Origin of the sequence: Methylobacterium organophilum (assembly GCF_022533465.1) — a bacterium.
Taxonomy (GTDB): Bacteria; Pseudomonadota; Alphaproteobacteria; order Rhizobiales; family Beijerinckiaceae; genus Methylobacterium; species Methylobacterium organophilum.
This window is the reverse complement of sequence record NZ_CP092848.1, coordinates 4,936,506-5,046,514: the sequence shown is the minus strand read 5'-3', so window position 1 is coordinate 5,046,514 and position 110,009 is coordinate 4,936,506. Positions and strand designations below refer to the sequence as shown.

The following is a 110,009-nucleotide window of genomic DNA, read 5'->3' as shown; positions in this document are numbered from 1 at the left end:
GAAGCTCGGCTTCCACGACTGGGGCTTCGACTACGTCCTGCTCGACTTCCTGGGCGACGTGGTCTGCGGCGGCTTCGGCCTGCCGATCGCCCGGGACATGTGCCAGAAGGTCATCGTCGTCGGCTCCAACGACCTGCAATCCCTCTACGTCGCCAACAACGTCTGCTCGGCGGTGGAGTATTTCCGCAAGCTCGGCGGCAATGTCGGCGTCGGCGGCCTCGTCATCAACAAGGACGACGGCACCGGGGAGGCGCAGGCCTTCGCCGAGGCCGCGGGCATCCCGGTCCTGGCCTCGATCCCCGCCGACGACGACATCCGCCGCAAGAGTGCGAATTACGAGATCATCGGCAAGCCGGACGGGCGCTGGGGGCCGCTCTTCGCGGAGCTGGCGCAGAACGTGGCGCAGGCCGCCCCGCACCAGCCGAAGCCCCTCACGCAGGACGGGCTGCTCGGCCTGTTCGCCGGCGAGACGGTGGGCCGCGACGTGGTGCTGGAGCCGGCCACCCTGGCCGACATGTGCGGCGCGGCCAGCCTCGAGAAGCCGTCCCTCGAAGTCGTCTACGACGAGGTCTGAGGCATGGCCGTCACCCTCGACATCGCCGATCTGCGCGCCCGCCGCGACAAGGCCCCCACGCCGCCCCGGCCGGAGGGCCAAGCGGGCACCGAAGCGGGCGCCGAGGTGATCAACCTCGACGCCACCCGCGGCGACGGCCTCGGCTGCCATGCCGGCAAGGACGCGATGCGCGCCGCGGCCGAATCCGCCGGGATGTCGGAGACGCTGGAGCGCTACGCCGCCGATTACCCGACCGGGCCGCACGACCAGCCCCAGAGCATGTGCCCGGCCTTCGGCTCCCTGCGGGTGGGCCTGCGCATGCGCCGTACCGCCACGATCCTGTCGGGCTCCGCCTGCTGCGTCTACGGCCTCACCTTCACCGCGCATTTCTACGGGGCGCGCCGCAGCGTCGGCTACGTGCCCTTCAATTCCGAGACCCTGGTCACGGGCAAGCTGTTCGAGGACATCCGCGAGGCGGTGTACGCCACCGCCAGACCGGAGGCGTGCGACGCCGTCGTCGTCATCAATCTCTGCGTGCCGACCGCCTCCGGCGTGCCGCTCCGGCTCCTGCCCAAGGCCATCGACGGGGTGCGGGTGATCGGCATCGACGTGCCGGGCTTCGGCGTGCCGACCCATGCCGAGGCCAAGGACGTGCTGGCCGGGGCCATGCTCAAATTCGCCCGGACGGAGGCCGAGCAGGGTCCCGTCCCGGCACCCCGGGGCGGGCGCGCCGACCGGCCCACGGTGACGCTGCTCGGCGAAATGTTCCCGGCCGATCCCGTGGTGATCGGCGGCCTGCTCGAACCCCTCGGCCTGGCGGCGGGGCCGGTGGTGCCGACGCGGGAATGGCGCGAGCTCTACGCCGCCCTCGACGGGGCGGCGGTGGCGGCGATCCACCCCTTCTACACGGCCTCGATCCGCGAATTCGCGGCGGCGGGCCGGCCCGTGATCGGCTCGGCCCCGGTCGGGCATGACGGCACCGCCGAATGGCTCGCGGCCATCGGCCGGGCCTGCGACGTGACGCCGGAGGTGATCGCCGCCGCCCAGAACCGGCTGCTGCCGGCGATCCGCGGTGCGCTCGCCGCCCGGCCGATCCGCGGCCGCATCACGCTCTCGGGCTACGAGGGCTCGGAACTGCTGGTCGCCCGTCTGCTGGTCGAGAGCGGGGCCGAGGTGCCCTATGTCGGCACCGCCTGCCCGAAGACGCCCTGGTCCGAGCCCGACCGGGTCTGGCTCGAAGAGCGCGGCGTCACGGTGCGCTACCGCGCCTCCCTGGAGGACGACCTCGCCGCCCTGACCACGTTCCGGCCCGACCTCGCCATCGGCACCACGCCGGTGGTGCAGAAGGCCAAGGAGCGGGCGATCCCCGCCCTCTATTTCACGAACCTGATCTCCGCCCGCCCGCTGATGGGGGCGGCCGGGGCCGGCTCGCTGGCCCAGGTCGTCAACGCGGCGCTCGCCAGCGGCCCGCGCTTCTCCGCCATGCGACAGTTCTTCGAGGGCGTCGGCACCGGCCACGCCGCCGGCATCTGGCAGGAGGTCCCCCGCGCCAAGGCGGCGCCCAAGGCGAAGACGGCCAGCACGGCGCCGATCGGGGAGATGGCCTGATGCTCGTCCTCGATCACGACCGGGCCGGGGGCTACTGGGGCGCCGTCTACGTCTTCACGGCGATCAAGGGCCTGCAGGTCGTCATCGACGGCCCCGTCGGCTGCGAGAACCTGCCCGTGACCTCGGTGCTCCACTACACCGACGCCCTGCCGCCCCACGAGCTGCCCATCGTCGTCACCGGGCTCGCCGAGGAGGAGCTCGGCCGCCACGGCACGGAAGGGGCGATGAAGCGGGCGCACGCCACCCTCGATCCGGCCCAGCCGAGCGTGGTGGTGACGGGCTCCATCGCCGAGATGATCGGCGGCGGGGTGACGCCGGAGGGCACCAACCTCCAGCGCTTCCTGCCGCGCACCATCGACGAGGACCAGTGGCAGGCGGCCGACCGGGCCATCGCCTGGCTCTGGCAGGAATACGGCGCCAGGCGTTTCGCCAAGAAGGGCATCCCCGCCCGGCCCGAGCGCAAGCCCGGGGAGAAGCCGCGGGTCAACATCATCGGCCCGGCCTATGGCTGCTTCAACCTGGCGAGCGACCTCGCCGAGATCCGCCGGCTGGTGGAGGGCATCGGGGCGGAGGTGAACCTCACCTTCCCCCTGGGCAGCCACCTCGCCGACGTGCCGAAACTGGTGAACGCGGACGCCAATATCTGCCTCTATCGGGAATTCGGCCGGCTGCTCTGCGAGAGCCTGGAGCGGCCCTACCTGCAGGCGCCGATCGGGGTGCTCTCGACCACCAAGTTCCTGCGCGCGCTCGGCGCGCTCCTCGGGCTCGATCCCGAGCCCTTCATCGAGCGGGAGAAGCACACCACGATCAAGCCGGTCTGGGATCTCTGGCGCTCGGTGACGCAGGACTTCTTCGGCACCGCGAGCTTCGGCGTCGTCGCCACCGAGACCTATGCGAGGGGCCTGCGCCACTTCCTCGAGGAGGAGCTGGGCCTGCCCTGCCAGTTCAGCTTCGCCCGCAGCGCCGGCCAGAAGCCCGACAACGCGGCGGTGCGCGCGGCTATCGCCGAGACCCCGCCGCTGGTGCTGTTCGGCTCCTACAACGAGCGCATGTACCTCGCCGAGAGCGGCGGCCGGTCGGCCTACGTGCCCGCCTCCTTCCCCGGCGCCCTGGTCCGGCGGCACACCGGCACGCCCTTCATGGGCTACGCGGGGGCGACCTACCTGGTCCAGGAGGTCTGCAACGCCCTGTTCGACATGCTCTTCCACATCCTGCCGCTCGCCCGCGACATGGATGCGGTCGAGGCCACGCCTGCGCGGATGCAGCGCCCGCTGCCCTGGGACGCGGAGGCCCGCGCCCGGCTCGACGCCCTGATCGAGACCCTCCCCGTGCTGGTGCGCATCTCCGCGGCCAAGCGCCTGCGCGACGCGGCCGAGCGCCTGGCCCGCACCGAGGGCGCGGCGGAGATCGGCCTGCCCCATCTCGCCCGCGCCCGCGCCGAACTCGCCCCCGGAGCCGCCGCATGAGCGCCCCCCTCGCCCTGTCCCGCATCCATCGCCCGGCGCCCGCCGCCGCGCGCAACCCGGAGAGACCGGCCATGCAACGTTCGATGCCGTCGCCGTCGCGCCTGCACGCGGAGGCGTTCCAGTTCCGGCTCATCCTGGCCGCGACCTACCCGTTCTTCCTGGCCGCGGCCCTGTTGCAGCGCCTGCTGCCGCAGCGGGGCCCGCGCTACCCGGCGCCGCGCCGCTCCGTCTTCGCGGAGGCCCGCGCCATGGCCGTCTCCGCCATCCCCTTCGCCTTCATGGGCTGAGCCTGGGGTGATCTTCGGGCCGGTCCCCGGGCCGGCTCACGGGGTGAGTTCGACCCCGCGAAGCTTCCGTCCGCTCACACGGGAGGAAGATTGCCGCGGCGACCTCGGCGCCACGGCAGAACCCGCAGCGGTCCCTCGGGGCCGCAGCCAAGAGAAACGGAGGTTCCATCGATGGCAAGCGGAGTATCCACCGAGAGACCGAGCAGCCTGTCCGGGCTGACGGAAGCCGAAGCCAAGGAGTTCCACGCGATCTTCCTGACGAGCTTCATCATCTTCACGGCGATCGCCGTGGTCGCCCACATCCTGGTCTGGCTGTGGCGGCCCTGGCTCCCCGGCCCGCAGGGCTACGCCTCGCTCGACGGCGTGACCGATGCGGCCCGGGCGCTCGCGACGATGATCGGCTGAGGGAGGCCCGACCATGCACAAGATCTGGCTTCTCTTCGATCCGCGGCGGACCCTCGTCGCGCTGTTCACCTTCCTGTTCGTCCTGGCCCTGCTGATCCACTTCATCCTGCTCAGCACCGACCGGTTCAACTGGCTGGAAGGCCCCAAGGCCGCCAAGGCGGCGGCCGCGCACAGCCTCGTCCTCCCGACGATGCCCTCCTGACGGAGCGGCCGCGTCGCGCCTCGACGAGACGCGCCCGCGGACGGGCCGCCGGGTCTCCGGCCCCGCCCGCGGAAACCTGAACCCCCACCTCCAGCGCGAGGGCTGCCGCCATGGCGATGCTGAGCTTCGAGAGGAAATACCGCGTCCGCGGCGGCACCCTGATCGGCGGCGACCTGTTCGATTTCTGGCTGGGGCCGTTCTATGTCGGCTTCTTCGGGGTGACGACGATCTTCTTCTCCGTGCTCGGCACGGCGCTGATCGTCTACGGGGCCGCCCTCGGCCCGACCTGGAACATCTGGCAGATCAACATCGCGCCCCCCGACCTGAAATACGGGCTGGCGCTGGCGCCGCTGAAGGAAGGCGGCCTCTGGCAGATCATCACCTTCTGCGCGGTCGGGGCCTTCGGCTCCTGGGCGCTGCGCGAGGTCGAGATCTGCCGCAAGCTCGGCATCGGCTACCACGTGCCCTTCGCCTTCTCGGTGGCGATCTTCGCCTACGTGACCCTGGTGGTGATCCGCCCGTTCCTGATGGGCGCCTGGGGCTACGGCTTCCCCTACGGCATCCTGAGCCACCTCGATTGGGTCTCGAACACCGGCTACCAGTATCTCCACTTCCACTACAATCCGGCGCACATGCTGGCGGTGTCGTTCTTCTTCACGACGACCTTCGCCCTGGCCCTGCACGGCTCGCTGATCCTGTCCTCGACCAACCCGCCGCGCGACAGCGACGTGGTGAAGACGCCCGAGCACGAGGACACCTATTTCCGCGACACGATCGGCTACTCGATCGGCACCCTCGGCATCCACCGCCTCGGCCTGTTCCTGGCCCTCTCGGCGGGCTTCTGGAGCGCGGTCTGCATCGTGATCAGCGGTCCGTTCTGGACGCGCGGCTGGCCCGAATGGTGGGGCTGGTGGCTCAATCTCCCGGTCTGGCGCTGACCGGCGGAAGGGAGGACGCGCCGATGACCTATTACCAGAACATCTTCACCCAGGTGCAGGTCCGGCCGGTCGAGCCGGAGCGCGGCATCCCCGTCGCCACGGACAACCGTGTCGGCAAGGCCTTCAACAGCTACCTGTTCGGCCTGTTCGGCAACAGCCAGGTCGGGCCGATCTACGGCGGCTATCTCGGCGCCCTGTCCCTGACCTGCGGCCTGATCGCCTTCGAGATCATCGGCCTCAACATGTGGGCGAGCGTGAACTGGGATCCGATCCAGTTCGTGCGGCAACTGCCCTGGCTCGCCCTGGAGCCGCCGCGCCCGCAATACGGCCTCAAGGTGCTGCCCCCCCTCGCCGAGGGCGGCTGGTGGCTGATCGCCGGCTTCTTCCTCACCACCTCGATCCTGCTCTGGTGGGTGCGGATGTACCGCCGGGCCCGGGCCCTGGGGCTCGGCACCCACGTGCCCTGGGCCTTCGCCTCCGCGATCTGGCTCTACCTCGTGCTCGGCTTCATCCGGCCGCTGCTGATGGGCTCGTGGTCGGAGGCGGTGCCCTTCGGCATCTTCCCCCATCTCGATTGGACCGCGGCCTTCTCGCTGCGCTACGGTAACCTGTTCTACAACCCGTTCCACATGCTCTCGATCGTCTTCCTCTACGGGTCGACGCTGCTCTTCGCGATGCATGGCGGCACCATCCTGGCCTGCTCCCGCTACGGGGCCGAGCGGGAGATCGACCAGATCGTCAACCGCGGCACGGCCACCGAGCGGGCCGCCCTGTTCTGGCGCTGGACCATGGGCTTCAACGCCACCATGGAATCCATCCACCGCTGGGCCTGGTGGTTCGCGGTGCTCACCACCCTCACCGGCGGCATCGGCATCCTGCTCACCGGCACGGTCGTCGACAACTGGTACCTCTGGGCGGTCAAGCACGGCGTCGCCCCCGCCTATCCGCACGTCTTCGGGCCGGTGACCGACCCGCTCAATCCGGCCGGAGGCACGCCATGAGGACGCTGCTCGTTGTCGCCGCCGGCGTGGTCGCGCTGTTCCTGACCATCGCCCAGTTCGGCACCGCCGGCTGGACGAAACCGCCCATCCTCGCCCAGCAGCACGGCTTCCGCGGCACCGGCATGGACCAGATCCAGACCCGCCGGGAGGCCGAAGAGATCAAGGCCGCCAACCTGCCGCCGACCCCGGCCGATCCGGTCGAGGCCGGCACCGACAAGGCCGGCGCCGTCTACCAGAACGTGAAGGTGCTCCAGGACGTCAGCGTGGAGGAGTTCAACCGGCTGATGACCTCGATGACGGAATGGGTCAGCCCCGAGCAGGGCTGCACCTATTGCCACAACACCGAGAACATGGCCGACGACAGCCTCTACCAGAAGAAGGTCGCCCGGCGGATGCTGCAGATGGTGCAGCACATCAACACCGCCTGGAAGGAGAAGCATGTCGGCGAGGCCGGCGTGACCTGCTACACCTGCCATCGCGGCCAGCCGGTGCCGCAGCATGTCTGGTTCGACAATCCGGGGCCGACCTACAAGACCGGCTTCAAGCCCCGCAACAACGGCCAGAACCTGGCCTCCCCCTCCGTCGGCCTGTCCTCGCTGCCCTACAACACCCTCGAGACCTTCCTGGCCAAGAAGGACACCGACCAGAACCTGATCCGCGTCAACGCCACCACGGCCCTGCCCGAGAGCAAGGGCAAGCCGATCCAGGACGCGGAGAAGACCTACGGCCTGATGATCCACATGTCGGAATCGCTGGGGGTGAACTGCACCTACTGCCACAACACCCGGGCGATCTCGAACTGGTCGCAATCGACCCCGCAGCGGACGCTCGCCTGGCACGGCATCCGGATGGTGCGCGACCTCAACGGCGACTACATCACGCCGCTGACCGCGACCTTCCCGGCCAACCGCCTCGGCCCGACCGGGGACGCCCCGAAGATCAACTGCGCCACCTGCCATAACGGCCAGAGCAAGCCGATGGCCGGGGCCCATGTGGTCGAGCCCTATCCGGAACTCGCCAAGGTGACGGAGACGGGCGAGGCACCGAAGGCGCCCGACACCCAACCGGCCGAACCGACCCCCGCGCCGCAATAGCCGGCCTGGGGCGGATCGCGGCTTTCGCCCCGATCCGCCCCCGCCCTTCCTCGCCCCCTGGGCGAGGGGGACCGCGCGTGAGCGCAGTGGAGGGCCAAGCCGGGCTGAGACGGGACATCTCGGGACCGCCTTCTCCGTCCGCTTCGCGGCCGCCTCTCCCAAGGGGAGAGGAAAGACGCGTGACACGTGAACGTCGTCGTATCCCCGCGAGGGAGCCCTCCGAAACCGATCGCCGTTGAGCCGGACACGGACCGGATTTCGCGTGACAGGCATCGGGTTCCCGTCGTTTTAGGAACCCGGTCAGGACGGGAGGGACGCATGGCCGAGGATCCGCAGCAGAGCGAGGCCTATCGCGCGGGCAAGGCCGCCGCGGAGGCGCGGGAGCCGCGCTCGCGCAACCCGCATCCGCCGGGCAGCCCGGAGCACGAGGCCTGGCAGGCGGGCTTCGCCGCCGTCACCGCGCCGGACGAGATCGCCGACGACATCGCGGATTTCGCCTGATGCGGGCCGTGCTCGCGGGCGCCGGCCTCGCGCTCCTCGCCCTCGCTCACCCGGTATCGGCCCAGGAGGCAGCCCAGCAGGCGGCGAGAAAGCCCCTGGTGATCCCGCAGGAGGCCGGGGCGCGGCAGGGCCGCGTCGTCGGCCGGGCGATCCTCTGCGGCGTCGCTCCGGAGCGGGTCGACGCCCTGCTGCGGAGCCGGCGCGAGGCGATGCAGCGGGCGGTCGGGGTGGCCCTGACCCAGGAGCGCTACGTGCTCGCTCTCAACGACGCCATCGCCTTCGAAACGAGCCTGCCGAAGCCGGAGGCCCCGGCCTTCTGCGAGACGGCGCTCGCCGGCTTCGCCGCCCTGGAGACGGGCGAGTAGGGCGCCCGCGCCGGGCGGGGCGGCGCTCCGACCCGGCCGAAAGTTCGATTGACGGCGGCCGGGCCGGGGGGCTGTGCTGGCCGCGCCATCACCACGGAGAAAAACGCCCATGGCCGATCTGAAGACGCTGCGCGAGGTGTCCGGGCTCGTGTCGGAGCCGGCGGGGCTGAAGGGCTCCGCCCTGGTGCTGATCGACCTGCAGAACACCTATCGCCAGGGGCTGATGACGCTCGAAGGCGTCGAGGCGGCGGTGCGGGAGGCCCAGACCCTGCTCGGCCGGGCGCGGCAGGCGGGCATCCCGGTCTTCCACGTGCGCCACGATGCCGGCCCCGGCTCGCCCTACGACGTGAGCGCGGCCATCGGCCAGATCAGCGACGAGGTCGCCCCGATTCCTGGCGAGCCGGTCGTCACCAAGAACTATCCGAGCTCCTTCGTCGGCACCGACCTGCAGCAGAAGCTGGAGGCGGCCGGAGTGAAGGACGTGATCCTGGCGGGCTTCATGACGCATATGTGCGTCAACTCCACCGCCCGCAGCGCCTTCAACCTGGGCTTCCGCCCCACCGTGGTCGCCGCCGCCACCGCCACCCGCGCCCTGCCGGGGCCGGACGGCAGCATCGTCCCCGCCGCCGCCCTCCAGGCCGCGAGCCTCGCGGCCCTGGGCGATTTGTTCGCGGTGATCGCGCCCACGGGGGCGGAGATCCGCTGAGGCGGCTTTTTGGGGAGTGGGCCGCGCTCAGACGAACCGGCCGCCGCGCTGGATGACCTCGATCTTGTAGCCGTCCGGATCGGTGGTGAAGAAGAACTTCGCGAGCGGCGTGTCGCCGTGCTTCAGCGCCTTCACGGGGGTGGCGGGCAGGCCCTCGCGTTCGAAGCGGGCATGCTCGGCCTCGACATCCTCCACGGTGACGGCGAAATGCCCGTAGCCGTCGCCGAGATTGTAGGGCTCGCTGCGGCCCTTGTTCACCGTCAGCTCCAGCTCGAAGGGCGAGGACGGGTCGCGCAGGTAGATCAGCGTGAAATCCGGGAAGTCGATCCGGTCCGCCACCGCGAGGCCGAAGGCGCGGGCGTAGAAGTCGCGCGAGCGCTGCTCGTCGAGGACGCGGATCATCGAGTGGACGGGCTTGGACATGGAGGTTCCTCGAAGTCGGTTCGCGGCGCGCCGGCCGGGCCGGGGCGCCCCGCCCATCTGGCGCGAATGGGGCGCGACGGAAAGGCCCCGTCATCCTTAACGGTACGTCAACCTTACGGGGCGTCTCTGGGGGCGCGATGCTCGCCCCGAATCCCCACGGACCCGACGCCGCCGGCCTCTTGCCCCCGGGCGATGCCGGCCTGCAGGCCGCCTTCCTCGGCTGGCGGGACGCCCTCGTCCGCGAGCGGCGCATGGCGGGCAACACGGTCGAGGCCTATGCCCGCGACCTGCGCCAGTTCCTCGTCCATCTCGACCAGCGCCGCGGCACCCCGACCCTCGCCCTCATCACCGCCCTGACGCCGCGGGACTTGCGCGCCTTCATGGCGGCGCGGCGGGCGGAGGGCATCGGCGGGCGCTCGCTGATGCGGATGCTCGCGGGCCTGCGCTCCTTCGCCCGCTACCTGGAGCGGGAGGGGCATGGCGGCGTCGCGGCCCTCGGCGCGGTGCGCTCGCCCAAGGTCGAGCGGCGCCTGCCGCGCCCCCTGCCGGTGCCGGCGGCCCTGGCCATGACCCGGGCCGAGACGAGGGCCGGCGAGGCCAAGGAACCCTGGGTGCTCGCCCGGGACGCCGCGGTGATCGCGCTGCTCTACGGCTCCGGCCTGCGCATCTCCGAGGCCCTCGGCCTCACCCGCAAGGACGCGCCCCTGCCGGGGATCGACGAGGTGCGGGTGACCGGCAAGGGCGGCAAGGTGCGCGCCGTGCCGGTGCTGCCCGCGGTGGCGCAGGCGGTCGCCGATTACCTCGCCGCCTGCCCCTACCCTCTCAACGAGGAGGACGCGCTCTTCGTGGGCGCCAAGGGCGGCCCGCTCTCGCCGCGGGTGGTGCAATACGCCGTCGCCAGCCTGCGCGGGGCGCTCGGCCTGCCCGACAGCGCGACGCCGCACGCCCTGCGCCACTCCTTCGCCACGCATCTGCTCGCCCGCCAGGGGGAGCTGCGGGCGATCCAGGAGCTGATGGGCCACGCCTCGCTCTCGACCACGCAGCTCTACACCAAGGTCGACGCCGCCCGCCTGATGAGCGCCTTCGAGGCCGCCCATCCCCGCGCCGGGCGCGTGGTCCCGTGAGCGCGATGCCGCGCCCGGGACGGAAAACCGTGACAAGCCGGCTCGAAATTCCAGTGGAGCCGTCCCGCGACCTTTGTCTCGCCGCGATTGCGTGGCGCTATGGTTACCAACAAGGCGGCCCGGCTTCTCGGTCCGCCTCGCCGATCAGGAGCAGCCCATGCCCGTCGTTGGCCTCTGCGTCGCAGTCCTTCCTGTCATCGCCGTCCTTGCCGTCACCGCCGTGGTGAAGACGCTGCTCCTGCCGGTCTCGGCGGTGCGCGTGCTGGCCCGGTCCCGCGCCAGCCGCGCCTAGCCGGTTCGGCTCAGGCGGCCGCCCCGGCGCGCCGCGTCGCGAGGCTGACGAGCAGGGCGACGGCGACGTTCAGGATCAGCGCCACGGCGCCGATATTGACGTCCTGGATCGCCCCCGGCAGCCCCGGGAACAGGCTCGCCATGGTCCAGCCGCCCGAGCTCGTCACCGCCACGGTGCCGACGCCCGCGAGGATGCCCGCCATGGCCCCCGCCTTGGTCAGCGGGTTGCGGGGCAGCAGGCTCGCGAACAGGGCCGGGAAGAGCTGGGTGACGAAGCTGTAGCCCATCAGCAGCAGCTGCACGATCGTCTCGCCCCCGTGCAGGGTGAAGGCGACGCAGACCAGCGCCAGCACCGGCGCCGTGAGCCGCGCCAGGGTGCCCGTGGAGGCATCCGCCCGCCCGCGCAGGAGCGGGCGCAGCAGGGTGTTGGCCGTGAGCGTCGCCCCCGCGATCAGGATCATCGAGCCCGGCACCAGGGCCGTGAACACGCCGGTCGCCCCGATCACCCCGACGAACCACGGCGGGAAAGTCTCCAGGGCGATCTTGAACAGCGACAGGTCGACATCCGGCCCCTTCAGCCCCGGCACCTGCAGCACCGCGGAGAAGCCTGCGAAGAACACGAACAGCAGCATCAGCTGGTAGAGCGGCAGCAGCACCGCGTTGCGGCGGAACACCCCCGGCTCCCGCGCCGTGTAGAGCGAGGCGAAGGTGTGCGGGAACATCCAGCCCCCGAGGGCCGTGAGCAGCGTCGTCGAGGCGAACCAGGAGGCGCTCTGGCCCCGCTCCGGAAGGGCGAGGAAGCCGGGCTTGGCCTGGTCGATCGCCCGGAACATCTCCCCGATGCCGCCATAGTAGTGATACGGCAGGTAGATCCCCAGGAAGACGACCACGCCGAGGATCATCATGTCCTTGAGCACCGCCGTCCAGGCGGAGCCGCGCACGCCGGAGACCGTCACGTAGACGGTGACGACCGCCGCCCCGATCCAGATCGCCACGGTCGGCGGGATCGCGCCGTAGGAGGCGGTGGACACGATGATGCCGAGGCCCTTCAACTGCAGCACCATGTAGGGGACGAGGGAGACGATCCCGACCAGGGCCACCAGCACGCCGAGGCCCGGGCTGTCGTATTTCGCGGCGAAGAAATCCGGCTGCGAGAACAGGTTGCGCGCCTTGGCGTAGCGCCAGATCGGCGGCAGCAGCCAGTAGGAGATCACGTAGATCAGGCTGAGATAGCAGAGGATGTAGTAGGTCGGGCCGCCCTTGCCGTAGGCCCAGCCCGAGCCGCCGAGGAAGGCGAAGGTGGTGTAGATCTCCCCCGCCATCAGCAGGAAGACCAGAGCCGTGCCGAAGCCGCGGCCGCCCACGCTCCACTGCTCCATGTCCATGTCGCGGCCGGCCCGGGCCAGCAGGCCGAGGCCGAGGGCCACGAGGACGGCCAGCCCGATGATCGGAAGCGCCGCGTTCATCGGTCGGAGCCCGGGCGGTTGGCCGGATCGGTGAGGTAGATCACCCCCATGATCGCCGCGGTCGCCACCGTGCAGCCGACGAGCCAGGCGAGCAGGAACGGCATGCCGAGCACCAAAGGCTCGACCCGGTTGAACACGAAGGGGCCGCCGAGCATGCCGAGAAACGGCAGCAGGCCGAGCCATTGCAGGTGCTTCATGCGCGATTCGGTTCCGTCTTGAGCGGAGATGCCGGGAGAAGAGGCAGGGGACGGGCCAAGGTCCATGATCCGCCGCGACGGTCAAGCTGGCACATGGCTTGCGGATCTTTCCTGCGGATGGATGACCATCATCCGGAGTGATCGCCATGCAATCGTCGGCCGCCAGCCCTCCCGAGGGCAATGTCCTGTTCCCCCTCGTCCTGTCGCTGGCCGGCGCCGCCGCCACCGGCGTGCTCTGGGCCTATGCCAACCCGATCCAGCTGGTGCCGGGCGTCATCCAGTGGCGCATCTTCGCCTTCCTGCCGCCGCTGATCGGCGTGCTGCTGGGCGCGCGCAGCGGCTTCATCGCCGGCTATCTCGGCACCATCGTCTGGTCGCTGCTGGCCGGCACCTTCATCCCCGCCCATTCGCTGATCGTCGACGGCATCATGGTGGGCCTGACGGGCTTCGTGCCCGGCTTCCTGTTCGATCCCGGCAAGCAGACGACGGACAAGGTCTGGCTCGCCAAGCTCGCCGCCACCTGCCTCGCCGTGGGCCTCGTCATGGTCGTCGCCGTCTCGGCGAGCCTCGCCTATCTCGGCATCTTCCCGTTCTGGTGGGCGGTCACCTATCTCGGCCTGTCCGACGTGGTGCCGATGCTGGTGGGCACGCCGCTCCTGGTTCTGCCCGCCACGAAGGTGCTGGAGAGCGCCCATCCCGGCGGCTTCACCCGGTTCTGACCGCGGCGGACCGGAGGACGGCCAGGGTTCGGACATTCAAGGTACGTGGCGTTGCTCGACATCCAGGACCTGACGGTCGGCTTCGGGGCGAGCCGGCCGGCGCTCGATCGGATCGGCCTCGCCCTCGGGGAGGGAGAGGCCGCCCTCGTCTGCGGGGCAGGCGCCTCGGGAAAATCCGTGCTGCTCGCCGCCGCGGCCGGGGTGATCCCGCGGCTGGTGAAGCCCCGGTTGTGGCAGGGGGAGGTGCGCCTGCACGGCGCGCCGCTCTCCGGCCTGGGGGCCGCCGACCTGTTCCGCACCGTGAGCCCGGTCTTCCAGAATCTCGACGACCAGCTCTGGAACCTGAGCGTCGAGGACCTGATCGCCTTTCCCCTCGAGAACCGGCGGATGGAGCGGGCGGCCCTGCGCCGCCGCATCGCCGAACTGATGGATCTCTTCGCCCTCTGGCCGCTCTCGGGTCGAATGGTGCTCGACCTGTCCGGGGGCGAGCGGCGCATGGTGGCGCTGGCGGCGGCGCTGGCCGGGCGGCCGCGGCTCCTCGCCCTCGACGAGCCGACCACTGGCCTCGACCCGGCCGCCCGCGTCCGGCTGCTCGGCATCCTGACCGCCCTGCGGGCCGCGCCCGAGGCCCCGGCGCTCCTCGCCGCCGACCAGGACGCCGCCGCCCTGGCCCCGGCCATGGACCGCATCGCCTTCCTGACGGAGGGCCGCCTCGGCGCCGCCCTGCCCCGGGCGGAGGCGATGGCCCGCCCGGGGTCCTGGCACGAGGCCGGCATCCTGCCCCCTTCCCGCCGGCGGCCCTGCCGGGCGCAGGGCGCGCCGGGGGAGAGCCTGCTCGACGTCTTCGACCTGCGCTCGGTCCTGCGCCGCGGCACCGGGGCGCCGGTGCTCGACGCGGTCAGCTTCGGCCTTCGCCGCGGCGAGGTGCTGGGCCTCGTCGGCCGCAACGGTGCCGGCAAGACCACCCTGTTCCAGACCGTGCTCGGCCTCGCCCGTGCGGCGGCGGGGCGGATCCTGATCGCCGGGGAGGAGGCCCGCGACTGGACGCCGGCCAGGCGGGCCCGGCGCATCGGCTACATGCCGCAGAACATGCGCCGGGTGCTGTTCAACCTCAGTGTGATCGACGAGGCGGCCTTCGCGGTCTGCGCGGAGACGCGCCGCCTCAAGGAGCCCGCGGTGGTGGCGCGGGCGCGCGCCGCCCTCGACACCTACGGCCTCGCCAGGAAGGCGGAGGCCAATCCCTTCGCGCTCTCGGCCAGGGAGCAGGCGCTGCTCGGCCTCGCCTGCCTGGACGCGGCGGAGAGTCCCGTCGCCATCCTCGACGAGCCCCTGCTCGCCCGCGATGCCCTCGGCCGGGCCATGCTGGAGCGCTTCCTGGCCGTGGGCCGGGCGCAGGGGCGGGCCGCGATCCTGATCTCGCACGACCTCGAACTCGTCGACGACGTGGCCGACCGGGTCATGATCCTGGAGGAGGGCCGGATCGGCTTCGACGGCCCGACGGCGGAGGCCTGGGCGGCGCCGGCCTTCGCCCGCCTCGGCTGGCCGCGGCCCTATGCGGATCTGGAGCGCGCCGCATGAGCACGCTTTTGCGCCTGAACTTCTTCGTGAAGCTCGCCGGGGCCTTCGCGGTGATGCTCGCGGCCTGGCTCGCGCCGCAGGCCTGGATGACCGCGGCCATCGCCGCCCTCGTCGTCCTCGTCCTGAGCCTGCTGCGGCTGCCGGGGCTGCGCGGCTACCTGAAGGGCGCGGCGATCCTCGTCGTGCTGGTGGTGGCCTCCTGGCTCCTGAACCTGTCGCTGCAGGGGATGCCGTTGCCCGAGGCGGCGCTCACGGCGCTGCGCATGGCGGCGCGGCTGGTGGCCACGACGGGCGCCTTCTTCTTCGTGGTCGAGACCAGCACCCCCGGCGCGATCATGGCCGCGGCGAGCGCGGCCCGGTTGCCGCCGACGGCGACGCTGGTGCTCTCGCTGATGTTCGGCATCGTGCCGATGCTGCGCCGGGAATTCGAGCAGATCGCCGATGCGCAGCGCGCCCGCGGCCTCGACATCGACGCCGCGCCCTTCCACCTGCGCCTGCGCTTCGCCCTGGCCCGCGGCGTGCCGCTGCTGGTGCAGGCGGTGCGCATGGCGCACGCCATCTCCGTCTCCCTCACCGTCTCCGGCTACGATACCCGGGCGAAGCGCACGAGCTGGCGCGGCGTCGGGCTCCTCGTCGAAGACCGCCTGCCCCGGAAACCCGCCCAGCCATGACCTCCGCCGAGCCCCCCTTCACCGGCCATGCCTGGCCCGTCGACGTCGCCGGCTATCCGCTCGACCTGCCGATCGTGGCGATCAAGCCGGATTTCGCGATCTCGCTGATGATGATCATCGATCTCGGCGTGCGCTTCGGCGCCCATATCGGGCAGAAGCTCGCCGAGAAGCTGGCGCCCCTCGAACCGGAGGTGGTGGTGGGGGCGGCGACCCTCGGCATCCCCGTCGCCATCGAGGTGAGCCGGGCGCTCGGCCTGAACGACTACGTCGTGCTGCAGAAATCGCCCAAGCTCCATCTCGCCAACGCCCTGACCCAGCCGATCCGCTCGATCACCTCCCATGGCGAGCAGCGCCTGCTCCTCGACCCGCGGGCGGTGCCCCTGCTCGCGGGCAAGCGCACGGTGGTGGTGGACGACGTGATCGCCAGCGGCGGCAGCCTCAAGGGCTCCGTGGCGCTCGCCCGCCAGGCGGGGGCGGAGGTCGTCGGCATCGGCGTGGTGCTGACCGAGGCCCATGACTGGGAGCCGGTGCTCGGCCCCGACGCCGCCCTGGTGCACAGCCTCGCCCATATCCCGCAATTCGCCCCCGACGGGGCGGGCGGCTGGGCGCCGATCCCGGCGACGCTCTGAGGGGAAGGGGACTCCTTCGGCCGCGTCCCGCCCCTCTCCGCGGACTGTCGGAGAGAGGGCAGGAAAGACCGTCGCGGAGATCGGTCAGCCGCTTAAGAGAAAGGGAGGCGGTCCCCGCCTCACGCGGCGCCGCGGGCGTTCGCCTCGCCGCCGGAATCGACGAAGGTCTTCAGCTCTTCGAGGGAATCGAAGGTGAAACGGCCGCGCGGGGTCTCGGCCTCGATCTTGCCGTCCGAGAACATCACATAGGTGTTGCCGCCGGAGGAATAGGTGCCGACGACCTGGCGCTCCTCCGCCCGCGGCGCGGCGGCTTCGGGCGCTTCCGGCGTCTCGGGCGCCGCCGGAGCGTCCTCGGCCACGGCCGGCTCCGGGGCGGGCTCGGAGGCCGGCGGGGGCGCGTCGAGGGCCGGGCGCAGCTCGGCGGCGAAGAGGTCCTCGTCCTCCGGCCGCTCTTCGCCCTCCGGCAGGAATTCGGGCTCCGCCGCCTCGTCCGAGGCCGCATGCAGGGGCTCCGGGGCCGCGGCCTCCGCCTCGGGCGGCAGCAGGTCGGGCAGCAGCGGCTCCTCCGCCCGCGCGGCGGCGTCCTCGGGCGCCGGGTCATTGCCGGGCAGGGGCGGATCGTCGAAGACCGGCTCCGGCCCGCGCAGGCCCGCGCCAAGACCCACGCCCAGGCCGGCCGCACCCACGGTGAGGCCGGCGAGCCCTGCCGCGCCGGCCAGGGCCGGGCGCTCGGCCGGAAGGCTCGGCGGCGCCAGCGTCACGCTCTCGGAGGGATGCGGCAGCGGAGGCAGGGCGGGGGCGGACGCGCGGGGCGCCGCGCCGCCGGCGAGCAGGCGCTCGATCCGCCCCAGGCGCAGGGCCAGCACCGCCAGGCCGAGCAGGATCACTCCGGCGGAGGCCGCGGTGGAGCCCCCCACCACCATGGCGAGCCCGCTCTCCAGCCTCACATAGGGGAAACCCTGGATCACGGCGGCGGCACCGCCGATGATCATGACGAGGCTGAGCGCGAACAGCGCGATGATCATGGTACTCTCGGGCAAACGGCCGTCACTTCGGAGCGGCACGATAAGGCGTTGGTGCGGTTTTTCAAAACCGCACGACGATGTTTTCCGCCTCATCAGCGGTGGACGGCGCGCCCTGACGGCCATTTCGGGCGAAGGTGCGGCGTTGCCGCGGCGCACCCAGCGACTTACGTAACCGCGGGCCGCCCCGGCGGCATGCACGCGAATCCGGCGGGACCGCCGGAGGGAAGCGGTGCAGGACGACCCTGCCGCGGGGCCCGAACGACCCGGAGAGACGCATGACCTTCACCCTCCCCGAGCTGCCCTACGCCTACGATGCGCTGGGGCCGTACATGTCCAAGGAAACCCTCGAGTTTCACCACGACAAGCACCACAAGGCCTATGTCGACACGGGCAACAAGCTGCTCGAGGGCACCGATCTCCAAGGCAAGAGCGTCGAGGAGATCGTGAAGGCCTCCTACGGGACCAACCAGGCCCTGTTCAACAATGCCGGCCAGCACTTCAACCACCTCCATTTCTGGAACTGGATGAAGCCCAATGGCGGCGGCACCCCGCCGGCCGCCCTCGCCAAGAAGATCGACGAGGATCTCGGCGGCTTCGAGAAGTTCAAGGCGGACTTCATCCAGGCCGGCATCGGCCAGTTCGGCTCGGGCTGGGCCTGGCTCGCGGTCAAGGACGGCAAGCTCCTCATCCAGAAGACCCCGAACGGCGAGAACCCGCTGGTGCACGGTGCCAAGCCGATCCTCGGCGTCGACGTGTGGGAGCACTCCTACTACATCGACTACCGCAACCGCCGGCCCGACTACCTCAAGGCCTTCCTCGAGAACCTGGTGAACTGGGAATACGTCGAGAAGCTCTACGGCGAGGCCGCCTGATCCTCGCCTGCAACCGCCGGGCGTGACCGCCCGGGCCAGGGCCGCTCTCCTCCCGGAGGGCGGCCTTTTTGTTGAACTGAAATAATTCCAGTCAGACTCCGTTCACCTGCTGACTGCCAGATAATCCCGCACCAAGTTTCCGGATAATCCCGGCACGCGGAATACCTGATTCGCGGGAGGACAGCACGAGCGATGGACGGCCGCAAACGGACACAACCTCGGGGTGAAATAGCAGAGACCGCATCGCCCGCAAGCGGGCCGGGCGCCCCGCGTCGCGGACGGCTGCCCCAGGCGGCCCGCGATCACCTCGGGGCTCAGCTGCGCGACCTCTACACCGCCGTCTCCGACACCGAGAGCCAGCGCCTCGCCGAGCTCGTCGCCCGGCTCGGCGCGGTCCTCGACGCCCTCGACGCCGATGCCCGCTCCGGCTTCGGCAAGGAGCTGATCGCCGCGCTGCCCGCCCTGCGCGGCTTCGCCCTGTCGCTGGCCGTGAGCGCCGCCAAGGCCGACGACCTCGTGCAGGAGACCATGCTGAAGGCCTGGGCGAACCGGGAGAAATTCCAGCCGGGCACGAACTTCCTGGCCTGGCTGTTCACGATCCTGCGCAACCACTTCTACAGCGAGATCCGCAAGCACCGCCGCGAGGTGGAGGATGCGGACGGCATCGCCGCCTCGGGGCTGATCGCGCTGCCCGATCAGGTCGACCGGGTCGAATTGCAGAACGTCTGGACCAACCTCGCCAAGCTGCCCGCCTCCCAGCGGGAGGCGCTGCTGCTGGTGGGCGCCCACGGCATGACCTACGAGGATGCCGCCGACCTGATCGGCTGCCAGGTCGGCACGGTGAAGAGCCGGGTCAGCCGCGCCCGCAACACCCTGGCCGACGCCCTCGGCTTCGCCGATGGGCGCCTGAGCCGGGCCTCGGTCTGAGGGCGCTCACACGATCGTCGGGGTGATGCCGCCATCGACGCGCAGGGCCGCGCCGTTGGTGGCCGCGGCCAGGGGGCTGGCGAGGTAGGCGACGAGGCTCGCCACCTCCTCCGGCTCGATCATGCGCTGGATCAGGGAGGTCGGGCGCTCCTTGGCGAAGAATTCCTGCTCGATCGCCGCCGGGGGCGCCTCCGGATCCGAGGCGACGCTGCGCAGGAAGTCCTCGATTCCCTCGGAGCGGGTGGTCCCGGGCAGCACGGAATTCACGGTGACCCGGCTGCCCCGGGTCCGGGCCGCGAGGCCGCGGGCGATGGCGAGCTGGGCCGTCTTGGTCATGCCGTAATGGATCATGTCCGGGGGGACGAGCAGGGCGGATTCGCTCGCCACGAAGACGATCCGGCCCCAGCCGCGGGCGAGCATGCCGGGGAAATAGGCCCGGGCGAGCCGCGCGCCGGAGAGCACGTTGACCTCGAAGAAGCGCCGCCAATCGGCGTCGCTGATCTCTTCGAAGGCCTTGCTCTCGTAGATTCCGAGATTGTTCACGAGGATGTCGACCGCCGGCAAGGCCGCGACCAGGGTCTCCGCGCCCTCCGCCGTGGCGGGATCGGCCGCGATGGTCCGGACTTTCCCGCCGATCTTGTCGGCCGCCGCCGCGAGCTTGTCCGGTGTGCGCCCGGTGATCGCGACCGCCGCCCCTTCCTCCGCGAGCCTCCGGGCGATCGCGAGGCCGATGCCGGCGGTGGAGCCGGTGACGAGGGCAATCTTGCCTGTGAGCTGAAGGTCCATCTCTGCACTCCGCTTAGGGGCAGCGGCCTGGGCGCGCCGCGATGGGCCGGAGATGGACGCGGGGCCCGCGGCCCGGTAGCGCTCGAACCGTCCAAGCATCTTTGAGCGGAGCGCACAGATGAGCCGGGAGCAGGCGGACCGTGCCCGGGAGATGGAGGTGCTGGCCCGCATCGTGGATTGCGGCTCCCTCTCGGGGGCGGCGCGGGCCCTCAAGCTCTCGCCCTCCGGGGTCAGCCGCATCCTCGACCGGCTGGAGGCGCGGCTCGGGGTGCGGCTCGTGGTGCGCACGACAAGGCGGCTCTCCCTGACGCCGGAGGGCGCGGCCTATCACCGGGCGGCCACGCGCATCCTGGCCGATCTCGACGAGGCGGAGCGCGAGGCGACGGAGGGCGGCGCCCTGCGGGGCCGCGTGCGGGTCGATGCCACCCTGCCGTTCGGGCAGCGTTGCATCGTGCCGCTGCTGCCGGCCTTCCTGGCGGCCCATCCCGGCATCCGGGTCGACCTCACCCTCTCCGATCGGGTGAGCGACCTCGTCGACGCGCGCACCGACGTGGCGATCCGGGTCGGGCATCTGCCCGATAGCGGGCTGATGGCCCGCAAGCTCCTCGACAATCGCCGCCTCGTGGTCGCCGCGCCCGCCTATCTCGCCCGGCACGGCACGCCGCAGGCGCCCGAGGATCTGGCCGGGCACAATTGCCTGGAGCTCAACTTCGCCCGCGCCGCCCGCGGCTGGCCGTTCCGGGTGGAGGGGGCCCGCCGCGTGGTCGCGGTCTCCGGCAATGTGGAGGCGAACAATGGCGAGACCCTGCGCGCTCTCTGCGTGGCCGGGCTCGGCATCGCCCGGCTCGGCGCATTCCTGGTGCGCGAAGATCTCGAAGCGGGCCGCCTCGTCACCCTGCTCGAAGCCCATGACAACGGCGAGACCGAGCCGATCCAGGCGCTCCATGTCGGCGGTGCCCGCGTCCCCCGCCGGGTGCGGGCCTTCGTGGATTTCCTGGCCGCCAACCTGCCCGCGACGCGGTGAGGGCGCGCGGGGCGCCGGCTCGTGCCGAAGCCGCCCCCCGCGCCCGTCGCCGTCAGCGCGTGCCGCCGCCGACGTTGATCACCTCGCCGGTCACCCAGCGGGCGTCGTCGGAGGCAAGGAAGGCCACCACGCCGGCGATGTCGTCCGGTCGGCCCGCACGGCCGAGGGGGATCTGCGCGACCAGGGCGGCCTCCATCTCCGAGCCCGCGATGCCGGCCGTGTGGGTGCCCTCGGTCACCACGAAGCCCGGGCTGACCACGTTGACCCGGATCCGGCGCGGGGCCAGCTCGTTGGCGAGGACGCCCGAGATGGCGTCCACCGCGCCTTTGGTCCCGGTATAGACCGCCATCGTCGCCGGCTGGATGCTGGTGACGACCGACGAGATGTTGATGATGCTGCTTCCCTCGCCGAGATGCTTGGTGGCGGCCTTCGTGGTCAGCAGCACGCCCAGCACGTTGATGTCGAAGTGGCGCCGGTAATGCTCCTCGGTGATCGCCTCGATCGGCGCGAATTCGTAGACGCCGGAATTGTTGACCAGCACGTCGAGCCGGCCGAACCGCGTCACCGCCGCCTCGATCAGCGCCTCCGCCTCCGCAGCCTTGGAGACGTCGCCCTGCACCGCGACCGCCTTGCCGCCCTCCGCCGTGATGGCCTCGACGACCGCGTCCGCGCCCGCCCGGCTCGACGCGTAATTGACCACGACCGCCGCGCCGTCCTTCGCCAATGCCTTGGCGATCGCCGCGCCGATCCCCTTGGATGCGCCGGTCACCACGGCGACCTTGCCGTCAAGCTTCGACATCTGTGCTAACCTTCGACATGGGAAGGCTCCGGAATGGTGCCGTTAGTCCCATAGTTCGGAATTTCGGAACTAACGGGACGCGATTCAAGCCCCCATATGGATCAATCATGAGGCCCCTGTTCCACCCCGCGATCGAGGATGTCCGGCCGGGCGCGATCCTCCACGCGCTGTCCGATCCCTGCCGCGCGGCGATCTTCGCCCGGATCGCGCGGGCGGGCTGCGTGGAGGCCTGCTCGACCCTCTCGGCGGTGGGGGACCGGGTCATCCCGAAATCGTCCCTGTCCAGCCACGTCAAGGTTCTGCGCGAGGCCGGCCTGATCCGCTGCGAGCGCCACGGCGTGGAGATGCGCAACCATTCGCGCTGCGCCGAGGTGGAGGCCCGCTTCCCGGGCCTGCTGTCGGCGATCATGAACGCCTACGCATCCCAGGGAGACGAGGGCGCCGACGCGGTGCCGTCGGAGGAGCTGGCGGCCTCGGCCTGAGTCCCGGCGCAATCCAGCCGCGTCACGAGGACCGCGAGCTCGCTCTGCCGGTCGAGGCCGAGCTTGGCGAAGCAGGCGCGCAGATGCACCCGGATCGTGGCCTCCGACACGAGGAGGGCGCGGGCGGCCTCCCGCGGGGAGGCGCCGCGCCCGATCAGCGTCGCCGTGCCGGCCTCGCAGGGAGTCAGGCCGAGCTGCTGCAGCAGGCCCGCAATCGGCCGGATCGCGGGAGCGAAGATGTCCCTGAGCAACAGGATGGCGCCGCCCTCCGCAGGGAGGGGGCTCGCCGGGGCCGCGTCCGGCCCTCTCTGCGGGATCAGCTCGACATGGATCGGCCGGCGCGTCCCGTCGCCCTTGAGCAGCATGGCCGCCTCGCCGGGAGGGCCGATGCCCCCCGTGGCGGCGCCCAGGAGACGGTCGAAGCGCGGCCGCTCCGTCCGCCCGAGGCTGTGCAGGCAGCCGCTTCGGTCGATCCGCAGGCATCCCTTGATCAGATCGGCGGCCGCCCGGGTGACGTGCACGACCCGGGCCGAGCCGTCGAGGAAGATCGCCCCGAAGGCGATCGCGTCGAGGGAGGAGGAGCACAAAGCCGCCGGCACCCGGACCGGCTCCCGCGGCTTCAGGAAAGGGCCGCGGGCGTCGAAACCGGTGCCGAGCGTCGCCAGCACCCCCGTCCAGGCGGCGGGACCGAGCGTCGCCGCGTGACAGGCCCCGATGAGGGACGAACCTTCGGCAGCGGCCATCGCAGTCTTCGCCCCGAAGATCCCGGAGGATCCTTCGCCGGCTATAATCCAGCAATGAACAGGGGCCGCAAATCACAATCGATCATTTATTCGTGATGTTGATTTTGAATACAATTAACATTTGCTGAAATATTGTGTCTTACACAAATCGCTTCCGAGCAAAATTCTCGATCGAAAGACAGATTTCGACACTCGGATCGTATCAAAAGATCTTTTCGGATCCGGTTCGGCCGCCGGCCTGGATCTGCGGCGGCCGAGGCGGGTCCGATCAGTTCATCTCGCCATGGAGGGAATCCTGCCATCGCATGGCCGAATCCGCGTTCGGATTGCCGCTCCCGGGGGCCGGGACGGCGGTGGGGGCCGCCCGGTTCGCCTCGAGCGACACGTAAGCCGGGCGGCTGTGATGCCGTGACGGCGTCGCCATCACGGACGTGCTCGTGGATGCCAAAGCGGCAACACAGACGACGATGTCGAAGCAGCGCAACCTGGTCATGGGAACGCCTCCGTTGCGGGTCGGGTCCATGGAGGATGCGGCGCCGCACGCGGCGGCGAATACCTCATTTAAGGTAGAGAACGGCGCGCGGGGCTCAGCCCGCGCAGTCCCGGATCAGCCGGCGCAGGAAGGCCTCGCCCTTGGCGAAGGCCTCCAGGGTGATGAACTCGTCGGGCTGGTGGGCCTGGTCGATGGAGCCGGGGCCGCAGACCACGGTCGGCAGGCCGGCCCGCTGGAAGCGGCCGGCTTCTGTGGCGTAGGGCACGCTGATCGTCGCGTTCTTCTCCGCCAGCCGCAGGGCCAGACGCTCGGCCTCCGAGCCGGGATCGGGCGCGAGGCCCGGCACCGCCACCTCCTCCACCGTCTCGATGCGCCCGTAATCGCCGTAGCGGTTGAGCCGCTCGGCGGTGACGCGGGCGCAGGCTTTCGCGAAGCGCGCGGGGATCTCGGCCATGTCGAGGTCGGGCAGGCCGCGGAACTCCCAATGGAAGGCGCAGAGCTTGGGCAGGATGTTGCGGGCGGTGCCGCCCTGGATCGTGCCGACATGCACCGTGGTGGCGGGCGGATCGAAGCGGCCGGAGGCGTCGCCCCGGGCGATCATGTCGTCGGCGATGGCGTTGAGCTCAGAGACGAGCTCGGCCGCGGCCATCACCGCGTTGGCCCCGAGCATGGGCTTGGCCGAATGCGCCTCGTGCCCGTGCACGGTGGTGAGATAGGTGACGATGCTCTTGTGCGCATCCGCCACCGCCATGTCGGTCGGCTCCCCGACGATCACCGCGCCGGGGCGCGGCAGGTCGGCCCCGAAGCGGGCGATGGTGTCGGCGACGCCGAGGCAGGTCGTCTCCTCGTCGTAGGAGAGCAGGATGTGGATCGGCCGCGCCAGATCGGCGGCGAGCATGTCCGGCACCGCGGCCAGGACGAGGGCGTCGAAGCCCTTCATGTCGACGGCGCCGCGGCCATAGGCCTTGCCGCCCTCGACCCGCAGGGTGAAGGGGTCGCCCGTCCAGGCCTGGCCGGTGACGGGCACCACATCGGTATGGCCGGAGAGCACGACGCCGCCGTCGCTGTTCGGGCCGATGGTGGCGAACAGGGCCTGCTTGTCGCCGGCCGCGTTCGGCACGCGGAGATAGGAGACGCCCCAGCCGTCGAGATAGGCGGCGACGAAGTCGATCAGGGCGATGTTCGACTTCGAACTCTCGGTGTCGAAGGCGACGAGCCGGGCGAGCAGGTCGAGCGGCGCGTAGCGGTCGCCCGCGCGCATCCCGCTAATGGACGCTGCGGCGGACATGCGGCGAGTCGAGCGAGAAGGCCGGGATCTCCGCCTCGAAGCTCTCGCCGGCCGGCGTCGCCATGGTGTAGCTGCCGGCCATCAGGCCGTCGGGCGTGGTGAGGGGGCAACCGCTGGTGTAGCTGAAGGACTCGCCCGGCTCGAGCACCGGCTGCTTGCCGACGACGCCGGCGCCGCGCACCTCCTGACAGGCGCCGCGGCCGTCGATGATCCGCCAGTGCCGGGAGCGCAACTGCACCTGCTCCGGCCCGTTGTTCACGATCTCGACCGTGTAGGCGAAGAAGTAGCGGCTCTCGCCCGGGGAGGATTCCTCCTCCACGAAACGAGGCTCCACGGTCACCGTGATGCCGCGCGTCTCGGCCTTGTACATCGCGGGAAAGCGTCTCCGTGATCGGTGGCGGGCCGCGAGCGACATCCGCAACGCGACGTGGTACGTGCCGCCCCCGATGGCGTCAATCGCGGCGAAATACGACAGGGTTTGCGTGAGCGTAGGGTCGATCTCGGCCGATCCCGCTGCCGGGAAGGCGGGGGAGACGGCCGGCACGAGGCGCCTGCGCTTCGGCCTCGGAGCCGGGGCGCTGCTGCTCGTCGCGGGCCTGAGCGCCCTGGTCCATCCGCAGGTCGCCGCCCCCGCCGCGACCCTCGCCGCGGCCCTGGCGCTGGAGGTGGCCGGCCGCCTCGCCATGGCCGCCGCCACCCGGCGGGTCGGGCTCCGCGTGGCCCTGCGCGGGCTGCCCTCCCTGGTGCTCGCCGCCGGCCGGCTGCCGGGGGTCTGCGCCCTCGCCCTGCTCGTCTGCGTCGCCGCCTGGCCCGAGCGGCTGGCCCTGCTCCTCGGGCTCGCCGCGGGGCTGCTCGCCATGAGCGCCTTCGCGCAATTGTCCCTCGCCCGCATAGTGCTTTCCCTCAGGGAACAGGCAGCCGACCCTTGACGGCGGCGCCCGCGGCGCCGATGCCCGAATCGCTTGAGGAAATGCGGGGGCCGGCTTTGGGCGCAGCCGAGATCAGGGACGGGATCCAGCCGGGCCAGGCCATCGCGGCCTTGACCGAAGCGGGCGCGATCCGCCCGGCGAGCCCCTATGCCTCGGACCAGATCCAGCCGGCGAGCCTCGACCTGCGCCTCGGCGCCCGGGCCTACCGGGTGCGCACGAGCTTCCTGCCGGGCCGGAGCCGCACCGTCGCGGCCTGCGTCGAGACGCTGGCCCTCCATCCGATCGACCTGACCCAGGGCGCGGTGCTGGAGACGGGCTGCGTCTACATCGCCGAATTGCAGGAGAGCCTGGCGCTGCCCGCCGATCTCAGCGCCAGCGCCAACCCGAAGAGTTCCACCGGCCGCATCGACGTCTTCACCCGGGTGATCGCCGACCGGGCCGCGGCCTTCGACCAGGTCGAGCCGGGCTATGTCGGCCCGCTCTATGCCGAGATCTCGCCGCGCACCTTCCCCGTGCTGGTGCGCACCGGCTCCCGCCTCTCCCAGATCCGCTTCCGCCGGGGCGACCCGCGGCTCAGCGATGCCGAGCTCTCCGCGCTCCATGCCCGCGTGCCCCTGGTGAGCGCCGTCGCGCCCTCCTTCCAGGGCGGCGTCGCCGTCTCGGTGGACCTCGCCGGCTTCGACGGGCTGATCGGCTATCGCGGCAAGCGCCACACCGGCCTCATCGACGTGGACCGCCCCCGCGACCACGCCACCGCCGATTTCTGGGAGCCGCTGCCCGCCGACGGGCGCGGCACGCTGATCCTCGATCCCGGCCAGTTCTACATCCTGGCCTCCAAGGAAGCGGTGCAGGTGCCCCCGGACCACGCCGCCGAGATGGTGCCCTTCGATCCGCTGGTGGGCGAGTTCCGCGTGCATTACGCGGGCTTCTTCGATCCCGGCTTCGGCCACGAGGCGGCGGGGGGCACCGGCGCCCGGGCGGTGCTGGAGGTGCGCTCCCGCGACGTGCCTTTCCTGCTCGAGGACGGCCAGATCGTCGGCCGCCTCGTCTACGAGCGGATGGCGGCCCTGCCGGAGACCCTTTACGGCGCCGGCGCCGGCTCGAACTACCAGGCCCAGGGCCTCAAGCTCTCGAAGCACTTTTCCTGAGAAAGCCGCGCGGGGCGAGGCACGCTAGCGCGGCTCTTCGCCGCCCAGCACGCCTTCGACCGTGCCGATCGCCCGGTCCAGGCGGCGGGCGACGTCGCCGGTGGTCGCCGTGACCCGGGCGAGGCGGGCGCTCGCGGCGTCGAGCTCGGCGGCGAGGCGGGCGCGGTCCTCCTCCATCAGGGCGAGCTCGGTCTCGTGGTCGGCCCGGTTCTCCTCGGCCTCCACGCGCCGCGCCACGGCGGCTTCGAGCCGCGTCAGCGCCGCGTCGAGCTTCGACAGAGCTTCCTCGAGTGCCGGCATCATCCCTCCGTAGGGGAAGGGTTTTCCGACAGCGGCGGGGAAAATTCCAGCGCCGTCCGGCAAATCGCCGCCGCGCGGGTGCCGCTGCCCGCAAGAAAAACCCCCCACCGCGGCGGAGGCCGGGTGGGGGGAAGGTGCACGTCTCGAACACTCCGAGGGGGCTCGGAGATACGATGTGAACGAGTGGAGGGGCGGAGTTCATCCTCGCGGAACGGCGAAGTCCGTGTTGTCGCTCGGGCATCGCGTGCCGGCGCCTGCGTTCTCCACAACAGTTACAACCGGCGATCGCTGCCCCGCTTCGCCTTTGACAGCCCCCCTCCCCATGCTAGACAGCCGGCGCCCGCCCGATGCCGCCGCGGCCTGCCCCCGCTTGCCGGGCGGGACGCCTGCCGGAGCATGACGATCGTGACCCCAGGAAGCCCCTCGCACGCAGGATCCGGTCGCCGGTCCGCGCGTGGCGCGGCGTCCGACGCGGGGCACGGGACCGCGGTTCATCTCCGGTTCAAGCCCGCCGGTCATGGAGCGGGGGCGATGCGGCTTCGCCGCAGCCGACGGACACCGATGCGGCGCCCGGGCCGCAACCCTACATCAGGACGAACGGCGCGACGCGCCCGCTCACACTACGAAGGAGTCACGCCGTGACGGTCAAGGTTGCCATCAACGGATTCGGTCGCATCGGCCGCAACGTGCTGCGCGCCATCCACGAGGCCGGCCGCACCGACATCGAGGTCGTGGCGATCAACGATCTCGGCCCGGTCGAGACCAACGCCCACCTGCTGCGCTACGATTCCGTGCACGGCCGCTACCCGGGCCAGGTCGCCGTGGACGGCGACTGCATCCTCATCGACGGCAAGCGCATCAAGGTCACCGCGATCCGCAACCCGGCCGAGCTGCCCCACCGCGACCTCGGCGTCGACATCGCCCTGGAATGCACCGGCATCTTCACCGCCAAGGAGAAGGCCAAGGCCCATCTCGACGCCGGCGCCAAGCGCGTCCTCGTCTCGGCCCCGGCCGACGGCGCCGACCTCACCGTGGTCTACGGCGTGAACCACCAGCTGCTCTCGGCCGAGCACCTCGTCGTCTCGAACGCCTCCTGCACCACGAACTGCCTCGCCCCCGTCGCCAAGGTGCTGAACGAGGCGATCGGGATCGAGCGCGGCTTCATGACCACGATCCACTCCTACACCAACGACCAGCCCTCGCTGGACCAGATGCACAAGGACCTCTACCGGGCCCGCGCCGCGGCCCTGTCGATGATCCCGACCTCCACCGGCGCCGCCAAGGCCGTCGGCCTGGTGCTGCCGGAGCTGAAGGGCAAGCTCGACGGCACCTCGATCCGCGTGCCGACCCCGAACGTCTCGGCCGTGGACCTCGTCTTCACCGCCAAGCGCGCCACCTCGGTCCAGGAGGTCAACGACGCGATCAAGGCCGCCGCCGCCGGCCCGCTCAAGGGCGTGCTCGGCGTGACCGACCAGCCGAACGTGTCGATCGACTTCAACCACGACCCGCACTCCTCCACCTTCCACCTCGACCAGACCAAGGTCATGGACGGCACCTTCGTGCGCATCCTGTCCTGGTACGACAACGAGTGGGGCTTCTCGAACCGGATGGCCGACACCGCCGTTGCCATGGCGAAGCTCATCTGAGCCGGAAGCGGGAGCCCGCCGGGCTCCCGCGCGCCGCCCCGCGCGGCGCCCTCTGGACATGGACGGGCGGCGCGCAGGACGGGCCGCCCCTCCCGACAGGAAGCGTGGTGTGCCGACATGACCGAGACCTCGCCGAACGCGCCCGCCGGGGGCCCCTTCATCCCGGACGCGTCCCCGACCCACCCGCCCGCCAGCACGAATCCGGCACAGCCCCCGGCTCCCCGGACCCCGGCCGTGGGCAAGGCCGAGCTTCCCCCGCCGCCCTCCGTCCATGGCGACCAGCTCGCCCGGATCGAGGACAAGACCGCCCGGATCGAGGACAAGTACGCCCGCTCCGAGGCGCTGCTCTCCCGGGTCGAGGAGAAGGTCGAGGCGGCGGCCGCCCGCATGAACGAGGCGGCGCGCCAGTCGGACCTCGCCTCCCTGCGCGGCGAGCTCCGCGGCATGAGCGACCGGGTGCGGCGCATGCCCGGCACCGGCGCCCTGGTGCTCACCGCGATCATCACCTCCGTGCTCACCGTGGTGCTGATGGTGGCCGTGCAGCGGCTCAACCTCGACCATCTGCTGCCGCCGCGCGCGGGCGCCCCCGCGGGGCAGACCACCGCCCCGGCCAACCCGCAATAATTCCCATCCCCACGCCCTCGAACAACCGGACCAGAACGACAGGATGAGCGCCTTCCGCACCCTCGACGATGCCGGCGCCCTCAAGGGCAAGCGCGTCCTCCTGCGCGTCGACCTCAACGTGCCGATGGAGGGGGGCCGGGTCACCGACGCCACCCGCATCGCGCGGGTGGTGCCGACCATCAAGGAGATCGCGGACAAGGGCGGCAAGGTCATCCTGCTCGCGCATTTCGGCCGTCCGAAGGGCAAGCCCGATCCCAAGGAGAGCCTGAAGCCGATCCTGCCGACGCTCTCCGAGCAGCTCGGCCGCCCGGTGGCCTTCGCCGAGGATTGCGTCGGCGAGGCCGCGGCCCAGGCGGTCGCGGCCCTGCAGGACGGCGACGTGCTCCTGCTCGAGAACACCCGCTACCATGCAGGCGAGGAGAAGAACGACGCGGACTTCACCAAGGCGCTCGCCGCCAACGGCGACCTCTACGTCAACGAGGCCTTCTCCGCCGCCCACCGGGCCCACGCCTCCACCGAGGGCCTCGCCCACCGGCTGCCGGCCTATGCCGGCCGGCTGATGCAGGCGGAGCTCGACGCCCTCACCCAGGGCCTCGAGGATCCCAAGCGCCCGCTCATCGCCATCGTCGGTGGCGCCAAGGTCTCCACCAAGATCGACCTGCTCGAGAACCTCGTCGCCAAGGTCGACATGCTGGTGATCGGCGGCGGCATGGCCAACACCTTCCTGCACGCGCAGGGCAAGGCGGTGGGCAAGTCCCTCTGCGAGAAGGACCTCGCCGACACCGCCCGCCGCATCCTGGCAAAGGCCGAGGCCGAGGGCTGCGAGATCATCCTGCCGGCGGACGCCCTCGTCGCCCGCGAGTTCAAGGCGAATGCCGAGAACGAGACGGTGCGCGTCGACGCGGTGCCGGAGGACGCGATGATCCTCGATGTTGGCGCCGCCTCCATCGCCACCGTCGACGGCGCCATCGACCGCGCCGCGACGCTGGTCTGGAACGGCCCCCTCGGCGCCTTCGAGCTGACGCCCTTCGACACCGGCACCGTGGCCGTGGCCCAGCACGCCGCCCGGCGCACCAAGGCCGGCCAGCTCGTGACCGTGGCCGGCGGCGGCGACACCGTGGCCGCCCTCAACCATGCCGGCGTCGGCGAGGACTTCTCCTACGTCTCGACCGCGGGCGGCGCCTTCCTCGAATGGCTGGAGGGCAAGGCGCTGCCGGGCGTGGAGGCCCTGCGGGCCAAGGGCTGACGCCCTTCCGACGACGACCGAATTCCCCGCCGCCCTCCTCCTTCGGAGGGGGAGGAGCGGGACCTCCAGGTGATCTATCATGGGCCTTTGCGCAGGCCCGACCGCACGAGGCATAGAGACATGGCACGCATCACCCTTCGGCAGCTCCTCGACCACGCCGCCGAGCACGGCTACGGCGTGCCCGCCTTCAACCTGAACAACATGGAGCAGGGCTTGGCCATCATGGCCGCGGCCGACGCCACCGATTCGCCGGTGATCCTCCAGGCGAGCCGCGGCGCCCGCGCCTATGCCAACGACGTGGTGCTGGCCAAGCTGATCGACGGCCTCGTCGAGATCTATCCGCACATCCCGGTCTGCATGCATCTCGACCACGGGAACAACGAGGCCACCTGCGCCACCGCCATCCAGTACGGCTTCACCTCCGTGATGATGGACGGCTCGCTCAAGGCCGACGGCAAGACCCCGGCCGACTACGCCTACAATGTCGAGATCACCCGCAACGTCACCAAGATGGCCCATTGGGCCGGCGTCTCGGTGGAGGGCGAGCTCGGCGTGCTCGGCTCCCTGGAGAGCGGCACCGGCGAGGCCGAGGACGGCCACGGCGCCGAGGGCGAGCTCTCCCACGACCAGCTCCTGACCGACCCGGACGAGGCGGTGAAGTTCGTGCGCGAGACCAAGGTCGACGCGCTGGCCGTCGCCATGGGCACCAGCCACGGCGCCTACAAGTTCACCAAGAAGCCCGACGGCGCCGTGCTCGCGATGAACGTGATCGAGGAGATCCACCGCCGCCTGCCGAACACGCACCTCGTCATGCACGGCTCCTCCTCCGTGCCGCAGGAGCTGCAGGACATCATCAACCAGTATGGCGGCGCGATGAAGCCGACCTGGGGCGTGCCGGTCGAGGAGATCCAGCGCGGCATCAAGCACGGCGTGCGCAAGATCAACATCGACACCGACAACCGCATGGCGATGACCGGCCAGATCCGGAAGATCCTCACCGAAAGCCCGGCCGAGTTCGACCCGCGCAAGTACCTGAAGCCCGCCATGGAGGCGATGACCAAGCTCTGCAAGCAGCGCTTCGAGGAGTTCGGCACCGCCGGCAACGGCGCGAAGATCCGCCCGATCTCGGTCGCGCAGATGGCCGCGCGCTACGCCAACGGCTCCCTCGACCCGCGCATCGACGGCTGAGACCGTCCCCGACACGAAAAACAGCGGAGATCCTCTGTCGATGGCGGAAGCCTTCACCCGTCTCGCCCTGCTGTCGCCCCATGGCGTCGAGGCCGGGCAGGCGGACCGACTGGCCCAGGCCCTGGACCGGGCCTGCGCCGCGGCCGATATCGCGGCGGTGCTGCTCCGGCTCGCGCCGGGGGACGAGCGCGGCCTGACGAGCCTCGTCAAGCGCCTCGCCCCGCCCGCGCAGGAGCACGGGGCGGCGGTGCTCGTCGCGGCGCAGGGCTTCACCGGGGATCTCGTCAGCGTCGCCGCCCGCGGGGGCGCGGACGGCGTGCATGTGGAGAAGGCGGCGGAGAGCGGCCTGCGCGACCTGCGCGGCCGCCTGCGCGACGGCCGCATCCTCGGGGCGGGCGGCTTCCTCAACTCGAAGCACGAGGCCATGGCGGCCGGCGAGACCGGCGCCGACTACCTGATGTTCGGCGGCCTCTACCCGGACGGCACGGCGCCGGACCCGGAGCTGGTCCGCGAGCGGGCCGCCTGGTGGGCCGAGATCTTCGAGACGCCCTGCATCGCGGTGGCCACGCAGGCCGCCGAGATCGACGACCTCGCCGCCACCGGCGCCGAGTTCGTCGGGCTGGAAAGCGCGATCTGGCTCGACGACGCGGCGGCGGTCGGCGACGCCCAGGCGCTCCTGCGGAAGGCGGCCGGCCCGGCATGACGGGGCCGGCACGTCTGAGACCGTTTCCGCTTGGTGGCTTCGGCCGGCCCGAGTCTCCCCTCTCCCCGCCTGCGGGGAGAGGGGGGCGCTGGCTTCACCCGCTCCGATCGAACGGAACCGGCATGATACGATTGGCCCTCGCGGGCGTGCTCGCCGTTTCGGCGGCGCAGGCGCTGGCGGCGCCCAAGGAGCCCGCGCCCGCCGCGAAGGATGCAGGCCCCCCCGGTTCGTTGGTGCCCGGATCGGCCGCCAAGCCCGTGCCCGCCGGGCCGGCGCGACTCTCGGCGGACGGGCTCAAGCGCGAGCTTCCGACGCCCTACACGCCCAATGCCGAGGGTCTGCATCCGCGCCTCAGCGATCAGGTCGACCTCGCCTACGGCGCCTATCAGCGCGGGCGTTACAACACCGCCTTCCGCGAGGCGACGACGCGGATCGAGCGAAACCCGAAGGACGCCGCCGCCCTGACCCTGCTCGGCGAGCTCTACAATCAGGGCCTCGGGGTGAAGCAGGATCCGAAGCGCGCCTTGGAATGGTACCGCCTCGCCGCCAACGAGGGGGACGCCCACGCCATGGCCTCCCTCGGCCTGATGGCCATGGACGGGCGTGGCCAGCCGAAGGACCCGAAGGCGGGGCGCGTCTGGCTGGAGAAGGCGGCCGCCAAGGGCGAGGCGACGGCGGCCTACAATCTCGCCCTGATCCAGATCGGCACCGGCAAGCCCGAAGATCTGACGGCGGCGGCGGCCAATCTGCGCAAGGCCGCGGAGGCCGAGCTCGGCCCGGCCCAGCACGATCTCGGCGTGCTCTACCTTCAAGGGCGCGGCCTGCCCAAGGACCCGGCCCAGGCGGCGGCCTGGTTCCAGCGCGCGGCCAATAACGGCGACCTCGCCGGCGAGGTCGAGTTCGCGATCCTGCTCTTCAACGGGACGGGCACGAACAAGGACGAGACCCGGGCCGCCCGCCTGTTCCTGCATGCCGCCGCCCGCGGCAACGCCATCGCCCAGAACCGCGTCGCCCGCCTTTACGCGGTCGGCCGGGGCGTGCCGAAGAACCTCGTCGAGGCCGCCGCCTGGAACCTCGCCGCCGCGGCCCAGGGCCTGTCCGACGCCTGGCTCGACCAGACCCTGTCGGGCCTCTCCGCCGACGAGCGCAGCCGCGCGGAGAGGCTGGCCGCAGACCGGGCGAAGCTGCAGGAATAGGGCAGCCGCCAGACGCGTCCGGTCGGGCCGCCTTCGGTCGCAGCGCGTCGCGGGGGCACCGGGCGCGATGCCGCCCCCTCACGTCCGCTTCGCGGCCACCTACCCCCGACGGGGAGAAAAGACGGAAACTCAGTGAACGGCGTCGCCGCCCGCGCTGGCCTCGGCCTCGGCGGGATGGTCGGAGACCAGGGTCTTGTCCGCCGGGGGTTCGGCGCTGGCGACGGACTTGCGGGTCAGCATCGGCTCCAGGCGCTCGGCCAGGGCCTTGTCGAGATGGCGCGCATAGGGGCCCTCGAAATAGCGCTCCCCGGTGCCCCGGCCGTAGAGCCGGTCATGGGTGCGCATCATGTTCGCCACTTCCGGGCGGCAGACGAAGCCGATCACGCCGGCCGCCTCGACCCAGCGGCCCTCCTGCGCCAACCGCGTGGCCTTGGGATTGGACATCACGGTCTCGGCGAAGCAGGTGGTCGCCGCCTCGCGCAGGGGCGCGAGGACGGCCTCGGCATTCGGGTTGAGGCGCGCGGCAGGCCGGGCCTGCGCCACGCCCCCGAGAACCATGGTCGCGACGACGGAAAACAGCAGAGCTTTCATCGAGAGGGCCTCGAACCACGCCACTCCCGAATATTCAGCGGGAATTGGGCCTGGAACAGGGCGATCCTCGGCGGAAATTGCGGCCGGCCCGCTTTCGGCCGGCGCCTGTCACCGCCCGGGCACAGGGTCGCGGCGCGGCGGGCTCAGCCCCGCTTCACGGCGCTCCAGGTGCCGCTGCAGCTGAACGGGCCGTTGCCAGCGGTCTGCCAGATGCCGTCGCCGACGCCGTTCTTGCGGAGCTGGCCGGAGACCTGGGCCGCGTCCTGGCCCCGGGAGATGACCGCCCGCACCGCCCCCGACGACGAGACGCGGCCGTTGATGGCGAACTCGCCGCCGGCATAGCTCGCCTCGCCCCGGTCGATCTGCACGCCGTAGCGATAGGCGCGGTCGCAGGGGCCGTCCTGGGTCAGAACCTCGATGCTCCAGCGCCCGTCGAACCGATGCGGCACCGCCACCTTGCGCTTGGCGGCGTAGGCATCGCCGATCCCGGTGGCCGTGACGGCGAGGGCGGCAGCGAGGATCGCAAGTCTCATGTCTCTTCCCGACGCTTCGGACACTGGCTTCGGAGTCCGGCGCGGCCACCTCGGCCGCAGCGGGGAACGCCCGAGAGGCCGGTCGGTTTCCGCGCCAAGCTTGCTCGGGGGCGGCCTGCCGGGCCGCGGAGAGCGCCCCCGCACATCGCGCCTCAGGCGGAGGCCCGGCTCTGCCGCTGCGCCTCGGCGAGCAGGGCCAGCAGGTCGCAGCCGGCATAGAGGAAGGCATCGACGCCCGCCGCCTTCAGCGCCTCCGCCTCCGCCGGACGGCCGGCGAGGTAGACGAAGCGGGCGCCCGCTGCCTTCAGGGCCTCGGCCGCGGGGGCGGCCTCGGTGGCGTAGAGCGCGTCGGAGGAGCAGAGGCAGGCGATGGGGGTGTCGGAGGCTTTGAAGGCTTCCGCGAGCTCCGCGGAGGCTTCGAAGCCGTCGTTGGTCTGCGCCTCGATGCCGCCCGCCGCGAAGGCGTTGGCGGCGAAGGTGGAGCGGGCGTTGTGAACCGCCACCGGGCCGAGATTGGCCAGGAACACCGAGGGCCGGCGCCCGTTCGCGGCCAGGGCTGCGTCGGAGGCGTCGCGCAGGCCCTCGAAGGGTTCGGCGAGGCGCAGGGACGGCAGCACGCCCCCGGCCGCCGCCGGGCGGGGCGCGATATCGAGCACCGTCACCGGCTTCTCGGCGAGGAAGGGGAACTCGCTCGATCCGGTCAGCGGCTCCTGCCGGGTGGCGATGCGCCGGGCACGGGTCTCGCGGAGCTGGGCGATGCGGCCGGGCAGCGCGCCGGCCTTCAGGCTGGCGAGCAGGCCGCCCTCCTTTTCGATCTCCTGGAAGGCGGCCCAGGCCTGCTCGGTCAGCTGCTGGGTCAGCGCCTCGAAGCCGCCGGCGCCGGCCGCGGGATCGGAGACGCGGGCGAGGTTCGATTCCTCGAGCAGGATGATCTGGCTGTTGCGCACCACCCGGCGGGCGAAGGCGTCCGGCAGGCCAAGGGCCAGGGTGTAGGGCAGCGCGGTCACGGAATCCGCCCCGCCGAGGCCCGCCGAGGCCGAGGCCATGGTCGTGCGCAGGATGTTCACGAAGGGATCGCGGCGGGTCATCATCCGCCAGGCGGTCTCGGCATGGACCCGCAGGGGCTTCGGCTCCAGGCCGCAGGCCTCCTCGACCCGCGCCCAGAGGCGGCGGATCGCGCGGAACTTGGCGATGGTCAGGAACTCGCCCGCATCCGCCACGAGCAGGACGGCGAGGGCGTCGCGGGCCGCCTCCAGGGAATGGCTGCCCGCCTCGAAGGCCCGGAGATAGGCGACCGCGGCGGCGAGCACCGCGGCGAGCTCCTGGACCTCGCTGCAGCCGGCCTCGTGATAGGGCCGGCCATCGGCCAGGGCGACGCGGCCGCGATGGCCGGCGAAGGCGGCCAGCGTGGCGGAGAGCCGGGCCTCCCAATCCGCCTCGAGCGCACCGGTCGCGGCGAAGCTGCCGATCGGGTCGAGGCCGAGATCGAGGTCGAGGGCGGCCGGCTCGTCGCCGCGGCGGCCGACGAGGTCCTTCAGGGCGGCCGCGGCGGCGAAGCCCTGCGGTCCGGCATCGAGGCGCAGGGCGATCAGCGGCAGCATCGTGCCCTTGAGCGCCGCGTCGAGGGCCTGCGCCGAATCGAGGGCGAGGCCGAAGCCCCGGGCGGCGGGCGCTCCCTCGCCCACGAGCACCAGGGCGTCGGCGCCGCCCTCCAGGTCGGTCAGGGCCTGGGCGGCGGCCTTGTCGGAGTCGGGATGGTCCACCCGCTGCGCCAGGCGCCAGGGGCCGGGGGCGCGGACCGGCTGCACCACCGGATCCGCGGCCGGGTAGAGCGGCTCGATCCGCAGGCCGTCCACCGTCCTGGTGACGAGGCGCTTCTCGAAATCGCCACCCTTGAGGGCCGCCTCGACGGCGCTGCGCCAGCGCGCTTCGGTCGCGGGCGCGAACAGCTCGGCGAGGGGGCGGTCTTCCATGGCGTCGGAACCTTGTCGGTGGTCGTTTCCCGGCCTCATGCGAGGCCTCGTGCTTTGCCGCAAGCCCTCGCACGGCCATCGCACCGGCCGCAACCGACTTTAGTCCAGTACACCCCTCTCGAACCGACGAAAAAACCTGAAGGCTCAACCAAAAAGAATCAGTCCGGCGAAGCCGAGCGAGCCGACGATGATGCGCCACCAGGCAAACAGCTGGAAGCCGTGGCGGGAGACGTAGTCGAGCACCGTGCGCACGACGATCAGGGCTGAGACGAAGGCCGCGACGAAGCCGATCACGATCAGCAGCGCGTCGTTGCTCGACAGGTTCTTGTAGTTGTCGAGCAGGTCCTTGGCGAAGGCGCCGGCCATGGTCGGCATGGCGAGGTAGAACGAGAACTCCGTGGCCGCGCGCTTGTTGGCGCCCATCAGCATCGCCCCGACGATGGTCGCCCCCGAGCGGGACACGCCGGGGATCATGGCGAAGCACTGGAAGATGCCGATCTTGAGCGCCATCGGCAGGCTGAAGTCGAAGACGTCGTCCTTACGCTGGTCGAGGTCGGTCTCGTCGACCACGAGCAGCACCAGGCCGCCCGCCACCAGCGTGGCGCAGACGATCCAGGGATTGAACAGGTAGGCCTTGATCGCCTTCGAGAAGATGCCGCCGATGATGGCGGCGGGCAGGAAGGCGACCAGGATCGCGAGCACGAAGCGGCGCGCCCGCGGATCGTTCGGGACCGCCTTGGCGATGCCGAGGAGCCGGCCGAAATAGGCGAACAGGATCGCCAGGATCGCGCCGAGCTGGATCAGCACCTCGAAGGTGTTGTTGGGCGAGTGGAAGCCGATGAAATGGCCGATGAGGAGCTGGTGCCCCGTGGACGAGACCGGAATGAACTCGGTCGCGCCCTCCACCAGGGCCAGCACGAGGGCCTTCACGATGTTCACGAAGTCCATGGGGCCGCCCGTGTCTAGCAGAGATCCGGTGATCGGAACGGGATCGTGCCGGGGAGGCCCGGCCGCACGTCTTCCCATGCCGTGCCGTCCCGGATTTGCCAAGCTTTGAGTCGCGGCGGTTGACGGGCAGTTACCGATTGCCTGCGAGCGTGTTAAGGAGGCGGCAAGGAACGGGTCATAACGCTGGGGCGATGCGCCCGCCTCTTGCGGGTCCGCCCCTCCGGTGCCATCGCGCCGACCCCCACCGCCCAGCACGGCCTCGATGGCGACGCTCCACCACTCTCCCTTCTGCCCCAACTCGCGCTTCATACGGCTCGCCCTGGCCGAGATGGGCATGGAGCCGGCGCTGGTCGAAGAGCGGCCCTGGGAGCGCCGGGAGGACTTCCTGATGCTGAACCCCGCCGGCACCACGCCGGTGCTGGTGGAGCAGACCGGGCTCGCCATCCCCGGGGCGGGGGTGATCGCCGAATATCTCGACGAGACGCGGGGCCTCGGCCTCGCCGACCGCCGCCTCCTGCCGGACACGACCGCGGCGCGGGTCGAGGTGCGCCGGCTGCTCGACTGGTTCCTGGTGAAGTTCCACGCCGAGGTCACGGAGTACCTCGTCACCGAGAAGATCCATAAGCGCTTCATGACCAGCGCCGAGGGGGGCGGCCCGCCGGACATGGGCGCCATCCGTGCGGCGCGCACCAATGTGCGCTACCATCTGAAATATCTCGGCTATCTGATCGGGCGGCGCCGCTGGATCGCCGGCGACCATCTGACCTACGCCGATCTCGCGGCCGCGGCCCATCTGTCCTGCGTGGATTATCTCGGCGACGTGCCATGGGACGAGGACGAGATGGCGAGGGACTGGTACGCGCGGATCAAGTCGCGCCCGTCCTTCCGCGGGGTGCTGGCCGACCGGGTGCCGGGCATGGCGCCGGCGGCGCATTATCCGGATCTGGATTTCTGAGGGCCACCGGGGCGCCCCTGCGCCGGATCATCGAGGAGCGGGCGCGCAGGCTCGGCTTCGACGCCTTCGCCGTCACGACCCCCGAGGCGGTGCCGGCCCTGCGCGAGCGCCTGCCGCAATGGCTCGCCGCGCAGCATCACGGCTCCATGGACTGGATGGCGGAGCGGGCCGCGCAGCGCAGCGACCCGAAGGCGCTCTGGAGCGAGGTCCGCAGCGTGATCATGCTCGGCATGAATGCCGGGCCGGAGGCCGACCCGCTCGCGCTCCTCGCCCGGCGGGAGCACGCCGCCATCGCCACCTACGCGCAGCGGCGGGACTACCATGAGGTGGTCAAGGGCAAGCTGAAGGAGCTCGGCGGCTTCATCTCCGCCCGGAGCGGCGGCCCGGTGAAGGTCTTCGTCGACACCGCCCCGGTGATGGAAAAGCCCCTGGCGGAGGCCGCCGGCCTCGGCTGGCAGGGCAAGCACACCGTGCTGATCTCCCGGGAGCACGGCAACTGGCTGCTGCTCGGGGCGATCTACACGAGCGTGGCGCTGCCCCACGACGCCCCGGCCCAGGAGCGCTGCGGCTCCTGCCGGCGCTGCCTCGACATCTGCCCGACCGACGCCTTCCCGGCGCCCTTCCGGCTCGATGCGCGGCGCTGCCTGTCCTACCTCACCATCGAGCATGCCGGCCCGATCCCGGTCGAATTCCGGGAGGCGATGGGCAACCGCGTCTTCGGCTGTGACGATTGCCTGGCCGTCTGCCCCTGGAACAAGTTCGCCGGCGCGGCGCAGGAGGCGCGGATGGCGGCCCGCGACGACCTCCTCGCCCCGCCGCTCGCCGAACTCGCCCGGCTCGATGACGCCGCCTTCCGCGCCCGCTTCGCCAACACGCCGGTGAAGCGGACCGGACGGGACCGCTTCCTGCGCAACGTGCTGATCGCCATCGGCAATTCCGGCGCGCCGGCCCTGGCGGAGGAGGCCCTGCGCGGCCTGTCCGATCCCTCGGCCCTGGTGCGCGGCGCCGCCGTCTGGGCCTGCGGGCGCCTGCTCGACGCGGAGAGCCTGGAGGCGGCCTATGCGCGGCACGGCAGGGACGAGGCCGAGGCGAGCGTGCGGGCGGAATGGCGCGCGCTTCTGCCGCCCGGGCGCGGCCCTGCTATAGGGAACCCGGATGCCGCCTGAGGACATCGTCCACAGCGGCCGGTGATGGACAGCGCATCGGACTGGAACGGCATGAACCTCTTCGTCTTCGGGCTCGGCTTCTCCGCGCGCCATTTCGTCGAGCGCGACCGCGCCCGGTTCGGCGCGGTCCGCGCCACCGTCACCGAGGCCGGGCGGGCCGGGCAGCTCGCGGCGGAGACCGGCTTCCCGGTCTACACCTTCGGGCCGGAGGCGGACGATCCGCGCATCGCCGAGGCGCTCGCCGACACCGACATCCTGCTCGTCTCGGCCCCGCCGACCCGGGATGGCGACAGCGTGCTGCGGCGCTACCGCCGGGCGATCGCGCAGAGCCGCATCCGCTGGATCGGCTATCTCTCGACCATCGGCGTCTATGGCGACCAGGGCGGCGCCTGGATCGACGAGCGCGTCCCGGCGGTGCCGACCAGCGACCGCTCCCGGGAGCGCCTGGCGGTGGAGAAGGCCTGGCAGGCGCTCGGCGAGGAGACCGGCCAGGCGGTGCAGATCTTCCGCCTCTCCGGCATCTACGGGCCGGGCCGCAACCCGATCGTGAAGCTGCGCGAGGGCAAGACCCAGCGCATCATCAAGCCGGGCCAGGTCTTCAACCGCATCCATGTCGAGGACATCGCCCGCACGCTGGCCGCCTCGATCGAGCGGCCCCGCAACGGGGCGATCTACAACGTCACCGACGACGAGCCGGCCCCGCCGCAGGACGTGATCGCCTACGCGGCCGCGCTGACCGGCCTGCCGCTGCCCCCGGCCGTCGATTTCGAGACCGCGGAGCTGAGCCCGATGGCGCGCAGCTTCTACGGCGAGAACAAGCGGGTGGAGAACCGCCTGATCCGCTCCGAGCTCGGGGTCGAGCTGGCCTATCCGACCTATCGCGAGGGCATCGCCGCCCTGGTCGGGGACGCGAAGCGGTAGGAGCAAGCCCTCACACCGTTTCAGGATCATCGCTACCGCCGAGCGCGCCTCCCCTCGCCCCGTCTGCGGGTCGGTTCACCGATCCGCGCGCGTGCCGAAGGGGGCCCCTCTCCTCGCCCTCTGGGCGAGAGGGACCGCGCGCAGCGCGGGGGAGTGGGTACACCACGAACAAGACCCGGAACTCCGGCGCCAACCCTCTCCGTCCGCTTCGCGGCCACCTCTCCCGAAGGGAGAGGAAGGATTGGCCTCAGAGCAGTTCCCGCTGCCCCTTGCCGTAGCGCTCGAAATAGAACGGGATCGGCAGGTGCGGGGCGAAATCCGCGCCGGCCGCGGCCTCCAGGTCGTCGAGCACGGCGCGGGTGATGCGCGGCAGGTCGAGCTGGCGCGCCTCGTCGAGGCCGACCCAGGCGAGCTCCGTCAGCTCCGAATCCGGTCCCACGATGCCGGCGCGCTCGACCGCGATCGACCGGCGGTCGGCGACGAAGAAGCGGGTGTCGAAGCGGCGGGGCCGGCCGGGGGGCGTGATCGCCCGGGCCACGAGGCTGAGGGCTTCGAGATCCGGCAGCACGCCCTCGTCGCGGAAGGCCGTCCAGGGTCCCTCGGGCACGGAATCCGGCGAGCCGTAATCGCGGGTGCCGAGCATCAGGCCCGTTTCCTCGAAGGTCTCGCGGATCGCGGCCAGGGCGAGGATGCGCCCGAGATCGCCGCTCGCGCGGGCGACGCGGGCGGCCAGGGCCGCCTCGCTGCGGCCGGGCAGGGCGCCCATCACCGGCATCTTGCGGTCGGTGGGCTCGATGCGGCCGCCGGGGAAGACGAACTTGCCGCCCATGAAGGCGAGGCGGGCATTGCGCCGGCCCATGAGCACGCGCAGCCGCTTGCGCGAGCGGTCCAGCAGGATCAGCGTCGCGGCGTGGCGGGGCTTGAGCGCGGGGGCCTTGCGGGCGGGCGGCTCAGAGGCGCCCGAAGCCGGCGGCAGGGTTTGCGTGATCGCCGGGTCCAAAGCCTGCCTCCTGGGAGCCGTGCCGCTCCGCGTCGGGAGGTAGCTTGCCGAAGCCGTGCATGCCAAGGGCGTATTGCAGGCCGACGACGGCCCCCTTCACCGGCTGCAGCAGCGCGAGCGCCATCACCAGGGCGAGCAGGGGCCACAGCAGCATCGAGGCCCAGAGGGGCACGTCGTAGTTCATCTCGACCTTCAGGGCGAGGTAGCCGACGATGTGGCCGACGATGAAGATCACGAGATAGGGCGGCAGGTCGTCCGCCCGGTGGCCGTGCATCTCGAGCCCGCAGCATTCGCAGGACGGCCGGACCTTCAGGAAGCGGCCGAACATGTGGCCCTTCCCGCATTCCGGGCAGCGGTTCAGGAAGCCGCGCAACATCGACCGCGGAACCGGCGGCCGGGCGGGGACGATCTCGGTGGGCGGGGTATCCATGCCGCCTTCTACACCCGCGACGCTCATCCGCGCGAGCCGCGGTGACGCGTGGGCGTGCTGCGTCCGGCGGTGGCCTTCGCGGAGGCCCGGGCGGGCGCCTTGCCGAATTTGGGCTTGCCGGACTTGGGTGCGCCGGACTTGGGCGTTCCGGGACCGGGCTTGCCGGCCTTCGGCTTGGGGCCCTTGCCGAATTTCCGCCCCGCCGATCCGCGGCCGCCGGCCGGGCGGCCCTCGGAGAGCAGCTCGAAGCGCAGCGCCCCGGCCACCGCCGCCGCCTCGACGAGGCGCACCTCGACCCGGTCGCCCAGGCGGAAGCTCTCGCCGGTGCGGTCCCCGACGAGGGCGTGCCGGCCCTCCTCGTGGCGGAAATAGTCGGCCCCCAGGGTCGAGACCGGGACGAAGCCGTCCGCCCCCGTCTCGTCGAGCTTCACGAACAGGCCGGAGCGGGTGACGCCGGAGATCTGGCCGGAAAAGGTCGCGCCGACCTTGTCGGCGAGATGGGCCGCGATCAGCCGGTCGATGGTCTCGCGCTCGGCCGCCATGGCCCGGCGCTCGGCCGCCGAGATCTGCTCGCCGATCTGCTCCAGCAGGCCGGCGGTGACGTCGGCGGGCAGGCCGTCCTTGCCGAAGCCCTCCGCGGCGATCAGCGCCCGGTGCACGATCAGGTCGGCATAGCGCCGGATCGGCGAGGTGAAATGCGCGTAGCGGCGCAGGTTCAGACCGAAATGGCCGAGATTCTGGCTCGAATAGACGGCCTGGGCCTGGGAGCGCAGCACCACCTCGTTGATGAAGGTGGAATGCTCGGTCTCGGCCACCGAGAGCAGGATCCGGTTGAACAGGGCGGGCCGCAGCGCCCCCTCCTTCGGCAGCTTGATGCCGATCGAGGCCAGCACCTCGCCGAGCATCCGCATCTTCTCCAGGGCCGGCTCGTCGTGAACGCGGTAGATGAGGGGCGACTTCGCCTTCTCCAGGGTCTCGGCCGCGGCCACGTTGGCCTGGATCATGAACTCCTCGATCAGCCGATGCGCCTCCAGGCGCTCCGGCACGATCACCCGGTCGACGCCCCCCTCCGGGGTGAGGAGCACCTTGCGCTCGGGCAGGTCCAGGGCGAGGGGACCGCGGCTGTCGCGGCCCTTCTTCAAGACCTCGTAGGCGTCGTAGAGCGGACGCAGCACGCTCGCGAGCAGGGGGCCGGTCTTCTCGTCCGGCCGCCCGTCGATCGCCGCCTGGGCCTGGGCATAGGCGAGCTTGGCGCGGGAGCGCATGATGACGCGGTGGAAGCTGTGGCGCCGCTTGGCCCCGTCCGCGGAGAAGACCATGCGCACGGCGAGCGCCGGCCGGTCCTCGGCCTCGCGCAGGGAGCAGAGATCGTTGGAGATGCGCTCCGGCAGCATCGGCACGACCCGGTCGGGGAAATAGACCGAGTTGCCGCGCAGCAGCGCCTCGCGGTCGAGAGCGGAGCCGGGGCGGACATAAGCCGCGACATCGGCGATGGCGACGGTGACGATGACGCCGCCGGGATTGTTCGGGTCCGGATCGGGCTCGCCCATCACCGCGTCGTCGTGGTCCTTGGCGTCCGGCGGGTCGATGGTCAGGAGCGGCCGGTCGCGCCAATCCTCGCGGCCGCGCAGGGTCACCTTCTTCACCGCATCCGCCTCGTCGATCACGGCCTGCGGGAAGACATGGGGGATGTTGTGCAGGTGGAGCGCGATCAGGCTGACCGCCTTCTCCGAGCCGAGGGTGCCGAGGCGCTCGCGCACCCGGCCCCGGGGCAGGCCGAAGCGGGTCTCCCGCTCGACACTGACGCTGACGAGGTCGCCGTCCCGGGCCTCGCCCTCCTCGCCGGGGGGAATCGCGATCTCGCGGCCCTGGGAACGCTTCTCCACCGGCTCGATGCGCCCGCCCTCGCGGCTGGCGCGGTAGATGCCGATGATCTCGGCGCGGTTCTTTCCGATCACCTTGATCACCCGGCCGGTATAGCGGCCGGGGCTCTCGGGATCGGCGGCGACGCGAATCAGGGCGCGGTCGCCGAGGCCCGGAGCCGGGCCGGCCCCGCGGCGCCCGCGCGGGACCGCGACCAGGATGCGCGGGGCCTCGCCCTCGCCCTCCCATTGCGCGGGCTTGGCGATCAGCTCGCCGTCGCGGTCGCGGGAGAGGATGTCGGCGAGCACCACGGGGGGCAGGGCCCCGGCCCGGCTGAGGCCACCCCGGCCGCGCTCGATCGCGCCCGCGTCCTCAATCTCCTTCAGAAGGCGCTTCAGGCCGATCTTGTCGCCGCCCTTGATGCCGAAGGCCTGGGCGATCTCGCGCTTGCCGACCTTGCCGGGCGACTCGGCGATGAAGGCGAGGATCTGCTCGCGGGAGGGGAGGGCGGGCGCGCTGCCCGAAGGATGGATGCGTCTGGCCAAGGATGGGCTTTCGGCGCCGAAGCCGATGCCGCCGGCGCGCAGGGATGTCGAAGGTCGAAGCGGCCGTCGCGACCGCGCTGACGACGAAGATGGGCCTTGAACGGCCCGACAACAACGCCGCCGGGATTGGCGTGAACAGGTTCCGGCTCGCGGATCAACCCGTCGCGGCGGCTTTGCGGATCCGCTCGACCGCCGCATCCACGTCGAAACCGGGTCCGGTGAGGGCGGCGAGCGGGATCGGGCAGGCCTCGGGCAGGGTCAGGCTCACCTGCCCCTCCTCGGGGCGCAGCGCGGGCGACTCGGCGGCCTTCACCGCCAGCGTCCAGGCCCCGTCGATCCGCACGCTGTCCGCCGCAGGCGGATCGGCCGCGAGCGCCGCGATCCGTTCCGCGGCCGCCTGCCGGAAGGCGAGGCTGCGGCCGTCGTCGGAGACCAGGGCCGCCCGGACCAGATCGGCCAGGGCGTCCCTGACCCTCTCCACGCTCGCCTTCATCGGCTTTCCGCTCTCCGCGCAGGCCCCGGACGATCCGGCCGGCGCCAGGCGGGGGCGGGCACGCTCAATAGGGCGTGCCCTGCGCCCGCCGCGCCTTCAGGGCTTCCGCGTACCAAACCAGCTCGTCGAGGAAGCGGTTCGCCGATTTCGTCAGCCATTCCTCGGCGGGCTCGCCCGCCTCGTTCACGGCCTTGTGCAGGCGCGGGATCGGCAGGAGGGAAGAGATGCTCGGGCAGCCGAGCTCGGCCAGCATGGCCCGGAGCTGCATCGCCGCCCGGACGCCGCCGAACTGGCCGGCGGAATAGCAGCAGATTCCCGAAGGACGCCAGAAATACTCCTCCAGGAAATGGTCGAGGAGGTTCGAGAGGGCCGGCGGGATGGAGTGGTTGTATTCCGCCGAGACGATCAGGAAGGCGTCGGCGCGGGTATAGAGCGCGGCGAGATCCTGCAGCGCCTGCGGCGCCTCGCCCTTGGGGTATTCCTTGTACATCCGGTCGAGGAGCGGGAGCTTCCGTTCGGCCGGATCGACCAGCGGCGCCTCGATGCCGCGGGCTTCGAGGCGGGCGACGAGGAAGCGGGCGGCACGGATGCCGATCCGGTCCGTACGCACGCTGCCGAGGAGGACGGGAATCACGAGCGACATCGGTCGGGTCTCCTTGCGGGCCTGCGACGATCAAGTCGGGCGGCGGCCGCACAAGAAAAGGGGCCGGATCGCTCCGGCCCCTCCAAAGACGTCGCGTGAGAGCCGGCGAGGGCTCAGAGCGAGTAGTAGTGCACGAACTCGATCGGGTGCGGGGTCATCTCGTAGCGCAGCACCTCGGTCATCTTCAGCTCGATGAACGAGTCGATCTGGTCGTCCGAGAACACGCCGCCGGCCTTGAGGAAGGCGCGGTCCTTGTCGAGGTTCTGCAGGGCCTCGCGCAGCGAGCCGCAGACGGTCGGGATCTTCTTCAGCTCCCGCGGGGGCAGGTCGTAGAGATCCTTGTCCATGGCCGGGCCCGGATCGATCTTGTTGATGATGCCGTCGAGGCCGGCCATCAGCAGGGCCGAGAAGGCGAGGTAGGGGTTGGCCATCGGATCGGGAAAGCGGACCTCGACACGCTTGGCCTTCGGGTTCGTCGTCCACGGAATCCGGCAGGAGGCCGAGCGGTTGCGGGCCGAGTAGGCCAGGAGAACCGGGGCCTCGTAGCCCGGGACCAGGCGCTTGTAGGAGTTGGTCGACGGGTTGGTGAAGGCGTTGAGCGCCTTGGCGTGCTTGATGATGCCGCCGATGTACCACAGGCATTCCTGGCTGAGGTCGGCATACTTGTCCCCCGCGAAGAGCGGCTTGCCGTTCTTCCAGATCGACTGGTGCACGTGCATGCCGGAGCCGTTGTCGCCGTAGACGGGCTTGGGCATGAAGGTCGCGGTCTTGCCGTAGCTCTGCGCGACGTTGTGGATGCAGTACTTGTAGATCTGCATGTGGTCGGCGAGCGTGGTCAGCTTGTCGAACTTCATGCCGAGCTCGTGCTGGGCCGAGGCCACCTCGTGGTGGTGCTTCTCGACCTTCACGCCCATCGACTGCATGGCGGCCAGCATCTCGCCGCGCATGTCCTGCGCCGAATCCTGCGGGGGCACCGGGAAGTAGCCGCCCTTGGTCTGGACGCGGTGGCCGAGGTTGCCGCCCTCGTACTCGGTCATGCCGTTGATCGGCAGCTCGGTCGAATCGAGCTTGAAGCCGGTGTTGTAGGGATCGGCGGCGAACTTCACGTCGTCGAACACAAAGAACTCGGCCTCGGGGCCGACGAAGATGTCGTCGCCGATGCCGGTGGAGCGCAGATAGGCCTCGGCCAGCTTGGCGGTCGAGCGCGGATCGCGGGAATAGGGCTCGCCGGTCGAGGGCTCCAGCACGTCGCAGACGATCGACATGGTGGAGGCCGAGAAGAACGGATCCATGCAGGCCGTGCTCGGATCGGGCATCAGCAGCATGTCCGACTCGTTGATCGCCTTCCAGCCGGCGATCGACGAACCGTCGAACATCGTGCCTTCGGCGAAGATCTCGTCGTCGACGAGCGAGACGTCGAAGGTGACGTGCTGCCACTTGCCACGGGGATCGGTGAACCGGAAGTCGACGTACTTGACGTCGTTGTCCTTGATCTCTCTCAGCACATCAGCTGCGGATTTCATCGGGCGTGGTCTCCAAAGCGATGTCCGAGGGAGAAGCACCGGCGAGCGCTCGGCGACGGACCGCGGCTCCGGCTCCGCACGGGGCGGGCCTTCGGCGGCAGGCGGGCGGTAGTCGGCCGCGCGCCGTCACGGCGTCGGAAGATCGACCGGTAAAGCCTCCCTCGGCGCGTTTCCGCGCCCGCCACGCCGATCGTGACGAGCGTGCCGCCCGAGGCTCTTGAAGACACCGGCTCCGGCTGGAAACGGCGGCCCCGCTCGACGGCGGCATCCTGCTATCCGCTAAAGCCCTGCCTGTCACCCGTTCTCGAACGGGGAGAGGCGCTTGCCTCCCGCTCCGCGGCCGAATCGGGCGACAAACCGCCCCGAATGTCGATTCGTGAAAAAGTTCCTTTCACCGCGGATTTTCCCGATCACGACCGCGTGAGAAGGCGACGCTTGGCATGCGAAATGCTAAACCGTGAGTGGCCGTCGATGGCTCCGACCTGTCTGAACGTGTGTCAGATTTCGAATGGTCCACGGACGAGAGACCTAGGATGACAAAATACAAGCTCGAGTATATATGGCTCGACGGTTATACTCCGGTCCCGAACCTGCGTGGCAAGACGCAGATCAAGGAGTATGAGAGCTTCCCCACGCTGGAGCAGCTTCCGCTCTGGGGCTTCGACGGCAGCTCCACGCAGCAGGCCGAGGGTTCCAACTCCGACTGCGTGCTCAAGCCGATCCGCCACTTCCCCGATCCCGCCCGCACCAACGGCGTGCTCGTGCTTTGCGAAGTGATGATGCCGGACGGCAAGACCCCGCATCCGTCCAACAAGCGCGCCACCATCCTGGACGATTCCGGCGCCTGGTTCGGCTTCGAGCAGGAATACTTCTTCTACAAGAACGGCCGCCCGCTCGGCTTCCCCGAGAGCGGCTACCCGGCGCCGCAGGGCCCGTACTACACCGGCGTCGGCTACTCGAATGTCGGCTCGGTCGCGCGCCAGATCGTCGAGGAGCATCTCGACCTCTGCCTCGCCGCCGGCATCAACCACGAGGGCATCAACGCCGAGGTGGCGAAGGGCCAGTGGGAATTCCAGATCTTCGGCAAGGGCTCCAAGAAGGCCGCCGACGAGATGTGGATGGCCCGCTACCTGATGCAGCGCCTCTGCGAGAAGTACGAGATCGACATCGAGTACCACTGCAAGCCGCTCGGCGACACCGACTGGAACGGCTCGGGCATGCACTGCAACTTCTCGACGACGTTCATGCGCGAGACGGGCGGCAAGGAGTACTTCGAGGCGCTGATGGCGGCCTTCGACAGGAACCTTGAGGACCACATCGCCGTCTACGGCCCGGACAATCACATGCGCCTGACCGGCAAGCATGAGACGGCGCCGTGGAACAAGTTCAGCTACGGCGTGGCCGACCGCGGCGCGTCGATCCGCGTGCCCCACAGCTTCGTCAACAACGGCTACAAGGGCTACCTCGAGGATCGCCGCCCGAACTCGCAGGGCGACCCCTACCAGATCGCCTCGCAGGTCCTGAAGACGATCGCCTCCGTGCCGCTCCCCGGCGCCAAGGCCGAGGCCGAGAAGGCCGTCGCCTAAGGATCTTCGAGGCCGAATACGGCATCGGACCAGAGCCGCTCCCGCCGCGAGGTGGGGGCGGTTTTTGTTTGGGCCTCGCGCCGCGCCCGGCGAAGGGGCCTTAGGCCCCGAAGATCGACCAGCCCATGCGTTTCGTCAGCGATTCCAGGGCGATGCGGCCGAGATGGGAATTGCCGGCGGCGTCGAGCCCCGGGGACCAGACCGCGATCGAGGCCTTGCCCGGGACGATCGCCAGAATGCCGCCGCCGACCCCGCTCTTGCCCGGCAGGCCGACCCGGTAGGCGAACTCGCCCGACCCGTCGTAATGGCCGCAGGTCAGCATCACCGCGTTGATGCGGCGCGCCCGCTCGGCCGAGATCACCGAATGCCCCGCCAGGGGATGCCGCCCGCCATAGGCGAGGAACAAGCCGGCGGTAGCGAGCTGCCGGCAGGACATGGCGATGGCGCAGTGGTGGAAATAGACGCCCAGGGTGTAGTCGACCGGGTTCTCGATCACCCCGAAGGAGCGCATGTAGTTGGCGAGCGCGGCGTTGCGGAAGCCGGTGCGCTTCTCCGAGGCGGCCACGGTCTCGTCGATGACGATGCCGGAATCGAGCGCCAGGAACTGCATGAAGCGCAGGATCTCGCCGAGCGCCTCCCGCGGCTGGTGGCCCGACAGGATCACGTCCGTGACCGCGATCGCCCCCGCATTGATGAAGGGATTGCGCGGGATGCCCTGCTCGCGCTCCAGCTGGACGATGGAGTTGAAGGGGCTGCCCGAGGGCTCGCGGCCGACGCGCCGCCAGAGCCGGTCGCCGACCATGCCGAGCGCCAGGGTGAGGGTGAAGACCTTGGAAATGCTCTGGATCGAGAAGGGGATATCGGCGTCGCCCCCGGCGGCGGTGCGGCCCTCCGCATCGATCACGACGAGGCCGAAGGCGTTCGGATCGGCCCGGGCCAGTTCGGGGATGTAGCTGGCGACCTCGCCCCGGTCGGGCCGCGCCCGCATCTCGTCGGCGATCTCCTGGACGACTCGGTCGAGGTCGGGCACGGCGGGCTCGCTGGTTGCGGCCGCGGCAACGCGCCCCGCGACGCGAGCGATGCGGCGTCAGGAGGACGGGGATGCTGTTGGGGACGCGCCGCGCTCGGCCCGGCGCCTCCCGGATCGGGTCAGATCGCGTCCGGACCGGTCTCGCCGGTGCGGATGCGGATCGCCTCCTCGATCGTCGAGACGAAGATCTTGCCGTCGCCGATGCGGCCGGTCTGGGCCGACTTGCGGATGGCCTCCACGGCGCCCTCCACGAGGGCGTCGGAAAGCACGATCTCGAGCTTCACCTTCGGCAGGAAGTCCACGACGTATTCGGCGCCGCGATAGAGCTCCGTATGGCCCTTCTGGCGGCCAAAGCCCTTGGCCTCGATCACGGTGATGCCCTGGAGGCCGACCTCCTGGAGAGCCTCCTTCACCTCGTCGAGCTTGAACGGCTTGATGATCGCCTCGATCTTCTTCATCCGAAAAGGCCCGACCTGAACGCTGTGATGTTAGAATTTCTACCATCCCCCATAGCGAACCGCCACGGCGATTTGAACGGGACGGCGCACGATCTGCCCAGCTCCTATGCAGATTGCGCGGAAAATTACAGCATTTCGCCGACAAATGATGGATTCTTATGCAGATGATGGATGGTGCACGGGCAGATTGGGTGCAGGGCGAGGGGGATGCGTGCCGCCTGCTCACCGTGGAGGCGATGCGGCGGGTGGATGCGGCGGCGATCGCGGGCGGCACGCCGGGCCTCGTGCTGATGCGCAACGCCGGGGCGGCCGTCGCCGAGCGGGCCCGGGCACATCTCGGCTCCGGCGGACGCGTGCTGGTGCTGTGCGGTCCGGGCAATAACGGCGGCGACGGCTTCGAGGCCGCCCGCCTTCTGGCCGAAGCCGGCTTCGAGGCCGTCCTGCACCTCCTCGGAGAACGGGAAGCGCTGACGGGCGACGCGGCCGCGGCGGCGGCCGCCTGGACCGGCCCGGTCGCGGCGATCGAGCCCCTGCCGGATTTTGCCGCCTTCGACCTCGTCATCGACGCCCTGTTCGGCGCCGGGCTGTCGCGGGACATCGAGGGCGCGGCGGCCCGCCTGATCGCGGCGCTGAACGCGGCGCGCCGTCCCGTCCTCGCCGTCGACGTGCCGAGCGGCGTCGACGGGGATACCGGCGCGGTCCGGGGCGTGGCGGTGCGGGCGGACGAGACGGTGACCTTCGTCCGGCTGAAGCCCGGCCACCTGCTGCAGCCGGGCCGGGCGCAATGCGGCGCGCTCCACGTGGCGGAGATCGGCACCGGCGCGGCGGCGCTCGCGGCCGGCCTCGCTGTGGCCGCGCCGCCGGCCTACCGCAACGGGCCGGCCCTGTGGGAAAACAGCTTTCCGCATCTCGAAGCGGCGAGCCACAAATACACCCGCGGCCATGCCGTGGTCGTGTCGGGGCCGGCCCACAAGACCGGGGCGGCGCGGCTCGCCGCGCGGGGCGCCCTGCGCGTGGGCGCGGGCCTCGTCACCCTCGTCTCGCCCCAGGCGGCCCTGGCGGAGAACGCGGCGCATCTGACGGCGATCATGCTACGCCCCTGCGAGGATGCGGACGACCTCGACGACCTGCTGACCGACGAGCGGCTCAACGTGGTTCTGGCCGGGCCGGGGCTCGGGAGCGGGGAACGTACCCGCGACATCGTCGCGGTGGCGGCCTCGGCCGGCCGGGGCCTCGTCCTCGACGCCGACGCGCTCACGAGCTTCGCCGGCCAGCTGCCTCTGCTCGCCGCCCATCTGCGCGACGGCGCGGCCCGGGCCGTGCTCACCCCCCATGCCGGCGAATTCGCCCGGCTGTTCAAGGACACCGACGCCGTCGCGGAGGGCCTGCCCAAGCACGAGCGGGCGCGCCGGGCGGCGGCGCTCAGCGGGGCGGTCGTGGTGCTGAAGGGGGCCGACACGGTGATCGCCGACCCGGACGGGCGCGTGGCGATCAACGACCACGGCACGCCCTATCTCGGCACGGCCGGCTCCGGCGACGTGCTCGCCGGGCTCGTCGCAGGGCTGATCGCGCAGGGCATGGCGCCCTTCGAGGCCGCCGCTGCGGCGGTCTGGCTACACGGGGATGCCGGCCTGCGCCACGGGCCGGGCCTGATCGCGGAGGACCTGCCCGAGCTGATGCCGGCGGTGCTGCGGGATCTCGTCCGAGACCGTCCGGTCAGGTGACCTCGAAGCTCGTCCAGAGCCCGGTGTCGAAGCGCTCCAGCACCGTCGCGCCGAGGAGCCAGCGCCCGGGATTGTCGGCGATGAAGGCGATGCGGGCGGTCTTGCCCTCGACGAGCTGGAAGGTGTCGAGCCAGTAGGGCTCCCAGCCGTCGTCGAGGGGGTGCAGCAGGCGGAAGACGTGGCCGTGCAGGTGCAGGGCCTGGGTGAAGGCGGTGTCGTTGCGAATCGCCAGCACCACGGCCTGGCCGCGCTTCACCGAGAAGGCCGGGCCGGAATCCGGCCCGCCGCTCGCCCCGTTCACCTGCCAGATCCGGGCGGGATCGCCGCTGAAGGCCGGCTCGGCGGCGGGGTTGGCCTTGTCGATCCGGGCGCCCCCGGTGAGCACGATGTCCCGGCGGAAGGCGTTCTGCAGCTTGATCTCGGCCGGCAGGGCCTTGTTCTCGGGAAGCGCCGCGATCGGCGGGCGCTTCTCCGTCACCGGCTCGCCCTTGGCGACGAGCTTGGCCAGGACGAAGCCGTTGCCGATCAGCGCGGTGATGCTGCCGCCGCCCGCCGCCTCTGCCGGCATGTCGAACATCAGGTCGTAGCGCGTGCCGGGCGGGAAGGGCAGGGTGGCCCGCAGGGGCTCGAAGGTGTCCGTCGGCTGCCCGTCCACCGCCACGACATAGACCTTGAGCCCGTCGAAGCGGATGCGGGTGCTGCGGGCGTTGCAGCCATTGGCGAGGCGCAGCCGCACCCGGGCGCCGGGGCGCAGTTCGATCGTCTCCGGGATCGGCTTGCCGTTGAGCGTGACGAGGTTGCCGAGGCGGCCGGAGGCGGCGGCGAAGGGCATCGGGCCGAAGGGGGCGAGCCGGCCGTCCTCCTCGAGCCGCCAATCCTGCATCAGCAGGCCGAGATCGTGGTCGAGGGCGGGGGGCGCCTTCTCCGCCACCACAAACAGGCCGGCGAGGCCCCGGCCGGAGGGCTCGCTGGCGCCGCCCACCACGAGGGGGCGGATCAGGCTGGTGCCGGAATCGGGGGGGACGAACTCGTAGGTGAACTCGGCCCCGGGGGCGATCGGCGGCTGCGTGACGCCGCCGACGCCGTCCATGGCGTTGCGGTTGCGGATGCCGTGCCAGTGCAGGGACAGGGGCTTGGCGGTGCGGTTGGCCACCTTCAGGCGGAAGGGCTCGCCCTGCCGGCCCCGCAGCAGGGGCGGGGCCGTCTTGCCGTCGAAGCACCAGATCTCGGTCTCCGCCGCCGGCTCCGGCCTGAACCGGACGCGGCCCGGCGCGGCGGGGAAGGCGGGGGGCGCCTCGGCCGGGGAGGGGGAAGGCGGCGCGGGCGAGGCCGCCGGCTTTCCGGCCTGCGCGAGCGCCCCGGCCGGGAGAAGCGCGGCGGCCCCGGCGAGGAGGGCGCGGCGGGAGAATCCCGGCTCGGAGGTGGGCTGCGGCGGCGGGCGGTCCGACATGACACCTCGGGATCGGGAGCGGGCACCGGCCGCGGAGCCGGGCACGGGCTTGTAGCGGCGGGGCCGGCTCCCGGCTACCGTTCAAAGGGAATCGCCCGGAGAGACACCCACCCGTAAGTTTTTTGCTGCGGCCCGGGACACGCATGCTATAGAGCCGCGCCTATACGGCGGGACGCACGCCGTGTCGCAGGCGCTCGCGGGCGTGGCGGAACTGGTAGACGCGCTGGATTTAGGTTCCAGTGACGAAAGTCGTGGGGGTTCGAGCCCCTCCGCCCGCACCAGGCCGCACGAGGCAACGGACGGCTTCCTCTCTCCAGTGAAGCCGGCTCGGCCGATCCCGTCACGAGGCGATTCTCGACCGCTGCTGCGCCGGAAGCCGGCAGCCCGCCTCCCGTGCGGGCTCCCGGCGCATACGAGATCAGTGACGACCTTTTTGAGAAGAAGCGAACCACGACGATGCAGGTGACCGAGACCACGTCCGAGGGCTTGAAGCGCGAGTTTCAGGTGCTCCTGCCGGCCAACGAGCTGGAAGCCCGCCTCGACGCCGAGCTGTCCAACATCAAGGGCAAGGTGCAGATCAAGGGCTTCCGCCCCGGCAAGGTGCCCGTGGCGCATCTGCGCAAGGTCTACGGCAAGTCCGTGATGGCCGACGTGCTGCAGAACGCCGTCAATGAGGCCAACCAGCAGATCGTCGCCGAGAACAGCCTCAAGCTCGCCCTCGAGCCGCAGATCGAGTTCCCGAAGGACGAGGAGAAGAACATCGTCGAGCGGGCGCTGGACGCCAAGGACGACCTCGCCTTCAAGGTGAAGCTCGAGCTGCTGCCGACCTTCGAGCTGGTCGACCTCTCCGACGTCACCCTCAAGAAGCTCGTCGTGAAGCCCTCCGAGGAGGAGGTCGGCGAGGCGATCGAGCGGATGGCCAAGGAGAACCGCTCCTTCGAGGACCGCGCCGAGGGCGAGGCCGCCCAGAGCGGCGACCGCCTCACCATCGACTTCGTCGGCCGCATCGACGGCGTCGAGTTCGAGGGCGGCAAGGGCGAGGACGTGGACCTGGAGCTCGGCTCCAACACCTTCATCCCCGGCTTCGAGGACCAGCTCGTCGGCGCCAAGGTCGGTGACAGCCGCCTCGTGAAGGTCGCCTTCCCGGCCGACTACCAGGCCGAGCAGCTCGCCGGCAAGGATGCCGAGTTCGACGTGACCGTGAAGGCGGTGAAGGCCCCGGGCGAGACCAAGGCCGACGACGAGCTCGCCAAGCGCTTCGGCATGGAATCCCTCGACAAGCTCAAGGAAGCCATCGAGAAGGCCATCGGCTCGGACTACGACGCCCAGTCGCGCCGCAAGCTCAAGAAGGAGCTCCTCGACGCGCTGGACGGCAAGTACGCCTTCGAGCTGCCCCCGAGCCTCGTGCACCAGGAGTTCGCGGCCGTGTGGGCGCAGGTCGAGCAGGACCTGAAGAACCGCGGCAAGACCTTCGAGGACGAGGGCTCGACCGAGGAGAAGGCCCAGGCGGAGTACCGCAAGATCGCCGAGCGTCGCGTCCGCCTCGGACTGGTGCTTGCGCAGGTCGGCGAGACGGCCGATATCAAGGTCTCCGACGACGAGGTCAATCAGGCCCTGTTCGCCCGCATCCGGCAGTTCCCGGGTCAGGAGCAGCAGGTCTACGACTTCTACCGGAAGAACCCGCAGGCGCTCGCCGAGCTTCGTGCGCCGCTGTTCGAGGAGAAGGTGGTCGACCACGTTCTCGGACAGGTCAAACTCGTCGAAGAGCCCGTCTCCAAGGAGGCGCTCTTCGCCGAGGACGAGGAAGCCGACGACGCCGCCAAGACCGAGCCGGCGGCCGAGAAGGCCGCCGAGTAAGGCCTGCCCCCTCGCAGACAGGGAGCGGGCCGATCAGGCGGCGTTAACCGAGCGCCGCCGATGTTCGCTTGAACCGAGGCCCGGTGCGATTCGCACCGGGTCCGGACCTGGAGCCGAGGGCTGACGATGAGAGATCCGGTCGACTACTTCCACAACTCGCTCGTGCCGATGGTGGTCGAGCAGTCGAGCCGCGGCGAACGCGCCTTCGACATCTATTCCCGGCTCCTGCGCGAGCGGATCATCTTCCTGACCGGGCCGGTCGAGGACCAGGGCGCCTCCCTGATCGTGGCGCAGCTCCTGTTCCTGGAAGCCGAGAACCCGAAGAAGGAAATCTCTTTCTACATCAACTCGCCCGGCGGCGTGGTCACCTCCGGCCTGTCGATCTACGACACGATGCAGTTCATCCGCTGCCCGGTGACGACCCTCTGCGTCGGCCAGGCCGCCTCGATGGGCTCGCTGCTGCTGACCGCCGGCGAGCCCGGCCACCGCTTCGCCCTGCCCAACGCCCGGATCATGGTCCACCAGCCCTCCGGCGGCTTCCAGGGCCAGGCGACGGACATCCTGATCCATGCCCGCGAGATCGAGGCCCTGAAGAAGCGCCTCAACGAGATCTACGTGAAGCATACCGGCCGCGACTACGAGACGATCCACCAGGCGCTCGAGCGGGACAACTTCATGACCGCCGACGCGGCCAAGGATTTCGGCCTGATCGACGACATCCTGCACAAGCGGCCGGAGCCGGCGGCGGCCTGATCGGCCGGTTTGGCGGGCGTGTGCGGCAACGATGTCGCAACACTCCCGCCGACCGCCGGTTGATCCTCAAACGGCCACATGCTTGCATCAGGGCTTGTGCCGTTTCGGGCTCACCCGTGCAGGCAGGTGACTGTTTCTTTAAGCGGATGCCCTTAACTAAGACCGATGCGCGTGTGCCCCTGGCTGGCGCCGCGCTTCCGAATCGGAGACCGATATGAGCAAGACCGGCGGCAACGATTCCAAGAGCACGCTGTACTGCTCGTTCTGCGGCAAGAGCCAGCACGAGGTCCGCAAGCTGATCGCGGGCCCGACGGTGTTCATCTGCGACGAGTGCGTCGAGCTGTGCATGGACATCATCCGCGAGGAGTCGAAATCCTCGCTCGTGAAGTCGCGCGACGGGGTGCCCACCCCGAAGGAGATCCGGCGCGTCCTCGACGACTACGTCATCGGCCAGGACTTCGCCAAGAAGGTCCTCTCGGTCGCGGTGCACAACCACTACAAGCGCCTCGCCCACGCGACGAAGCACTCGGATGTCGAGCTCGCCAAGTCCAACATCATGCTGATCGGGCCGACCGGCTCGGGCAAGACGCTGCTCGCGCAGACGCTCGCCCGCATCCTCGACGTGCCCTTCACCATGGCGGATGCGACGACGCTGACCGAAGCCGGCTATGTCGGCGAGGATGTCGAGAACATCATCCTCAAGCTGCTCCAGGCCTCCGACTACAACGTCGAGCGGGCGCAGCGCGGCATCGTCTACATCGACGAGATCGACAAGATCTCCCGCAAGTCGGACAACCCCTCGATCACCCGCGACGTCTCGGGCGAGGGCGTGCAGCAGGCGCTCCTGAAGATCATGGAGGGCACCGTCGCCTCCGTGCCTCCGCAGGGCGGCCGCAAGCACCCGCAGCAGGAGTTCCTGCAGGTCGACACCACGAACATCCTCTTCATCTGCGGCGGCGCCTTCGCCGGCCTTGAGCGGATCATCTCCCAGCGCGGCAAGGGCACCTCGATCGGCTTCGGCGCGAGCGTGCAGGCGCCCGACGACCGCCGCACCGGCGAGATCTTCCGCTCGGTGGAGCCGGAGGACCTGCTGAAGTTCGGCCTCATCCCCGAATTCGTCGGCCGCCTGCCGGTGCTGGCGACCCTGGAGGATCTCGACGAGGAAGCCCTCAAGAAGATCCTGCAGGAGCCGAAGAACGCCCTGGTGAAGCAGTACCAGCGGCTGTTCGAGATGGAAAACGTGGAGCTGACCTTCCAGGACGAGGCGCTCTCGCTGGTCGCCCGCAAGGCGATCGAGCGCAAGACCGGCGCCCGCGGCCTGCGCTCCATCCTGGAGACCATCCTCCTCGACACGATGTACGACCTGCCCGGCCTCGACTCGGTCGAGCAGGTGGTGATCGGCCCGGAGGTGGTCGACGGGAAGGCGAAGCCGCTCTTCATCCACGGCGACCGCAACAAGGAAGCGCCGGCGAGCGTCAGCGCCTGAGGAGGGCCCGGGGGGCCGCCGGGGTCAGCCCCGGCGGCCCCTCGCGCATCCGGACAACCCCTTCATATCCTTAGCCGGGATGCTTGAAAGCGGGGGCTTCCGGGGCCAATTCTAGCCTCAGCACGGTGGCCGCACGCTCACATCCCGAGGTGCGGTGCCGGGCCACCAGCCGCAGACGTTTCCCCCAACGCTTCCGACCTCAAGCGGCCCGGTCGGCCCCTGGCAGGATGCTTGCTCGCTTCAGAGGAGCCGCTGCCCGGCGTCATCAGAAAAGGAAGTCATTATGACTCAGTCCAAAGCGCGCCACCCCGTCGTTCCGGGCTCGACGGGCTCCTACGCCGTCCTGCCGCTCCGCGACATCGTCGTCTTCCCGCACATGATCGTGCCGCTCTTCGTCGGCCGCGAGAAGTCGATCCGCGCGCTGGAAGAGGCCGTGCGCACCGATCGCCACATCCTGCTCGCCACGCAGATCAATGCCGGCGACGACGATCCGGCCACGGACGCGATCTACACGATCGGCACGCTCGCTTCCGTGCTGCAGCTCCTGAAGCTGCCCGACGGCACCGTGAAGGTGCTGGTCGAGGGCGCCGGCCGCGCGCGCATCGAGTCCTTCGTGCGCTCCGACGAATTCTACGAGGCCCATGCCCTCACGCTGGCCGACGATCTCGGCGACCGCGTCGAGGCGGAGGCGCTCGCCCGCTCGGTCATCTCCGAGTTCGAGAACTACGTGAAGCTGAACAAGAAGATCTCGCCCGAGGTCGTCTCGGCGGTCACGCAGATCGAGGAGCCCTCCAAGCTCGCCGATACGGTCGGCTCGCATCTCGCGGTCAAGATCGCCGACAAGCAGGCGATCCTCGAGATCCCCACGGTGGCCCAGCGCCTCGAGCGCGTGCTGTCGCTGATGGAGAGCGAGATCTCCGTGCTCCAGGTGGAGAAGCGCATCCGGACCCGCGTCAAGCGGCAGATGGAGAAGACCCAGCGCGAGTACTACCTCAACGAGCAGATGAAGGCGATCCAGAAGGAACTCGGCGACGAGGACGGCCGCGACGAGCTGGCCGAGCTCGAGGACAAGATCGAGAAGACCAAGTTCTCCAAGGAGGCCCGCGAGAAGGCGCAGGCCGAGCTGAAGAAGCTGCGCCAGATGTCGCCGATGTCGGCCGAGGCCACGGTCGTGCGCAACTACCTCGACTGGATGCTGGGCATCCCGTGGGGCAAGCGCTCGAAAATCAAGAAGGACCTGCTCGGGGCGCAGCAGCTCCTCGACTCGGACCATTTCGGCCTCGACAAGGTCAAGGACCGGATCGTCGAGTACCTCGCCGTGCAGCAGCGGGCGAACAAGCTCACCGGCCCGATCCTCTGCCTCGTCGGCCCCCCCGGCGTCGGCAAGACCTCCCTCGGCAAGTCGATCGCCAAGGCGACCGGCCGTGAGTTCGTGCGCATGTCGCTGGGCGGCGTGCGGGACGAGGCCGAGATCCGCGGCCACCGCCGGACCTATATCGGCTCGATGCCGGGCAAGATCGTCCAGTCGATGCGCAAGGCCAAGACCTCGAACCCGCTCATCCTGCTCGACGAGATCGACAAGATGGGCATGGATTTCCGCGGCGACCCCTCCGCGGCGCTCCTCGAGGTGCTGGACCCCGAGCAGAACGCGACCTTCAACGACCATTACCTCGAGGTCGATTACGACCTGTCGAACGTGATGTTCGTGACGACCGCGAACACGCTGAACATCCCCGCGCCCCTCATGGACCGCATGGAGGTGATCCGCATCGCCGGCTACACCGAGGAGGAGAAGCTGGAGATCGCCCGCCGCCACCTGATCCCGGAGGCGATGAAGAAGCACGGGCTCGGCACCGACGAGTGGTCGATCACCGATGACGGGCTGATGATGCTCATCCGCCGCTACACGCGGGAGGCGGGCGTCCGCAACCTGGAGCGGGAGATCTCCAACCTCGTCCGCAAGGCGGTGAAGGAGATCCTGATCACCAAGGTGAAGCAGGTCGAGGCCAATCCCGAGACCCTGCCGGAATTCCTGGGCCCGCCGAAGTTCCGCTACGGCGAGATCGACGCGGACGACCAGGTCGGCGTGGTGACGGGCCTGGCCTGGACCGAGGTCGGGGGCGAGCTGCTCACGATCGAGGGCGTCATGATGCCCGGCAAGGGCAAGATGACGGTCACGGGCAACCTGCGGGACGTGATGAAGGAGTCGATCTCGGCGGCGGCGAGCTATGTCCGCTCCCGGGCCATCGATTTCGGCATCGAGCCGCCGCTCTTCGAGCGCCGGGACATCCACGTCCACGTGCCGGAGGGGGCGACCCCGAAGGACGGCCCCTCCGCCGGCATCGCCATGGCGACCGCGATCATCTCGACGCTCACCGGTATCCCGGTGCGCCGCGACATCGCCATGACCGGCGAGGTGACGCTGCGCGGCCGCGTGCTGCCGATCGGCGGCCTGAAGGAGAAGCTCCTGGCGGCCCTGCGCGGCGGCATCAAGACGGTGCTGATCCCGGAGGAGAACGCCAAGGACATCGCCGAGGTGCCCGACAGCGTGAAGAACGGCCTGGAGATCATCCCGGTCTCCCGGATGGACCAGGTCCTCACCCACGCCCTGGTGCGCCAGCCCGAGCCGATCGAGTGGGACGAGCCGGTCGCCACGGCGCCCAAGGCCGCCCACGAGGACGGCGCCGCATTGGTGGCCCATTGAGGGTTAGCCCATGAGGCTTGAGGCCGCACCCGCCGTGCGGCCCCTGAAGAGACGGAAGAGGCCCCCGGGTACCCCCGGGGGCCTTCTTTTTGCCGCGCCCCTTGCGCCGAGCCGGCCTCTTGCCTACCAAGCCCGTGACAAACAGGGCGGTTAGCTCAGTTGGTAGAGCGTCTCCTTTACACGGAGAGGGTCGGGGGTTCGAGCCCCTCACCGCCCACCAGTGATCTTGAGACACTTAAATGGGGTTTGAGAAGGCCCAAGATAGCGCCTTCTTTCATCACGTCCCCAAACCGCTTGATGGCCAGTTACAGTCGTCATTCAAATCGACTTGTCTCGCATCTCGGAGGGCCGCCGGATGTCTCTATATAGCCAGTTTCTAGACAATACTGGACGCCCCATTCACAAGTCCGGTCACTATTTCTTTGCCTACGAGAGGCATTTTGGGAAGTATGTAGGCCAACCGGTCACTTTCCTGGAAATTGGCGCAGGCAATGGCGGGTCCTCGCAAATGTGGAAGAGGTGGCTCGGACCTCTAGCGCAGATTGTCACCATCGACATCAACGAGGTTTGCCGGCAATATGCCGACGAACAAGTTTCTGTTCGAATCGGAGATCAATCAGATCCCATATTCCTCCAATCTCTAATCGACGAATTCGGACCTCCAGACGCGGTGCTGGATGATGGCAGCCATCAGATGCACCACGTCACGGAAACCTTCTCGTTTTTGTACGAACGCATCGCCCCCAATGGCGTATACATGATCGAGGACATGCATACAGCCTATTGGCCCGACTATGGCGGCGGACGCGGCGACCCGAGATCAATCATCGAATGCTTTAAAGGCCTGATCGACGACCTCAACGCAGACCACATCCGCGATGGATCAGTTTCTCCAAGCAATTTTACGCGGCAGACAATAGCCATGACAGCATATGATAGCATTCTTGTGTTTGAGAAAGCGCCGACAATCAACAAAAGCATGAAGATGATCGGCAATGAAAATCTGAGAGTAAATTACTAATACGCCCGAGAAAACGATGTCGTCGCTACAGCCTTGCACATCCTTATGGGGGACCAGCCAAGTTATTGAGGATGTTCCGACGACAAAAATATTCAAAAACTGTATATATTTACCTTATGCCCATGGAAGGCCCTGGGGAATAATTGACGCAGATGGCAAATTTATTTCGGAAGCCATTGACTATCGAGAAGGTCTATACCCCCCTCCAGATCAAGTTATAAGCACCGAAGCTCAACTTGATGAAATTCCATATCATCGAGAAAACACTACCTATATTTACGGCGGCCGTATAAACCCTCACTTTGGACATTTTTTGGTAAATACTCTGCCGAGATATTGGAACATTAATAAAATAAGAAGTCCAAACACAAAAATACTTTACCATGGGCCAAATAGCCCCAAGGAGCTTTTTTCGATATCTTTTGTCTCCGCAATTTTCCGCCAGCTAGGTCTAGCTCCGCGTGATTTTATTAATTTTCAACAAAATACAGAAATTTCCAATATTGTAATTCCCAGCACGAGCCTTGAAGAACAGCGCGCGGGCTACCTTTCTTATAGAGATCTGTGCGGATCTATTGGAGACAGAATACTGTACAAATTCGGAAGCAACACAGAAATATCCACAATATATTACTCCAAAACAAGGCTTAAATCAGCAGTTGGCAATATATCAAATGAGATTGATATCGAAAATTATTTACACGCCAATGGCGTACAGATTTTCTATCCAGAAATGCTCTCTTTTGAGGAGCAGATTTACTTAATGTCAAATTGCAAGAATATCATAGCCTCTTCTGGATCATTTCTGCATGCGAGTATTTTCTGCCCCCCTCGAAAAATAACATGCCTCAACGTCACAGAAAAAATCAATACAAATTATACAATAATTGATCAACTAACAGGAAACGATGCGGCCTATTATTATCCACCGGCCATTCAGGTTCTTCCGAAGACAGAAGGTTTTCTTACATCCCGCTATATTCCTGACGCCAAACAGGTAGCAGCTGAAATACTAGAACTCTCGAGGATGTAAAAAGTGCATATTAAGATTATAGAAATTTTCATAATGATACTGATAATGTTATGTCGTGACGGGCCTCTTCATGCACAAGAGAGAGCTGAGCAGAAAGATCTCAGCCATATCGTGATCGCATCGCCATCGATCGTCACCTGCCCTGCGGCGAACTGTCCCACACCACCACAAAGCAAGCCTGTCCTTTCGACGCAGGTTATCTACGGGACCACGACAAAGGATGCCACACAGCCGGAATGGCTCTCCTCGCTCGGGATGTTCGTGAATACTGGCCACCCGGACGGCCAAAAAGTGACTCAGTACCTCGGAATCGTACAGGCTCCCGGAGCCGGTACCGTTTGGTCCTTGAACACAGACGCCGTACGCAACGGCACGATGGGGGGCGCGAATAGCTTTGGCGGTTTCGTCGGCAGCGGCAAGCCGGGAATTCCGGGAACGATCGGCGAGAAAAATGGTACGATCGGTTATGAACTCGACTTCACGAACTGGGATGCGCACAGCTCACCGGGCAAGGGGCCTTTTACCGTCGGCCAGTACGTGCATGCGCAAGGTTCTTTCACCTCGCTGAGCGCGATCTACCTTGATGCCCATATGGGTAACGGCGCCCAGGCTTGGCACAACGGCCTCTTCTTCAACGGCAGCGACGTGATCGAGATGAACACGTTCATGGATGCGACCCGATCGCGCCACTCGCTCACTGTTGCAGGACAGCACGATATTGGCCTCAATACAACCATGGCAAACTCAGATATGACGGCCGTCGCTCTGAAATCGGGACAAACAGCCTGCTTCGATGGGCGATCGCATTGCATCACCTGGAGAGACGGAAAGCTGATCTATTTAAATGCTAGAGGAACTCCTGTTTTTACCATTGACGAAGATGGCAATGCGTCCTTTGCAGGAAAGGTTCGCGAAAACTCTGCGCGCTAAATCATCTGTTTAGACAAAAACGCCAGCCAAACACTTAACGCGCTGGATATATTTTTGAATATTTCATTTATACCCCGGCCCGCGTTTGCCAAAGTCCCCTCATGACACGGCATCGTGATCATTGCATCGGATGTCATTCGATCCCGCGTCGGCTCGCCCGCAGAAATGACATCGTTCTGGATATAAGATGTGCTTCGTAGCCCGGTCGGAGGAACGGAGAATGGACCTATCGCCTCTTGCAAGGTGCGGAGCCGAAGAGGCGCATAAGGCGTCCCGTTTGGCAGCGGATCGGACGATGCATCTCGATCGGGTAAAAACGACGCGGCTTCGAATTAAACTCGTAAGCGATAGCAAAGACGCCAGCGTACAAATTATTCGCCGCGCAACGCACGCCTCGTTCTCATAGAACCATGACATGTCGCTCGATCTGACCGTCCCGAAGAAGCAACCGCTGACCGCAATCGACACCTATTGTCAGGTCGTCGGCGCCCTGATGCTGCGTGACATGCAGACCCGCTTCGGCGCCACCCGCTGGGGCTGGGGCGTCCAGGTGCTGTGGCCGGTCACCCACGTGATGATCATCGCCGCCGTCATGGCCTTCCGCCACATGCCCTCGCCGATCGGCGACAGCGCCCTGATCTTCGCGGCCACCGGCGCGGCCCCGGCGCTCGTCTACCGCTACATCGCCCGCGAGGTGATGAAGGGCTTTTCCGTCAACAGGCCGCTCACCTATTTCCCCCAGGTCTCGAACTTCGCCGTCTTCGTCTCGCGCTGCCTCAACGAGATCATCGGCTCCTTCCTGGGCCTGGCGGCCATCCTGGCCATCATCGCCGCCTGCGGCGTCGACCCGCTGCCGATCGACACGATGCAGGCCCTGACCGGCTACCTGGTCGCGATCGTGTTCGGCATCGGCCTCGGCGGCATCAATGTCGGCATCGTGTCCGTGTTCCCGGGCTGGAACATCGGCTTCATCCTGTTCAGCATCCTGATCTATTTCGCCAGCGGCGTGATGTTCCTGCCCTCCTACCTGCCGCCGGAGATCTACTGGTGGATGAAGTGGCTGCCGCCGGTGCAGTATGTCGAGTGGGTGCGCCTGGGCTACGATCCGGGCCTGGATGTCGAGATCGACTATCTCTACACGATCACGGCCACGCTCGTGACCCTGGCCGTCGGCCTCGCCATGGAGCGCTACATCAGCCGCAGCCAGGGGACCTGAGGCGGGGCGGGCTCAGGGCATCGCACGCGAGGGGGATTTCCGGCGCAGGAGAGACGCGCCGGAGATCCGCTCCGTCACCAGCCCCCGCAGCCCCGCCACGTCGAAGCCCCAGACCACGCCGCCATAGATCGCCGCCCCGAGCGGCAGGCACAGGGCCAGGGCCGCGGCCGGGGGCAGGTGGCGCAGGGGCGTGAGCGCGGCGAGCATGGCGGCGCTGCCGAGGGCCGCCAGGGCGATGTCCCGCCAGGGCAGGGCGAGCCGCTCCCGGCCCGCCAGCGCGCGGATCGCCAGCAGGGCGACGGCAGCGGCGAGCCCCAGGGTCTGCGCCGCGGCCACGCCCGCCGGCCCGTAGAGCGGCGGCAGCCAGAGGATCCCCAGGGCGTTCACGGCGAGGCCCAGGGCGGCGGCGAGCACCACCGGGCCGGTGCGGCGCCGGATCTGGAAGATCGGGTTCAGGGCGTAGTGCATCACCGAGAGGCACAGGATGCCCGGCAGCAGCAGCGCCGTGTAGAGGGCGAAGGGGCCGCGATAGGCCTCCGGCACCAGCAGGCCCTGCAGGGCCGGCGTCACCGCCCAGTAGCCGGCCGCCGCCGGCAGCAGCAGCGCCACCACCACGCCGAGATTGCGCGAGACCTGCGCCTCCGCCGCGACGCGGCCGTGATGCTCCTCGGCCCGCACGGCGAGCTGGAACAGCAGCAGGTCGAGCGCCGTGCCGAAGGTGGTGAAGACCCGGCCCCCGAGATCGGCCGCGAGGGCGAAATAGCCGGCCTCGGCGAAATCGGAGGCGGCAACGATGGCGCCCCGGTTCACGAAGGGCAGGAGCTGGTAGATCGCATTGGCCGCGATCAGGGGCAGGCCGTAGCGCGCGAAGAGCCGCAGGGTCTCCCGCGCCCGGTGCGGGCTCACCGCCACCTTCGGGTCGCGCAGGGCCGCGCGCATCACCAGCACCGCCAGGAACTGGCTCGCGCCCCCCGCGAGAAGGACCCAGACCGGCTGCGGCAGCAGGAGGGCGGTGCCACCCATCAGCACGACGCCGAACAGGTTCTTCCACACGACGAGGCGCAGATAGGTGCCGCCCACGAAGCGGGCCCGGGCTAGCGCGGCGTGATAGTCGAACAACCCGATCGCCAGGGCCGCCAGCGCGGTCGCCGCCGCCACGGCGAACCGCCCCTCCGGTTCGGGATCGATCCGGAGGCCGAGGCCGCCGCAGAGGGCCGCCGCGGCGAACAGGGCAAGGCCGGTGACGGCATAGGCCCGGTCGAGCCCCTGCCGGATCCAGGGCTCGGCCTCGCGCACCCGGGCGGAGTAGAACCGCGTCGCCGACAGGCGCAGCCACTCGAACAGGAGGGTGTTGAGCACCACGGCGCCCGCCGTCGCCAGGGCGAAGCGGCCGAAATCGGCCGGCCCGAGCAGCTTGGCGATCAAGAGGCCGAGGACGAAGTTCAGCCCGGCATTGACGACGAAGGCAGCCAGGACGGCCATGGATCGGGTCGCTTCCGCTTGTCCGGCGCCGCAACCGCGCCGGCCGCATCCTCGCGGGCAGCCGCGAAGAAAGGCTGAACGGCCCGCCCGGCCGTCGAAGGCGTCAGCCGACCTGCGCCAGGGCCTGCTCGATATCCGCGATCAGATCCTCGGGATCCTCGAGGCCGATCGAGAGACGCACCGTCTCCGGACCGACCAGGGCCGCCGCCCGCTCCTCGGGACGGAGCTGGCGATGGGTCGTCGTGGCGGGATGGATCGCGAGCGACTTGATCTCGCCGATATTCACGAGATGCGAGATCAGGTTGAGGCTGGTGATGAACCGCAGCGCCGCCGGCTCGCCGCCCTTGAGGGCGAAGGTGAAGATCGAGCCCGGCCCCTGGGGCACGTAGTGGTTGGCGAGCGCCTCGCCCTTCTGGCCGGGCAGGGCGGGGTAGCTCACCCATTCCACGGCGGGATGCGCCTTGAGATAGGCGGCGACCGCCTTCGCGTTGGCGCAGTGGCGGGCCATCCGCAGGGGCAGCGTCTCGATGCCGGTCAGCGTCAGGAAGGCGTTCATCGGCGAGAGGCCGGGCCCGAGGTCGCGCAGGCCGAACAGGCGGCAGGCGACGGCGAAGCTCATCTCGGGGAAGCGCTGCGACACGATCAGCCCGTCGTAATCGGGCCAGGGATCGTTGATCAGGTTGTAGCGGCTACCCTGGGACACCCAGTCGAAGCGGCCGGCATCGCAGATCACGCCGCCGATGGTCTGGCCGGAGCCGCCCAGGAACTTCGAGGTCGAGTGCACGACGATGTCGGCGCCGTACTCGATCGGCCGGATCAGGGCGGGGGAGGCGAGGGTGTTGTCGACGACCAGGGGCAGCCTGTGCCGCTGCGCCACCGCGGCGATGGCTTCGAGATCCATCACCGTGGCGCAGGGATTCACGATCGATTCGCAGACGATGGCCTTGGTCTCGGGGGTGATCGCCGCCTCGAAGGCCTCCGGCGTGATGTCGGCGGCGAATTGCGGCTTGAGGTCGTAACGCCCGTCGAGGCGGCGCATCAGGCCGAGCGAGCCGCCGAACAGGCGGGGCGAGGCGACATAGGCGTCGCCGGACTGCATCAGCGTCATCAGCACGAGCAGCACCGCCGACTGGCCGGAGGAGACCGCCACCGCGCCCTTGGCGCCTTCCAGGGCCGCCACCCGGCGCTCCAGGGCCGCCACGGTCGGGTTCGAGCCGCGCGAGTAGGAGAAGCCGGTCTTGCGCATGGCGAAGATGTCGGCGGCCTGCTCGGTCGAATCGAACACGAAGCCGTTGGTGAAGTAGATCGGCTGCGCCCGTGCGCCCGTCGCCGGATCGGGAGCCGCGCCGGCATGGACGGCCTGGGTGGCGAAGCGGAGCGTCGGGGTCTCGCTGGACATGGGGTCGGGATACCGTCTGGGGTCAGGCTGCCCGCCGGACGCAGGCCTTGAGGGTGCGTACCAGCATCGAGGGCGAATAGGGCTTGGGAATGAAGCGGGCGCCCTCGGGCATGTCGTTCGGCCCGGGCGTGCCCATCCCGGACACGATCAGCACCGGGATCTCCGGCCAGCGCAGGGCGACGAGTCGGGCCAGAGCGAAGCCGTCCATCGAGCCTTGGGGCATGTCGACGTCGGTCATCAGGACGCCGACGTCTCCGCTCTCCTCCAGGACGGTCAGGGCCTTGTCCGCGTGCGGCGCCTCGAGAACCTTGAAGCCGGCCTCGGCGAGCGTGTCGGAGGCCTCCATCAGCAGGAGGCCGTCATCCTCGACAAGAAGCACGACGGGCGGCTTGGACGGGGCGTCTGTCATCAGGCTCGGGGGCACTCTCGCGTGGGCCGCTCTTCGGGGCCTAATTCGCGGGTCCCACGAGGTCAAGGACGGCCGTCCTTCGGGCGATACGGCCGGTGGAAAGGCGATTTGCCGGAGGCTGCCCAGGCGAAGACGGCGATTTTCGGGAGCCGAAGCCCTGTCAAGCGAGCCGGCAAAGAAGAGGAGCCATGCATCCGTCGCGGGGGACTTTCCCCGTGACGGCCCCTATACGGCGCCTCCCCGATTCACACGCAGCAAGCAAATCACCCCTCCACGATGGCCGCAGCACTCCGTACCCGCACCCCCTGGACGAAGGACCAGACCGACCTGGCAATCTCGCTATGGGTCGCGGGCCGGGACATCGCGGAAATCGCGGCCAAGACCGGGACCCCGGTGGCGGAGATCATGAGCCGCATCGCCGACGCCGCCGCCCAGGCCGGCCCCGATGCCGACGCCGTGGCCGCCGCGGCCGCCCCCGTCGAGCCGGTGGTGGCCGCGCCGGTCAAGGCGAAGCCCGCCGCCCCCAAGCCCAACATCCTGAAGCCGACCGTGCTCAAGCCCGTCGCCGAGCTGCGGCCGGCCGCGGCGCCGAAGCCCATCCCCGCCAAGCCGGTCGTGGCCGCGAAGGCGGCCCCCGCGCCCATGGCGGCGGTGGCGCCCAAGGCGACCGCTCCCAAGCCCGCAGCTCCGAAGGCCGTGGCCGAGACGCCCGTCGAGACCGTCGCCGCGGCGCCGAAGCCCGAGCCCCGCAAGCCGATGCCGCTGCCCGCCGACGTCGCCAACGACGACATGCGGCTCGAGAACACGGACGAGGATGCGGCCCTGCCGGCGATCGCCGCGCCCGTGGTCGGCCCGATCCGCACCGCGGCCCGGCTGCTCGTCGCGGCCGATGGCGGCGAGGGCGTGCCCTTCATGAAGGCCACCGCCTTCGAGTGCCACTTCCCGCTCTGGGCCGACAACGAGCAGGCCTCGATCGAGGCCAAGCGCGTCTGCGGCTGCCGAGTGCTCGCCGGCAAGAGCTGGTGCGCGCATCATCTCCAGGCCGTGTTCGAGCCGCCGCGCAAGCCGCAGCCCCGCGTCGCCTGACATCCGGGCGACGGCCCGCTCCGACAGGCCGGACGCCGGTTCGCCCCGAAGGTCGGACCGGCTTTTCCCGGAAAGCCCATTCGCTAGACAGTCCAACTCCATTCGAAAGCAAATCTCGCCTGCAATCGCCTCCTGACGACAATCGCCGAGACTTCGCCACGACAGTCATCCCGTAACATGTAGATCGGGACGTTCCGGCATCTTTGCGTTGTCGCCCTCTCTACGTCAGGAATCGGACAAATCTGCGTCAATTTGCCTCCCTCTCGCGGCGGCCGATCTTTCCTCTTCCGCGGACCGGCCTCGCTCAAGCTCGCAGACGGGCAGGGCGTTTACAACCTTCAATAGAATTATCGATCGGCGGGCCGAAAGCTCTTCCGGCGCTCCAGACGATGAGCCGGCAGTCGAATTCTCGCCGAAGGGCCGTTCAACCGACCGCCACGAATACAACCTGTGCGCCATTTACTCGGGAGAGGTCGAAAAGAGCCCGTCGCTCAGGTTGCCCGATTCATCGCGGCTTTAACCAACCGCTCAATCAACTCGGACGAGCGGAGCAAAAAGAGTTCTTCACCGTTGTGACTCTCTGGTGGGACGGCAACCACTAGGGACACCATGTCGGTTCAGATCAAGGGCGACGGCGATTCCGACGTGATGTACCGCCTCCTGGTGCAGAGCGTGACGGACTGCGCCATTTTCATGCTGTCCGTCTCGGGGACGGTGACGCACTGGAACGCCGGCGCGCAGCGCATCAAAGGCTACGACGCGGACGAGATCGTCGGCCGGCATTTCGACTGCTTCTACACCGAGGCGGATCGACGAGCCGGGCTGCCCGAGAAAGGACTTTCGGTGGCCCGCAGCGAGGGCCGCTTCGAGTCCGAGGGCTGGCGCCTGCGCAAGGACGGAACACGCTTCTGGGCCGATGCCGCCATCCATGCCGTCCATGACGAGACCGGCACCCTGATCGGCTTCGCGAAGATCACCCGCGACCGGACCGAGCGGCGGCGGACCGAACTGACCCTCTCGGCCACCCGCGCCAAGCTCGATCTCGCCCTGTCCAACATGGTCAACGGGCTTTGCCTGATCGACGAATCGCAGCGGCTCGTCCTCAGCAACGAGCGTTTCTCCGAGATGCTGCACCTCCCGCCGCAGGACGGAATCCAGGGCAGGAGCCTGTCCTCGGTCATTTCGGCGGCGCTCGGCCGCGCGCAGGCCAGCGCCTATGTCGAGCATCACCTCGGCGCGGGCCTGTTGCACGACCCGGCCCCGTATGAATTCCGTCTCCACGGCCGCATCCTGTCGGTGACGACGCGCGCCATCGCGAGCGGCGGCTGGGTCTCGACCTTCTCCGACATCACGGAACACCGGCACAGCGAGAACCGGATCCGTCACCTCGCCGAGCATGATGCGCTCACGAATCTCGCCAATCGGGCGACCTTCCACGCGCATCTCGGCCATGTCCTCGGCAACACCAAGGTGGCCCGCGCCGTCTTCTGCGTGGATATCGACCGCTTCAAGCTGGTCAACGATACCCTGGGGCCCTGTGCCGGCGACCGACTGCTCCAGGCGGTTGCCGGGCGCCTGCGGGAGATGTTCCGGGGCAACGACCTCGTCGGGCGCGTCGGCGGCGACGAGTTCGCCATCGTGCTGAGCACGGCCAAGCCGGCCCATCTCGGTGTGATCGCGGACCGCCTCGTCACCCGGCTCCGAGAGCCCTTCCTGCTCGACGGCACCACCGTCAACATCACCTGCAGCGTCGGCATCGCCGTGGCCGGCCCCGGCGTCGCGACCGTCGAAACGCTCCTGCGGAACGCCGATCTCGCCCTCGACAAGGCCAAGCAGGACGGCCGGGACCGGTCCTGCTTCTACGACGAGAGCCTGGGCGCGCTCGCGGCCGTGCGCCTGGATCTGGAGCGGAGGCTACGCCGCGCCCTGGAGCGGCGCGAGTTCGCGCTGCACTACCAGCCCGTGATCCGCGCCAAGACCGGCGAGACCGTCGGCTTCGAGGCATTGCTGCGCTGGCGCGGGCCGGACGGGCAGATGGTGCCGCCGGCCGCCTTCATCCCCCTGGCGGAAGAAGCCGGACTGATGCCCGAGATCGGGGCCTGGGTCCTGGAGGAAGCCTGCCGCAACGCGGCCTCCTGGCCGCAACCGCTCACGATCTCCGTGAACGTCTCCCCGATGCAGCTGCGCAGCGCGCATCTTCTCACGACGATCGCGGCGGCGCTGGAGCGGAGCGGCCTGCCCGCCCACCGCCTGGAGATCGAGATCACCGAGACGGCGATCCTGGAGAACCGGGAGACGGCCCTGGACCTGCTGCGCCGCATCCGGGCGATGGGCATCCAGGTGGCCCTCGACGATTTCGGCACCGGCTACTCGTCGCTGAGCTTCGTTCACAGCTTCCCGCTGACCCGGATCAAGATCGACCGCAGCTTCGTGCGCGATCTCGGGGAGGACGCGCGCTCGACCCAGATCGTGCGGGCCATCCTCGGCCTCGCCCGCGGCCTCGGCCTCGCCGTCACCGCGGAGGGGGTCGAGACCCAGGAGCAGTTCCGGATCCTGCGCAAGGAGCGCTGCCCCGACGTCCAGGGCTTCCTGCTTGGCCAGCCGGAGGCCGTGGCCTGCCCTTTCGAAGCCCCGCGTAGCCTGCGCCAGTTCCCCCGCCCGACGGAATCCTGCCCCCAGGCCGCCTGAGGGACGGGCCGCGACAGCCCCGTCAGGCGTGCTCGACCAGGACCTCCGCCGGGGCCTCCATGGTCAGCACCACGCCGGTCTCGGGGTAGCTGAGCACGGCGGCACCGCCGAAGCTGTGCACGAGGCTGCGCTCGATCAGGCGCGAGCCGAAGCCGGTCCGCGTCGGCGGCTTGACGGGCGGGCCGCCGATCTCCTCCCAGCGGAAGCGCAGCCGCGCCTCGCCGTCGACGGGCGTGACCTCCCAGGCGATGGCGACATGCCCCTCCGAGCGCGACAGCGCGCCGTACTTGGCCGCGTTGGTCCCGAGCTCGTGCAGGATCAGGGCGAGGGTCAGGGCCGGCCGCGGGCCGAGGGTCAGGTCCGGGCCCTGCACGCGGAAGCGGTCCGGCGCCCCGTCGCCGTGGAGGGCGATGGCCCCGTCGACCAAGCTGCGCAGGCAGGCGCTGGACCAGGCGCCCTGCATCAGCACGTCATGCGCCTGGGCCAGCGCCAGCAGGCGGGCGCCGAGGGCCTCGCCGGCGGCATCGAGCGAGGCGGCGTTGCGCAGGGTCTGGGTCGCGACCGCCTGGACCATGGCCAGCGTGTTCTTCACCCGGTGCGACAGCTCCTGCATCAGCAGCGTCTGGCGCGCCTCGTTCTGCTTGATCTCGGTGATGTCGCGGGCGACCGCGAGGATGCGCTCGGGCCGGTGGTCCTTGCCGTTCACCGGCGCCACCGCGATGTCCCACCAGGTCTGCCCCGAGGCCTCGTCGCCGAAGGCCGCCTGGAAACGCGAGGACGAACCCCGGCAGGCCAGCACCACCGCCTCGCCCACCGCCGCCCGACTCGCCGCCGGCCAGAACTCCGCGAAGGGCCGGCCGGCTACGGCCGCGAAGTTGCCGGCGCCGAACACCGCCAGGCAGCGGTCGTTGAGGGTGATCAGCCGCCCGTCGAGATCGAGCACGCTCACGCAATCCGTCGTGGAGGCGAGGATGCGGCGGTTGAACTCCTCGCTGGCGCGCAGCTGCGCGTTCAGGTCCTCGGCGGTGATGGCGCGGATGGCGCTCGCGTCGAGGGCGCGGGCGAACACGGCTTCCGCGTGGCGCCGGGCCTCCTCGGCCTCAGCGAGCTTCATGCGCAGGCGCGCATTCTCGGATTCGAGCGCCGACGACGCAGCATCGCTCCCGCATCGTGCGGCCATGAAGGCCTGTACCACCGCACTCCCCCATCGCTCCGCCTAAGGGTATGAAGGCAACCCTTGGTTAACCCTTGAGGCGGACCCCGGTGCGCCGCGGCGCGGGCGTGTTCTGTCGTTTGAACTCGACGGCGGCGGGAAGGGCGGATCTTGCGTCCGCTTCATACCCCGACGCGGCGAGGATCGAACCCGCGATTCGGCATGGGCCAAGCATAGCACGGAGCCTTGCCCCCGCAAGGGCCGGCAATTTTCGTCAAGTTTTCGATACGGCTCCGGACACGCGAAAACAGAAACCCGCGCAACCCGATACTTTCAGCTTGACCATTCGGTAATGGTGCGATGCAGGAGCCGAGAACCGAAAACTAGGATCAAGCTCTCCTCGGTCGAAGGAGCGTCGATTTCGGACTACCACCTTGGCCTGAGCTCGTCGCAAGGCCACGCTCTTCGGTGCAGGGCGCCTCAGCGGTTCCGGCCGAGCAGGACGAGCCAGCCGAGACCGAGCACGGCCACCGTCAGGCCGATGATGACGAAGACCGGCGTGCCGAGCTCCATCAACCGTGGCGCGATCTGGGTGGCGAAGGCGGCCACGACGAGGCCGACCGCGACCCGGGCGGCCCCGCGCTCGATGCCGCGCACGAGCTTGTCCATGCCCTTCAGCTCGATCTCGACGGTGACGCGGCCCTGCTTGAGCCGCACCAGCATCAGGTGGATCAGGGTCGGCAGCTCCGAGGCCGCGCCGTAGAGCCCGGTTCCGAGCGCCTCCGCCTTGCGCAGGAGGCCGCGGGCCGAGAAGGTGCTGCGCAGGGAGGCCCGCACCGTGGGGCCGGCCGCGGCGAAGAGGTCGAAGCCCGGATCGAGCTGGCGCATCACGCCGTCCGCCGTCACCAGCCCCTTGAACAGGATGGCGAGGTCGGTGGGCATGGCGAGGTCGTTCTCGCGGGCCATGGTCATGAAGTCGGTGAGCACGAGCCCGAGATTGAGCGGTACGCTCGAATGGGTCTGGACGAAGTTCTGGGCGGATTGCTCGAGCTTGGTCAGGTCGGGATTCGAGGTGCCGGTCCAGTCGAGCAGGGTCGCCATCAGGCCGTCGACATCCTGCTTCAGCATGGCACCGATCAGCACCAGGAGCTGCTGGCGGCGCTTGTGCGAGAGCCGGCCGACGATGCCGAAATCGATGAAGCCGATGCGGTTGCCCGGCATCACCAGCAGGTTGCCGGGATGGGGATCGGCGTGGAACACGCCCTCGATCAGCGCCATGCGCAGGAAGGCGTCGCAGCCCTTCTGGGCGAGCAGCTTCTTGTCCGCGTCGATCGCCCGCAGGGCGGCGGCGTCGTTGGGCGAGATGCCGTGGATGAATTCCTGCACCAGCACCCGCTCGGAGCACCATTCCCAGTAGATCTTCGGGATCACGATGTCGTCGCGGCCGGCGAAGATCTCGGCGATCATCTCGCAGTTGCGGGCCTCGTTGAGCAGGTCGAGCTCGCCGTTCAAGCCGGAGGCGAGGTGGCGCATCTGCTCCTGCGGCTGGTAGCGGGCGAGCTCCGGCCATTCCGTCTCGACGATGCGGGCGCCGTGGGCCATCAGGCGCAGATCCGCCTCGATGATCTTGCGCAGGCCCGGCCGCAGCACCTTGACCACGACCTCCTCGCCCGAATGCAGGCGCGCCCGGTAGACCTGGGCGATGGAGGCGGAGGCGATCGGGTTCGTGTCGAACTCGGCGAAGACCTCGTTGGGCGGGGCGCCGAGATCGGCCTCGAGCTGCGGGCCGATCAGCGACCACGGCACCGGCTTCACCTGGCTGTGCAGCTTCTCCAGCTCGTCGGTCCAGACCGGCGAGAGCAGGTCGGGCCGGGAGGCCAGGATCTGCCCGAACTTGATGAAGGTCGGCCCCAGGGCCTCGATCGCCCGGCGCAGGCGCTCGGGCTGCGACAGCCGGGTCACATCGACCTTGGGCTGGCGGCGGGGGATCAGCGGGATGTTGCGCAGGCCGAAGCGGTCGACGGCCTTGTTGAGACCGAAGCCGATGAAGATCGTCGCGATCTCCGACAGGCGCTGGCGGTCGCGCGCGGCGACGAAGGCGGTCTTCAGCATGCTAACCGGATGGCCCGCGGCGCCGGGATTGGCAAGCGCGTCAAGGGCCACGGGCTTTAGGCTTTTTGGCGGCGTTTGCGCGCGCCCCGCCGGGCAGGCGGGGGAGGGGGCCGCAGCCGGGGCGGCCAGGGCAAGGCCCTTGCCTGCTCAGGATGATCCGTTTCAAACCCATAGGCGATTTATTCAAGATTAACCAAAAGCCCGTTCAATGCACGGAGGCTTAAGGTTGATTCTTCCCTAAACGGCGGAGCCGGTCTCTTCGGACCTCACCCGCGGGGCGTCTTGCGACGCGCCGCGCGAGAGCCGGCCTGCGCCCGTGCGGGAACGCGTATCCGAGTGATGCCCGCATGGATTACGTCGCGTATTCTTCGATCCGTCGCGTGCGGCGCCGCTCCCGCTCCCGCAACCGCTTCCTGCCGATGCTCGCCCTCGCGGCGATCGGGGCCGCCGGCTATGGCGGCCTCCTCCTGAGGCACGACGCCGAGCCGGTCGCGGTCGCCGAGGCGCCCCAGGCCGAGCCGCCGGCGCCGGAGCCGCAGGCGCCCCCCGCGCCGAGCTTCGCCTGGATGCTCGACCCGAGCCCGGCCCTCGGCCGCGGCGCCCAGACCCTCGGCCTGCCCGCCCGGCCCGTTCCCGCCGCCCGCCTGGCCGCGGCTCTGCCCCAGAGCCAAGAATCGGCTCCGGCCGAGGCGGTCACCACGACTGCCGCCTTGCCCGCCCCGAAGCCGGCCCCGCGGATCCTGGCCGAGACCCCTGCCGCCGCGCCGAAGCCCGTCGCCCAGGCCGTGCCCCTGCCGGTCTCCCGCCCGCCGGAGCTGCGGCCCGCGAGCCCGCCCCAGACGCCCCGCATCTTGGCGAGTCGCTCCTTGGCGAGCCGCGCCGTGGCGAGCCGCGTCACCACGCAATCGACCCGCAGCGTCTTCGCCGCGGCGACCCCGCAGCCGCCCGCCGCCGAGCGCTCCTTCTTCGAGACGATCTTCGGCGGCGATTCCACGCCCGCCAGCGAGCGCAGTTCGGCGACGGCGCTGGCCTATGCCGGCCCCGACAGCGACGCCATCGCGATGACGCCGCGCAACCGCCTGCTGCCCGCGCCGCCCTCCGTCAGCAGCGCCGCCACCGCCGTCTACGACATCACCGCGCAGCGGGTCTATCTGCCGAGCGGCGAGGTGCTGGAGGCCCATTCCGGCCTCGGCGCCGCCCAGGACAACCCGAACCACGTGCATCTGCGCATGCGGGGCGCCACGCCGCCCGGCACCTACGACCTGCGCGAGCGCGAGGCCCTGTTCCACGGGGTGCGGGCGATCCGCCTCACCCCGGTCGGCGGCAGCGGCACGATCTATGGCCGCAACGGCCTGCTCGCCCACACCTACATGCTCGGCGCGAGCGGCGCCTCGAACGGCTGCGTCGTGTTCCGCAACTACGACCGCTTCCTGCAGGCCTATCTGCGCGGGGAGGTCCGCCGCCTCGTCGTGGTGGCGAGCGGCGGCCGGGACGCGATGGCCAACATCGCCAACCGCTGAGGAAGGCCCGGCACGAAACGAAAAATCCCCCGGGTGGACCCCGGGGGATTTTTTGGGCCGTGGCGGCGCCGGGCCGATGACTGGTCGATCTTGCTACTGGTCGATCTTGGCGCCGAGCAGGGCGATGGCCTTCTGGTAGACGCCGGCATCGTTCCAGCCCTGGATCGCGGCGAAGTTCGGCTCGCCGGGCTGATAGCCCGCGCCGGGCCGCCAGCCATGGGCCTTGAGGAAGTTCGCCGTCGAGTTCAGCGCGTTGGCCGAGCTGTCGAGGCTGCCGCCGACGCCGTAGGTCAGCACGTTCTTCGGCAGGAACTGGGTGTGGCCGACCTCGCCATGGGCCGCGCCCCGGGTGCTCGGCGTCAGCACACCGCGATCGACCAGGGTGAGGGCCGCATAGAGCTGGTCGGTGAAGAAGGCCGAGCGGCGGCAATCATAGGCGAGCGTCGCCACCGCGGAGAGGGTGTTCACATTGCCCTTCACCGCGCCGAAACCGGTCTCCATGCCCCAGATCGCGAGCAGGGGCCCCGGCGGCACGCCGTAGCGCTGCTCGATGGCGGCGAAGAGGGCCGCGTTCTGCTGCTTGAGCGCCCGCCCGCGGGCCACGATGGTCGTGCCGCCGCGCTTGGCCAGGAACTGGTCCAGGGAGAGCTTGAAGCTCTTCTGGCCGCGATCGGCCGAGATGGTCGCCGTGGAATAGCTCGTGCCCTGGAGCGCGGCGAGGCTCGCGGCGCTGGCCCGGCCCCGGGCCTCCTCCGCGAATTCGCGCTTCCACGCCTCGAAGCCGGCCGCCGTGTTGCCGCATTGCGCAGCCTCGGCCCGGCCGGCCAGGCACGCCAGCGCCAGGCCGAGAACCGCCAGACGCTTCCTGTCCCCGCTTCTGATCATTCGAAACTCCTCGTACGCGGCGGGTATAAGAACCGCTGCTCTTCCGGAGCAAGCTTAGCCGCCCCGATCGGCAGGGCTATATAAGGAAGATCTGCGCGGTTTCATGGCCGCGGCCGCCACTTCCGCGCGAGCGTGGCACCGAAACCTCAGCACGGCGCCCCCCGCGGCGGGACGGCGTCACGCCTCTGTGATCCGCCCGGGCCGCCGAGAACACGGCCAAGGCGCCCCTGAACGGCAAAGGGCGCGACCCCTGTCCGGGAGTCGCGCCCTGTCTCGCGAGGCGGCCGACCGCCTCGCCGGGTCGGCGGCGCCTCAGGCGGCGACGGCGGACTTGCGGCCGCGGGGCTTCTTGGGAGCCTCCTCGGTCGTCTCGACCTTGGTGCGGCGGCCACGGGCCTTCGGCGCCTCGGTCACGGTCTCGCTGGCCTCCGCCGCCATCTCGGCGGGGCGGCGGCGCTGCTGGCCGAGGCCGAGATCCTTGGCGAGGGCCGAACGGGCGGCGGAGTAGTTGGCCGACACCGTCGGATAGTCGGCCGGCAGGCCATAGCGGCGGCGATAGGTCTCGAAGTCCAGCCCGTGCGTGGTCAGGTGGCGCTTGAGCGTCTTGTAGGGCTTGCCGTCGATGAACGAGATCAGCGCGTCGGGCGTGATCGACTTCTTGATCTGGGCCGGCGTGGCCTTCTCGATGTCGTCCTCGACCGGCGCGGCGGGCGCCGAAAGATTGACGAGGGCAGCATGGACCTGGGCGATCAGGCCCGGCAATTCGGCGGCGGGCATCGAGTTGTTCGAGACATAGGCAGACACGAGATCCGCCGCGAGTTCGATACGATCGATCGACGCCACCTGGCTTTCATCCGACATATAACAGGGCCCTTTCTTTTTCCCTGTCTCGGAGCTACCGCTCCTGTGCAGGAATTCAAGCGAATTCCTCTATGGAAACCTGTAAAAACCGGAAATCCGCCGATTCTTGCGTGTTTTTGCGCGTATAGCGCGAATTCGGAGAGCCCTGCCCGCAGGATTAGGTTGCTCAGAAAGCCCGCGCGCAGAGCCGCGGCAGGCTTGGCGAGACGTTGATTCGTCCAGAAGTGTTCCTGGCGTGGACCAGGCGGAAAAAAGCGAGAACTCCCGAAGCTCAGGTAAACATGCCCCGGCTCTAACCCGGTCGTCCGGGCGACTTTCATCGCGCGCTTGTTGTCATCTCCCACCGCGGCCGAGGGCAGGCGGCCTTCTGATGGGTCCTTCACCTGACCAGCGTATTCCTCTGCACGCTCGGCGAGGATGCGGCGGCTGGCGCCGGCCGGTCGCAAAACGTCGGGCAAAGGCCCGAACGCGAAAGGGGCGGCTCCATGGAGCCGCCCCTCTGCCTGTACTGTCGATGGACGAGGAAAGATCAGGCGCGGTTCGGTCAGGCCCGCAGCGCCGCGTCCAGATCCTCGATCAGATCCTGCGGATCCTCGATGCCGATCGAGAGGCGCACGACCTCCGGGCCGGCCCCGGCGGCGCTCTTCTGCGCGTCGGTGAGCTGGCGGTGGGTGGTCGAGGCCGGGTGGATCACCAGGGAGCGGGTGTCGCCGATATTGGCGAGATGGCTGAACAGCCGCAGGTTCGAGACCAGCTTCACGCCCGCCTCGTAGCCGCCCTTGAGACCGAAGGTGAACACCGCGCCGGCGCCCTTGGGCGTGTAGCGCCGGGCGAGCCCGTGATACTTGTCGCTCTCGAGGCCCGGATAGCTCACCCATTCCACGAGGGGGTGATCCTTCAGGAAGGTCGCGACCTTCAGGGCGTTGTCGGAATGGCGCTGCATGCGCAGCGGCAGCGTCTCGATGCCGTTGAGGATCAGGAAGGCGTTGAAGGGCGAGAGCGCCGGCCCGAGATCGCGCAGGGACAGCACCCGTACGGCGATGGCGAAGCCGAAATTGCCGAAGGTCTCGGAGAGCACCATGCCGGCATATTCCGGCCGGGGCTTGGAGAGCATCGGGTAGCGCTCATCCCCCTCCCAGCGGAAGCTGCCGCCGTCGACGATCAGGCCGCCGATGGAGTTGCCGTGGCCGCCCAGGAACTTGGTGGCCGAATGCACGACGATGTCGGCGCCGTGCTCGAAGGGCCGGATCAGGTAGGGGGTCGCCATCGTGTTGTCGACGATGAGCGGGATGTTGTGGCGCTTGGCCACCGCCGCGATCGCCGCGATGTCGGTGATGACGCCGCCCGGATTGGCGATCGACTCGATGAAGATCGCCTTGGTGCGCGGGGTGATCGCCGCCTCGAAGGAGGCCGGGTCGTCGGTATCGGCCCAGACGACGTTCCAGCCGAAGTTCTTGTAGGAATGGTTGAACTGGTTGATCGAGCCGCCATAGAGCTTGTTGGCCGCCACGAACTCGTCGCCCGGCTGCATCAGGGCGTGCAGGGTCAGGAACTCCGCGGCATGGCCGGAGGCAACGGCGAGCGCCGCGGTGCCGCCTTCGAGGGCGGCGATGCGCTCCTCCAGCACCGCGTTGGTCGGGTTGGTGATGCGGCTGTAGATGTTGCCGAAGGCCTGCAGGCCGAACAGCGAGGCGGCGTGGTCGACATCGTCGAACACGAAGCTCGTGGTCTGATAGATCGGCGTCGCCCGCGCGCCCGTGGCCGGGTCGGGGCTCGCCCCCGCATGGATCGCAAGCGTGTTGAAGCCGGGCTGGCGGTCGGTCATCGCTAAAGTCTCCCGCGGGCCGTTTACGCCCCGCCTTCGCGCCGTTGCAAGCGGGCAGGCGCAGGCCCGCCGTGCGCTTTCGCCCCGGCTGCCCGGAGGAACCGCATTCGCCCACCGAAGTTCTCGGCGAACGTTTTCTCAAGAGAACTCGAGGTGAGCGATGGCGGCGGCGGCCAAGGACGACCACGAGGCGATCTACAAGGACTTCAAGGCGGCGGTGAACATGACCGCCTCCGCTCTGGAAACGTTCCTCGAGACCGAGGAAAGCCGCTCCGTCGGCCAGAAGACGGAGGGCGGCGAGGCCACGGGCCACAAGTCTGGCCGCCAGATCGTGAGCATCCTCCACAAGAAGAAGGCCGATCTCAGCGACGACGACTACGCGCATATGAAGAAAGTCGTCGGCTACGTGCATCGCCACCTCAAGCAGGGCGGCCCGGAGGACAAGGCCAAGCGGGCGGACTCGCCCTGGCGCCTCTCGCTGATGAACTGGGGGCACGATCCGCTGAAGGCGTGAGCCCCTCGGGCCCGCGCCCAGGGAGGGGATCGCACCACCACCCTGGCGTGTCGCCGAGGCGGCTTCCCCTCGGCCCGGGAGCGCTCTAGACCCGGCCGTCTTCCTGATACGGTCGGAGTGTGCTCGATGGCGAAGGTCGCGTTTCTGGGGCTCGGCGTGATGGGCGCGCCGATGGCCGGCCACCTCGCCGCGAAGGGCCACGAGGTCACGGTCTACAACCGCACCGCCGAGAAGGCGAAGGCCTGGGTCGCCAAGCATGGCGGCGCCTTCGCCGCCACCCCGCGGGAGGCCGCAAAGGGCCAGGCGATCGTATTCGCCTGCGTCGGCAACGACGACGACCTGCGCAGCGTGACGCTCGGCGAGGACGGCGCCTTCGCGGGCATGGAGCAGGGCGCGGTCTTCGTCGACCACACCACGGCCTCCGCCCAGGTCGCCCGCGAACTCGCCGCCGCCGCGGAGGCCGCCGGCCTCGCCTTCATCGACGCCCCCGTCTCCGGCGGCCAGGCCGGCGCGGAGAACGGGACGCTCACCGTGATGTGCGGCGGCCATCCCGAGATCTATGCCCGCGTCGAGCCGGCGATCCTCGCCTATGCCCGAGCGAGCCGCCTGATGGGCGAGGCGGGCTCCGGCCAGCTCACCAAGATGGTCAACCAGATCTGCATCGCCGGCACCGTGCAGGGCCTGTCCGAGGCCCTGCATTTCGCCAAGCGGGCCGAGCTCGACGTCGAGGCCGTGCTGGAGGTGATCGGCAAGGGCGCCGCCGGCTCCTGGCAGATGGAGAACCGGGGCCGCACCATGAATGCGGGGGCGTTCGATTTCGGCTTCGCCGTCGAGTGGATGCGCAAGGATCTCGGCATCCTCCTCGCCGAGGCCCGCCGCAACGGCGCCAAGCTCCCCCTGACCGCCCTGGTCGACCAGTTCTATGCCGAGGTCGAGGCCATGGGCGGCAGCCGCTGGGACACCTCCGCGCTCATCGCGCGGCTGGAGCGGTGAGCGCCTCGCTCGCCAGCGCCAGGGCCGCCTCCGGGCGGGTCCAGATCCAGTCCTCGCCCATCTGGTGGCGGAACCAGGTGAACTGGCGCTTGGCGTAGCGGCGGGTGTCGGCCTGGCCCCGGCGCACGGCCTCCGCGTAGGGGAGGGCGCCGTCGAGATGGGCGATCAGGCCCGGCACGCCGTGGGCGCGCATCACCGGCAGCATCGGGTCGAGGCGGCGCGCGCGCAGGGCCGCGACCTCGTCGAGGGCGCCCGCCGCCATCATCGCCAGGAACCGGGCATCGATGCGGGCGCGCAGGGCCTCGCGCTCCACGTCGAGGAAGATCCGCAGCAGCGGTTGTCCGGCGAGCGGCCCGGGGGCGCGCCGGCCCTGGAAGGCGGCGATGGGCCGGCCGGTGGCGCGGAAGATTTCCAGGGCGCGCATCACCCGCATCCGGTCGGAGGGACGCAGCGACGCCGCCCCTTCCGGATCGAGCGCGGCGAGTTCGGCGTGCAGCGCCTCGGTCGGGCGCCCCTCCGCCTCGGCCCGCACCGCCGCGCGCACGGCGTCGGGCACCTCCGGCATGTCGGAGAAGCCCTCTTCGAGGGCGCGGAAATAGAGGCCGGTGCCGCCGACGAAGATCGGCAGCCGGCCCGCCCGGCCGGTCTCCTCGAGCAGGGCGGCGGCCGCCCGCTGGAAATGGCCGACGGAAAAGTTCACCGCCCCGTCGACGCTGCCGTAGAGCCGGTGCGGCGCCAGGGCTTCCTCGTCCACGCTCGGCCGGGCCGAGAGACGGCGCAGATCGGCATAGACCTGCATGGAATCCGTGTTGATCAGGCTGCCGTGAAACCTCTGCGCCAGGGCCAGCGCCAGGGCCGACTTGCCCGAGGCGGTCGGCCCTGCGATGAGAACCGCGGCGGGCCGCTCCCGGCCCGCGCCCGACCTGTCCGCGAGCGGCAAGACTGTTCTCCCATGACTCTCGTCGCGAGCCTGATAGCAAACCCCGCCCGGCCCGCCATCACCGATGCGGTGCTGGCCGAGGCGCGCCGGGTGCTCCGCACGGACCATCAGCCGCGCATCCTGCACGGGCAGGTCGCCGCGGAGATCCTCGTCGAGGGCGGTGAGGCCGAGCCGCTGGAGGCGCGCCTGCGCGAGGTCTTCGCCGGCGAGCCGATCGACGTCGCCGTCCTGCCCGGCGGACCGCATCGGCGCAAGCGCCTGTTCCTGGCCGACATGGATTCCACCATGATCGAGCAGGAATGCATCGACGAGCTCGCCGCCACCCTCGGCCTCAAGGCGCATGTCGCCGCGATCACCGAGCGGGCGATGCGCGGAGAGATCGCCTTCGAGCCGGCCCTGCGCGAGCGCGTGGCGCTCCTCAAAGGGATCGAGGCCGGCGTGATCGAGGCCCTGATCCGCGACCGCATCACCCTGACCCCGGGCGGCCGCACCCTGGTGGCGACGATGCGGGCCCACGGCGCCCTGACCTGCCTCGTCTCCGGCGGCTTCACCCTGTTCACCGGCCCGATCGGCGCGACGCTGGGCTTCGAGGAGACCCGGGCCAATCGGCTCGGCCTGGAGGCGGGCCGCCTCAGCGGCACGGTCGAGGAGCCGATCGTCGGCCGTGAGGCCAAGCGGGCGACGCTGATCGAAGGGCGCGAGCGCCTCGGCCTCGCTGCCGAGGAGACGCTGGCGGTGGGCGACGGCGCCAACGACCTTGCCATGCTGGGCGAGGCCGGTCTCGGCGTCGCCTTCCGGGCCAAGCCGGCGGTGGCCGCCGCTGCCCGCGCCCGCATCGACCACGGCGACCTGACGGCGCTGCTCTACCTGCAGGGATTCGGCGCGAGCGAGTTCGTGGTCGGCTGAGGCCTCAGGGACGGGTACGGACAGCACCGGCACGTAAAAAAGCCGCCGCCCCGGAGAGGGCGGCGGCGTCGCGTTCAGCATCCCGGCGGCGGGATCAGTCCAGGCCGATCGCCACGAAGCGCACGTCGCCGGCCGCGCTCGCCACCAGCAGCAGCACGGACTTGCGGCCTTCCTTCTTGAGCGCGTCGATCCGCTTGGTCACGTCGGCGGGGCTGCTCACCGCCTCCTGGCCGACCTCGACGATGACCTCGCCCGCCTGGATCCGCTTGTCGGCGGCGGTGGAGGAGGGGTCGACGCGGGTGATGACGACGCCCTTCACGCTGTCCTTGATGCTGTAGCGACGACGCAGCTCGTCGGTGATGCCCGAGAGGTTGAGGCCCAGGGCCTGCCGGGTCACGCTCTCGGCCTCGGGCTGCTTGGCATTGGCGAGCTGGGGCTTCTCGTTGTCCTCGAGGCGGCCGAGCACCACGGACTTGGTCTGCTCGGCGCCCTTGCGGACCACCACGACATCGACCGTCTTGCCCACGGGGGTGGTGGCGACGATGCGCGGCAGCTCGCTCGACGACTTCACGGGCACGCCGTTGAACTTGGTGATCACGTCGCCGACCTGGAGATCGGCGCCCTTGGCCGGGCCCTTCTCGTCGACGCCGGCGATCAGCGCGCCGGTAGCGCCCTTGAGCCCGAGGGCCTCGGCGGTGGCCTCGTCCACGTTCTGGATGCGGACGCCGAGCCAGCCGCGGCGGACCTCGCCGAACTCGCGCAGCTGGCTCATCACCGGGCCGGCGGTGTTCGAGGGCACGGCGAAGCCGATGCCGACCGAGCCGCCGGACGGGGACAGGATCGCCGTGTTGATGCCGATCACCTCGCCGTCCATGTTGAACAGCGGGCCGCCGGAATTGCCCTTATTGATGGCGGCGTCGGTCTGAATGTAGTTGTCGTAGGGGCCGGAATCGATGTTGCGGCCCCGGGCCGAGACGATGCCGGCCGAGACCGAGCCGCCCAGGCCGAACGGGTTGCCGATCGCCATCACCCAGTCGCCCGGGCGCATCTTGTCGGAATCGCCGAAGGGCACCGCCTTGAGCGGGCGGTCGGCCGGCGGCTTCACCTTGAGGACGGCGAGGTCGATCTTCGAATCCTTGCCGACGATCTCCGCCTTCAGCTTGGTGCCGTCATGCAGGATGACCTGGATGTCGTTGGCGTCGCCGATGACGTGGTTGTTGGTCACCACGATGCCGGCCGCGTCGATGATGAAGCCGGAGCCGAGGGAGTTCGACTTGCGGGACTGGCGCTGGCTGTCGTCGTCCCCGCCGCCGCGGCCGCCGCGCTTCTTGAAGAACTCCTCGAAGAGATCCTCGAAGGGCGTGCCCGGGGGCAGTTGCGGCATGGCGCGGCCGCCCCGGTTCGACGCTTCCACCGTGGTCGAGGCGGAGATGTTGACGACGGCGTCGGTCACCTTCTCCGCGAGATCGGCGAGCGACTCGGGGCCGCGGGCGAAGGCAGGCATCGGCAGCACGCTGCCGGAGACGGCGACGCCGATCATCACCGCCGCGAGCGCCGAGCGGGCGTGTCGCCCGAGCGCGGGAAGGCGGTCCGGAAGGGTGCCGGGCGCGACGAAACGCATCGATCGACCTCTTGAATTCTCTGCCGCTGCCGAAGCGTGCCTATAGATCGGCAGCACGGTCCTGCAATCAAGTGCGGCGCGCGCGCCCTTCGGGAGGACCCGCGCGCCGCCGTCTCGGGAGTTCGCCGCCGTCAGGGCGCGGCGTTGGTCTGCGCGCCGGCCTTGCCGCCGGCGGCGGGCGGGCGGCCCTGCGGATCGTTGAAGAACCGGAAGAAATCCGAGTTCGGGCTCACCACGAGGCGCGTGTCCTGCGACTTCAGGCTCTGCTCGTAGGCCTGCATCGAGCGGTAGAAGGCGAAGAAATCGGCGTCCTTGCCATAGGCCTCGGCGAGGATGCGGTTCTTCTCCGCGTCGCCCTGGCCGCGCATCTGGTCGGCCTTGCTCTGCGCCTCGGCGAGGAGAACCGTCACGTCGCGGTCGGCCTTGGCGCGGATGGTGGCCGCGGCCTGGTCGCCGTTGGCGCGGATATCGGCCGCCTCGCGCTTCCGCTCCGAGGCCATGCGGTCGTAGACGGCCGAGGAGTTCTTGGCCGGCAGGTCGACGCGGGTCATGCGCAGGTCGACGATCTGAACCCCGAGCTCCTTGGCGCGCTGGTTCACGTCCTCCTGGATCTCGTTCATGAGATCGGCGCGGTCGGTCCGCACGATGGCGTCGCGGCTCGAACGGGCGAGCACGTTGCGCAGGGACGAGTTGGTGAAGCTCGCCAGGCGCTGGTTGGCGAGCCCGATGGTGCCGACCGACTGGTAGAAGCGCAGCGGATCGACGATGCGGTAGCGGGCGAAGGCGTCGACCTCCAGGTTCTGGCGGTCGGCGGTGAGCAGCGTCTGCACCGGCAGGTCGAGGTCAAGCACGCGCTTGTCGTAGATGACCACGTTGTCGACGAAGGGCACCTTGAAATACAGGCCCGGCTTGTTCTCGCCGGTCTGGTTCAGCACCGAGCGCACGCGCCCGAGCTGGAGCACCAGGGCCTGCTGCATCTGCCCCACGGTGAAGAGCGAGGCGTAGAGGCCGACCACGATCGCCGCGGCGACGATGATCAGGCCGGTGCGGAGCACGGGATTGTTCATCGGCCGCCTCCCGCGCTCGGCGTGCCCGCGGCACGGCCCGGGTGGTCGGTCAGCGGAAGCACCGGCAGCACGCCCGCCGCGGCGCCCGCGGCGCCGGCGGCGGCCCCGCCCTGGTCGATGATCACCTTGTTCACGGAGCCGAGCACCTTCTCCATCGTCTCCAGGAAGATGCGCTCGCGGATGATCTGCGGCGCGGCCTTGTAGGTCTCGTAGACCTGATCGAAGCGGGCGGCCTGGCCGGTCGCCTCGGCGGTGGCCTGGGCCCGGTAGGCCTCGGCCGCCTGCAGGATCTGCGAGGCGCGGCCCCGGGCCTGGGGCACCTCGCGGCTGGCATAGGTCTCCGCCTCGTTGCGGGCGCGCTGGGCGTCCTGCTGGGCGGCGTTCACGTCGATGAAGGCGGGGCGCACCTCGGGGGGTGGGTTCACGCTGGTGAGCTGCACCACCTCGATGCGCACGCCGGCGCCGTACTCGTCGAGGGCGGCCTGGATGATCTCCTTGACCTCCTGGGTGATGCTCGACTGCTCGTTGGTCAGGATCGCCTGGATGTTGCGCCGGCCGATCACCTCGCGCATCGCGCTCTCGGCGATGGCCTTGATCGTCCCCTCCGGGTTCTCGAGGTTGAAGACGTAGTCCTCCGCCTTGAGCGGGTTGACGCGCCACTGCACCTCGAAATCGAGATCGACGATGTTCTCGTCGCCGGTGAGGATCAGGCTCTCCTCGGGCTTGTCGACGGTGCGCGTCGCGCCCGAGGCCCGGTAGCCGATCTGGATCGAGTTGACCTGGCCGACATTCGGCTTGACCACGCCGCCGATCGGGGCCGGGAAGTTGTAGCGCAGGCCCTCACCGCTCTGGCCGGTATAGCGGCCGAAGATGGTGTTGATGCCGACCTCGTTCGGCTTCACCGTGTAGAAGCCGGTGAGCAGCCAGCCGCCCACCAGCAGGCCGGCCACGAGCACGATGCCCTTGCCGCTGCCGAGGCCGCCGCGGCCGCCGCCGCCATTGGGGAAGATGCCGCGCAGGCGGTCCTGACCGCGCCGGAGCAGATCTTCGAGATCGGGATGCGTCTTGCCGCCGCCGCCCCCGCCCCAGGGGCCGCCGCCATTGCCGCCGCCGGGACGGCCCCAGGGTCCCCCCCCGCCGCCACCGCCGCTCTGATTGCTCCAAGGCATGCTCGACGTGTTCTCCTGCTCCGCCGGGCTAACGCGCGAGGCGCCCCACCCCTTCCCGACACGCCCTTCGGCCGGCCGGGATTTTCGTTGGACCGAAAACCGCTTAGGCGCGGGGCTCCGAGCCGTCCGCACCTGAGTGGCGCCACCCCGTCCTGTCAAGGCTGGCAAGTGGTGCTTCCCGCCGCCAACCGCAACGGTCACGCTCTGCGCAATCTCCGCGCAGGGGCCCCGGCAGGGCCGTCCGGCTCACGCCACCCGCTCCAGATCGACGAAATGGAAGGCGTGCTCGTCATGGGGGCCCGGCGCATGCGCCTCGCGCCGGGTCTCGCGAAAGGCGCCGCGGTCGAAATCCGGGAAGAGCACGTCGCCCTCCGGCGCCGCGTCGACCTCGGTGAGGTGGATCAGGGCCGCCCGGGGGAGGGCGAGGCGGTAGATCTCCGCGCCGCCCACCACCATCAGCTCCGGCGCCCGCGCGGCCTCCAGGGCCTCGTCCCAGCCATGCACCACCTCCGCCCCCTCGGCGGCAAAGCCTTCGTCGCGGGTCAGCACCAGGGTGCGCCGGCCCGGCAGGGGCCGGCCGATGGAGTCCCAGGTCTTGCGGCCCATCAGCAGCGGCTTGCCCATGGTGAGCGCCTTGAAGCGCTGCAGGTCGCTGCGCAGGCGCCAGACCAGGCCGTTGTCGCGGCCGATCACGCCGTTCCGCGCGACGGCAACGACGAGGGTGATGCGGGGCGCCATCAGACGGCCACCGCCGCGCGAATCGCCGGATGGGGATCGTAATCCTCGATGGCAATGTCCTCGTAGGTGAAGTCGAAGAGCGAGCGCACCGCCGGGTTCAGGCGCAGGCGGGGCAGGGGCCGCGGCGTCCGGGTGAGCTGGAGGCGGGCCTGATCCAGGTGGTTCACGTAGAGATGCGCGTCACCGAAGCTGTGGACGAAATCGCCCGGCCGCAGCCCGGTCACCTGCGCGACCATGGCGGTCAGCAGCGCGTAGCTCGCGATGTTGAAGGGCACGCCGAGGAAGGCGTCGGCGGAGCGCTGGTAGAGCTGGCAGGAGAGCCGGCCCTCGGCCACGTAGAACTGGAACAGGCAGTGGCAGGGGGCCAGCGCCATGCGGTCGAGATCGGCCGGGTTCCAGGCCGAGACGATCAGGCGGCGGGAATCCGGGTTGCGGCGGATCTGCTCCACCACCTCGGCGATCTGGTCGACGGTGCCCCCGCCCGGCTTCTCCCAGCTGCGCCACTGCTTGCCGTAGACCGGGCCGAGATCCCCCTCCGCATCCGCCCATTCGTCCCAGATCGTCACGCCGTTGGCCTGGAGGGCGCGCACGTTGGTGTCGCCCTGGAGGAACCAGAGCAGCTCGTGGATGATCGAGCGCAGGTGGAGCTGCTTGGTGGTGACGAGGGGGAAGCCCGCGCCGAGATCGAAGCGCATCTGGTGGCCGAACACCGACAGGGTGCCCGTGCCGGTGCGGTCGTCCTTGCGGACGCCCTGCGTCAGGATGCGGTCGAGCAGGTCGAGATAGGGTTGCATGGCGCCACGTCGGAGAGGGACGGGCAGCATAGGCAGCCGGGCCGCCCACCGGAAGCGCGTGCCGGCCAGCGCCAACAGGCGGATCGCCCCAGGGTGAATCAGTGCGCCGGCCAGAGCAGGTAGGCGACGAGGGCGAGGTTGCTCCAGCCATGGAGCAGGATGCAGGGCCAGAGCCGCCCGGTGCGCCAGCGCAGCCAGCCGAGCACCAGGGCGAGGGGCAAGAGCGTGATCGGCCGGGCGAAGCCGAGCTCGGAGACATGGGCCACGCAGAACAGGAGGGCCGTGGTCACGATCGCGCCGGCCGGGCGCATCACGTCACCGGCCCGGGCGAAGGTGGCCCCGCGCAGGAGCAGTTCCTCGCCCAGCGGCGCCAGCAGCCCGACATAGGCGAGCCACAGCACCAGCATGGTCCGGCTCATATAAGGAGAGAGATGCACCCCGCGGGCGAAGGGCACGTGCAGGGCCTCCGACGCGCCGCTCACCCAGGCGATGTGGAGCGCGGGCCAGAGGAAGAAGAGCAGCCAGAGCCGCTTGAGGCCCCGGCGCGCCGCCGCGGGTCTGGCCAGCCCGAGCCGCGCCCGCCAGGCCGGCCCGTCGCGCCAGCGCGCGGCGGCGACCACCATCAGCGCCAGGCCGAGCTGGCGCAGGATGTCGACGGCGAGTGCCCGGGCATTGACCTCGGCGAGCGGCAGGAGCGGCCGCTGCGCCTGGGGCAGGAGGGGGTTGATGCCGAGGCGCAGGTCGCCGGCCACCCGCACCAGCAGGATCGCGGACAGTGTAGCGATGACGAGGTAGAGGACCGGCTGCAGAACGAGGAGGACGATGCGGCCGAACCAGGCGAGACGCGAGGGCGCGGCCCCGATCGCAGGGCCGGCCGGATGCATCCCGGCCACAGCCGCGTCGCCGAACGGGGGGAAGCGCGGATCGCTCTTCAAAACCGCCCTCGGTCCCTCTATATTCCCCTGGCCGGTCGCGAGACCGGCTATGGCGATAAACGTTCTTCGCAATAAACCTATCGGACCCGGGGGCGGTACCCGGCGCCTCCACCCGAACCCATGACGGAAGGCCGCAAGGCGCGACGTGGGTTCCGGCGGGGGCGAAATAGGATCGACGAGGGCGTAAAGGTTGAGCTTTCGCTCGGCATGGTTCCGCCGTTATCGGGCCAATGCAATAGTTGCCAACGACAACTTTGCTCCGGTGGCTGTCGCCGCGTAAGCGGTGCCAAAAACCGATCTAAAGTCCTAGCGGGTAGCACCGCATAGGCGGGGTTCGGAGGTACCTGGCAACAGAAACCTCCACTTGATTTTCCATGGCCCGACGTGCCCCGTGTCCGGCAGGGCCCGGGCAGAGCGAGCGCCGATGGCAGAAGACCTCATCCGGTACGACCTCCTGGTGCAGGACGCCCTGCGCGGCGTCGTGCGCAAGGTCCTGAGCGATGCGGCCCGCGACGGGCTCTCGGGAGAGCACCACTTCTACATCTCGTTCCGCACCGAGGCGCCGGGCGTGCGCATGTCGCAGCGCCTGCGCGAGAAGTACCCGCAGGACATGACGATCGTCCTGCAGCATCAGTTCTGGGATCTCGGCGTCACCGAGCACGCCTTCGAGGTGGGACTGTCCTTTTCCGGCGTGCCGGAGCGGCTGCTGATCCCGTTCGATGCCCTGTCCGGCTTCTTCGACCCCTCCGTCCAGTTCGGCCTGAAGTTCGACCAGAACGAAGCCGGCGAGGAGACGGAGGAGGAGGCGGCGCCCTCGACCAAGGCGGGCCCGCGCGGCGCGGCCTCCGAGCCGGCCGAGGTCTCCCCCAAGGGCGGCACGCTCACCGCCCTGCCGAATGCCGCGAAGATCGTGCCCGCCCTGCCGGCCAAGCCGGAGGCGGCCGTCGCCGAGGACAAGGGCGCCGACAAGCCCGCCAAGGACAAGCCGGCCGCGGCCAAGGGCGAGGCCAAGGAAGGCAGCGCCGAGGTCGTGAGCCTCGACGCATTCCGCAAGAAGAGCTGAGTCGCGATCCGAGCCGCTCCGCCGAAGGTCGCCCTTCGGCGGAAGACGCGTGCCGTCAGCGCCGCTCCACCCGCAGGCGCAGGCCGCTCTCGGGGCGCAGCGTCACCCGGTGGAGCGGGGTGACCGGCGGGTGCCGCGCGGGCAGGCCGAGCCGCACCGCGCGCACCACATGCGCCAGAACCAGCGTCGATTCCTGGAGCGAGAAGCTCTGGCCGATGCAGACCCGCGGCCCCGCCCCGAAGGGCAGGTAGGCGTAGCGCGGGATCGCCTCGCGCCGCGGCCCCGAGAAGCGCTCCGGATCGAAGGCGTCGGGCTCGTCCCAGAGCGTCTGGTGCCGGTGCAGCACGTAGGGCGCGACGATGACGGTCGAGCCCCGCGGGATCTTGATGCGGCCGAGCCGGTCCTCGCGGATCGCCTGCCGGCTCATGAAGGGCACCGGCGGGAAGAGGCGCATGGTCTCCTCCATCACCGCCCGGGCATAGGGCAACCGCTCGAGGGCGAGCCGGCCTTCCGCGTCCGCGGCCGCATCGGCCTCCGCCTCGAGGCGGTCGCGTACGCCCGTATCCTGCGACACGCAGTAGAGCGCCCAGGTCAGCGCATTGGCCGTGGTCTCGTGGCCGGCGGCGATGAAGGTGACGATGTTGGCCTTCACCTCCAGGTCGCTCAGGCCCTGGCCCGTCTCGGGATCCTGGGCGGCGAGCAGCAGGGTCAGCAGGTCCTCCGGCGCCGCGCCGGCGGCCATCAGGGCCCGGCGCCGCTCGATCAGCTCGTCCACCACCTCTGCGAAGAAGCGCATGGCGGGGCGTGCCCGCAGGCGGCCGAGCCGCGGCACGAAGCCGGGCACGCCGAACACGTCGAGGGGATCGATCGGCCCGACCGATTCGAGGAAGCGGGTGATGGCGCGGCCCAGGGCGTCGGGATCCCGCGGCAGGCCGTGGGTGAAGATGGTCCGCTCCAGCACGTCGAGGGTGACGCGGGTCATCTCCGCGACGATGTCCACGGCGGCCCCGTCCCGCCGCGCCAGCCGCCTGGCGACGCGGGCGCCCGCGGCATCCATCGCCGCGACGAAGCCGCCGACATGGCGGGCGGAGAAGATCGGCGCGAGGGTGCGTCGCTGGAGCCGCCATTCCTCCCCCTCCGCCGTGAGCAGGCCGTTGCCGAGGCCCGGCGCCAGCACCCGGCGCTGGAGATCGTCCTTGCGGTAGTTCTTCGCGTTCTCGACGAAGAGGTAGCGCACCAAGGCCGGGTCGCTGACCACGGTGAGCCGGCCCATGGCGCCCTCGGCCGCGACCACCGGCTCGCGGAAATGCGCCTGCGTCCAGGTCGCGACCGGGTTGGCGCGCACCGCCTTGAGGAAGGCGAACAGGCCCAGGGGCCTAGTGAGCGGCGGCGGGACCCGGGGGCGGAAGAGCGGCGCCGCGGGCGGCATCGCGGGCGGCCCGTCGCCCGGCGCCCCGGCCAGCACAGTTTCCGGCATCGCATTCCTTGCGCATACGGCGCGGACAGAGGCGTCCGCCTGTCAGCGGCGGCATCGCGCTCGCCCCGCCTCTTCGGTAAGTAGGGGCCGCAACGCCAGCCACGAAGAGGCCACGATGTCGCCGCTCACCGCGCAAGCCGGAACCGAGACCCGAACCGAATCCGATACCTTCGGTCCGATCGAGGTGCCCGCCCAACGCTACTGGGGGGCGCAGACGCAGCGCTCGATCCAGAACTTCAAGATCGGGGTGGAGAAGCAGCCGGCGCCGATCGTGCACGCCCTGGGCATCGTGAAGCAGGCCGCCGCCCTGGTGAACAAGGATCTCGGCGGCCTCGATCCCAAGATCGCCGACGCCATCGCCGCCTCCGCCGGCCAGGTCGCCGCCGGCGAATTCGACGACGAGTTCCCCCTCGTGGTCTGGCAGACGGGCTCGGGCACCCAGTCCAACATGAACGCCAACGAGGTGATCGCGAGCCTCGCCAACGAGCGGCTCGGCGGCAAGCGCGGCGGCAAGGCGCCGGTGCACCCGAACGACCATTGCAACCGCGGCCAGTCCTCCAACGACACCTTCCCCACCGCCATGCACATCGCGGTGGCCATGGAGATCCAGAACCGGCTGATGCCGGCCCTGACCCATCTGCACGACGCCCTCGACGCCAAGGCCAAGGAGTTCGGCGGCATCGTGAAGATCGGCCGCACCCATCTCCAGGACGCGACACCGGTCTCGCTGGGCCAGGAATTCTCCGGCTACGTCGCCCAGGTGGCGCTGGGCGGCGCCCGCGTCGCCGCGACCCTGCCGGGCGTCCTGGCCCTGGCCCAGGGCGGCACCGCCGTCGGCACGGGCCTCAACGCTCATCCGGAATTCGCCGACCGCTTCGCCGCCAAGGTCGCGGAGCTGACCGGGCTGCCCTTCACCTCCGCCGAGAACAAGTTCGAGGCGCTCGCCACCCACGATGCCCTGGTCTTCACGCAGGGCGCACTGACGGCGCTGGCCTCCGGCCTGTTCAAGATCGCGCAGGACATCCGCCTGCTCGGCTCCGGCCCGCGCTCCGGCCTCGGCGAATTGTCCCTGCCGGAGAACGAGCCCGGCTCCTCGATCATGCCGGGCAAGGTCAACCCGACCCAGTGCGAGGCGCTGACCATGGTCTGCGCCCAGGTGATCGGCAACGGCACCACGGTGAGCTTCGCCGGCAGCCAGGGCCATTTCGAGCTCAACGTGTTCAAGCCGGTGATCGCCAACGCGGTGCTGCAATCGATCCGCCTGCTGGCGGATGCGGCGGTGAGCTTCACCGACAATTGCGTCGTCGGCATCAAGGCCAACACCGACAAGATCGCCGAGCTGATGAACCGCTCGCTGATGCTGGTGACGGCGCTCGCCCCCTCGATCGGCTACGACAAGGCCGCCGAGATCGCCAAGACCGCGCACAAGAACGGCACGACCCTCAAGGAGGAGGCGCTGCGCCTCGGCTACGTGACCGAGGCCGAGTTCGAGCGCGTGGTGCGACCCGAGACCATGCTGGCGCCGAGCGCCGAGTGATAGCATTCTCGTTCGCCCCCGGGCCGTCGCGGCCCGGGCGGCGGAGGGAGGGGGCGATGGGCGAGATCATCAACCTGCGGCAGGTGCGCAAGGACCGGGAGCGCGCCGAGAAGGAGGCCAAGGCCGCGGAGAACCGCGTCGCCTTCGGCCGGCCGAAGAAGGCCAAGACCCTTCAGGAGAAGCGCAAGCGCCTCGAGACCGACCGCCACGAGGGCCACCGGCTGGAGCGGCCGGAGGGCGAGTGAGGCCGGCTCCGGCCCCCTGACCCGCCCATGAGCGTCGGCATCCTCAAGCGCTCGGTGATGATCGCCGGGCATCGCACCAGCGTGTCGCTGGAAGAGCCGTTCTGGGCGGCGCTGCAGGCCATCGCCCGCGGGCGGGGCAGCTCCGTGCAGGCGCTGATCGGGGCGATCGACGCGGAACGGGGGGAGCAGAACCTGTCCTCCGCCATCCGCGTCTTCGTGCTGGCAGCGGTGCGGCGGGGGGAGGGGGCCTCCGAGCCCCCCATATGAAAACGCCCGGCCGCGGGGCCGGGCGTTTCCTGGATGTTTCGGATCGCTCCGATCAGGCGGTGAGGACGGTCGAGGGCTCGACCTTCACGCCCGGGCCCATCGTCGAGGTGACGGCGATGCGCTGGATGTAGGTGCCCTTGGCGCCGGCGGGCTTCGCCTTGGCGACCGCGTCGGCGAAGGCCTTGATGTTCTCCACGAGCTTCTGCTCGTCGAAGGACACCTTGCCGACGCCGGCATGGATGATGCCCGCCTTCTCGACGCGGAACTCCACCGCGCCGCCCTTGGCGGCGGCGACGGCGCCCTTCACGTCCATGGTGACGGTGCCGACCTTCGGGTTCGGCATCAGGCCGCGCGGGCCCAGCACCTTGCCGAGACGGCCGACCAGCGGCATCAGGTCCGGGGTCGCGATGCAGCGATCGAACTCGATCTTGCCGCCCTGGACGATCTCGAGGAGATCCTCGGCGCCGACGATGTCGGCACCCGCCGCCTTGGCGTCGTCCGCCTTGGCGCCGCGGGCGAAGACCGCCACGCGGACCGTGCGGCCGGAGCCGTTCGGCAGGTTGCAGACGCCGCGGACCATCTGGTCGGCGTGACGCGGATCGACGCCGAGATTCATCGAGATCTCGACGGTCTCGTCGAACTTGGCCGAAGCCTTCGCCTTCACGAGCTTGATCGCCTCGTCGATGGCGTAGAGCTTGGTCGCCTCGATGCCCTCGCGGGCGGCGCGGATGCGCTTTCCTTCGCGTGCCATGTCGCCCTCCTTACGCCGTGACTTCCAGGCCCATGGCCCGGGCGGAACCGCGGATCATGGCGACGGCCGACTCGACGTTGTCGCAGTTGAGGTCGGGCATCTTCTTCTCGGCGATCTCGCGCAGCTGGGCCTCGGAGACCTTGCCGACGGTCGCGCCCTTGCCCGGGGTCTTGGAGCCGGAGGCCGGCTTCTTGCCGAGCTTCAGGCCGGCCGCCTTCTTCAGGAAGAAGGTGACCGGGGGCTGCTTCATCTCGAAGGTGAAGGAGCGATCCTGATACGCGGTGATGATCACCGGGATCGGGGTGCCCTTCTCCATCTGCGCGGTCTTCGCGTTGAAGGCCTTGCAGAATTCCATGATGTTGAGGCCGCGCTGACCGAGCGCGGGACCGATCGGCGGCGACGGGTTGGCGGCGCCGGCCGGGACCTGAAGCTTCACGTAGCCCGTGATCTTCTTCGCCATGGGACTGCTCCCAAAGAAAGTCCGCCGCCGGGCTGCCTAGGCCCGGGCACGAAGCGGACGGTTGCAGGTCGCGGTGCGATCCGTGGATCCCGGAGGCGAAGCCGGGCGGATCTCCCGCGGGGTGTTGGCGGCCCTTTCAGAAAGCGCCGCCGTTTCCAGGTCGCCATGCGACCGAGAAATCTTCCGTCAGAAGTATGTCAGTGCTGACTGACTTCTTTCGGCAAAAAAAGATCAGGCCTTCTCGACCTGGCCGTATTCGAGCTCGACCGGGGTGGCGCGGCCGAAGATCGACACCGCCACCTTGAGGCGCGAGCGGGCCTCGTCGATCTCCTCGACGGTGCCGTTGAAGGAGGCGAAGGGGCCGTCCGCGACGCGCACGGTCTCGCCGATCTCGAAGGAGACGGACTGCTTCGGGCGCTCGGCGCCCTCCTGCACCTGGCCCTTGATGCGCTCGGCCTCGGCATCCGGGATCGGCACGGGCTTCGACTTGTCGGCGCCCAGGAAGCCGGTCACCTTCGGGGTGTTCTTGATGAGGTGGTAGACCTCGTCGGTCAGGTCGCACTTCACGAGCACGTAGCCCGGGAAGAACTTGCGCTCCGCATCGACCTTGCGGCCGCGGCGCACCTCGGTGACCTTCTCGGTCGGGACCATGACCTCGTCGAACAGGTCCGTCAGCCCGCGCTGGGCCGCCTGGTCCTTGATGGACTGCGCGACCTTGTTCTCGAAATTCGAGTAGGCGTGGACGATGTACCAGCGCTTCGACACGGTTCCGTTCAACTCCTAAATGACCGCCAGCCGCCTCAGGCGCCGATGCCGAGGATCAGGCCGACGACGAAGCGCAGCACCTGGTCCACGACCGTGAAGAAGGTGCTGGCCAGCACGACCATGACGAAGACCATGATCGTGGTCACCGTGGTCTCCTTGCGGGTCGGCCACGTGACCTTGCGGCCCTCGTCGCGCACCTGGGCCAGGAACTCCAGCGGGCTCGCGCGCTTGGGCGCGGGGCGGGCCGGAGCGGCAGGCCGCTGCGGGGCGGGGGCCGCCGTTCCACGCGCGGGCGCGCGCGCCGGGTCCACCTTCTTCGTCGCTTCGTTCGATGCCATGGCGCTTCAAACAACCGGATACGTACCGAGAAAATCGCGGACGCGATGCGAGGGGCCGTGAACAACGCCCGCACCGACACACGCTAACGATCTCGGAGTGCGCCCGCTCTAGCGCAAGAGTCCCGGCTTGTCGATGGGCTCGGGAAACCGTCGCCGGCTCTTCGCGAGAAGACGCGCCCTTCGATGCCGAACCGGAGACCGTCCTGGAAACCGCTTCGGCGAAGAGCGCTCAGACCCTCCTGCCCGCTGGCAGGAGTGGAGGGACTCGAACCCCCAACCCCCGGTTTTGGAGACCGGTGCTCTGACCAGTTGAGCTACACTCCTACGGGCGCCGCGGCGCGAGGCGCGTCTTGCCGCAAGATCCACACAGATGCAAGCGGATTGCGCTGCATCGCCCCCCCCTTGGACCACCGCAATCAGACCGAACCCGAGAGGCTTGCCCAAACTACAGTTCCTGAAATATATTCCCTAAAATTCTACTGATTTTTGACCTCAACATCCGAAACAAAATCTGATTTTAAGCCCATGGAGGCGGAAGTGCACACTATATCATTAGCTATGGCCATGGCTTTCGGCGGAATCGCCGGCGGATTCGCTAGCTACATCATCACTCCGATAGATGAGGAAAATAATACAAAAATTCCAAAATGGTCATATGTTATTTTACTTGGAGTAATTGTAGCTTTTACTGTGCCGCTATTTTTGAGCCTCGCACAAAGTCGTTTAGTTGAAGACATAACGAATCCTGCAAATCCAAATAAGAGTGTTGGTGCTAATGTATTGGTCCTAATGGGGTTTTGCATCGTAGCCGCATTCTCTGCTCGCCGATTCCTTGAAAATCTGTCAGAGAGAGTCTTAGCGGACCTTAAAAAGACAAAAGCTAAAGTAGAAGACAACGCAGAACAAATTGAAAAACTCGATGAAGCTCTTGAGAAAAACATTCCAGCACCGCAGCCCCCAAACGAGGCCGAGAACTTAATTCCACAAACAGGCGCTCCGTTGATTTTAAATGAACTTCCAAATATTTATAAGGTCCTCTATGCCACAAGCTTAAATACAAAGAGAACGCTATCTGGCATTTCGAAAGACTCCGGACTAACCAGAGAAGAGACTCAAAAAATTATTCACAGCGCAATTTCTAAAGGTTTTATTGAAATAACAGTTTCGGATCGGACTGGAGGCCGGCGCTTTCGGCTAACACCTGCAGGAACTGCCGAGCTGACACGACAGGCAGTTGAGTATGGGCCGAAAACTTCCCACTAACGAGAGTTACTCCCTGGCCAGGGGATAGGCGGAAGCGTCAAAATGAAACGCCAAAACCCGCATCGGCTTTCAAGCCGATGCGGGTTTGGATTAAGTGACGAATCGCGATTTTGACGCTTAGTCGTTGATGGCGGCGACGACGCCGGCACCGACGGTTCGGCCGCCTTCACGGATGGCGAAGCGGAGCTTCTCTTCCATGGCGACGGGGGTGATCAGGACGACGTCCATGGTCACGTTGTCGCCGGGCATCACCATCTCGGTGCCTTCCGGCAGGGTGACGACGCCGGTCACGTCCGTGGTGCGGAAGTAGAACTGCGGACGGTAGTTGGTGAAGAACGGCGTGTGGCGGCCGCCCTCTTCCTTGGTGAGGATGTAGGCCTCGGCCTTGAACTTGGCGTGGGGCTTGACCGAGCCGGGCTTGCACACGACCTGGCCGCGCTCGACGTCCTCGCGCTTGGTGCCGCGCAGCAGCACGCCGACATTGTCGCCCGCCTGGCCCTGGTCGAGCAGCTTGCGGAACATCTCGACGCCGGTCACCGTCGTCGTGGTGGTCGGGCGGATGCCGACGATCTCGACGGTCTCGCCGACCTTCACGATGCCGCGCTCGACGCGGCCGGTCACCACCGTGCCGCGGCCCGAGATCGAGAACACGTCCTCGATCGGCATCAGGAACGGCAGGTCGATCGGCCGCTCCGGCTGCGGGATGTAGGCGTCCACCGTCTCCATCAGCTTGAGCACGGCGTCACGGCCGATCTTGGGCTCCTTGTCCTCGAGCGCCATCAGGGCCGAGCCCTTGGTGATCGGGATGTCGTCGCCGGGGAAGTCGTACTTCGAGAGAAGCTCGCGCACCTCCAGCTCGACCAGCTCCAGAAGCTCCTCGTCGTCGACCATGTCGACCTTGTTGAGGAACACCACCAGCGCCGGAACGCCGACCTGGCGCGCCAGAAGGATGTGCTCGCGGGTCTGCGGCATCGGGCCGTCGGCCGCCGACACCACCAGGATCGCGCCGTCCATCTGCGCCGCGCCCGTGATCATGTTCTTCACGTAGTCGGCGTGGCCGGGGCAGTCCACGTGCGCGTAGTGACGGTTCGTCGTCTCGTACTCCACATGCGCCGTCGAGATCGTGATCCCGCGCGCCTTCTCCTCCGGAGCCTTGTCGATCTGGTCATAGGCCGTGAACGTCGCGCCGCCGCTCTCCGCCAGAACCTTCGTGATCGCCGCCGTCAGGGACGTCTTGCCGTGGTCGACGTGACCAATCGTCCCAATGTTGCAGTGCGGCTTCGAACGGGTGAACTTTTCCTTGGCCATCGTCTGTCCCTAGCGTTGGCTCGCTTGCAGCAAGGCTCGCCCAGGAAAGGGCCGGGCGAAGGCGCGGCCCGCTTAGAGGGTCGCGGCGGCTTGATCAAGTCGGGCCGCTTTCCGGACCCTCCGCACCCGCCCCGCGCCGGGCGGGGCGCCGGCCCGAGAGCCCGCCGGAGCGCCGGCCTTGGGGCATCCCGTTGACGCTTCCTTGAGCCTCTTTCTCAAGCTGCCCTTCATGCGAAGCTGGGAAGGGAGAGGGACAGGCCCGCGACGGGCCGGCGGAGATCCCGGATGAGCCTCGAGGGAGTGGTGGCGGTCCTCAGCGTCGCGGTGATCGCCTTCGTGTTCGGCCTGGCCCTCCTTCTGCGCCGGCGCGGGCCCTTCGACCTGCACGCCGACAACGCGGACGTGCTCCAGGGCCGGCTCGCCCGCCTCACCGAGAGCGAGGAGCGCTACCGCGCCCTGGTCGAGGCCACGACCCAGGCCGTGGTGCAGCGGGACGCCCAGGGGCGCATCACCTTCGCGAGCGACAGCTTCGCCGCGCTGATCGGACAGGAGCCCCTGGCGCTGATCGGCTCCACGGCCGACCTCGAAGTGCTGGAGCACGGCCCCGTCACCCTGCGCCCCGACGGGGTGCGGCAGGTGGAGGAGCGCGTCGTGCCGGTCGACGGGGTGCCGCGCTGGTTCGTCTTCATCGAGATGCCGGTGCACGGCCCGGACGGCACCCGGCACCGCCTGCGGGCGGGCTACGACGTGACCGAGCGGGTGGAGGCGGTGCGCTCCCTCGACGAGGCCAAGAGCAAGGCGGAGAGCGCCAACGTCGCCAAGTCGCGCTTCCTCGCCACCGTCAGCCACGAATTCCGCACGCCGCTCAACGGCATCCTCGGCATGGCCGACCTCGTGCTGGAGACCGGGCTCGACCCGGAGCAGCGCACCTATGTCGAGGCGGTGCGCACCAGCGGCAAGGCCCTGCTCGGCCTCGTCGACGGCATCCTCGACTTCTCGCGCATCGAGGCGGGCCGGCTCGACCTCGCCGCCGAACCCTTCGACGCCGCCGCGCTCGCCGAGGGCGTGGTCGAGCTGCTGGCGCCCCGGGCCCAGGACAAGGGGCTGGAGATCGCCCTCGACCTCGCCGACGCGGCCGCGGTGCTACATGTCGGCGATGCCGACCGCGTGCGCCAGATCCTGGTCAACCTCGCCGGCAACGCCATCAAGTTCACCCAGAGCGGCGGCGTCGGGGTCAGCCTCGCCTCGGGCGCGAGCGGGATCGTGCTCACCATCGAGGATACCGGGCCCGGCATCCCGGAGGAGCGGATCCCGGTCCTGTTCGAGGAATTCGAGCAGGGCGACGGCAGCGCCAGCCGCAGCCACGAGGGCACCGGCCTCGGCCTCGCCATCACCAAGCGGCTGGTGGAGCGCATGAACGGGCGGATCGAGGCCACCTCCCGCCTCGGGCGCGGCTCGACCTTCCGGGTGCTGCTGCCGCTGGCCCCGGCCGAGGAGGCCCCGGCCGGGGCCGCGCCGGATCCGAGCCTGGCCGGGCGCAGGGTGCTGATCGTGGCCGATTCGCCCTATCAGGCGCCGTTCCTGGCCCGCCGGCTCACCCGGGCCGGCGCCTCGGCCACGGTGGTGCCGGACGCGGCCACCGGCCTCGCCGCCCTGGAGAGCGCCCGCTTCGACGCCCTGATCGCCGACCGGCGCCTCGGCGACGCGCCGGTGCGCGACCTCGCCGCCCAGGCGACCCGCTGCGCGGTGCGCTGCAGCCTGATCCTGCTCTCGCCCTTCGACCGGCGGGAATTCGGGGCGCCGGGGGCGTCGGGCTTCGACAGCTACCTGATCAAGCCGGTCCGCGCCCGCTCCCTGTTCGACCGCCTGCTCGAGCCCGGCCCCGCCTCCGGCGAGGCGCGCAAGGCGGCCGGCCCCGCCGCGCCGGCGGCGGGGTCCCAGGTCGGGGCGGGGCGGCGGGTGCTGCTCGCCGAGGACAATCCCATCAACGCCCTGCTCGCCAGCAAGGCCCTGGAGCGGCTCGGGGCGCAGGTGACCCTGGCCCGGGACGGCGCCGAGGCTCTGGCCTGCCTCGCGGCGGCTTCGGAGCCCTTCGACCTCGCCCTCATCGATATCCGCATGCCCGGCCTCGACGGCCTCGAAACCGCCCGCCGCATCCGCACCCGCGAAGCCACCCAAACCACCCCCCCGCTCCACCTCGTGGCGCTCACGGCCAATGCTGCCCGCGAGGACGAGATGGCCGCGATGGCGGCGGGCTTCGACGGCTTCATGGCCAAGCCGCTCAACCTGCGGGCGCTGCCGGCCCTGCTCGAACGGCGGCAGGTGGCAGCCTGAGAGATCGCCGCCCGCCCCGATCGGGCGGGGGCGCCTCAGACCAGCGGGTTCAGGGCGGCGTTGCGGGCGGGCAGCGGCGCGCGCATCGAGAGGCGGAAGCCCTGGGGCTCGTAGGTGGTCTCGATCTCCGCCTGGACCTGGGCGGTCAGCACCCGCTGCAGCAGGCGCGAGCCGAAGCCCTGGCGGGAGGGCGGGGCGACTTTCGGGCCGCCGCTCTCGCTCCACTCGAACAGGAGGGTGCCTGCCGGCCCGCCTTCGGCGAGCGACCAGCGCACCGCCACCCGGCCCGCGGGCGTCGAGAGCGCCCCGTATTTCACGGCATTGGTGGTGAGTTCGTGGATCGCCATGCCGATCGGCACGGCGATCTCGGAGGGCAGGTCCACCGGCGGCCCGTCGAGGCTCACCCGTGTGTCCGGCAATCCCGCCCCCGCGCTCTCCGCATAGGGCCGCAGCTCGTTCTCCAGGAGGCCATTGAGGCTCGCGGTCTGCCAGGTGTCCTCGGTCAGCACCGAATGGGTGTGCGCCAGGGATTTGATGCGGCCGACGAAGGCCTCGTAGAAGCTCTCGATGCTGGTCGCGGTGCGCGCCGTCGAGCCGACGATGGCCTGCACGGTGGCGAGGGTGTTCTTCACCCGGTGGTGCAGTTCGCGGATCAGCAGCGTCTGGCGTTCCTCGGCGAGCTTGCGCTCGGTCACGTCGGCGACGACGCCGATCAGCCGGCGCGGCAGCCGGTCGGGCGCGTCGCGCTCGAAGCGGCCGGCCATCTCGATATGCCGCCAATGGCCGTCGCCGCCCCGGCGCACCCGGCCCGAGGCGTAGAGGATCGCATCCTCCCGCAGCGCCCGGGAGATCGCCTGCCGGAACGGCTTGCGATCCTCCGGATGCAGGATCGACGACAGGAACTCGACCTTGCCCACGGCTCCCTCGTCCGGCGAGCGGCCGAAGATCTCGAACATCCGGTCGTTCTCCCAGATCGCCCGGTCGTCGAGGAGATGCCATTCGAAGATGCCGAGGGCCGCGAGCGAGGTCGCGACGCGCAGGCGCTGCTCGCGGGCGCGCAGGGCATCCTGCACCTCCATCCGGGTCGAGAGGTCCTGCACCACCCCGACCATGCCGGTGAGGCTGTCCTCGGCGGAGAAGATCGCCTGGCCGCGCACGCCGATCCAGATCACGCTGTCGTCGCCGCCCCGGCGGAAGCGGGTCTCGATGCGGTAGGGCCGGCGCTCCCGGGTCGCCGCGGCGATCTCCGCCCGGACGCGCTCGCGATCCTCCAGCAGGATGCGGTCGCGCAGGGTCTCGCCGTCGACGGAGTGTCCAGGGGGATAGCCGAAGATCTGGGCGGCCCGGCGGGACAGGGCGAAGGTGCCGTTCGCGGCGTCCCAGCGCCATTCCCCGAGGCCCGCCGCCACCAGCGCCTCGCGGTTCTGCTCGGAATGCACGAGTTCGTCGGGATCGACCGCCTCGGCCACCAGCACGATCTCCGCACCCGGCCCCGCTTGCGACACCCGCAGGCGCAGGTCGATCGCGCCCCCGTCCGCCCGCCGGCAGCGCCGGATGCCGGAGCGGGGCAGGGGATCCTGCGCGCCGAAGATCTCCGCGAAGGGACGGCCGGCGAGCGCTCCGGGCGAATAGCCGAGCAGGCTGCAGAGCTGGGGATTGGCGTCGCGAAGGGTTGCGCCATCCGCCGTCACCACGGCGAGGCCGATGGGTGCCCCCGCGAAGGCGGCCGCATGCGCAGACGGCGCGGCCAACCCCGCTGCCGCTCTCGGACCGTGGTCCGCTCCGTGCTCCAAACCTCGACAACCCCGTCCGACGGAAGGACCCACGTGCCCCGCGCAGGCGGGCGGCACCATGGACGCGAGCGCGCAAGACGGCAAGGCTTTCTCCGGCCACGATTTCTCCGATCCACCCCTCCTTCGGCCGCCTCCCGGAGGGGCGGGCGCGGGGGGCGGCGATCCGTCGCCGCCCGTCCTCAGGCCCGGAACAGGCGGGGGAGCAGCCCGGGCAGCGCCTGCAGCAGCATCAGCTCGGCCCGCAGCACCGCGCCGAGATCCTCCGGCGCGCGTTTCAGGAGAGCCCGGGCGAGCCGGATCGGGATCTGGCCGAGGATCGCCGCGGCGAGCACGGCGAGCGCCACGGCCGGCCCGTGATGCTTGGCCGCGTAGAGGGCCTGCGCGCGCAGGAAATAGAACAGCCGGCGGTCCTTCACCGCCTCGGTAGTGCCCTGGCCGCGATGGCGCACCTCCGCCTCCGCCACGTGGCGCAGGGCGAAGCCCGCCCGCCCGACGCGGGTGCACAGATCCGCGTCCTCCCAATAAACGAAGAAGCGTTCGTCGAAGCCGCCGAGCTTCTCGAAGAGCGGGCGGCGGATCATCAGGAAGGCCCCCATCACCGCATCGACGGCGCGCGGGCTCTCGTGGTCCCAGTCCCGCATGAAATGCGATCCGGCCAGCCCGAGGCGGTCGAGGAACAGGGTCTGCGCCACCAGCCCGATACCGGTGGGGGTGCGCGCGCAGGTCCGCTGCGTCCGCCCCGCCTCGTCGACCAGGCGGGCGCCGACGACCCCCGTCGCGGACCCGGCGAACAGGGCGGCGCGGGCACACACGAGGCTGTCCGGTGCGACCATCGTGTCGGGGTTCAGGAACAGGATCGCCTCGGCCCGCCCCGCCGCCGCACCCTGGTTGCAGGCGGCGGCGAAGCCCCGGTTCTCCCGGTTGCGGATCACGGAGAGGGCGAGGCCCGGCACGTCGAGCCCGTCGACGGAGCCGTCGCTCGAGGCGTTGTCGACGACGATGACCTTGAGGGCGGAGGCCTCCCGGCTCGCGGCGAGGCTCGCCAGGCAGGCCGCGAGCTGGGGGCCCGCGTTCCAGTTGACGATGACGACGTCGAGGGAGGGGGGCGTCACGGCGGCGCGTCCGCGGGCCGGCCGAGGCGGCCCGCGAGGCCCTGGAACGCCGCGGCGACCAGACGGGCGAGGATGGCGGGGCGAAAGCGGCTGTCGGCCCAGTAGAGCCAGATCTGGACGGGCAGGTAGAGCATCTGCCGGCGCTTCCAGCGGCCCGGGATATGGGCCAGGCGCCAGCCATACACGGTGTTGCGCACGTAGGTCGCCATCCGGAAGGGCACCTGGCGCGGCATCGCCACGGGCAGGAGGCGCCCGCGGATCACGCCGCGCCCCACGCTGTGGGCGATCACCGTCTCCGTGTCCATCCAGCAGGTCAGGCCCCGCGCCCAGGCCCGGAAGCACCATTCGAGCTCGACGGCGTCGATGAAGTAGTCGGCCCGGAACGCCCCGACGAGGTCGAACACGGCGAGATCGAGGAGGGAGCCGGAAGTCGCCAGGAACTCCACCGGCTGCAGAGGCCCCAGAGCCGCCACGCCCGGCCGGGCCGGGTAGTGCGGCGCCTTGCTCTCCCGGGTCGGGGCGGGGGCCGGGCCGACCACGGCGACGGGATCGGGCCGGAGCGCGAGGCGCAGCATCGCGGCCCGGAGGCCCTTCAGGGTCTCGATGCCGGCATCGGCATCCTGGTCGAGCAGCAGCAGGTAGCGGAAGCCAGCCTCCCGCGCCGCCGCCACCACCGCGTTCAGGGCGGCAGCGATGCCGACATTGCCGCCCTGGGCGAGATAGCGCAGGCCGGGGACCGACAGCAGGCGGTCGATCGTCTCTTCGGACGTGCCGCCGTTGTCGAAGACGAACACGCCCGGCACCTGGCCGGCGAACCGCTCGGCGATCCGGTCGGTCTGGGCCTCGCTCGGCCGAAACAGCACCACGGCCACCGCGGTGTCGGAGAGGATCATGGCGTCGGTCGCGTCTCGGCCCTGGGGTGACATCGCGGTCGGGGAGGAGCGATCCGCGCCTTGCGGCGGGTCTCCCCCGGTCCGGCCGCGGGGTAGCACGGGCAGCCAGCCCCTTCACACAGCCCGGCGATCAAGGCGGAAGTGTGAGAATTTCCCACAAATTGCCCGTATTCCACGGTGACGTGCCCGGCGAGGACACGGTTCAGGCGGCGCAGGCCGCGGCGGGGCGCTCTTCCATGAGGCAAACGATGTCGTCCCAGCGCGACAGGAAGGCGGCGACGCAATCGGGGTCGAAATGCGTGCCCGCCTGGGCCTTCAGGTGGTCGCGCGCCTTCTCCAGAGGCCAGGCGGGCTTGTAGACCCGGGCGGAGGTGAGGGCATCGAACACGTCGGCCACGGCGATGATACGGCCGGCGAGGGGAATCTCCGTGCCGGACAGCCCCTGGGGATAGCCCTTGCCGTCCCAGCGCTCGTGATGGGTGAGGGCGATCTCGGCGGCGAGTTGGAGCAGCCGCGAGGGGCTGTCGTTCAGCATCCGGAAGCCGCGCAGGGCATGCTGCTGCATCTCCTGCCGCTCCGCATCGGTGAGCGGGCCGGGCTTGAGGAGGATGGTGTCGGGGATGCCGATCTTGCCGATGTCGTGCATCGTCGAGGCCAGCGCGATGTCGTTGGCCTCGGCCTCGGAGAGGCCCAGGCCCTCGGCGATGGCGATGACGCAGCCGGCGACGCGGGTGAGGTGGTCCCCGGCCTGGTCGTCGCGGAACTCGGCGGCGAGCATCAGGCGGCGGATGATCTCGCGCTCGCGGGCCGACGCTTCGGCCACGGCCCGCTCGACGGTGCGGTGCATGGCGCGGGCCTGCCGCTCGTTCTCCCGGCGGGCGAGCGAGAGGGCGATGAGGTTGCGCAGGCGGATCTGCAGATCGAGGATGTCGGCGGAGGCGACGAGGATGTCGGTGGCGCCGGCTTCCAGCGCCGAGCGCCGCAGCGCCCGCGGATCGCCCGTCGAGGCCACGAACAGGATCGGCATCCGGGCGCAGGTCTCGGTGGCGCGCAGCGCCCGGATCAGGCCGCAGCCGTCGAAGGAGGGGCGGTCCTGCTCGATCACGACGAGATCGAAGGCCCCGCCACCGATCTCGGCCCGTGCGGCGGCGATGTCGGTGAAGAGCCGGATCGAGCCATCGAGGCCGCGCAGGGCCTGCACGATCTGGGCCGGCAGCTGGGACGCCACCACGGCCACGACGGGAGCCCCGTCCTCCTCGGTCATGCCGCTCGACATCGCGCCCCCGCTCCGCACCGGCCCGCCCGCCGATCACGGCCGCTCAGAGTGAAGCAAAGCCGTTAACCGGCCACTAAGGATGCGCGACGTCGTCTCCCGCGCCACCCGCGCTCGCGCGCGGGAGCGGGTCCTCAGCGCCCGGTCGAGCCGAAGCCGCCCGCCCCCCGGGCACCGTCGTCGACGGAGCCCGCGTCCGCCTCCAGCCACTCGATCTCCGGCCGCACGATCCGGGTGAGGACGAGCTGGGCGATCCGGTCCCCCGGCGCGACCACGATGCCGCGGTCCACCGCATCGGGGCCGGGGGCCGGATTGCGGTTCCAGGCGGAGATCATCAGCGGTCCCTCGTAATCGGCGTCGATGACGCCCGTGCCGTTGCCGAGGACGAGGCCCTCGCGGTGGCCGAGGCCGGAGCGCGGGAAGACGAGGCCGCACCAGTCCGGATCGCGGATGCGCAGCGAGATCCCTGCCGGGATAAGGAGGGGAGGGCCCTGGGGCGCGAGCGTGACCGGCGCGTCGAGGCAGGCATGCAGGTCGAGCCCGGCCGAGCCGGCGCTGCCCCACCGGGGAAAGCCCCAGCCGGGCAGGCGCGGATCGAGGAGGCGGATCGCGACGCGCATCAGGCAGCTCGGCTCCATTGGACAGGCCCTGGACAGCGCCGATAACCTTTCGCGCCCGAGACGGACAAGACGAACCCGTGGGAGGAGAGGGCCATGGCCCGCTGGATCGCGGGACTCGACGGATGCCGCGGCGCCTGGGCCGGGGTGCTCCTCGATCTCGATGCGCCGGAGCGTTTCCGCGTCGCCCGGTTCGCGCAGGTGGCCGAGGTCTTGGACGGGGCCGAGGCGCCGATTGTCGTCGGGATCGACGTGCCGATCGGCCTGCCCGCGCGCACCGCCTCCGGGCGCTCCGCGGACCGGGCCGCGCGCCTCCTGCTCGGGAAGAGCCGCTCCAGCGTGTTCCCCGTCCCGCCGCGGTCGGCGGTCGAGGCCGGCAGCTACGAGGAGGCCAAGCGCCTCGCCCGGCTCGCCTCGGACCCGCCGCGGGCCTTCTCGATCCAGTGCTGGAACATCCTGCCCTATATCCGCACGGTCGATGCGCTGCTGCGGGCGCGGCCGGAGCTGCGCGCCCGCCTCTACGAGGTCCATCCGGAGGTGGCCTTCTTCCGCCTCAACGGCGACCGGGCGCTCGCCGCCTCCAAGAAGCGGGCGGAGGGAGCGGAACAGCGGCGCGGCCTGCTGCGCGAGGCCGGCCTGCCGAAGGCGCTGGTCGCCTCGGCGCCACCGCCGGGGATCGGGCGGGACGACCATCTCGACGCCCTGGCCGGCCTGGTCGTCGCCCGCGACATCGCCGAGGGCCGCGCCACCCGCCTGCCGCCGGAACAGGAGCACGATTCCCACGGCCTGCCCGTCGTGATCTGGGCGCCGGCGCGACGCGGTGCGGTTGCGGACGCGGCCTGCGGAACCTGATAAGGCCCCCGCCATGACGACGACGCCGACCGATCCCTCTCTGCCCGACGCGTCCCTGCCGCGGCGGGACATCGCCCGCGCCCTGGTGTTCGACCCCGCCGACCGCCTGCTGCTCATCGAGTACGAATCGGTGCGCCCGATCGATCCGGCCCGGCCGGACCTCAAGAGCTTCTGGTTCATGCCCGGCGGCGGCCTGGAGGCCGGGGAGACGCATGAAGAGGCCTGCCGGCGCGAGCTCTCGGAGGAGATCGGCGTCGCCGAGGCGCCGATCGGCCCCCTGGTCGCCACCTGCGACGGGCCCTTTCGCCTGTTCAAGACGCCCCGTTTCGCGTTCGAGCGCTATTTCCTGGTCCGCCTGCCCGACGACCGGATCGACACGAGCCGGCTGGCGGAGACCGAGGACAATCCCGTGCGCGGCACCCGCTGGTGGACGCTCGACGACCTGGCGGCCTCCGCCGAGCGGATCGAGCCGGCGGGCCTCGCGGACCTGGCGCGTCAGCTCGTCGCAGGCGACATCCCCGGGCAGCCTGTCACGCTGGGCTGGCGTTAGGCCCCGGACTGAACATGGCGCCCGCAACGGCGCGTAGGAGGTGATGTATGTTTCCTGAGGTGCTGACGGAAGGCTATCGCAGCTTTCTCGGCGAACGCCTTCCGCGGGAGCGGGAGCGCTTCGAGACGCTGGCGAAGAAGGGGCAGTCGCCCGAGGTGCTGCTGATCGGCTGCTGCGACAGCCGCGTGGCCCCCGAGGTGATCTTCGACGTCGGTCCGGGCGAGATCTTCACGATCCGCAACGTGGCCAACATCGTGCCTCCCTACGAGAGCGACGGCGGCTATCACGGCACCTCCTCGGCCCTCGAATTCGCGGTGCAGGCGCTCAAGGTGAAGCACATCGTCGTGCTGGGCCATGCGAGCTGCGGCGGCATCAAGGCCTATGCGGATTCCGCCTCGCCCCTCTCGCCGGGCAACTTCATCGGCAAGTGGGTCTCCCTGGTCGAGCCCGCCTCGAACAAGCTCGCCGCGACCGGCGACAGCGTCGAGAAGGAGGGTTACCTGACCCGGCTCGAATACGCCTCGATCAAGCAGAGCCTCGAGAACCTGATGACCTTCGGCTTCGTGAAGGAGGCCGTCGAGCAGGGGGCGCTCTCGCTGCACGGCGCGCATTTCGGCGTGGCCACGGGCGAGCTGCGCATCCTCGATCCCAAGACCGGCGACTTCCAGTCGGTGGTGGAGCGGGACGGGCGCAGCCTGAAGCCCTCCGCCCTCATCAACTGCGGCGACGCCTGAAATCCTCCGACGCGGCAAGCCCCTCACGCCGCGCGGGTGAGGGGCCGATGCGCCTCCGGATCGGCCCACCGGACATGATGGAAAGAAAAAAGACGGCGGGTCCCTCGGCCCGCCGTCTCTTCATCAATCTTGGTCGATGCGCTCAGCGGGCGCCCGGAAGGCGCTGAGCCTCCGCATAGTGCTCCTGGAGCACCGGCAGAGCCTGCTGGGCGTAGTTGCGCAGGGCCGGGTTCGGGCCGCCCTGGGCGTAGGACTGGTACATGCTGATGGTCATCTGATGGGCCTGGACCTGCTGGCGGCCATAGGCCCGGTCGAAGCGCGGGCCGGCCGGGGTCGCGGCCAGCTCGGCGAGCATCTGCTGCTGCTGCGGGCTCGGCTGCACCACCGTGGTGCCGGCGGTGGTGTCGATGTCCGTCACCGCAGCGCCGGTGCGGGCGCCGCGCGCCGCGCCGGTGGTCGCCCCCTCGACGGCGCCGAGCGGGCCGTTCTGCAGCGTGCCGCCGACGGCCCCCGCCGCCGCGCCGGTCGCGGCACCGACCGCACCGCCGGCCACCGCGAGCGGCGCCTGGACGAGGCCGCCGACGAGATCGCCCGGGCCAGCCGCCTGGGCCGCGGCGTAGTTGCGGTCGCCGCCGACCAGGGCGACGTTGGCGGCGCGATGGTCGCGCAGGGCCTCGCGGGCATAGGCGCGCACGGCCGGGTTGCGGGTCTTCTGCAGCGCGATCTGGCTGGCCTGGATCTCGTAGGCGTTGGATTGCAGCGCATCCAGGCGGAAATCGCCCGAGCTCTGGGCCAGGGCCGGGGT

General features: G+C 69.8%; 109 protein-coding genes, 3 tRNA genes and 1 other RNA gene (2 of these 113 cut by a window edge). 61 read left to right on the top strand and 52 right to left on the bottom strand.

Annotated elements, in window-relative coordinates; genetic code table 11:
- From MMB17_RS23885 to MMB17_RS23830, 12 genes are all read left to right on the top strand, one after another.
- Positions 1-574, top strand: the 3' portion of a protein-coding gene (locus tag MMB17_RS23885; RefSeq protein ID WP_238310102.1) for a chlorophyllide a reductase iron protein subunit X. 431 nt of this gene lie to the left of the window's left edge; 574 of the gene's 1,005 nt are visible here — the last part of the coding sequence; its start codon lies off the left edge, out of view; it ends in the stop codon at positions 572-574.
- 3 nt (positions 575-577) lie between these two features.
- On the top strand, positions 578-2,161 hold the full coding sequence (bchY, locus tag MMB17_RS23880; RefSeq protein WP_241100498.1) for a chlorophyllide a reductase subunit Y: 1,584 nt from the start codon (positions 578-580) through the stop codon (positions 2,159-2,161).
- Positions 2,161-3,627 (top strand): chlorophyllide a reductase subunit Z, encoded by a 1,467-nt coding sequence (gene bchZ, locus MMB17_RS23875; protein ID WP_241100497.1) that lies wholly within the window; start codon positions 2,161-2,163, stop codon positions 3,625-3,627. Before bchY ends, bchZ begins: the two co-directional genes overlap by 1 nt.
- Positions 3,628-3,710: 83 nt before the next feature.
- Positions 3,711-3,914 (top strand): hypothetical protein, encoded by a 204-nt coding sequence (locus tag MMB17_RS23870; RefSeq protein WP_238310200.1) that lies wholly within the window; start codon positions 3,711-3,713, stop codon positions 3,912-3,914.
- Positions 3,915-4,085: 171 nt separating this feature from the next.
- Complete coding sequence (gene pufB, locus MMB17_RS23865; RefSeq protein ID WP_238310105.1) at positions 4,086-4,319, top strand: light-harvesting antenna LH1, beta subunit; 234 nt, start codon at positions 4,086-4,088, stop codon at positions 4,317-4,319.
- Positions 4,320-4,332: 13 nt separating this feature from the next.
- Positions 4,333-4,521: a light-harvesting antenna LH1, alpha subunit gene (gene pufA / locus MMB17_RS23860; RefSeq protein WP_238310106.1), complete on the top strand. Its 189-nt coding sequence runs from the start codon at positions 4,333-4,335 to the stop codon at positions 4,519-4,521.
- Positions 4,522-4,631: 110 nt separating this feature from the next.
- Entirely contained in the window at positions 4,632-5,459 is an 828-nt protein-coding gene (pufL, locus tag MMB17_RS23855; protein WP_238310107.1) for a photosynthetic reaction center subunit L, read from the top strand.
- Between the two features lie 23 nt (positions 5,460-5,482).
- Positions 5,483-6,460, top strand: coding sequence for a photosynthetic reaction center subunit M (pufM, locus tag MMB17_RS23850; RefSeq protein ID WP_238310108.1), 978 nt, complete (start codon positions 5,483-5,485; stop codon positions 6,458-6,460).
- On the top strand, positions 6,457-7,554 hold the full coding sequence (gene pufC / locus MMB17_RS23845) for a photosynthetic reaction center cytochrome PufC (RefSeq protein WP_241100496.1): 1,098 nt from the start codon (positions 6,457-6,459) through the stop codon (positions 7,552-7,554). The genes pufM and pufC overlap by 4 nt, the downstream gene beginning before the upstream one ends.
- 318 nt (positions 7,555-7,872) lie before the next feature.
- Positions 7,873-8,055 carry a hypothetical protein gene (locus MMB17_RS23840; RefSeq protein ID WP_238310147.1) on the top strand — a complete coding sequence of 61 codons (183 nt, stop codon included), beginning with the start codon at positions 7,873-7,875 and terminating at the stop codon, positions 8,053-8,055.
- Positions 8,055-8,420 (top strand): hypothetical protein, encoded by a 366-nt coding sequence (locus tag MMB17_RS23835; RefSeq protein WP_241100495.1) that lies wholly within the window; start codon positions 8,055-8,057, stop codon positions 8,418-8,420. Before MMB17_RS23840 ends, MMB17_RS23835 begins: the two co-directional genes overlap by 1 nt.
- 109 nt (positions 8,421-8,529) lie before the next feature.
- Positions 8,530-9,126, top strand: coding sequence for a cysteine hydrolase family protein (locus tag MMB17_RS23830; protein ID WP_241100494.1), 597 nt, complete (start codon positions 8,530-8,532; stop codon positions 9,124-9,126).
- A 27-nt stretch (positions 9,127-9,153) separates the two neighbouring features.
- Here MMB17_RS23830 and MMB17_RS23825 read toward each other — a convergent pair whose 3' ends face one another.
- Positions 9,154-9,549, bottom strand: a complete 396-nt coding sequence (locus tag MMB17_RS23825; protein ID WP_238310144.1) for a VOC family protein — start codon at positions 9,547-9,549, stop codon at positions 9,154-9,156.
- A gap of 137 nt (positions 9,550-9,686) precedes the next feature.
- Here MMB17_RS23825 and MMB17_RS23820 point away from each other — a divergent pair, with 137 nt between their 5' ends.
- On the top strand, positions 9,687-10,673 hold the full coding sequence (locus tag MMB17_RS23820) for a tyrosine recombinase XerC (protein WP_241100493.1): 987 nt from the start codon (positions 9,687-9,689) through the stop codon (positions 10,671-10,673).
- Positions 10,674-10,830: 157 nt separating this feature from the next.
- On the top strand, positions 10,831-10,965 hold the full coding sequence (locus tag MMB17_RS25310; protein ID WP_276518051.1) for a hypothetical protein: 135 nt from the start codon (positions 10,831-10,833) through the stop codon (positions 10,963-10,965).
- A 10-nt stretch (positions 10,966-10,975) separates the two neighbouring features.
- On the opposite strand, the gene MMB17_RS23815 is transcribed toward MMB17_RS25310, so the two are convergent.
- Together MMB17_RS23815 and MMB17_RS23810 are read right to left on the bottom strand one after the other, a co-directional pair.
- The gene (locus tag MMB17_RS23815; protein ID WP_241100492.1) at positions 10,976-12,430 is read right to left on the bottom strand and encodes a sodium:solute symporter family protein; all 1,455 of its coding nucleotides are present in this window, start codon (positions 12,428-12,430) and stop codon (positions 10,976-10,978) included.
- Positions 12,427-12,627, bottom strand: a complete 201-nt coding sequence (locus tag MMB17_RS23810) for a DUF3311 domain-containing protein (RefSeq protein WP_238310140.1) — start codon at positions 12,625-12,627, stop codon at positions 12,427-12,429. Before MMB17_RS23810 ends, MMB17_RS23815 begins: the two co-directional genes overlap by 4 nt.
- Before the next feature lie 146 nt (positions 12,628-12,773).
- Here MMB17_RS23810 and MMB17_RS23805 point away from each other — a divergent pair, with 146 nt between their 5' ends.
- From MMB17_RS23805 to MMB17_RS23790, 4 genes are read left to right on the top strand one after another with little or no spacing between them, the layout of a single operon-like run.
- A complete protein-coding gene (locus MMB17_RS23805; RefSeq protein WP_241100491.1) occupies positions 12,774-13,346 on the top strand; it encodes an aminotriazole resistance protein in 573 nt (190 codons plus the stop codon).
- 45 nt (positions 13,347-13,391) lie between these two features.
- Complete coding sequence (locus tag MMB17_RS23800; protein WP_241100490.1) at positions 13,392-14,924, top strand: ABC transporter ATP-binding protein; 1,533 nt, start codon at positions 13,392-13,394, stop codon at positions 14,922-14,924.
- Entirely contained in the window at positions 14,921-15,595 is a 675-nt protein-coding gene (locus tag MMB17_RS23795; protein ID WP_238310137.1) for an energy-coupling factor transporter transmembrane component T family protein, read from the top strand. The genes MMB17_RS23800 and MMB17_RS23795 overlap by 4 nt, the downstream gene beginning before the upstream one ends.
- On the top strand, positions 15,592-16,224 hold the full coding sequence (locus MMB17_RS23790) for a phosphoribosyltransferase family protein (protein WP_238310136.1): 633 nt from the start codon (positions 15,592-15,594) through the stop codon (positions 16,222-16,224). The genes MMB17_RS23795 and MMB17_RS23790 overlap by 4 nt, the downstream gene beginning before the upstream one ends.
- Positions 16,225-16,343: 119 nt before the next feature.
- On the opposite strand, the gene MMB17_RS23785 is transcribed toward MMB17_RS23790, so the two are convergent.
- Positions 16,344-17,249, bottom strand: a complete 906-nt coding sequence (locus MMB17_RS23785; RefSeq protein ID WP_241100489.1) for a hypothetical protein — start codon at positions 17,247-17,249, stop codon at positions 16,344-16,346.
- 275 nt (positions 17,250-17,524) lie between these two features.
- Between MMB17_RS23785 and MMB17_RS23780 the strand changes: the two genes are divergently transcribed.
- On the top strand, positions 17,525-18,121 hold the full coding sequence (locus tag MMB17_RS23780; protein ID WP_238310134.1) for a superoxide dismutase: 597 nt from the start codon (positions 17,525-17,527) through the stop codon (positions 18,119-18,121).
- A gap of 192 nt (positions 18,122-18,313) precedes the next feature.
- Positions 18,314-19,048, top strand: a complete 735-nt coding sequence (locus MMB17_RS23775) for a sigma-70 family RNA polymerase sigma factor (protein ID WP_241100488.1) — start codon at positions 18,314-18,316, stop codon at positions 19,046-19,048.
- A 6-nt stretch (positions 19,049-19,054) separates the two neighbouring features.
- On the opposite strand, the gene MMB17_RS23770 is transcribed toward MMB17_RS23775, so the two are convergent.
- A complete protein-coding gene (locus MMB17_RS23770; RefSeq protein WP_241100487.1) occupies positions 19,055-19,834 on the bottom strand; it encodes an SDR family NAD(P)-dependent oxidoreductase in 780 nt (259 codons plus the stop codon).
- 118 nt (positions 19,835-19,952) lie between these two features.
- On the opposite strand from MMB17_RS23770, the gene MMB17_RS23765 reads away from it, so the two are divergent.
- Entirely contained in the window at positions 19,953-20,858 is a 906-nt protein-coding gene (locus MMB17_RS23765; protein WP_241100486.1) for a LysR family transcriptional regulator, read from the top strand.
- 52 nt (positions 20,859-20,910) lie between these two features.
- On the opposite strand, the gene MMB17_RS23760 is transcribed toward MMB17_RS23765, so the two are convergent.
- On the bottom strand, positions 20,911-21,657 hold the full coding sequence (locus MMB17_RS23760) for a glucose 1-dehydrogenase (RefSeq protein WP_238310130.1): 747 nt from the start codon (positions 21,655-21,657) through the stop codon (positions 20,911-20,913).
- Between the two features lie 107 nt (positions 21,658-21,764).
- Here MMB17_RS23760 and MMB17_RS23755 point away from each other — a divergent pair, with 107 nt between their 5' ends.
- The gene (locus MMB17_RS23755; protein WP_241100485.1) at positions 21,765-22,139 is read left to right on the top strand and encodes a helix-turn-helix domain-containing protein; all 375 of its coding nucleotides are present in this window, start codon (positions 21,765-21,767) and stop codon (positions 22,137-22,139) included.
- Here MMB17_RS23755 and MMB17_RS23750 read toward each other — a convergent pair.
- From MMB17_RS23750 to apaG, 4 genes are all read right to left on the bottom strand, one after another.
- Positions 22,073-22,882, bottom strand: coding sequence for a helix-turn-helix transcriptional regulator (locus tag MMB17_RS23750; RefSeq protein WP_241100484.1), 810 nt, complete (start codon positions 22,880-22,882; stop codon positions 22,073-22,075). The genes MMB17_RS23755 and MMB17_RS23750 overlap by 67 nt on opposite strands.
- 268 nt (positions 22,883-23,150) lie before the next feature.
- The gene (locus tag MMB17_RS23745) at positions 23,151-23,375 is read right to left on the bottom strand and encodes a hypothetical protein (RefSeq protein WP_238310127.1); all 225 of its coding nucleotides are present in this window, start codon (positions 23,373-23,375) and stop codon (positions 23,151-23,153) included.
- A gap of 94 nt (positions 23,376-23,469) precedes the next feature.
- Positions 23,470-24,663: an acetylornithine deacetylase gene (gene argE, locus MMB17_RS23740; RefSeq protein WP_238310126.1), complete on the bottom strand. Its 1,194-nt coding sequence runs from the start codon at positions 24,661-24,663 to the stop codon at positions 23,470-23,472.
- The gene (gene apaG / locus MMB17_RS23735; RefSeq protein ID WP_238310125.1) at positions 24,641-25,033 is read right to left on the bottom strand and encodes a Co2+/Mg2+ efflux protein ApaG; all 393 of its coding nucleotides are present in this window, start codon (positions 25,031-25,033) and stop codon (positions 24,641-24,643) included. The genes argE and apaG overlap by 23 nt, the downstream gene beginning before the upstream one ends.
- A gap of 112 nt (positions 25,034-25,145) precedes the next feature.
- Between apaG and MMB17_RS23730 the strand changes: the two genes are divergently transcribed.
- On the top strand, positions 25,146-25,592 hold the full coding sequence (locus MMB17_RS23730) for a hypothetical protein (RefSeq protein WP_241100483.1): 447 nt from the start codon (positions 25,146-25,148) through the stop codon (positions 25,590-25,592).
- Positions 25,593-25,633: 41 nt separating this feature from the next.
- Positions 25,634-26,740, top strand: a complete 1,107-nt coding sequence (locus MMB17_RS23725) for a 2'-deoxycytidine 5'-triphosphate deaminase (RefSeq protein WP_241102281.1) — start codon at positions 25,634-25,636, stop codon at positions 26,738-26,740.
- 24 nt (positions 26,741-26,764) lie between these two features.
- On the opposite strand, the gene MMB17_RS23720 is transcribed toward MMB17_RS23725, so the two are convergent.
- Entirely contained in the window at positions 26,765-27,043 is a 279-nt protein-coding gene (locus tag MMB17_RS23720) for a DUF4164 domain-containing protein (RefSeq protein ID WP_238310122.1), read from the bottom strand.
- Between the two features lie 635 nt (positions 27,044-27,678).
- Here MMB17_RS23720 and gap point away from each other — a divergent pair.
- The 6 genes from gap (at position 27,679) to MMB17_RS23690 (ending at position 33,643) form a co-directional block, all read left to right on the top strand.
- Positions 27,679-28,686, top strand: a complete 1,008-nt coding sequence (gene gap, locus MMB17_RS23715; protein ID WP_238310121.1) for a type I glyceraldehyde-3-phosphate dehydrogenase — start codon at positions 27,679-27,681, stop codon at positions 28,684-28,686.
- A 117-nt stretch (positions 28,687-28,803) separates the two neighbouring features.
- Entirely contained in the window at positions 28,804-29,310 is a 507-nt protein-coding gene (locus MMB17_RS23710; RefSeq protein WP_238310120.1) for a hypothetical protein, read from the top strand.
- 43 nt (positions 29,311-29,353) lie between these two features.
- On the top strand, positions 29,354-30,556 hold the full coding sequence (locus MMB17_RS23705; RefSeq protein ID WP_241100482.1) for a phosphoglycerate kinase: 1,203 nt from the start codon (positions 29,354-29,356) through the stop codon (positions 30,554-30,556).
- Between the two features lie 120 nt (positions 30,557-30,676).
- On the top strand, positions 30,677-31,744 hold the full coding sequence (gene fba, locus MMB17_RS23700; RefSeq protein WP_238310118.1) for a class II fructose-bisphosphate aldolase: 1,068 nt from the start codon (positions 30,677-30,679) through the stop codon (positions 31,742-31,744).
- Positions 31,745-31,784: 40 nt separating this feature from the next.
- A complete protein-coding gene (locus MMB17_RS23695; protein WP_241100481.1) occupies positions 31,785-32,447 on the top strand; it encodes a thiamine phosphate synthase in 663 nt (220 codons plus the stop codon).
- A 122-nt stretch (positions 32,448-32,569) separates the two neighbouring features.
- The gene (locus MMB17_RS23690; RefSeq protein ID WP_238310116.1) at positions 32,570-33,643 is read left to right on the top strand and encodes a tetratricopeptide repeat protein; all 1,074 of its coding nucleotides are present in this window, start codon (positions 32,570-32,572) and stop codon (positions 33,641-33,643) included.
- A 129-nt stretch (positions 33,644-33,772) separates the two neighbouring features.
- On the opposite strand, the gene MMB17_RS23685 is transcribed toward MMB17_RS23690, so the two are convergent.
- From MMB17_RS23685 to MMB17_RS23670, 4 genes are all read right to left on the bottom strand, one after another.
- A complete protein-coding gene (locus MMB17_RS23685) occupies positions 33,773-34,234 on the bottom strand; it encodes a hypothetical protein (protein WP_241100480.1) in 462 nt (153 codons plus the stop codon).
- Between the two features lie 143 nt (positions 34,235-34,377).
- Positions 34,378-34,767, bottom strand: a complete 390-nt coding sequence (locus tag MMB17_RS23680; RefSeq protein WP_238310114.1) for a hypothetical protein — start codon at positions 34,765-34,767, stop codon at positions 34,378-34,380.
- 152 nt (positions 34,768-34,919) lie between these two features.
- Positions 34,920-36,740, bottom strand: a complete 1,821-nt coding sequence (locus MMB17_RS23675; protein WP_241100479.1) for a methylmalonyl-CoA mutase subunit beta — start codon at positions 36,738-36,740, stop codon at positions 34,920-34,922.
- A 144-nt stretch (positions 36,741-36,884) separates the two neighbouring features.
- The gene (locus MMB17_RS23670; protein WP_238310112.1) at positions 36,885-37,688 is read right to left on the bottom strand and encodes an undecaprenyl-diphosphate phosphatase; all 804 of its coding nucleotides are present in this window, start codon (positions 37,686-37,688) and stop codon (positions 36,885-36,887) included.
- A gap of 262 nt (positions 37,689-37,950) precedes the next feature.
- Between MMB17_RS23670 and MMB17_RS23665 the strand changes: the two genes are divergently transcribed.
- From MMB17_RS23665 to MMB17_RS23655, 3 genes are read left to right on the top strand one after another with little or no spacing between them, the layout of a single operon-like run.
- Positions 37,951-38,643 (top strand): glutathione S-transferase family protein, encoded by a 693-nt coding sequence (locus MMB17_RS23665; protein ID WP_238310111.1) that lies wholly within the window; start codon positions 37,951-37,953, stop codon positions 38,641-38,643.
- Between the two features lie 29 nt (positions 38,644-38,672).
- Positions 38,673-39,809, top strand: coding sequence for a tRNA epoxyqueuosine(34) reductase QueG (queG, locus tag MMB17_RS23660; RefSeq protein WP_308445650.1), 1,137 nt, complete (start codon positions 38,673-38,675; stop codon positions 39,807-39,809).
- Between the two features lie 51 nt (positions 39,810-39,860).
- Positions 39,861-40,730 carry an SDR family oxidoreductase gene (locus tag MMB17_RS23655; RefSeq protein ID WP_241102280.1) on the top strand — a complete coding sequence of 290 codons (870 nt, stop codon included), beginning with the start codon at positions 39,861-39,863 and terminating at the stop codon, positions 40,728-40,730.
- A gap of 247 nt (positions 40,731-40,977) precedes the next feature.
- Here MMB17_RS23655 and MMB17_RS23650 read toward each other — a convergent pair whose 3' ends face one another.
- The 6 genes from MMB17_RS23650 to glnA form a co-directional block, all read right to left on the bottom strand.
- A complete protein-coding gene (locus tag MMB17_RS23650; RefSeq protein ID WP_373324924.1) occupies positions 40,978-41,730 on the bottom strand; it encodes an NUDIX hydrolase in 753 nt (250 codons plus the stop codon).
- A complete protein-coding gene (locus MMB17_RS23645; protein WP_420847302.1) occupies positions 41,681-42,160 on the bottom strand; it encodes a DUF983 domain-containing protein in 480 nt (159 codons plus the stop codon). Before MMB17_RS23645 ends, MMB17_RS23650 begins: the two co-directional genes overlap by 50 nt.
- A 23-nt stretch (positions 42,161-42,183) precedes the next feature.
- Positions 42,184-44,568: a ribonuclease R gene (gene rnr, locus MMB17_RS23640; protein WP_241100478.1), complete on the bottom strand. Its 2,385-nt coding sequence runs from the start codon at positions 44,566-44,568 to the stop codon at positions 42,184-42,186.
- A gap of 154 nt (positions 44,569-44,722) precedes the next feature.
- A complete protein-coding gene (locus MMB17_RS23635) occupies positions 44,723-45,061 on the bottom strand; it encodes a hypothetical protein (protein WP_241100477.1) in 339 nt (112 codons plus the stop codon).
- A 64-nt stretch (positions 45,062-45,125) separates the two neighbouring features.
- Positions 45,126-45,704, bottom strand: a complete 579-nt coding sequence (locus MMB17_RS23630; protein ID WP_238310151.1) for an NADPH-dependent FMN reductase — start codon at positions 45,702-45,704, stop codon at positions 45,126-45,128.
- A gap of 113 nt (positions 45,705-45,817) precedes the next feature.
- Complete coding sequence (gene glnA / locus MMB17_RS23625) at positions 45,818-47,227, bottom strand: type I glutamate--ammonia ligase (RefSeq protein ID WP_238310152.1); 1,410 nt, start codon at positions 47,225-47,227, stop codon at positions 45,818-45,820.
- 533 nt (positions 47,228-47,760) lie between these two features.
- On the opposite strand from glnA, the gene MMB17_RS23620 reads away from it, so the two are divergent.
- The gene (locus MMB17_RS23620; RefSeq protein WP_238310153.1) at positions 47,761-48,813 is read left to right on the top strand and encodes a glutamine synthetase beta-grasp domain-containing protein; all 1,053 of its coding nucleotides are present in this window, start codon (positions 47,761-47,763) and stop codon (positions 48,811-48,813) included.
- 100 nt (positions 48,814-48,913) lie between these two features.
- Here MMB17_RS23620 and MMB17_RS23615 read toward each other — a convergent pair whose 3' ends face one another.
- Complete coding sequence (locus tag MMB17_RS23615; RefSeq protein ID WP_241100476.1) at positions 48,914-49,843, bottom strand: glutaminase; 930 nt, start codon at positions 49,841-49,843, stop codon at positions 48,914-48,916.
- Between the two features lie 119 nt (positions 49,844-49,962).
- Positions 49,963-50,301 carry a P-II family nitrogen regulator gene (locus MMB17_RS23610; RefSeq protein WP_147727910.1) on the bottom strand — a complete coding sequence of 113 codons (339 nt, stop codon included), beginning with the start codon at positions 50,299-50,301 and terminating at the stop codon, positions 49,963-49,965.
- Positions 50,302-50,465: 164 nt separating this feature from the next.
- On the opposite strand from MMB17_RS23610, the gene MMB17_RS23605 reads away from it, so the two are divergent.
- Positions 50,466-52,025, top strand: coding sequence for an NAD(P)H-hydrate dehydratase (locus tag MMB17_RS23605; RefSeq protein ID WP_241100475.1), 1,560 nt, complete (start codon positions 50,466-50,468; stop codon positions 52,023-52,025).
- Here the strand turns inward: MMB17_RS23605 and MMB17_RS23600 are convergent.
- Positions 52,018-53,475, bottom strand: coding sequence for a multicopper oxidase family protein (locus MMB17_RS23600; RefSeq protein ID WP_241100474.1), 1,458 nt, complete (start codon positions 53,473-53,475; stop codon positions 52,018-52,020). The two genes, MMB17_RS23605 and MMB17_RS23600, sit on opposite strands and share 8 nt — an antisense overlap.
- 196 nt (positions 53,476-53,671) lie before the next feature.
- On the opposite strand from MMB17_RS23600, the gene MMB17_RS23595 reads away from it, so the two are divergent.
- The 10 genes from MMB17_RS23595 (at position 53,672) to MMB17_RS23550 (ending at position 64,475) form a co-directional block, all read left to right on the top strand.
- Positions 53,672-53,756, top strand: a tRNA-Leu gene (locus MMB17_RS23595).
- Positions 53,757-53,931: 175 nt separating this feature from the next.
- A complete protein-coding gene (tig, locus tag MMB17_RS23590; protein ID WP_238310157.1) occupies positions 53,932-55,332 on the top strand; it encodes a trigger factor in 1,401 nt (466 codons plus the stop codon).
- Between the two features lie 126 nt (positions 55,333-55,458).
- Positions 55,459-56,085 (top strand): ATP-dependent Clp protease proteolytic subunit, encoded by a 627-nt coding sequence (locus MMB17_RS23585; RefSeq protein ID WP_238310158.1) that lies wholly within the window; start codon positions 55,459-55,461, stop codon positions 56,083-56,085.
- A 214-nt stretch (positions 56,086-56,299) separates the two neighbouring features.
- The gene (gene clpX / locus MMB17_RS23580; RefSeq protein ID WP_238310159.1) at positions 56,300-57,571 is read left to right on the top strand and encodes an ATP-dependent Clp protease ATP-binding subunit ClpX; all 1,272 of its coding nucleotides are present in this window, start codon (positions 56,300-56,302) and stop codon (positions 57,569-57,571) included.
- A 283-nt stretch (positions 57,572-57,854) separates the two neighbouring features.
- On the top strand, positions 57,855-60,275 hold the full coding sequence (gene lon, locus MMB17_RS23575) for an endopeptidase La (protein ID WP_241100473.1): 2,421 nt from the start codon (positions 57,855-57,857) through the stop codon (positions 60,273-60,275).
- Positions 60,276-60,419: 144 nt separating this feature from the next.
- Positions 60,420-60,495: transfer RNA gene (locus tag MMB17_RS23570), tRNA-Val, on the top strand.
- 135 nt (positions 60,496-60,630) lie between these two features.
- A complete protein-coding gene (locus tag MMB17_RS23565) occupies positions 60,631-61,296 on the top strand; it encodes a class I SAM-dependent methyltransferase (protein WP_241100472.1) in 666 nt (221 codons plus the stop codon).
- Between the two features lie 16 nt (positions 61,297-61,312).
- Complete coding sequence (locus MMB17_RS23560) at positions 61,313-62,329, top strand: glycosyltransferase family 61 protein (protein ID WP_241100471.1); 1,017 nt, start codon at positions 61,313-61,315, stop codon at positions 62,327-62,329.
- Between the two features lie 3 nt (positions 62,330-62,332).
- Positions 62,333-63,259, top strand: coding sequence for a hypothetical protein (locus MMB17_RS23555; protein ID WP_241100470.1), 927 nt, complete (start codon positions 62,333-62,335; stop codon positions 63,257-63,259).
- 415 nt (positions 63,260-63,674) lie between these two features.
- Positions 63,675-64,475, top strand: a complete 801-nt coding sequence (locus MMB17_RS23550; RefSeq protein ID WP_238314862.1) for an ABC transporter permease — start codon at positions 63,675-63,677, stop codon at positions 64,473-64,475.
- A gap of 12 nt (positions 64,476-64,487) precedes the next feature.
- Here the strand turns inward: MMB17_RS23550 and MMB17_RS23545 are convergent, their stop codons facing one another.
- The 3 genes from MMB17_RS23545 to MMB17_RS23535 form a co-directional block, all read right to left on the bottom strand.
- Positions 64,488-65,957 carry a lipopolysaccharide biosynthesis protein gene (locus MMB17_RS23545; protein ID WP_241100469.1) on the bottom strand — a complete coding sequence of 490 codons (1,470 nt, stop codon included), beginning with the start codon at positions 65,955-65,957 and terminating at the stop codon, positions 64,488-64,490.
- 103 nt (positions 65,958-66,060) lie between these two features.
- Positions 66,061-67,356: an O-acetylhomoserine aminocarboxypropyltransferase/cysteine synthase family protein gene (locus MMB17_RS23540; protein ID WP_241100468.1), complete on the bottom strand. Its 1,296-nt coding sequence runs from the start codon at positions 67,354-67,356 to the stop codon at positions 66,061-66,063.
- A 22-nt stretch (positions 67,357-67,378) separates the two neighbouring features.
- On the bottom strand, positions 67,379-67,765 hold the full coding sequence (locus tag MMB17_RS23535) for a response regulator (RefSeq protein WP_238314875.1): 387 nt from the start codon (positions 67,763-67,765) through the stop codon (positions 67,379-67,381).
- Positions 67,766-68,041: 276 nt separating this feature from the next.
- On the opposite strand from MMB17_RS23535, the gene MMB17_RS23530 reads away from it, so the two are divergent.
- Entirely contained in the window at positions 68,042-68,851 is an 810-nt protein-coding gene (locus tag MMB17_RS23530; protein WP_241100467.1) for a hypothetical protein, read from the top strand.
- A 609-nt stretch (positions 68,852-69,460) separates the two neighbouring features.
- Positions 69,461-71,539, top strand: coding sequence for a putative bifunctional diguanylate cyclase/phosphodiesterase (locus MMB17_RS23525; RefSeq protein WP_241100466.1), 2,079 nt, complete (start codon positions 69,461-69,463; stop codon positions 71,537-71,539).
- A gap of 22 nt (positions 71,540-71,561) precedes the next feature.
- Here the strand turns inward: MMB17_RS23525 and MMB17_RS23520 are convergent, their stop codons facing one another.
- Both MMB17_RS23520 and MMB17_RS23515 read right to left on the bottom strand, forming a co-directional pair.
- Complete coding sequence (locus tag MMB17_RS23520) at positions 71,562-72,653, bottom strand: sensor histidine kinase (RefSeq protein WP_241100465.1); 1,092 nt, start codon at positions 72,651-72,653, stop codon at positions 71,562-71,564.
- A gap of 519 nt (positions 72,654-73,172) precedes the next feature.
- The gene (locus MMB17_RS23515; RefSeq protein ID WP_238314891.1) at positions 73,173-74,804 is read right to left on the bottom strand and encodes an ABC1 kinase family protein; all 1,632 of its coding nucleotides are present in this window, start codon (positions 74,802-74,804) and stop codon (positions 73,173-73,175) included.
- A gap of 347 nt (positions 74,805-75,151) precedes the next feature.
- On the opposite strand from MMB17_RS23515, the gene MMB17_RS23510 reads away from it, so the two are divergent.
- Complete coding sequence (locus MMB17_RS23510) at positions 75,152-76,324, top strand: DUF2778 domain-containing protein (protein ID WP_241100464.1); 1,173 nt, start codon at positions 75,152-75,154, stop codon at positions 76,322-76,324.
- A gap of 93 nt (positions 76,325-76,417) precedes the next feature.
- Here MMB17_RS23510 and MMB17_RS23505 read toward each other — a convergent pair whose 3' ends face one another.
- From MMB17_RS23505 to MMB17_RS23495, 3 genes are all read right to left on the bottom strand, one after another.
- On the bottom strand, positions 76,418-77,209 hold the full coding sequence (locus MMB17_RS23505; protein WP_238314895.1) for a lytic murein transglycosylase: 792 nt from the start codon (positions 77,207-77,209) through the stop codon (positions 76,418-76,420).
- Between the two features lie 312 nt (positions 77,210-77,521).
- Positions 77,522-78,070 (bottom strand): Ros/MucR family transcriptional regulator, encoded by a 549-nt coding sequence (locus MMB17_RS23500; protein ID WP_238314897.1) that lies wholly within the window; start codon positions 78,068-78,070, stop codon positions 77,522-77,524.
- Positions 78,071-78,614: 544 nt separating this feature from the next.
- Complete coding sequence (locus tag MMB17_RS23495) at positions 78,615-79,895, bottom strand: O-acetylhomoserine aminocarboxypropyltransferase (protein WP_241100463.1); 1,281 nt, start codon at positions 79,893-79,895, stop codon at positions 78,615-78,617.
- 160 nt (positions 79,896-80,055) lie between these two features.
- Here MMB17_RS23495 and MMB17_RS23490 point away from each other — a divergent pair, with 160 nt between their 5' ends.
- Entirely contained in the window at positions 80,056-80,409 is a 354-nt protein-coding gene (locus MMB17_RS23490) for a DUF3140 domain-containing protein (protein ID WP_238314901.1), read from the top strand.
- A 126-nt stretch (positions 80,410-80,535) separates the two neighbouring features.
- Positions 80,536-81,402 (top strand): NAD(P)-dependent oxidoreductase, encoded by an 867-nt coding sequence (locus MMB17_RS23485; protein WP_241100462.1) that lies wholly within the window; start codon positions 80,536-80,538, stop codon positions 81,400-81,402.
- Here MMB17_RS23485 and miaA read toward each other — a convergent pair.
- Positions 81,380-82,342, bottom strand: a complete 963-nt coding sequence (gene miaA / locus MMB17_RS23480; protein ID WP_238314905.1) for a tRNA (adenosine(37)-N6)-dimethylallyltransferase MiaA — start codon at positions 82,340-82,342, stop codon at positions 81,380-81,382. The genes MMB17_RS23485 and miaA overlap by 23 nt on opposite strands.
- 12 nt (positions 82,343-82,354) lie before the next feature.
- Between miaA and serB the strand changes: the two genes are divergently transcribed.
- A complete protein-coding gene (serB, locus tag MMB17_RS23475; RefSeq protein ID WP_241100461.1) occupies positions 82,355-83,248 on the top strand; it encodes a phosphoserine phosphatase SerB in 894 nt (297 codons plus the stop codon).
- Between the two features lie 94 nt (positions 83,249-83,342).
- Here the strand turns inward: serB and MMB17_RS23470 are convergent, their stop codons facing one another.
- The 6 genes from MMB17_RS23470 to MMB17_RS23445 form a co-directional block, all read right to left on the bottom strand.
- Entirely contained in the window at positions 83,343-84,869 is a 1,527-nt protein-coding gene (locus MMB17_RS23470) for a DegQ family serine endoprotease (protein ID WP_238314910.1), read from the bottom strand.
- Positions 84,870-85,000: 131 nt separating this feature from the next.
- Complete coding sequence (gene hflC, locus MMB17_RS23465) at positions 85,001-85,936, bottom strand: protease modulator HflC (RefSeq protein WP_238314912.1); 936 nt, start codon at positions 85,934-85,936, stop codon at positions 85,001-85,003.
- Entirely contained in the window at positions 85,933-87,105 is a 1,173-nt protein-coding gene (gene hflK, locus MMB17_RS23460; RefSeq protein WP_241100460.1) for an FtsH protease activity modulator HflK, read from the bottom strand. The genes hflC and hflK overlap by 4 nt, the downstream gene beginning before the upstream one ends.
- A 246-nt stretch (positions 87,106-87,351) precedes the next feature.
- Positions 87,352-87,843: a dihydrofolate reductase gene (locus tag MMB17_RS23455; protein ID WP_420847301.1), complete on the bottom strand. Its 492-nt coding sequence runs from the start codon at positions 87,841-87,843 to the stop codon at positions 87,352-87,354.
- Complete coding sequence (locus tag MMB17_RS23450; protein ID WP_238314916.1) at positions 87,843-88,637, bottom strand: thymidylate synthase; 795 nt, start codon at positions 88,635-88,637, stop codon at positions 87,843-87,845. Before MMB17_RS23450 ends, MMB17_RS23455 begins: the two co-directional genes overlap by 1 nt.
- A gap of 98 nt (positions 88,638-88,735) precedes the next feature.
- Entirely contained in the window at positions 88,736-89,572 is an 837-nt protein-coding gene (locus MMB17_RS23445) for a CPBP family intramembrane glutamic endopeptidase (RefSeq protein WP_241100459.1), read from the bottom strand.
- Between MMB17_RS23445 and ssrA the strand changes: the two genes are divergently transcribed.
- Positions 89,564-89,937: a transfer-messenger RNA gene (ssrA, locus tag MMB17_RS23440) on the top strand. The genes MMB17_RS23445 and ssrA overlap by 9 nt on opposite strands.
- Positions 89,938-89,996: 59 nt before the next feature.
- A complete protein-coding gene (locus MMB17_RS23435) occupies positions 89,997-90,635 on the top strand; it encodes an SspB family protein (RefSeq protein ID WP_241100458.1) in 639 nt (212 codons plus the stop codon).
- A 55-nt stretch (positions 90,636-90,690) separates the two neighbouring features.
- On the opposite strand, the gene MMB17_RS23430 is transcribed toward MMB17_RS23435, so the two are convergent.
- The gene (locus MMB17_RS23430; protein WP_420847300.1) at positions 90,691-92,112 is read right to left on the bottom strand and encodes a cytochrome P450; all 1,422 of its coding nucleotides are present in this window, start codon (positions 92,110-92,112) and stop codon (positions 90,691-90,693) included.
- Positions 92,113-92,227: 115 nt separating this feature from the next.
- Here MMB17_RS23430 and fumC point away from each other — a divergent pair, with 115 nt between their 5' ends.
- The 3 genes from fumC to MMB17_RS23415 are packed head-to-tail and all read left to right on the top strand — an operon-like array spanning position 92,228 to position 94,161.
- Positions 92,228-93,649 carry a class II fumarate hydratase gene (fumC, locus tag MMB17_RS23425; RefSeq protein WP_241100457.1) on the top strand — a complete coding sequence of 474 codons (1,422 nt, stop codon included), beginning with the start codon at positions 92,228-92,230 and terminating at the stop codon, positions 93,647-93,649.
- 56 nt (positions 93,650-93,705) lie between these two features.
- Entirely contained in the window at positions 93,706-93,894 is a 189-nt protein-coding gene (locus MMB17_RS23420; protein ID WP_238314927.1) for a DUF4169 family protein, read from the top strand.
- Positions 93,895-93,921: 27 nt separating this feature from the next.
- The gene (locus MMB17_RS23415; RefSeq protein WP_241100456.1) at positions 93,922-94,161 is read left to right on the top strand and encodes a ribbon-helix-helix domain-containing protein; all 240 of its coding nucleotides are present in this window, start codon (positions 93,922-93,924) and stop codon (positions 94,159-94,161) included.
- A 52-nt stretch (positions 94,162-94,213) separates the two neighbouring features.
- Here MMB17_RS23415 and rplA read toward each other — a convergent pair whose 3' ends face one another.
- The 5 genes from rplA to MMB17_RS23390 all read right to left on the bottom strand — a co-directional run bounded on the left by rplA (position 94,214) and on the right by MMB17_RS23390 (position 96,799).
- The gene (gene rplA, locus MMB17_RS23410; RefSeq protein WP_238314932.1) at positions 94,214-94,912 is read right to left on the bottom strand and encodes a 50S ribosomal protein L1; all 699 of its coding nucleotides are present in this window, start codon (positions 94,910-94,912) and stop codon (positions 94,214-94,216) included.
- A gap of 10 nt (positions 94,913-94,922) precedes the next feature.
- On the bottom strand, positions 94,923-95,372 hold the full coding sequence (gene rplK / locus MMB17_RS23405) for a 50S ribosomal protein L11 (protein ID WP_241100455.1): 450 nt from the start codon (positions 95,370-95,372) through the stop codon (positions 94,923-94,925).
- A gap of 231 nt (positions 95,373-95,603) precedes the next feature.
- A complete protein-coding gene (nusG, locus tag MMB17_RS23400; RefSeq protein WP_238314936.1) occupies positions 95,604-96,137 on the bottom strand; it encodes a transcription termination/antitermination protein NusG in 534 nt (177 codons plus the stop codon).
- A gap of 35 nt (positions 96,138-96,172) precedes the next feature.
- A complete protein-coding gene (gene secE, locus MMB17_RS23395) occupies positions 96,173-96,475 on the bottom strand; it encodes a preprotein translocase subunit SecE (RefSeq protein ID WP_238314945.1) in 303 nt (100 codons plus the stop codon).
- 247 nt (positions 96,476-96,722) lie between these two features.
- Positions 96,723-96,799 (bottom strand) — tRNA-Trp (locus MMB17_RS23390).
- Between the two features lie 201 nt (positions 96,800-97,000).
- Here MMB17_RS23390 and MMB17_RS23385 point away from each other — a divergent pair.
- The gene (locus MMB17_RS23385; RefSeq protein WP_241100454.1) at positions 97,001-97,738 is read left to right on the top strand and encodes a YEATS-associated helix-containing protein; all 738 of its coding nucleotides are present in this window, start codon (positions 97,001-97,003) and stop codon (positions 97,736-97,738) included.
- A gap of 117 nt (positions 97,739-97,855) precedes the next feature.
- On the opposite strand, the gene tuf is transcribed toward MMB17_RS23385, so the two are convergent.
- A complete protein-coding gene (gene tuf / locus MMB17_RS23380; RefSeq protein WP_238315046.1) occupies positions 97,856-99,046 on the bottom strand; it encodes an elongation factor Tu in 1,191 nt (396 codons plus the stop codon).
- Positions 99,047-99,331: 285 nt separating this feature from the next.
- Here tuf and MMB17_RS23375 point away from each other — a divergent pair, with 285 nt between their 5' ends.
- Positions 99,332-101,380 carry an ATP-binding protein gene (locus tag MMB17_RS23375; RefSeq protein WP_241100453.1) on the top strand — a complete coding sequence of 683 codons (2,049 nt, stop codon included), beginning with the start codon at positions 99,332-99,334 and terminating at the stop codon, positions 101,378-101,380.
- Positions 101,381-101,415: 35 nt separating this feature from the next.
- On the opposite strand, the gene MMB17_RS23370 is transcribed toward MMB17_RS23375, so the two are convergent.
- The 5 genes from MMB17_RS23370 to dut form a co-directional block, all read right to left on the bottom strand.
- Positions 101,416-103,173 (bottom strand): sensor histidine kinase, encoded by a 1,758-nt coding sequence (locus MMB17_RS23370; RefSeq protein WP_420847299.1) that lies wholly within the window; start codon positions 103,171-103,173, stop codon positions 101,416-101,418.
- Positions 103,174-103,352: 179 nt separating this feature from the next.
- Positions 103,353-104,285 (bottom strand): glycosyltransferase family 2 protein, encoded by a 933-nt coding sequence (locus MMB17_RS23365; RefSeq protein WP_241100451.1) that lies wholly within the window; start codon positions 104,283-104,285, stop codon positions 103,353-103,355.
- A complete protein-coding gene (locus MMB17_RS23360; protein WP_241100450.1) occupies positions 104,282-105,178 on the bottom strand; it encodes a glycosyltransferase family protein in 897 nt (298 codons plus the stop codon). The genes MMB17_RS23365 and MMB17_RS23360 overlap by 4 nt, the downstream gene beginning before the upstream one ends.
- A 202-nt stretch (positions 105,179-105,380) precedes the next feature.
- Positions 105,381-106,454: an HD-GYP domain-containing protein gene (locus tag MMB17_RS23355; RefSeq protein ID WP_241100449.1), complete on the bottom strand. Its 1,074-nt coding sequence runs from the start codon at positions 106,452-106,454 to the stop codon at positions 105,381-105,383.
- Positions 106,455-106,585: 131 nt separating this feature from the next.
- A complete protein-coding gene (gene dut / locus MMB17_RS23350; protein ID WP_241100448.1) occupies positions 106,586-107,071 on the bottom strand; it encodes a dUTP diphosphatase in 486 nt (161 codons plus the stop codon).
- 93 nt (positions 107,072-107,164) lie between these two features.
- Between dut and MMB17_RS23345 the strand changes: the two genes are divergently transcribed.
- Genes MMB17_RS23345 through MMB17_RS23335 form a run of 3 tightly spaced genes read left to right on the top strand, consistent with a single transcriptional unit; the run spans position 107,165 to position 109,204 of the window.
- On the top strand, positions 107,165-107,920 hold the full coding sequence (locus MMB17_RS23345; RefSeq protein ID WP_241100447.1) for a DUF429 domain-containing protein: 756 nt from the start codon (positions 107,165-107,167) through the stop codon (positions 107,918-107,920).
- Between the two features lie 13 nt (positions 107,921-107,933).
- Positions 107,934-108,470, top strand: coding sequence for an NUDIX hydrolase (locus MMB17_RS23340; RefSeq protein ID WP_241100446.1), 537 nt, complete (start codon positions 107,934-107,936; stop codon positions 108,468-108,470).
- A 47-nt stretch (positions 108,471-108,517) separates the two neighbouring features.
- Positions 108,518-109,204, top strand: coding sequence for a carbonic anhydrase (locus MMB17_RS23335; RefSeq protein WP_238314720.1), 687 nt, complete (start codon positions 108,518-108,520; stop codon positions 109,202-109,204).
- A gap of 142 nt (positions 109,205-109,346) precedes the next feature.
- Here the strand turns inward: MMB17_RS23335 and MMB17_RS23330 are convergent, their stop codons facing one another.
- Positions 109,347-110,009, bottom strand: partial view of a DUF4142 domain-containing protein gene (locus MMB17_RS23330; RefSeq protein WP_241100445.1) — the 3' portion only. The gene runs 48 nt beyond the window's last position; only the last 663 of its 711 coding nucleotides appear in the window; its start codon lies off the right edge, out of view — the gene reads right to left on this strand; the stop codon is at positions 109,347-109,349.

Excerpts from the sequence above, each read along its gene's own strand:
- bchY (WP_241100498.1), top strand. The coding sequence starts at position 578 with ATGGCCGTCACCCTCGACATCGCCGATCTGCGCGCCCGCCGCGACAAG.
- bchZ (WP_241100497.1), top strand. The coding sequence starts at position 2,161 with ATGCTCGTCCTCGATCACGACCGGGCCGGGGGCTACTGGGGCGCCGTC.
- MMB17_RS23870 (WP_238310200.1), top strand. The coding sequence starts at position 3,711 with ATGCCGTCGCCGTCGCGCCTGCACGCGGAGGCGTTCCAGTTCCGGCTC.
- pufB (WP_238310105.1), top strand. The coding sequence starts at position 4,086 with ATGGCAAGCGGAGTATCCACCGAGAGACCGAGCAGCCTGTCCGGGCTG.
- pufA (WP_238310106.1), top strand. The coding sequence starts at position 4,333 with ATGCACAAGATCTGGCTTCTCTTCGATCCGCGGCGGACCCTCGTCGCG.
- pufL (WP_238310107.1), top strand. The coding sequence starts at position 4,632 with ATGGCGATGCTGAGCTTCGAGAGGAAATACCGCGTCCGCGGCGGCACC.
- pufM (WP_238310108.1), top strand. The coding sequence starts at position 5,483 with ATGACCTATTACCAGAACATCTTCACCCAGGTGCAGGTCCGGCCGGTC.
- pufC (WP_241100496.1), top strand. The coding sequence starts at position 6,457 with ATGAGGACGCTGCTCGTTGTCGCCGCCGGCGTGGTCGCGCTGTTCCTG.
- MMB17_RS23840 (WP_238310147.1), top strand. The coding sequence starts at position 7,873 with ATGGCCGAGGATCCGCAGCAGAGCGAGGCCTATCGCGCGGGCAAGGCC.
- MMB17_RS23835 (WP_241100495.1), top strand. The coding sequence starts at position 8,055 with ATGCGGGCCGTGCTCGCGGGCGCCGGCCTCGCGCTCCTCGCCCTCGCT.
- MMB17_RS23830 (WP_241100494.1), top strand. The coding sequence starts at position 8,530 with ATGGCCGATCTGAAGACGCTGCGCGAGGTGTCCGGGCTCGTGTCGGAG.
- MMB17_RS23825 (WP_238310144.1), bottom strand. The coding sequence starts at position 9,549 with ATGTCCAAGCCCGTCCACTCGATGATCCGCGTCCTCGACGAGCAGCGC.
- MMB17_RS23820 (WP_241100493.1), top strand. The coding sequence starts at position 9,687 with ATGCTCGCCCCGAATCCCCACGGACCCGACGCCGCCGGCCTCTTGCCC.
- MMB17_RS25310 (WP_276518051.1), top strand. The coding sequence starts at position 10,831 with ATGCCCGTCGTTGGCCTCTGCGTCGCAGTCCTTCCTGTCATCGCCGTC.
- MMB17_RS23815 (WP_241100492.1), bottom strand. The coding sequence starts at position 12,430 with ATGAACGCGGCGCTTCCGATCATCGGGCTGGCCGTCCTCGTGGCCCTC.
- MMB17_RS23810 (WP_238310140.1), bottom strand. The coding sequence starts at position 12,627 with ATGAAGCACCTGCAATGGCTCGGCCTGCTGCCGTTTCTCGGCATGCTC.
- MMB17_RS23805 (WP_241100491.1), top strand. The coding sequence starts at position 12,774 with ATGCAATCGTCGGCCGCCAGCCCTCCCGAGGGCAATGTCCTGTTCCCC.
- MMB17_RS23795 (WP_238310137.1), top strand. The coding sequence starts at position 14,921 with ATGAGCACGCTTTTGCGCCTGAACTTCTTCGTGAAGCTCGCCGGGGCC.
- MMB17_RS23790 (WP_238310136.1), top strand. The coding sequence starts at position 15,592 with ATGACCTCCGCCGAGCCCCCCTTCACCGGCCATGCCTGGCCCGTCGAC.
- MMB17_RS23785 (WP_241100489.1), bottom strand. The coding sequence starts at position 17,249 with ATGATCATCGCGCTGTTCGCGCTCAGCCTCGTCATGATCATCGGCGGT.
- MMB17_RS23780 (WP_238310134.1), top strand. The coding sequence starts at position 17,525 with ATGACCTTCACCCTCCCCGAGCTGCCCTACGCCTACGATGCGCTGGGG.
- MMB17_RS23775 (WP_241100488.1), top strand. The coding sequence starts at position 18,314 with ATGGACGGCCGCAAACGGACACAACCTCGGGGTGAAATAGCAGAGACC.
- MMB17_RS23770 (WP_241100487.1), bottom strand. The coding sequence starts at position 19,834 with ATGGACCTTCAGCTCACAGGCAAGATTGCCCTCGTCACCGGCTCCACC.
- MMB17_RS23765 (WP_241100486.1), top strand. The coding sequence starts at position 19,953 with ATGAGCCGGGAGCAGGCGGACCGTGCCCGGGAGATGGAGGTGCTGGCC.
- MMB17_RS23760 (WP_238310130.1), bottom strand. The coding sequence starts at position 21,657 with ATGTCGAAGCTTGACGGCAAGGTCGCCGTGGTGACCGGCGCATCCAAG.
- MMB17_RS23755 (WP_241100485.1), top strand. The coding sequence starts at position 21,765 with ATGAGGCCCCTGTTCCACCCCGCGATCGAGGATGTCCGGCCGGGCGCG.
- MMB17_RS23750 (WP_241100484.1), bottom strand. The coding sequence starts at position 22,882 with ATGGCCGCTGCCGAAGGTTCGTCCCTCATCGGGGCCTGTCACGCGGCG.
- MMB17_RS23745 (WP_238310127.1), bottom strand. The coding sequence starts at position 23,375 with ATGACCAGGTTGCGCTGCTTCGACATCGTCGTCTGTGTTGCCGCTTTG.
- argE (WP_238310126.1), bottom strand. The coding sequence starts at position 24,663 with ATGTCCGCCGCAGCGTCCATTAGCGGGATGCGCGCGGGCGACCGCTAC.
- apaG (WP_238310125.1), bottom strand. The coding sequence starts at position 25,033 with ATGTACAAGGCCGAGACGCGCGGCATCACGGTGACCGTGGAGCCTCGT.
- MMB17_RS23725 (WP_241102281.1), top strand. The coding sequence starts at position 25,634 with ATGCGGGGGCCGGCTTTGGGCGCAGCCGAGATCAGGGACGGGATCCAG.
- MMB17_RS23720 (WP_238310122.1), bottom strand. The coding sequence starts at position 27,043 with ATGATGCCGGCACTCGAGGAAGCTCTGTCGAAGCTCGACGCGGCGCTG.
- MMB17_RS23710 (WP_238310120.1), top strand. The coding sequence starts at position 28,804 with ATGACCGAGACCTCGCCGAACGCGCCCGCCGGGGGCCCCTTCATCCCG.
- MMB17_RS23705 (WP_241100482.1), top strand. The coding sequence starts at position 29,354 with ATGAGCGCCTTCCGCACCCTCGACGATGCCGGCGCCCTCAAGGGCAAG.
- fba (WP_238310118.1), top strand. The coding sequence starts at position 30,677 with ATGGCACGCATCACCCTTCGGCAGCTCCTCGACCACGCCGCCGAGCAC.
- MMB17_RS23695 (WP_241100481.1), top strand. The coding sequence starts at position 31,785 with ATGGCGGAAGCCTTCACCCGTCTCGCCCTGCTGTCGCCCCATGGCGTC.
- MMB17_RS23690 (WP_238310116.1), top strand. The coding sequence starts at position 32,570 with ATGATACGATTGGCCCTCGCGGGCGTGCTCGCCGTTTCGGCGGCGCAG.
- MMB17_RS23685 (WP_241100480.1), bottom strand. The coding sequence starts at position 34,234 with ATGAAAGCTCTGCTGTTTTCCGTCGTCGCGACCATGGTTCTCGGGGGC.
- MMB17_RS23680 (WP_238310114.1), bottom strand. The coding sequence starts at position 34,767 with ATGAGACTTGCGATCCTCGCTGCCGCCCTCGCCGTCACGGCCACCGGG.
- MMB17_RS23675 (WP_241100479.1), bottom strand. The coding sequence starts at position 36,740 with ATGGAAGACCGCCCCCTCGCCGAGCTGTTCGCGCCCGCGACCGAAGCG.
- MMB17_RS23670 (WP_238310112.1), bottom strand. The coding sequence starts at position 37,688 with ATGGACTTCGTGAACATCGTGAAGGCCCTCGTGCTGGCCCTGGTGGAG.
- MMB17_RS23665 (WP_238310111.1), top strand. The coding sequence starts at position 37,951 with ATGGCGACGCTCCACCACTCTCCCTTCTGCCCCAACTCGCGCTTCATA.
- MMB17_RS23655 (WP_241102280.1), top strand. The coding sequence starts at position 39,861 with ATGAACCTCTTCGTCTTCGGGCTCGGCTTCTCCGCGCGCCATTTCGTC.
- MMB17_RS23645 (WP_420847302.1), bottom strand. The coding sequence starts at position 42,160 with ATGGATACCCCGCCCACCGAGATCGTCCCCGCCCGGCCGCCGGTTCCG.
- MMB17_RS23635 (WP_241100477.1), bottom strand. The coding sequence starts at position 45,061 with ATGAAGGCGAGCGTGGAGAGGGTCAGGGACGCCCTGGCCGATCTGGTC.
- MMB17_RS23630 (WP_238310151.1), bottom strand. The coding sequence starts at position 45,704 with ATGTCGCTCGTGATTCCCGTCCTCCTCGGCAGCGTGCGTACGGACCGG.
- glnA (WP_238310152.1), bottom strand. The coding sequence starts at position 47,227 with ATGAAATCCGCAGCTGATGTGCTGAGAGAGATCAAGGACAACGACGTC.
- MMB17_RS23620 (WP_238310153.1), top strand. The coding sequence starts at position 47,761 with ATGACAAAATACAAGCTCGAGTATATATGGCTCGACGGTTATACTCCG.
- MMB17_RS23610 (WP_147727910.1), bottom strand. The coding sequence starts at position 50,301 with ATGAAGAAGATCGAGGCGATCATCAAGCCGTTCAAGCTCGACGAGGTG.
- MMB17_RS23605 (WP_241100475.1), top strand. The coding sequence starts at position 50,466 with ATGATGGATGGTGCACGGGCAGATTGGGTGCAGGGCGAGGGGGATGCG.
- MMB17_RS23600 (WP_241100474.1), bottom strand. The coding sequence starts at position 53,475 with ATGTCGGACCGCCCGCCGCCGCAGCCCACCTCCGAGCCGGGATTCTCC.
- tig (WP_238310157.1), top strand. The coding sequence starts at position 53,932 with ATGCAGGTGACCGAGACCACGTCCGAGGGCTTGAAGCGCGAGTTTCAG.
- MMB17_RS23585 (WP_238310158.1), top strand. The coding sequence starts at position 55,459 with ATGAGAGATCCGGTCGACTACTTCCACAACTCGCTCGTGCCGATGGTG.
- clpX (WP_238310159.1), top strand. The coding sequence starts at position 56,300 with ATGAGCAAGACCGGCGGCAACGATTCCAAGAGCACGCTGTACTGCTCG.
- lon (WP_241100473.1), top strand. The coding sequence starts at position 57,855 with ATGACTCAGTCCAAAGCGCGCCACCCCGTCGTTCCGGGCTCGACGGGC.
- MMB17_RS23565 (WP_241100472.1), top strand. The coding sequence starts at position 60,631 with ATGTCTCTATATAGCCAGTTTCTAGACAATACTGGACGCCCCATTCAC.
- MMB17_RS23560 (WP_241100471.1), top strand. The coding sequence starts at position 61,313 with ATGTCGTCGCTACAGCCTTGCACATCCTTATGGGGGACCAGCCAAGTT.
- MMB17_RS23550 (WP_238314862.1), top strand. The coding sequence starts at position 63,675 with ATGTCGCTCGATCTGACCGTCCCGAAGAAGCAACCGCTGACCGCAATC.
- MMB17_RS23545 (WP_241100469.1), bottom strand. The coding sequence starts at position 65,957 with ATGGCCGTCCTGGCTGCCTTCGTCGTCAATGCCGGGCTGAACTTCGTC.
- MMB17_RS23540 (WP_241100468.1), bottom strand. The coding sequence starts at position 67,356 with ATGTCCAGCGAGACCCCGACGCTCCGCTTCGCCACCCAGGCCGTCCAT.
- MMB17_RS23535 (WP_238314875.1), bottom strand. The coding sequence starts at position 67,765 with ATGACAGACGCCCCGTCCAAGCCGCCCGTCGTGCTTCTTGTCGAGGAT.
- MMB17_RS23530 (WP_241100467.1), top strand. The coding sequence starts at position 68,042 with ATGGCCGCAGCACTCCGTACCCGCACCCCCTGGACGAAGGACCAGACC.
- MMB17_RS23525 (WP_241100466.1), top strand. The coding sequence starts at position 69,461 with ATGTCGGTTCAGATCAAGGGCGACGGCGATTCCGACGTGATGTACCGC.
- MMB17_RS23520 (WP_241100465.1), bottom strand. The coding sequence starts at position 72,653 with ATGAAGCTCGCTGAGGCCGAGGAGGCCCGGCGCCACGCGGAAGCCGTG.
- MMB17_RS23515 (WP_238314891.1), bottom strand. The coding sequence starts at position 74,804 with ATGCTGAAGACCGCCTTCGTCGCCGCGCGCGACCGCCAGCGCCTGTCG.
- MMB17_RS23510 (WP_241100464.1), top strand. The coding sequence starts at position 75,152 with ATGGATTACGTCGCGTATTCTTCGATCCGTCGCGTGCGGCGCCGCTCC.
- MMB17_RS23505 (WP_238314895.1), bottom strand. The coding sequence starts at position 77,209 with ATGATCAGAAGCGGGGACAGGAAGCGTCTGGCGGTTCTCGGCCTGGCG.
- MMB17_RS23500 (WP_238314897.1), bottom strand. The coding sequence starts at position 78,070 with ATGTCGGATGAAAGCCAGGTGGCGTCGATCGATCGTATCGAACTCGCG.
- MMB17_RS23495 (WP_241100463.1), bottom strand. The coding sequence starts at position 79,895 with ATGACCGACCGCCAGCCCGGCTTCAACACGCTTGCGATCCATGCGGGG.
- MMB17_RS23490 (WP_238314901.1), top strand. The coding sequence starts at position 80,056 with ATGGCGGCGGCGGCCAAGGACGACCACGAGGCGATCTACAAGGACTTC.
- MMB17_RS23485 (WP_241100462.1), top strand. The coding sequence starts at position 80,536 with ATGGCGAAGGTCGCGTTTCTGGGGCTCGGCGTGATGGGCGCGCCGATG.
- serB (WP_241100461.1), top strand. The coding sequence starts at position 82,355 with ATGACTCTCGTCGCGAGCCTGATAGCAAACCCCGCCCGGCCCGCCATC.
- MMB17_RS23470 (WP_238314910.1), bottom strand. The coding sequence starts at position 84,869 with ATGCGTTTCGTCGCGCCCGGCACCCTTCCGGACCGCCTTCCCGCGCTC.
- hflC (WP_238314912.1), bottom strand. The coding sequence starts at position 85,936 with ATGAACAATCCCGTGCTCCGCACCGGCCTGATCATCGTCGCCGCGGCG.
- hflK (WP_241100460.1), bottom strand. The coding sequence starts at position 87,105 with ATGCCTTGGAGCAATCAGAGCGGCGGTGGCGGCGGGGGGGGACCCTGG.
- MMB17_RS23455 (WP_420847301.1), bottom strand. The coding sequence starts at position 87,843 with ATGGCGCCCCGCATCACCCTCGTCGTTGCCGTCGCGCGGAACGGCGTG.
- MMB17_RS23450 (WP_238314916.1), bottom strand. The coding sequence starts at position 88,637 with ATGCAACCCTATCTCGACCTGCTCGACCGCATCCTGACGCAGGGCGTC.
- MMB17_RS23435 (WP_241100458.1), top strand. The coding sequence starts at position 89,997 with ATGGCAGAAGACCTCATCCGGTACGACCTCCTGGTGCAGGACGCCCTG.
- MMB17_RS23430 (WP_420847300.1), bottom strand. The coding sequence starts at position 92,112 with ATGCCGGAAACTGTGCTGGCCGGGGCGCCGGGCGACGGGCCGCCCGCG.
- fumC (WP_241100457.1), top strand. The coding sequence starts at position 92,228 with ATGTCGCCGCTCACCGCGCAAGCCGGAACCGAGACCCGAACCGAATCC.
- MMB17_RS23420 (WP_238314927.1), top strand. The coding sequence starts at position 93,706 with ATGGGCGAGATCATCAACCTGCGGCAGGTGCGCAAGGACCGGGAGCGC.
- MMB17_RS23415 (WP_241100456.1), top strand. The coding sequence starts at position 93,922 with ATGAGCGTCGGCATCCTCAAGCGCTCGGTGATGATCGCCGGGCATCGC.
- rplA (WP_238314932.1), bottom strand. The coding sequence starts at position 94,912 with ATGGCACGCGAAGGAAAGCGCATCCGCGCCGCCCGCGAGGGCATCGAG.
- rplK (WP_241100455.1), bottom strand. The coding sequence starts at position 95,372 with ATGGCGAAGAAGATCACGGGCTACGTGAAGCTTCAGGTCCCGGCCGGC.
- secE (WP_238314945.1), bottom strand. The coding sequence starts at position 96,475 with ATGGCATCGAACGAAGCGACGAAGAAGGTGGACCCGGCGCGCGCGCCC.
- MMB17_RS23385 (WP_241100454.1), top strand. The coding sequence starts at position 97,001 with ATGGAGGCGGAAGTGCACACTATATCATTAGCTATGGCCATGGCTTTC.
- tuf (WP_238315046.1), bottom strand. The coding sequence starts at position 99,046 with ATGGCCAAGGAAAAGTTCACCCGTTCGAAGCCGCACTGCAACATTGGG.
- MMB17_RS23375 (WP_241100453.1), top strand. The coding sequence starts at position 99,332 with ATGAGCCTCGAGGGAGTGGTGGCGGTCCTCAGCGTCGCGGTGATCGCC.
- MMB17_RS23360 (WP_241100450.1), bottom strand. The coding sequence starts at position 105,178 with ATGATCCTCTCCGACACCGCGGTGGCCGTGGTGCTGTTTCGGCCGAGC.
- MMB17_RS23355 (WP_241100449.1), bottom strand. The coding sequence starts at position 106,454 with ATGTCGAGCGGCATGACCGAGGAGGACGGGGCTCCCGTCGTGGCCGTG.
- dut (WP_241100448.1), bottom strand. The coding sequence starts at position 107,071 with ATGCGCGTCGCGATCCGCCTCCTCGATCCGCGCCTGCCCGGCTGGGGC.
- MMB17_RS23345 (WP_241100447.1), top strand. The coding sequence starts at position 107,165 with ATGGCCCGCTGGATCGCGGGACTCGACGGATGCCGCGGCGCCTGGGCC.
- MMB17_RS23340 (WP_241100446.1), top strand. The coding sequence starts at position 107,934 with ATGACGACGACGCCGACCGATCCCTCTCTGCCCGACGCGTCCCTGCCG.
- MMB17_RS23335 (WP_238314720.1), top strand. The coding sequence starts at position 108,518 with ATGTTTCCTGAGGTGCTGACGGAAGGCTATCGCAGCTTTCTCGGCGAA.